We start from the raw sequence: 115,343 nt of genomic DNA on the forward strand, positions 1-115,343 counted from the left end.
AATGTGACGGATAAAGTGACGGTGACGGCGAACGATGTGGATACATCGGCAGTTGGAACGTACCATGTGACGTATAGTGTGACGGATTCCGACGGCAATACCACGACGAAGACGGTTACTGTAACGGTGACAAGTAATGACGCCCCGGTAATTACGGCATCGGACAAAACATTGAAAAAAGGCGCGAGCTTTGACCCAATGGTAGGCGTGACGGCGAGCGACGTGGAAGATGGGAATGTGACGGATAAAGTGACCGTGACGGCGAATGATGTAGATACATCGGTAGTTGGAACGTACCATGTGACGTATAGTGTGACGGATTCCGACGGCAATACGACAACGAAGACGATTACGGTAACGGTGACAAGTAATGATGCGCCAGTCATTACGGCATCGGACAAAACATTGAAAAAAGGCGGCAGCTTTGATCCGATGGCAGGTGTATCGGCGAGTGATACGGAAGATGGCAACGTAACAAGTAGCGTGAGCGTGACGGCGAATGATGTGGATACATCAGCGGTTGGTACGTATCATGTGACGTATAGTGTGACGGATTCGGATGGCAATACCACAACGAAAACGATTACGGTGACGGTGACAAGTAATGATGCACCAGTCATTGTAGCCAGCGACCAAACGATCAAAAAAGGCAAAGCCTTTGATGTGATGGCAGGCGTGAGTGCGAGTGATTTGGAAGATGGTGACGTGACGAGCGGCATTACGGTAACGGCGAATGATGTCGACACGAATACCGTTGGTACGTACCACGTGACGTACAGCGTGACGGATTCCGACGGCAACACGACGACGAAAACAATCACCGTGACCATCACAAGCAACGACGCACCAACCTTCACGACAAGTGACGTCTACTTGAAAGTCGGCGACAAATTCAACCCATACGCAGGCATTACGGCGAGCGATACGGAAGATGGCGATTTGACAGACCGCATTGATATCGACAGCAGCAACGTCGATATGACGCAAGCTGGCACGTATGCCGTTGAATACAGCGTGACGGACTCCGATAACAACACAACGAAAATCACACGCCACGTCTATGTACGTACGAATGATAAGCCAGTCATTCACGCAAGCGACCAAACATTCAAGGCAGGCGCAAGCTTCAATCCACTAGCTGGCATGTCCGCAAGTGACACCGAAGATGGCGATATCACGGCAAACGTGACCATCACAGCCAACGATGTCGATGCCAACCAAGCAGGAACGTACCATGTAACATACAGCGTGACAGATTCGGATGATAACACAACCACGAAAACAATCACGATTACTGTTTTAACAAACGAAAAACCAGTCATCACAGCCACAGATATCACACAAAAAGCCCACCGTAGCGTGGACCCAATGGCTGGCGTGACGGCAAGTGACCTAGAAGATGGCGACTTGACAGCGAACATCAAAATTATCGCAAACGACATCAACATCGACGTGCCAGGCGACTACCATGTGACGTACAGCGTCTTAGATTCCGATGGCAACGAAACCGAAAAAACCATCACGGTAACGATTCTAAGCAATGACGCGCCTGTGATTCATGGGCAAGATGTCACGTTCAAAGCAGGAAAAGCCTTTGATCCAATGGCAGGCATAACTGCAAGTGACACCGAAGACGGCGACATCACAAGTGCCATCGAAATGACAGCGAATGACGTGAATCCAGATGTAGCTGGCGTGTATCACGTCACTTACAGCGTGACGGATTCCGACGGCAACACAACGGAAGCAACATACGCCGTAACGGTCCTAACAAACGAAAAACCAGTCATCCACGCGACAGACCAAACACTCGCTTACGGTCAAGCCTTCGATCCAATGGCAGGTGTGACGGCAGAAGACTTAGAAGATGGCGATTTGACAGGCAGCATCAAAATCATCGCCAATGATGTGAACCCACTACAAGCAGGCATTTACCACGTGACGTATAGCGTGACAGACGCTGATGGCAATGAAACACAAATCACCATCACGGTTCTCGTCGGTGCCCAACCTGTCGATCCAGTCATTCCAGCAGCTCCAGAAACACCAATGCAAGTAGTACCAGCACCCGTGACACCAGCCCCTGTACAAGTAGCAGACCCTATCATTTCTAGCGTCAGCGATCCAGTACAAGAACTACCAAAGACAGGTGACACCACAACAGGCAACACTATTTTATTCGGTGGGCTATTCGCTGCACTTGGCGCATTCTTACTACGCCGTAAAAAATAAAGATAGTAGAGCAACAGAAGTTAATGTCTGCTTTATGGCGAATAACATACCAAAATTGGGGCGCCGTACGCGCTCATATGTAAAAAATACGTATCCAAAATCTAATTTCAGATTTTGGGTACGTATTTTTCTAGGATAGAAAACTTTTTGCCGCATCCATTTTGCGGTTTTTCATGTCTAAACAAGCCTGTTTTAGCATTTTTTATTTAAAATAATTACTCAAGCCATCATAAATGGAATCGGCGACTTTTTCGCGGAAGCCTGATGAGTTTAGTTGCTGTTCGTCGATGCTAGAGCTTAGGTAGCCAAGTTCTAGTAGGACGGATGGTTGTGTGTTTTCGCGAAGCACGTAGAAATCGCCAGAGCGTGTGCCGCGGTTCTTGCTTGATAAATTGCTTGCTAAACTTGCATTGATGCTGTCTGCCAAGCTTTGGTCTTTGTTTTTGTAATAATAGGTTGTTTGACCGTTGACGCTGGTGTTGTTCGCATCTGGTACCGAGTCGAAATGAAGCGATATGAATGCGTCTGCGTTGTATTTCTCGGCTTTTTGGGCGCGTTCTTTGAGTGAAATGTACTCGTCGGAATCGCGTGTTAGAATAACTTTTGCACCGCTTTGTTCTAGGCGTTTTGCAACGGCTTTGGCGGTTTTTAAGGTTGCTTTTTTCTCGACTGTGCCGTTTTGGCCTTGTGCGCCTGGATCGTTTCCGCCGTGACCTGGGTCAATGACGATGGTTGCTTCGGCGAGCGATGTTGTTTTGGCTTTCGGTGCGCTCTTTGTTTTGGAGCTAGATACATCGACTACCCAGTTGGCAACGTAGCCTTTCGTGCCGGATGCTGTTGTGATTTGGTACCAATCACCTTGTACGCCTTCTATGTCGTATACGGTTCCTGCGTCGGCTTTTTCGACGGATTTGCTGTTACGGCCTGGGCCTGAACGGATGTTAGTGCCATTCGAGCGGATAGTGACCGTTTGTAAGCTGCTACTAGATTCTTTGGTTGCGGATTCTTGCATTTTAATGAATGATGAGTTGACCCATGCTGACTGACCTTGGTATTGAATTTGTGTCCAGCCATTGGATTGTGTTGAAACTGTGATTTGATCCCCATTTTTTAATGTGCCTAGTATGGTGCTGTTGGTTGATGGTTTGCTACGAACGTTGAGGCTGCCGTCGCTTGTAACGGTTGCTAAACTATTACTAGAAGCACTGACATCCACGTTTTCAACGAGCCAGCTAGCGACATAACCGCTTTGGCCATTACTTAGGCGAACTTTGTACCATTTATTTTCTTCATCAATGACGTTTAAAATCTCATTCTTTCTGACTTGAGATGTGACGTCAAAAGCGAGTCCGGGTCCGCTTCTTACATTTAATACCTCGGCTTTTACTTGTACTGTGTTGGCGTTAGCCATTGCGATTGTCGACAAAATACCTGCCGCAATGAGTAAACAAGAAAGCAAGGTAATAAACAGGAACTTATTTTTCATTTTGACACCACCTATACCCCTAAAAAAATATCTACTACCAAAAGATTATCATAAAACGCTGCAATAGGAAACATTAAACCTGCTTTTTTACGATTATTTTAAAAACGTTATTGACTTTCAAGACAAATTCTAGTAGTCTTAATGGTAATTAATAAATGACCGATGACGGAGAAAAGTATGGCAGGCATTTGCTAAAGCAGAGAGATAGACCCTAGGGCTGAGAGGTTTATCAATAGTTGAAATCGCCAGAAGGACACTCCAGAGGATCTTTGCTGAAAAAGCCACCGTGCTTAGTAAGTAAAGACGTTGACAGGCGTTAACTGTTTTGAGTGGGGGAATTTTTCCTCAATTTAGGGTGGTACCACGGGTTAACTCTCGTCCCTTGTTTTATTAAGTTAAGACAAGGGGCGGGAGTTTTTTGATATCCGGCTGTTGACGCTTTTTAGTGAAATAGGAGGGAATTGGCATGCAAATGAAGTTACCAAGAGGAACGCGCGATATTTTACCTGGAGAAGTAGAGAAATGGCATTATGTTGAACGTGTTTTCCAATCAATCTGTGAAAGATTCCAATATGAAGAAATCAGAACACCGATTTTTGAGCATACCGAGTTATTCCAACGCGGTGTTGGCGATACGACTGATATTGTGTCCAAAGAGATGTATACATTTGAGGATAAGAAAAATCGGAGCTTGACGCTGCGTCCGGAAGGTACAGCTTCTGTGGTGCGTGCTTTTGTGGAGCATAAGCTTTTTGGTCAGGTGAATCAGCCGGTGAAATTGTATTATTCTGGACCGATGTTCCGCTATGAACGTCCGCAAGGCGCGAGACAACGCCAGTTTACGCAAATGGGGCTTGAGGCGCTAGGCAGTAATGATCCGGCGATTGATGCAGAAATTATTTCGCTAGCCATGGCGTTTTATAAGGAACTTGGTTTGGAAAATATCGAACTGGTTATTAATAGTTTAGGGGACAAAGAAAGCCGTGCCAAACATAAAGAGGCATTAGTGGCCCACTTTGAACCGCGGATTGATGAGTTTTGTGCGGATTGTCAAGTACGTTTGCACAAAAATCCGTTGCGCATTTTGGATTGTAAAGTGGATCATGCACACCCGTTAATTGCGACGGCACCTTCAATTTTGAAATTTTTAAATGAAGAGTCGACCGCTTATTTTGAAAAAGTAAAAACGTATCTGGATGCGCTTGGTATCGCGTACACGGTTGATCCGACGCTCGTTCGTGGTTTGGATTACTATAATCATACGACATTTGAAATCATGAGTACTGCGGAAGGATTTGGCGCGAAGTCAACGCTTTGTGGTGGTGGTCGTTATCATGGTTTGGTGCAAGAATTTGATGGCCCGGAAACACCAGGAATTGGTTTTGGCCTTGGTGTGGAGCGTCTTTTTGCGGCGCTAGATGTCGAAGGGATTGAACTGCCGATTGCACATGATTTGGATTGCTACGTGATTACGGCGACGGAAAGTGCAGAAGTAACGGCTGTTTCCATCGTAAACACGTTGCGCCTAAACGGTTTTAGCGTGGAGAAAGACTACATGGGTCGTAAAATGAAAGGCCAACTAAAAGACGCTGATCGCAAAAATGCTCGTTTTACAATGATTCTTGGTGATACAGAAATCGAAAATAACGTATGCCAATTGAAAAACATGCAAACCGGTGAACAAACAGAAATACAGCTAGATGATATTGTGGCTGGCTTACAACAATTAAAGGGGGATAAATAATGAAGAAACGAACGTTATATTGCGGAGAAGTAACAGAAAAACAAATTGATGAAAAAGTAACATTACATGGCTGGGTACAAAAACGCCGTGATTTAGGTGGACTTATTTTCATTGATTTGCGCGATCGTGAAGGATTAGTCCAAGTCGTTTTCAATCCAGATTTTTCAGCAGAAGCATTAGCGATTGCAGAATCTGTTCGTAATGAATTCGTTGTGACGGTCGTTGGGACGGTGGCAGCAAGAAGTGAAGGCGCGGTAAACGATAAGTTGGCAACAGGTCGCATTGAAATTTTAGCGGAGGAAATTGAAGTCTTAAATGCTTCGAAAACACCGCCGTTTTACATTGAAGATGGCGTGAACGTATCGGATGAATTGCGTTTGAAATATCGTTATTTAGACTTGCGACGCCCAGAAATGAACCAGATTTTCCAAATGCGTCACACGGCAACGAAAACATTCCGCCAAAAATTAGATCAAATGGGCTTCTTCGATATTGAAACACCTTATTTGACAAAAAGTACACCAGAAGGCGCGCGTGATTATTTAGTTCCGAGTCGCGTATATCCGGGTAATTTCTATGCGCTACCACAATCACCACAAATTTTGAAACAATTATTGATGTCTGCTGGTTTCGATAAATATTATCAAATCGTGCGTTGTTTCCGCGATGAAGATTTACGTGGCGACCGTCAACCAGAATTCACTCAAATCGATTTAGAAACTAGTTTCCTAACAAAAGAAGAAATTCAAGAGATTACAGAAGAAATGCTAGTAGCGGTTGTAGAAGCAACAAAAGGAATCAAAATCGAGCAACCATTCCCACGCATGACATATGCAGAAGCAATGAACCGTTTCGGTAGCGATAAACCAGATGTTCGTTTCGGTCTAGAATTACAAAACATGGCAGAAGCTGTAGCCAATGTTGATTTTAAAGTGTTTACAAATGCGCTTGAAAGCCGCGGCGAAGTAAAAGCAATTAATGCCAAACAAGCGGCAGCGAAATATTCTCGTAAAGATATTGATGCGTTAGGCGAATTTGTTGGTAGATATGGCGCCAAAGGCCTTGCTTGGATGAAAGTCGAAGAAGATGGTTTTAAAGGACCGATTGCCAAGTTCTTCACGCCAGAAAACCAAGAAGCGGTAGCAAGTGCGCTAAATGCCGAAGCTGGCGACTTATTATTATTTGTTGCGGACAAAGCCGAAGTTGTTGCGGCATCACTCGGAGCGTTACGCCAAAAATTAGGACAAGAATTAGAACTAATCAATCAAGAAGAACTGGCTTTTCTTTGGGTAACAGACTGGCCGTTGTTTGAATATGATGAAGAAGCAGGCCGTTTCGTATCAGCCCATCATCCATTCACAATGCCTCAAGATGCGTCATTACTTGAAACAGCACCAGAAAAAGCGATGGCAGAAGCATATGACATCGTCTTGAACGGTTATGAAATTGGCGGCGGCTCCTTACGTATTTACAAAAAAGAAATGCAACAACAAATGTTCCGCGCACTAGGCTTCACGGACGAAGAGGCGACAGAGCAGTTTGGTTTCCTATTAGAAGCATTGGACCTTGGAACACCACCACACGGCGGAATTGCATTAGGTTTAGACCGCATCATCATGATTCTTGCAGGACGCACAAACTTGCGCGACACCATTGCATTCCCTAAAACAGGAAGTGCGGCAGACCCGCTAACAAATGCACCGAGCGAAGTAAGCGCAGCCCAGTTAGCAGAATTAGCGCTAGCGATTGAAGCGAAAAAACAAGACTAATATAAAAAAAGAGAGATGTTATTCCAAGTTAATATTGGGAATAACATCTCTTTTTTAATTTACCGACGTATCAATCATTGTAACTTCTACATCGTTTGCTAAAATACCAGTGTTCGTTTCGTTCGACCAAAATGGGCCTTCTAGTGTTTTCTTTTCTTTGTTGCTCAGTTTATGCTTATCATAAAATCTAGCTTCTACGCTATAGCGATTACCGACTTTGACTGAATCCCATTGTGATTCATCCAAATCGAGCTTAATCTTTTTGTTTCCTGCTCCTTCAATGTTTCCTGAAATGGAATTGTCGTCATTCTTTTGCGTGACAAGAAAGTTAAACGAAACATCGATTGGAGAAGAAGAATTATGCAGAAAATAATAACCTCCTGCTAAAAACACAATCGCGATAATTGTAAAAAAGGGGATCTTTCGCATCTTTATCTATCTCTCCTTCGTATATAAACAGCCATTAGCTACTTCTACATTATAAGCGCTGTTTTTCAATTCGTGAAGGGGAAAAGGCGAATTCTCATTGTATTTTTAGAATTAATCGCGATTTGCTGTGATTACTCTCATTTTGGATGGTCTTGGAGGGCATCAACCCCGCGTTCTCCCGTGCTAATTTTAACGACTTCAGCTAGTGGATAAATAAAGACTTTACCATCACCTGGTTCGCCAGTGCGCAACGTTTTCTTGACAACTTCTAAAACATCTTCGACAGGAACGGTACTCACGACAATCTCGATTTTCATTCGTTCGTGAATATTATTTTCTTTCTTCTTGCCGCGATAAAGTTCAATCAGCCCTTTTTCAAGACCAGTTCCGAGCGCTTTTGTAACAGTTAGACCGCTGACGCCGATTTCTGCTAGCGCTTTTTGGAATTCGTAAAAGCGGTTAGGACGCGTAATAATTTCTATTTTTGTTAAGTTTGACAATAAAATCACCCCTTAATCATGATAGGCTTTTTCGCCGTGAAGCGTTAAGTCTAGCCCTTTGAATTCTTGTTCTTCGTTTACTCTGATAGGTATGAATATTTTGATAACATAAATAATGACTGTCGTAACGACTGCAACAAAGAGGACCGTTGAACCGATTGCGATGGCTTGTTTGAGTAGTAAGCCTGGATTGCCGTAGAATAAACCGTCTGCGCCAAGCTCGTTAATTTTTGTAGTGGCGAAAAGACCTGTTGCAAGCCCACCCCAAATGCCGCCGATACCGTGAAGGCCAAAAGCATCTAGTGCATCATCGTATTTGACTTTTCCTTTGAGCCAGAAAACACCCCAGAAACAAATCGCACCGCCGATAAAACCGATTAAGAGGGAGCTGCCAACTGTTACAAATCCTGCGCCTGGTGTGATGGAGACAAGACCTGCAATGGCTCCTGAAATCGTGCCGAGCATCGTTGGCTTTTTATTGACCATCCATTCCACTGCGACCCAACCAATCATGCCTGCTGCCGCCGCTGTATTTGTATTGACGAACGCTGCCATCGCTACATTATCAATCGTTAACGCGCTACCAACATTAAAACCATACCAACCAAACCATACGAGAATACCACCAATCAAAGCAAGCGGTAGATTATGAGGAGAGGAGTTCTCGGCTTCTTTACGTCGCCCAATAATGATAGCCAACACAAGACCAGTAACCCCAGAACTAATATGAACCACGTTCCCACCTGCGAAATCAAGCGCCCCAAGTTCACGCAACCAACCACCGTCGCCCCAAACCCAGTGAGCAACTGGCGCATAAACGAGCAATGACCACAAAATAATAAAAATTAAGTATGCCGCAAAATTCATTCGTTCTGCGAAAGCCCCTGAAATAATTGCTACTGTTAAAATCGCGAATGTCATTTGAAACATCATGAAGAGTATGTGTGGAATCGCATCGGAATACGTTGCATTGGCATCAAAACCGACACCGTGTAAGAACGTCCAATCGAAACTACCAATAAAAGCATTTCCTGGCGCAAAAGCGAGGGAGTAGCCGACAATGACCCAAAGAATCGAAATAAGCGCCATTGAACTAAAGCTATACATCGCTGTACTAAGCACATTCTTGCTGCGAACCATTCCTCCATAAAATAAAGCTATCCCTGGCGTCATTAACCAAACAAGCAAGGTACAGAAAAACATAAATACGGCTTCCATGTGCCACTCTCCTTTTTGCTAGATAATCTAACATTAATATTTTGTTTATGTGATAATAATACTGCAAACTGAAAATAAAGCAAGCTATTTTAACTGAAAATTTAAATTTTGTTAGATAATCTGACATGTAACGCTTTCTTTTTGTGATTTTTGTTTGATATAGGATGCGAGATATAATTTTCTGTCTATTGGAAGTTAATTTTTTGTGAGGAAATAGATGACATTGGGGTGTGATTTGGTTGTTTAGGAGGGCAAGAAAAAAGACGGTATCAACGGGGTCTCACATAGTTGCGTGAGAATGTTGATATCGTCTTTATTAAATATAGAACATGTAGCCATCGACAAGTGGATCGTCGCCGTGACTTGCTAGATCTTCTAGTGTAGTGCTATCTAGAACATCTTTAACTGCGTTTCGAATGCGCATCCAGAGTTCGCGTTGTGCGGCTTCTTCGTCCTCAATGCTTTCTACAAGCACGATTGGGCCTTCTAATGTACGAATGATGTCGCCGGCAGTGATTTTGGCTGGCTCGTCACCAAGAATGTAGCCACCATGTGCGCCGCGGATGCTTTTTACGATACCTGCATTTCGCAATGGACCAATCAGTTGTTCTAAATAATGTTCGGATAAGCCTTTCTTTTCAGCGATGGAGCGCAAGGAGATGGGGCCTTGTCCGAAACATCGCGTCAATTCTAATACAATCGTTAAGCCATAACGGCCTTTTGTCGTGATTTTCATAATAACCTCCAAGTGTGTGTATGTAAAAATTATTCTTATGATTCCCAAAGTAATTATAAAGCAATTTGGCAAAAGATGCGAGTAAAAGAATGATTTGAGTGGAAGAACATGTGTTCTTGTGTTATAATAAGAGGCTAGAGAGTCTACTGAATTCAGTGAAGTACGGAGGAATGTTGATATGGCTATTCAACCACTGGCTTATCGTATGAGGCCGAAGTCGCTTGATGATATTGTTGGGCAGACACATTTGGTTGGGAAAGACAAGATTATATATCGAATGGTGAAGGCGAAGCAATTGTCTTCTATGATTTTATATGGACCGCCCGGTATCGGGAAAACATCGATTGCTAGTGCGATTGCAGGAAGTACGAAGTATGCGTTTCGGATGTTGAATGCGGTAACGAATAATAAGAAGGATTTGGAGATTGTTGCGGCGGAAGCAAAAATGAGCGGGACGGTTATTTTGCTTTTGGATGAGGTACATCGTTTGGATAAGCCGAAACAAGATTTTTTATTGCCACATTTGGAGAGTGGTCAGATTATTTTGATCGGGGCAACGACAAGTAATCCGTATATTGCGATTAACCCAGCGATTCGGAGTCGGACGCAGATTTTTGAGTTGAAGCCGCTATCTGTGGAAGATATTGAATTAACGATGGAGCGGGCGCTTGCTGATTCGGAGCGCGGACTAGGAACGTACGATGTCGTGTTGGATTCGGATGCGAAGACGCACTTGGCGACGGCTAGTAATGGTGATGTCAGGAGTGCGCTGAATGCATTGGAATTGGCGGTTATTTCTTCGGAACCTGATGATGACGGAAAAGTGCATGTGACGATAGAAGTCGCGGAGGAGTGTTTGCAACGGAAGAGTTTGGCGCATGATAAGGATGGGGATGCGCATTATGATGTTTTGAGCGCTTTTCAGAAATCTGTTCGTGGCAGTGATGTGAATGCGGCGCTGCATTATATGGGGCGTCTCATTGAAGCTGGAGATTTGGTCAGCATTAGCCGGCGTTTATTAGTGATGGCTTATGAGGATGTAGGGCTTGCGAATCCGCAGGCTGCGACACATACTTTGTCAGCGATTCAGACGGCGGAGAAAATCGGTTTTCCAGAAGCGCGGATTCCGCTTGCTAATGCCGTCATCGAGTTATGTTTATCGCCGAAATCCAATTCTGCTATCAGTGCGATTGATGCAGCATTAGCAGATATTCGGGCGGGTAAAAGCGGCGAAGTTCCAGATCATTTGCGAGATGGTCATTATTCGGGAGCGAAGGAGCTTGGTAGGGCGCTTGATTATAAATACCCGCATAGTTATGAGAATGCGTGGGTGGATCAGCAGTATTTACCAGATCGTTTATTGAAAGCGAAGTATTATGAACCGAAGCTGACGTCGAAATATGAACAGACGATTGCAGGCGTATATGAGAAAATCAATAGTAATAAAAGTGAATAAAACGCTTACAAATAGTAGTTTTTATACATCGTTCGTAAAAGAAATTACACATTTTTGGTGATTTTAAAGTGTTCCAAATTGAAATGTCCACATTTTTGTGGTATTCTTAGGTCAATAAAGGAACCCTAATGTATGCGTTATGGTGCCAATATTATTGAACCGAACAATTTGATCTACCTAGGGAGCTTAAGTTCGAGCGTGGCGCACATGCCCTTTCACGGGGACTTGTAAGACGTTAGACAGGGCACCCACCTGCTGTCTTGATAGCGGGTTCAAACAATGGTATCAAAGGACGGTACGATTGGGGCTCCTTTATTATGAATTAGCGATAACAGTGCTTCGGTTTGTGAACGGTCTATGACGGTTTGCAAGACTGAGGTGCTTTTTTTATGGATATTTGTGAACATACGTACGGGGTCTTTGCTTTCGGGCGCATTTCTTGCTAAAATGGGATGTGTTACAAAAATGATTTTTAAAGGCTGAAATTCAGTTTTTTAAATAGAAAGAAGCGATTTTATGGAACGTGTATATTTGGATCATGCGGCGACTAGTCCGATTCACCCTGAGGTTGTGCAGGCGATGTTGGCTAGTTTTACGAATAATTATGGGAATCCTTCTAGCATTCATTATGCGGGGAGAGAGGCCAGAAAGTCACTGGATGAGGCGCGGGCTACTGTGGCGCAGAGTATTAAGGCGGATGAGCGTGAGATTGTGTTTACGAGTGGCGGGACTGAAGGCGATAATATTGCGCTAATTGGTGCGGCGCTTGCGAACAAGGAACGCGGGACGCATATTATTACGACGGCGATTGAGCATCCGGCGGTTCTTGAGACGTGTAAGTATTTGGAGACGCAAGGCTTTACGGTGACGTATTTGCCTGTGGATGGTGATGGCGTGATTTCGCTTGCGGACTTTGATGCGGCGCTTACGGATGAGACGGTGCTCGTGTCGGTGATGTATGGGAACAATGAGATTGGTTCGGTGCAGCCGATTCGGGAGATTGGCGCGCGTTTGGCGGATCATCAGGCGCTTTTTCATACGGATGCGGTGCAGGCGTTTGGGATGTTTGACATGGACGTGACGCATCTTGGTGTGGATTTGTTGACGGTGACGGCGCATAAGATTAATGGACCACGCGGGATTGGCTTTTTATATGTGAAAAATGGCGTGAATTTAGTATATCCGTTTCATGGCGGTGAGCAAGAGCGGAAACGTCGGGCTGGAACGGAGAATTTGCCGGGGATTTGTGGTCTTGCGGAAGCTGTGCGGATTGCGCAGGAGTCGCGGAAACAGAAACGGTCAGATTTTACGGAATATAAGCAGGTGTTTGTTGATACTTTTGAGGAAGCGGGAATCGTTTTTGAGGTGAATGGAAAGCTTGAGAAGAGTTTGCCGCAAGTGATGAATGTGCGCTTTCCTGGTGTTTCGGTGGAGCAGTTGTTGATGAATTTGGACATGGAAGGAATTGCTGTTTCTAGTGGTTCTGCTTGCACAGCGGGCACGGTAGATCCTTCGCATGTACTCGTTGCGTTGTTTGGTGAAGACCATGATGGCGTGCGCGAGTCTATTCGAATTAGTTTTGGCCTCGGAAACACGTATGAGGAAATGGAACAAGTAGCAGCGGAAATTGTAAAAGTTGTAGAACGACTTCGTAAATAAACGTGAGGAGCAAACGAAATGGATAATAGTAAGACACGGGTAGTTGTTGGTATGTCTGGCGGCGTGGACTCGTCGGTGACGGCTTATTTGTTGAAGCAACAAGGCTATGATGTCATCGGAATTTTTATGAAAAACTGGGATGACACGGATGAAAATGGTTTCTGTACGGCAACGGAAGATTATGATGACGTGATTCGTGTGGCAAACCAAATTGGAATTCCGTATTATGCGGTGAATTTTGAGAAGGAATATTGGGACAAGGTGTTTACGTACTTTTTGGATGAGTATAAATTAGGGCGGACGCCGAATCCGGATGTGATGTGTAATAAGGAAATCAAGTTTAAGGCGTTTTTGGAGCATGCGGAAAGCTTGGGTGCTGATTTTGTGGCGACCGGGCATTATGCGCGTGTGGAAACGATTGATAATGAAGTGAAAATGTTGCGCGGGGTGGACCGGAACAAGGATCAAACGTATTTCTTGAATCAATTATCCCAAGCGCAAATTGCAAAAGTGATGTTCCCGCTTGGCGGCATGGAAAAACCAGAAGTTCGCAAAATTGCGGAAGAAGCTGGGCTGGCAACGGCTGGTAAGAAGGATAGTACGGGGATTTGCTTTATTGGCGAACGGAATTTCAAACAGTTCTTAAGTGAGTATTTGCCGGCGCAACCAGGTCCGATGAAGACGCTAGATGGCAAAGTGATGGGGCAACATGATGGTTTAATGTACCATACGATTGGGCAACGTCATGGCTTAGGAATCGGCGGAGACGGTGATCCTTGGTTTGTCGTTGGGAAAGATTTGGCGAACAATGTTTTATTCGTGGAACAAGGATTTGAGCATGAAAGTTTGTATTCGGATTCGTTGATTGCCACAGATATGAGTTTCACATCGGATCGACCGAAAGAAGCGGTTTTTCATTGTACGGCGAAGTTTCGTTATCGTCAAGAAGATGTTGGCGTGACGGTGCATTTGTTGGATGGTAACAAGGCAAATGTTGTTTTTGATGAGCCAGCTCGCGCGGTAACGCCGGGTCAAGCGCTTGTATTGTATGATGGAGAAGTTTGCTTAGGCGGCGGAACGATTGATGAGATTTATAAAGAGGATGCACAATTGAAATATGTAGGTTAATGACTAGAAAAGAGCTTGGGTAACGGGACGCTGGTTTCCCGGGCTCTTTTTTTGGAAATGAGGATATGTATGAAAAAGACGCTTTGGATTGTATTGGTTGCTTTGATTTTAGTGATTGGGGGCGGTTATTTTTATTTTAATACGTCACCGAGTAATTTTGCGGAAGAGGCTGGGAATTCGACGAAGAAAGTGGATGTCGTGGATGATAGTGGCTTCTTGATGTTTACGCCGCTAAATCAAAATGTGAAGGAAAGTGTGATTTTTTATCCGGGTGCGTTTATTGATGCGCTGAGTTATGCTCCGATGGCGAAAGGACTTGCGGATGCTGGATACAAAGTGTATATCGCGGAGATGCCGTTGGATTTGGCTGTTTTTGGGAAGAATAAGGCGGCGGACATTATGGATACGAATACGGATGAACATTTCGTGATTGGTGGACATTCGCTTGGCGGTGCGATGGCAGCACGGTTTGCGCATGATAATATGGCGGATTTGGACGGCATTTTCTTTTTGGCAAGTTATGCGGACGAGAAAGGCTCACTTGCAAAAGCAGATTTTCCAGCGTTATCAATTACGGCAACTCGTGATGGCGTGTTGAACTGGGATACATATAACAAAAACAAGAAATACTTGCCGGAAAACACGACGTTTGTCTCGATTAAAGGTGGGAATCACGCCCAATTTGGCGCTTATGGCAAACAAAATGGGGACAATGATGCGACGATTAGTGTGGCAAAGCAAACAGAGGAAACCGTGACAGCTATAAAAGATTGGCTGGCGCTTGCGGTAAAATAGGAGGAAATGAACGTGGATAAAAATGCACAAGGTATTGAGGCAATGCAAAATAATGATTTGGAGACAGCGGTACGACTTTTCACAGAAGTGATTGAAGAGCATCCGAACGATCCGGTAGGTTTTATTAATTTTGGGAACGTTTTGTTGTCTATGGATGATTTTGAACGAGCGGAGCGGTTTTTTGAGCGTGGGATTGAGCTTGATCCGAAGGCTTCTGCGGCGTATTATAGTTTAGGAAATTTGTATTATGTGTTGGAGCGCTATCAGGATGCGGCGAAGCAATTTGAACAAGCGATTGCAACGGGACTTGAATCGGCGGATGTTTATTTTATGATTGGTATGAGTTTTATGCAGATGGAAGAGGCGCGCCTTGCGATTCCTTATTTGCTTCGTGCTGTGGAATTGGCGCCGGATGATGTCGAAGCGGCTTTCCAATACGGGATTGCTCTTGCGAAATCGGATATGTTTGAAGAGGCCATTGCGGCACTTGAGAATGTCTTGATGCTAAAACCGAACGATGCGGATGCGCTTTACAATATTGGTGCGGCTTATCTTGCGTGGCAGGGCGATTTGGTAGTCGGTAAAAGTTACTTCGAAAAAGCGGTGGAAAGCGACGCGAATCATGAATTAGCGGCGAATGCGTTGGCGGCGATTCAAGATTTAGAAGCTAGCGGAAATTAAAAAAAGAGTAGACGAAAGGTGGTGGGAAAATGGACACGCAAGAAACGTTGGGATTGCTAGGCGAGAACGAAGAATTGTACATGAAAGGACTCGTGATGTCAACGATTTTTCATAATAGTGAAAACTTGTTTTCTGTTGTGCGGATTCAAGTGCAAGATACGAATACGACGTGGGACGAGAAGGACATTGTGGTGACGGGCTTTTTTCCCGCCCTTCATGAGCAAGAGGTGTACATATTTCACGGGAAACTAATGGATCATGCCAAATTTGGGCAACAGTTTAAAGCGGACCGATTTAAAAAGGACATGCCACAAACAAAACAGGGCGTTGTGCAGTATTTGTCTGGCGAACTTTTTAAAGGAGTTGGGAAAAAGACGGCGGAACGGATTGTGGATACGCTTGGTGAGGACGCGATTAGTCGTATTTTGAGTGATCCTAGTTTGCTACAAACGGTGCCGAGGTTGCCACTTGAGACGGCGGAGAATTTGTTGGATTCGCTTCGTGAGAATCAAGGTTTGGAACATATTATGGTGAGTCTGAATGATTATGGTTTTGGACCACAGCTTTCGATGAAAATTTTTCAGGCGTATAAGCAGGATACGTTGAATGTGTTGGAGGGCAATCCTTATAAGTTGATTGAAGATGTGAAGGGGATTGGTTTTAACCGGGCGGATGAGTTGGGACGCAAGCTTGGGCTTGGCGGGAATCATTATGCGCGGTTGCAGGCGGCGATTTTGTATATGTTGGAGCAGGAGTCGTTGCAGCAAGGGAATGTGTTTATGGAGCGGGAAGTGTTGCTGGAATCGGTGACGCAGTTGCTGGAAAATAGCGAACCGATTCGGATTGAGCAGGATGAACTTGTGAAACAATTGTCGGCGCTTGAGGAAGATATGAAGGTGATGACGGAGAACACGCGGGTGTATGTGCCTTCGCTTTATTTTGCGGAGTCTGGTTTTGCGGCGCATGTGAAGCGGATGATGAAGCAGAAACATTACGAGGATCTTTTTCCAAAATCGGAGTTTTATATTGCGCTTGGTGAGCTGGAGGAACGGATTGGGGTTTCTTACGGGGAAACGCAAAAGGTTGCGCTTGAAAAGGCCTTGATGTCTCCGATGTTGATTTTGACTGGTGGGCCAGGTACAGGGAAAACGACGGTTATTAAAGGGATTGTGGAGCTTTATGCTGAGTTAAACGGTGTTAATTTGGACCCGATGTCGTATAAGGATGGACAGAAGTTACCGATTTTGCTAGCTGCGCCAACAGGTCGTGCGGCGAAGCGAATGACGGAATCAACGGGGCTTCCAGCAATGACGATTCACCGTTTGCTTGGAATGAACGGGCAGGAGCAGTTGGATGATGATAACGAGCGTTCCATTGAAGGGAAGTTACTTATTATTGATGAGATGTCGATGGTCGATATTTGGCTGGCGAATCAGCTTTTCCGGGCCTTACCGGCGAGCATGCAAGTCATTTTAGTTGGAGACCAAGATCAGTTGCCTTCTGTAGGACCAGGCCAAGTTTTGAAAGATATGTTGCGTTCGCAGGAAATTCCGACCGTTGAGTTAACAGATATTTATCGTCAGGAGGATGGTTCATCGATTATTGAGCTGGCCCATGACATTCGCCAAGGTTTCCTACCAACGACATTTACCAAAAATAGTGCGGATCGCTCTTTTTTTCATTGTACGGTGAATCAAATCGCCGAAGTCGTTGAAAAAGTCGTAGAAAACGCGAAGAAAAAAGGATTTCGGGCAAAAGATATTCAAGTTTTGGCGCCAATGTACCGAGGGCCTGCAGGAATTGATGTTTTAAATCGCAAAATGCAGGAGATTTTCAATGCTAATCCAGATGGAAAACGGAAAGAAGTGAAGTTTGGTGATGCGGTTTTTCGAATTGGAGATCGGGTTCTACAATTGGTGAATCAGCCGGAGAAAAATGTTTTCAATGGTGATTTTGGCGAGATTGTTTCGATTATTTATGCGAAGGAAAATACAGAAAAACAAGATATGGTTGTGGTGCAGTTTGATCAGACGGAGGTCGAGTATTTCAGGCAGGAGTTTGGCCAACTGACACATGCGTATTGTTGCTCGATTCATAAAGCGCAGGGCAGTGAGTTTCCGATTGTCATTTTGCCGGTGGTGCGGAGTTATTACCGGATGTTGCGCCGTGATATTTTGTATACGGCGGTGACGCGGAGCAAGCAATTCTTGATTATTTGTGGGGAAGAAGACGCGTTTCGTATGGGTGTCGAGCGAATTGATGAAGAAAAGCGGAATACGACGTTGTACGAGCGACTGCTAAGTGAAGAAGAGATGTTGGCAACGGTGAGCAATCGGAAGTTGTTGACGGAGGAAAATTGGGCGCAGATTGATCCGATGATTGGGATGGAAGGAATCACGCCGTTTCAATTCATGCGGGCTTGAAAAAAGATGAAAGGTTTTCTCTTGAAAGCCTATAAAAAAAGAAGATCCTCCTTTTAAATTATAAAAGGGGAATCTTCTTTTTGTCTGGCGTCTTATTTTTTCAAGCTTTTGCGTGACCATAATGCGGCTAAACCGATTAATAATGTTCCGAATAATGTTGTAGGGACTGTGTTTTGGTCTCCGGTTTTAGGCAGTGTTTTTTCAGTGCTCGCTGTTGATTCTGGTAGAGTTGCCGCTGTTTGTGTTTGTTCAGGTTGTATGGTTGGTGGTTGGCTTTGGTATGCTGTGTTTGGTGTCATCAAATGCGTGTTTTTTTGAATGGCTTGTTGTATATTTGGTGTGGATGGAGTCTTGATAGGTAGTGCGTCTTGCGCTACGGGTGTGTTTTCTTCTGCCGTTTGCTCAGTTGGAGTCGCTGGTTCATCTTTTATTGGAGTGACTGGATCTGTTGTTTTTTCAGTTGGGGCTGGAATTGGATCTGTTTTTTCATCGGTTGGTGTTGTTGGTTCAGCGATTGGATCGGGAGTTGGGGAGTCAGGTTCTTTAATTTTGCTGTTGTCTAATTGTTGCTGTGCGTCGTTGATTTGTTCTTGCAATTGTGCTTTTTTTTCTGGGTTAGTAACGGCATTTACTTTCAATTGAGCTTGGTCTATTCTGTCTTGTGTTAAATCAGCGACAATTTCGTGGGATTCGGTGAATAGGGAGGCAACGGCAATCGCGGCTTCTTGTTCTGCTAATTTTTCTGTTAGTTGTTGTTGGGCTTTGTCGATATTGGCTTGAAGTGTGTTTTTAGTTGGCGATTCTTTGAGTGCAGAGACTTGATTACTTGCTGCGTCAATGGCTTCTTGTGTCAAATCTTCGGTTATATCATTTGTTGGATTGGCGTCGGTGAATAATGCGTGTGTTGTGGCAGTTGCTTCTTGCTCGTGTAGACGATCTTGAAGTTGTTGATTCGCTGATGCGACGCGGTCTTGTAATGTTGCTTTTAAAGTTGCGTCTGTTACGGAATTTGCAATGTTTTCAGCTTGGTCAATATCGGCTTGTACGAGAGTATCGCGAATTGTATTGGTAGGATTGTTATCGATGAAAAGCTTATTGACTGCGGCTTCTTTTCCAGCGTCAGCGGATTGCACATTTAACAAGGATCTAGCTAGATAGTTACCATCTGCATCCAACGAAACGACTTCAATGTACATTCCCTGTGTTAATGGAGATAGAGTTCCGTAATCGGGGCAACCTGCTTGAACATACTTCGTGTAGTCAGTAATCGAAATGGAATAGTCGCCGTTTTCATCTGTTTGAATTGGCGTTTGAGTATGTCCAATCATCCAGCCACCTGTCGTGAAAACCCGAGATGTGACAGTACCTTGTGCCGGAAGATGACCAGTAATTGTTACATCACCTTCATAAGATGTATTTAAAAGTGGAGCAACAGTTTGAGTCGTGCTTTCAGCGGCAAATGTTTGATCGGCGAAAGCGAAACTGGAAGTTCCAAGTAATAACATCGTTGCAAGCGTCGCATTTATTATTTTTTTCATGATTCATAGCCCTCCATATTTTAGTTTGTTCTGTCTGTTTTTTTGTATACACATAGTATACGCTTATTGGAAAAAGCCATTTAAAAACGACCGAATCAAAAGTGCTACATAATGGCTGGAAATGTTGCTCTAGATGCCTATTTATAGCTGAAATGATACATCAAAAACATGAATAAAAGCCCTTTGTTACGATTTTGTGAAAAATAACAGAAGTACAGAATTTCAAAAAATGTTCTCCTGGAGTTATAAAAAACGGCGAATGTCCAGAAAACACAAAAAAACTGGATACACCATACCATTCAAGGTTAGTGTATCCAGCTCTATCTTTCTATAGTTCCTTGTCCGTAAAGAAGGGCAGTGAGATAGTGAAAGTTGTTCCTTTATTTGGCACACTATGCACGCTAACCTCACCATCATGATAGCTAATCAGCTGCTTCACAATCGAAAGACCAATGCCAGATTCGCCAAACTTCGTACTCGTCCGCGACATATCCGCCTTATAAAAACGGTCCCAAATTTGCTCCACTTCGGATTCATCCATGCCAATCCCAGTGTCACTAATTTCAAAAATAGTTGCTTTATATTCCTGTTTAGCGGTAAGTGTAATCGTCCCATTCTCGGTAAACTGAATACTGTTTTTCACGATATTAATAAAGACTTGCATCAACCGATCATAATCCGCAAAAATTTGTACAGAATCTGGCGCATCCACAATAATTTGGTTGCCTTTATCCTCGGCTGTCAATTGTAACTGGTCTTTAATAATATCCAAAAATTCATGCGCTGTAAATGTCGTCTTATTTAGTTGAATCTGATTAGAACGAATCCGCTCATAATCCAGATTTTCATTCACAAGCCGAGCCAAACGTCTTGCCTCCGTATCAATCAGCGCAATACAACGATCCGTCTCGCTTTTCGGAATAATGTCATTCACTAAACCTTCCGTCAAACCACTAATCGTCGTAAGCGGCGTCCGCATTTCGTGAGACACATCCGCAATAAACTGGCGACGACGTTTTTCCTGACGCTCAATTTCAACGGCCGATTCTTCCAACGTTTGCGTCATCTTATTGAAATCCCCAGCAAGCGCGCCAATCTCATCAATTGAACTCTCTTTCAAACGCACACTATAATTGCCTTTAATTACTTCCTTGGTCGCCGAACTCAATTTGCGGAACCGATTCACTTGCAGTTTGGCAATAATCGCACTCAAAATAAGGGCAATCGTAATCGAAATAAGAATCGTATAGAAAACGTACCAATTAATTTTGCCGATAACTTTCTCGGTGCCGCTAATCGGCGAAGTCAGCATGATGCCACCAGCGAATTCGCCATTTTTTTCAATCGGAATACTCACACGCGTCAACTGCTCGCTAAAACGTGTATCCATCAATGTCGAAACCGTTTTGCCATCCTGTAACTCCTTCCATTCATCTGTTTTCAATCGAAAATCAGGAGGAAGAGGGCGGTCGTTTTTCGGATAAATAATCGCTGCTGTATCATCGAAAATCACATAATGAATATTCTTCACGCTCAAAATCTGCTGATACGTCCGCAAAATAGGGCTCGCCACTTCCTCGCTCGACATGCCTTGCACATCTTTTGCAATCTCTTCTCCGTAAGCTGTTAAATCCGCAACCTCAGACTGATACAAATAATCCTTCATAAAATGCGAAATCAACAAGCCAATCATCAAACACGCGATGAACAAAATAATAAACTGTGTCAAAAAAAGCTGATAAAAGTATTTAAATTTCATGCGACTCATTCCGTTTCATCAAATTTATAGCCAACGCCCCAGATCGTATGCAAAAATGGATGCTCTTCCGTGGCAATCTTCTTGCGGAGTCGCTTAATATGCACATCTACCGTCCGCTCATCCCCGTAAAACTGATAGCCCCAAACCTGCTCCAACAACTGTTCCCGTGAGAAAACCTGGCGTGGATGCTGCATCAAGAAGTATAACAAATCAAATTCCTTTGGCGTCAATGCTTCAAGTAACTTACCTTCATAATAAATTTCCCGCGTCTTTTTACTAATTTTGAAATAGGTTGTTTCTAATATATCATCGTCTTCTGCGGCTTTTACCGACTGGCTTTGTCCTTTACGACGAGTTACGGCTTTAATCCGCGCCATCAACGTCAGCGGGCTAAACGGCTTAGTCACATAATCATCCGCGCCAATTTCAAGACCAAGCACCTGATCGGATTCTGATTCTTTCGCCGTCAAAATAATAATCGGCACATCACTCGTCTCGCGAATTTTGTGACAAATCGTCATGCCGTCCATACTTGGCAGCATCAAATCAATAATCACAATATCCCAATCGTCCTTGCCAAACGTTTCAAAACCTTCCAATCCATCATGCACAAACGTTGCGTCTATCTTTTCCTTCATAAAAAACATTTCGATCATCGTACAAACACTGACATTATCCTCAATCATTAATAACTTCATCATTTTTGCCTCTCTCTCATTATAGCTCTCTCTTAAAACTAGACTAAAAAGGTCCCGAAATCAAGCTAAATAATGTTTTTCCCAAAAGTTTAAAACACCGCACACAATTTGTTCATATTTTTTTCACACCTTACGTCTAATCTTATAAACAGAGCAAGACGAAATGGAGGAATCGATATGAATTTTATCAAACGAGCATTACTTAGTATGAAGGCACGAAAAGGAAGAACAATATTGCAATTATTTATTTTTACAATTGTGTGTGTACTTATTCTTTCCGGATTTACTATTCAATCCGCTGCAAATAAAGCGAGTGAACTAGCGCGAAAAGAACTTGGGGGAGACGTGACATTATCCGTTGACCGCGAAAAACAAATGGAGGCACAACAAAAAGAATCCTCCAGCAGTAGTGATGGAAGCACAACACAGCGACGCATGTTCGAATCGACGCCAATCGCCGTATCCGCTGCTGAAAAATTAGCCAAATTAGACCACGTAGCGGGTTATAATCTTTATTCCAACACACAAGCATTAGCATCTGGTTTTGACCCAATTAAATCATCCAACGACACATCCCAAGATAGCTCTTCATCCACAACACAACAAGGGCCAGGAGGGGAGAATAGCAATGATACGAACCGTCCGCAAATGGTACAAGCAGACTTAAGCGTATCAGGCGTTCTAGACTCTTCCACAGCAACAAACTTCAAAGCAGGTACAGACAAATTAGTATCTGGAAAAGCAATCACAGCAAGCGATGTTGGCAAAAACGTTGTCATGATTGAAAAAACACTCGCAGAAGAAAACGACCTTAAAGTCGGCGATAAAATTAAAATCCAATCAAGCGACGAAGCAACAACAGTAGAACTTACGATTCAAGGTATATACGAAACAAGCGATTCAGGAAGCGATGCAGCAACAAACTTCTCCTTCTTAAATCCATACAATACGATTTACGTACCATACACAGTCGCTAATACCATCAAAGGCAGCGACAGCAAAGACACAGTTGATTCCGCGATTTACTTCATGGACGACGCAGCAAACATCAGTGCTTTTGAAAAAGAAGCAAAACAAGTATCCGCAGTAGATTGGGACACGTTCAAATTAGACGCAAATGACGCAGTTTACCAACAAATGATCGGTCCAATCGACAACGTAGCTTCCTTCTCTAAAAATGTCGTATACATCGTATCTATCGCAGGAGCTTTAATTCTAGGACTACTCGTTATGATGCAAATTCGAGAACGAAAATACGAAATGGGTGTACTGCTTGCAATCGGCGAAAAACGCTCGAAACTAGTCGGCCAGTTCTTAGTTGAAATTTTGGTAGTGGCGGTCTTGTCATTCGGAATTGCCGCGGTAAGTAGCCATTATGTGGCGCAAGTCGTCGGAAACCAACTATTAACACAGCAAAACGCAACCGCATCGGAAACAACATCGAGCAGTAATCAAAGAGGTCCAGGCGGAAACGGTGGCGGCCCAGGTGGCGGTGGTCCAGGATTTGGCGCATCACTAACAGCGAACACAAGCGAAATCAAATCACTAGACATCCAAGTGAGCCTAGAAGACATGTTGAAAATGGGCGGAATCGGCGTTGGTATTGCCTTCATCTCTGTATTACTACCATCGATCCTTGTCCTACGCATGAATCCAAAAACAATCTTAACAAAACAAGAATAGGAGCGTGACCCATAATGACAAAAATTCTCGAATTTACCGACGTAACATATAGCTACAACCAAAACGATAATCCCATTTTAGACAACATTAACTACACATTCGCAACCGGCGTTTTTTACACCGTCGTAGGTAGCTCAGGATCAGGAAAAACGACTTTCCTATCCTTGGCTGGCGGACTTGACGCACCAAAAGGCGGCGACATCTTTTACAAAGGCTTGTCACTCAAAAAAATCGGCCTAAACAGATACCGCAATCAATACGTGTCAATCGTGTTCCAAAGCTACAACTTACTAACTTACATGACAGCCCTTCAAAACGTGACAACCGCAATGGAAATCACCCATGTGAATCAAAAAGACAAAAAACAATTTGCACTCGACATGCTAGCGAAAGTAGGCATCGACGAAAAAATGGCACGCCAAAAAGTACTAACATTGAGCGGCGGCCAACAACAACGCGTTTCCATCGCCCGAGCATTGTGTTGCGAAACCGATTTAATCGTAGCAGACGAACCAACAGGGAACCTCGATGAACGCACAAGCAAGGAAGTCGTCACGCTATTCCAAGACCTAGCACACAAAGAAGGCAAATGCGTCATCATGGTAACGCATGACCCCGAAATTGCTAAAGTATCCGACGTAAAAATCACGATGAAGAACGGTAATTTTGAAGTAAAAGAACAAATTGCCGCAATGGTATAACGAAAAAACTCGCCTGATGAAGCGTCATTGCTGACTCGGCGAGTTTTTGTGCTTATAAAAATGTTAAAAAACGATAATCCCAAATCGCTTCATGATGCGCCATAATTTGCTCAGCGGTCAAAATATCACTATTCGCCGTCGTATGCAACCCGCGCTTCATCGAACAATCAAAACCAAGACCGTGTGCAAATCGAACGGTGCTATCCACACAATATTCCGTCTGTGCCCCGCAAAATTCAATTTTCTCCACATTTAACTCCGCTAAAATCACCGGCAGCTCCGTCTTGTAAAACGAATTCGCATGCGTCTTATTCACATACAAATCATCCGTGCGCGCATCTAGTTCCGGCATTACCCGCCAGTCCTCACTATCAATCACGAGTTCCGCATCTACATGCTGCACAAAAATCACTGGTTTCCCCGCATCCCGGTACACCGCAATTCGTTCATTCACGCCACTTAGCACCTCATCCAACCTAGCCAACGGGAAGTCCTCCGAATTTACCCCGTTCTGAAGATCAATCACAATCAACACATCGCTTACCATGATATCACGCAACCTCTCATCATTTATTTTCATACTTCATCGGCAATCCCATTTTCTCAGCGAGCACTAGAAAAAACGCCTTATCAATCTCAAAATGTCCATATCGAAGAGAAGAACGGTATTTTTGCCACGCATCCAGTTTCGAAATAGCATGTAACGGAACTTCCTTCGCATTAGGGAAGAAATCAACATCCTTGCGATAAGGAATAAAAGTCTCCGTCATTGCAAAAGGATAAATATCCGACCCCTTCACGCGCCCAATTGCCGTAAAACATTGACATTTCTCCTCACTTCCAAGTTCCCGCTTCGGACTATAATAAACCAACCAATCCCCAGGCTTCATCCGTTTCAGCGGGGCTTCTTTACCATGACATAGCTGTGAAAACCCGCCTTCTACGCCACCCATAACATGATTCAAAGACGCTACACCAATCCAATATTTTGTCATTTTAATCATCTTCTTTCGTTAATTCTTGTAATGCTTGCTGAAATTGTTTCGGTTCCGATACGTTTGCGAAGAATACCGCATCAATATTTTCAACTAGCGGAAGTGCGATTTCAAGTTTCGCTTGACCAGCGCGAGTGAGGGAGATTGCCTTTGCGCGCGGATCATTTTTGGCCATTTTCCGCGAAACAAGTTCCTTTTTTTCAAGCAACTTCAAAATCTGTGAGACCGTCATCACATCCATGTCCGCCAACTTTGCAATACTCACTTGAAAAACTTCGTCACTAGCCTGAGAAAGGTAACCAACTGCGGTCAAAACAACAAATTGTGGATGTGTTAAATCAATGGCTTGTAGCTCCTGTTTCACGCGTGTATGCCAAAGATTATACGCCCGCATAAATAAAAATCCAGTTGAATCAGAAGTATTTCGTCCAAATTTCGATGGAAAATTCATGTTAACCCTTCTCTCTTTATAGTAAGTATGCTTATTATATATCTTATTACAATCCTGGTCAAGCGAATATCCTTCATTAATCATTGACACAGCCCAATACATCCTTTATAATTTCAAGTATCATACAATTAAAAATAGTGTGAGCCTAAAGAAAGACGCGCGTTTACAAGAGAAGTGTTCCTTGGCTGGAAGAACACAAACGAGAAGTGATTTCTGTGCTAACTCACAATTACGATGACTATTTTTCGTTTTTTCCGCGTTAAGGAATCTTAAAGAGGTAATGATTCAAGTCTTATATCATTGCAAACAGGGTGGTACCGCGAGCATATTCGTCCCTGTATTGCGAGACGATATAAGGCTTTTTGTTTTGTATCGACGCTCGCGCCAACCAAAAGGAGGAAATAGAGATGAAACAATTATCAAGTGCTGAAGTAAGACAGATGTTCCTAGACTTTTTCCAGGAAAAAGGGCACCAAGTGGAGCCAAGCGCGCCGCTCGTACCAATTAACGATGCATCCTTACTATGGATCAATAGTGGCGTTGCAACACTAAAAAAATATTTCGATGGCAGTGTCATCCCAGACAATCCACGTATTACCAATGCGCAAAAATCAATCCGTACAAACGATATCGAAAACGTAGGGAAAACAGCGCGTCACCACACATTCTTTGAAATGTTAGGGAATTTTTCCATCGGTGAATACTTTAAAGAAGAAGCTATTGTCTGGGCTTGGGAATTCCTAACGAGTCCGAAATGGATTGGCTTTGATCCAGATAAATTATACGTAACGGTTTATCCAGAAGACGAAGAAGCAAAAAACATTTGGAAAGAAAAAGTCGGTTTAACAGACGATCATATTGTGCCGATTGAAGATAATTTTTGGGATATTGGGGAAGGTCCAAGTGGTCCGGATAGTGAAATTTTCTACGACCGTGGCGAAGCTTATGGCAATGATCCAACTGACCCAGAACTATATCCAGGCGGCGAAAATGAGCGTTACTTAGAAATCTGGAACCTCGTATTCTCGCAATTCAACCACAACGCAGATGGCACGTACACGCCACTTCCAAAGAAAAACATCGATACAGGGATGGGTCTAGAACGCATGGTTTCCATCATCCAAGACGCGCCAACAAACTTTGAAACAGACCTATTCATGCCGATTATTCGTGAAGTAGAAGCTATTTCAGGTGAAAAATACGGTCAAAATCCAGAAACAGACACTGCATTCAAGGTCATCGCGGACCATATTCGTACTGTAGCATTTGCCATTGGCGACAGCGCCTTGCCATCAAACGAAGGACGAGGCTATGTGTTACGTCGTTTACTGCGCCGTGCCGTTCGTTACGCAAAAAACATCAACATCAACGAGCCATTCATGTACAAACTTGTCCCAGTAGTTGGTCAAATCATGAACAGCTACTATCCAGAAGTTGAAAAACAAACTGAATTCATCCAAAAAATTATCCGTACAGAAGAAGAACGCTTCCACGAAACGCTAAACGAAGGCTTAGCTATTTTAGAAGAAATGATGGCTGCTGCGAAAGAATCAGGTCAAATGAGTGGCGCAGACATTTTCAAACTGTATGATACATTTGGTTTCCCAGTCGAATTGACAGAAGAATACGCGGAAGACAATGGCTTAACAGTGGATCACGCTGGTTTTGAAGAAGAAATGAACAAACAACGCGATCGCGCTCGAAATGCCCGTGCTGACGTTAAATCGATGAGCGTACAAACCGAATTGCTAACGAGCCTCACGGAAAAAAGCACATTCGTAGGCTACGAAGCAACAACCATCGCAACAGAAGTGCTTTACATTATAAAAGCAGGTAGCCTAGCAGAAAGCGCATCACGCGGCGAAAAAGCACAAGTTATCTTCAAAGAAACACCATTTTATGCAGAAAGTGGTGGACAAGTAGCCGATCACGGAATCATCACAAAAGCTGGCTTCACAGCAACCGTTTTAAACGTCCAAAAAGCACCAAACAAACAAAACATCCACGAAATCCGTATCGAATCAGGTAGTCTAAACAAAGGCGACCACGTGACACTAGAAGTAGATAAAGAATCTCGTCGCGGCATCATCAAAAACCATACAGCAACCCATCTATTGCACCGCGCCCTAAAAGACGTATTAGGCGATCACGTCAACCAAGCAGGTTCCCTTGTAGAACCGAACCGTTTGCGCTTTGACTTCTCGCATTTTGGTCAAATTACAGAAGCCGAACTATCCAAGATGGAACACATCGTTAACCGTAAAATCTGGGATCAACTTGCTGTTGACATTAAAGAAATGCTAATCAAAGAAGCAAAAGAACTCGGCGCTATGGCACTATTTGGCGAGAAATACGGCGATGTTGTCCGCGTAGTCCGTATCGGCAACTACAGCATCGAACTTTGTGGTGGTATCCATGTTAAAAACACCGCTGAAATTGGACTTTTCAACATCATTTCCGAAAGTGGTATTGGCGCGGGAACACGACGCATTGAAGCTGTCACAGGCGAATCTGCATATCGCTTCTTAAACCAACAAGAACACTACTTAAAAGAAACAGCAAACCTACTAAAAACAACACCGAAAGAGTCGCCACAAAAAGTAGAACAATTGCATCAAGAAGTACGTGAATTAAAACGCGAAAACGAATCTTTGCTAGCTAAATTAGCAAACGCTGCGAGTGCTGATATTTTCAGTAATCCAGAAGACGTTGGTGGCGTTCCAGTCATTGCCAAACAAGTAAACGCAAAAGACATGAACCAATTACGTCAATACATGGATAATTGGAAAGAAACAAAAGCAAGCGGCATTCTCGTTCTAGGTGCAGCACATGACGATAAAGTAAGTCTCATCTCCGCTGTCTCAGAAGACCTAATTAAAGAAGGCTACCATGCAGGTAAACTACTAAAAGAAGTAGCAACGCGCTGTGGTGGAAACGGCGGCGGACGCCCTGATACAGCCCAAGCAGGAGGCAAAGACCCAGAGAAGTTAGCAAGCGCATTAGCATACGTAACGGAATGGGTTGCGGCCCAACAATAAGCACCGGCATGTAATAAATATCATCTAAAATCAGCATCTCCTTTGTTATTTTTCACAAGTTAGTGTAGAATGAATGGTGAACAATAGTGTGATAACAATGGAAAAGAGGTGCTGATCAAGATGACTTCTGACAAAACAATGTTCTATAATTTTGGCGATGATTCCATCGAAGAAGACGTAAAGCTTTTGATGGGGCAGGTTTACGTGGCTCTTGAAGAAAAAGGATATAACCCGATTAACCAGATTGTTGGTTATTTACTATCCGGTGATCCAGCTTATATTCCACGCCATAATGACGCTCGTAATTTGATCCGCCGTTTAGAGCGTGATGAGATTATCGAAGAACTCGTAAAGGCGTACCTAAAAAACAATAAGATTGGTGACAAATGAGAACAATGGGATTAGATGTTGGCTCAGTGACTGTTGGTGTAGCGATTAGTGATGCACTAGGCTGGACCGCACAAGGCATTGAGACAATCACAATAAATGAGCAGGCCAAACAATTCGGTTACGACCGAGTAAAAGAGCTTGCAGAACAAAATGAGGTCACAAAAATTGTGGTCGGTTTGCCAAAAAACATGAATAACACGATAGGCGAGCGCGCAGAAGCTTCACAGAAATATGCAGAAGTGTTGGAGAGTCGCACGGGTATTCCAGTTGTTTTATGGGATGAACGATTGACGACAGCCGCCGCAGAACGCACATTATTAGAAGCCGATGTTAGCCGCAAGAAACGCAAGAAAGTCATCGATAAGCTTGCAGCAGTAATGATTTTGCAATCTTATTTAGATGCAAACAATTAATGATAAAGAGGTGTCCATTATGACAGAAAATCATGAACATGATCACGAACACATTACAGTAGTAGACGAAGACGGTAACGAGGAGCTTTACGCAGTCCTTTTCTCCTTTAATTCCGATGAGTTTGAGAAATCTTACGTTCTTTATTACCCAGAAAGCGCAGAAGATGAAGAAGAAATCGAATTACAAGCTTCTTCTTTCATCGAAAACGAAGACGGTACACAAGGTGAATTGAAACCTGTAGAAACAGAAGAAGAGTGGGACATGATTGAAGAAGTCCTAGCAACATTCCTAGAAGACGAGGACGAAGAGTAAAAAATAAAGGCAAGAGATAATGCACCATTCGCGTGCGTATCTCCTGCCTTTTTTGTTGTTCCTTTACGCTGTTGGTTTGCGTTTTTTAACAATTTTTACGATTAAATAAATGACGATGATGACGAGTAGTGCGAGCATGGCGTAGCTGATTGGGCGTGTATATTGCTCCACAACACTCCAGTTGGCGCCAAGCTTGTAACCTAAATAGGTCAAGAAGATGTTCCACGGAATACAGCCGAGAATCGTATAGATGACGAATTTCCAAATATTCATCTTCGCAATACCGGCAGGCAGTGAAATGAACGTCCGAATAACCGGCAAAATCCGCCCGAAGAATACAGCCGATGCGCCGTACTTCTGAAACCAGTGTTCCGCAAGATCCAGGTGTCCAACATTTAAGAAAATATATTTCCCAAATTTCAAAACAAGCGCGCGACCGCCAAATTTCCCTATGTAATACGCGATTAGGGAGCCAACTAGATTTCCAGCAATCCCCGCGAAAACAACGAGCCAAAAGTTCAAATCGCCAGCTTCTGCCATGAAACCGCCGAATAGCATCACGACTTCACTTGGAAGTGGGATACAGACGCTTTCAATCACCATCGCCCAGAAAATGCCCCAATGGCCAAATAAATCAATTAATGTCATCACAAAGTTTTGTAGTCCTTCAATAATGGAATGTAGCATAGAAAGCCTTCTTTCTTTTTGTATTGTTCTATTATAGCTAAATATGTCCAAAACGTCACGAATTTATATTTTTTGCAGAATGTGGTTGAACTATCGTACGCATTACCGTTATAATAGATAAGGAATAGTTTTGTATAGACGAATGAAAGAGGTTTAGATATGAAAAAATCCAAGAGCAAAATGATCACGCTAATTATATCAAGTATTGCGTTGATACTTGTTGCCCTAACAGTTGGAGGCTATTTTTATGTGGATTCACAGTTGCAAGCCGTGAACGCCAAAAGCAATGAATCCATTATTGTTGATATCCCAAAAGGCTCTAAAGTGTCAGAAATTGGCGATATTCTAGAAGAAAATCAAGTGATTAATAGTAGTATGATTTTTACATACTATGTGAAATATAAGAATGAAGTGAATTTAAAAGCAGGGAAATATAAATTAAGCCCATCGATGTCTGTGGAACAAGTTATTGCGGAACTGAAGAAAGGGCAGGTTGTTGCACCTTCGAAGCTTGTCATTCCAGAAGGCTACTCACTGGATCAGATTGCAGACCGAATGGTGACGTATCAGCCGACATTGAAGAAAGAAGATGTCTTGAAAGTAATGGATGATAAAATGTTCGTGAAAGAACTGATTGCGGCTTATCCAGATACGCTTAGCAATGCTGTGTTAGCACCAAATGTGAAGCATCCACTGGAAGGTTATTTATACCCAGCCACGTACGAATTTGATAGTAAGCAAGATGCGAAAGCAATGATCACGCAAATGGTGAAGGCAACAGATACGAATATTGCTCAATTTAAGCCAGAGCTTACGAAACAGAAAATGTCTGTGCACACCTTTTTGACGATGTCTTCCTTAATTGAAAAAGAAGCGACGGCGAATGTGGACCGCAAGAAGATTTCCAGTGTTTTTTATAACCGTATAAAAGAGAAGATGCCGTTACAAACCGACCCGACAGTGCTTTATGCGCTTGGTAAACATAAATCGAGGACGCTTTACAAAGATTTAGAAGTCGACTCGCCATATAATACCTACAAAAATAAAGGTTTACCGCCAGGTCCGATATCTAACAGTGGTCAAACATCGATGGAAGCTGCACTGGCTCCTGAGAAGACGGATTACCTGTACTTTTTAGCGAATACGAAGACCGGACAAGTTTACTTTTCAAAAACGCTAGAAGAGCATAACAAGCTAAAACAAGAACATATTACGAATAATGATTAAATGAAAGCTGTGATAAGCGTTTGTTGTATGCCGCTAGGTGTGACAGACGCTTATCATTAGTTTATTAAAGGGGATAAAAGGCCGTGAATGATACGCTAATTCATAATTATTTGCTTTCACATATTCCAGAACGCAAACCGTTTTTTATGGAATTGGAAGCTTATGCAAAAGAAAACGAAGTACCGATTATGGAAATCGATTCGATGCATTTTATGTTGCAGATTTTGCAGATTCAACAACCAAAGCGAATTTTGGAAATTGGTACTGCGATTGGATATTCCGCTTTACGGATGGCAGATGCCTTGCCAGATGTACATATTGTGACGATGGAACGCGATGAAACGAGATACGACCGCGCATGGCACAACGTTCGTGAGTTTGGCGCTGAAGATCGTGTGGAAGTTTTGCTTATGGATGCGTTAGAAGATAGCTCCATCGTGCTTGAAAAAGAGAATTTCGATGCGATTTTTATCGATGCAGCCAAAGCGCAATATGCGAAGTTCTTTGACATCTACATTGAGAAATTGGCTCCGAACGGTGTGATTTATAGTGACAATGTCCTTTTCAAAGGCTTGGCGTTACATGATTCACCGCGCGCACAACAAAAACAACGCGTATCACGAAAAATGCGCGAATTCAACGACTGGTTACTGCAAAATCCTGATTTTACGACAACAACGATTCCACTTGGAGACGGCCTTGCGATTAGTCGCAGAAAGGAAGACGTATAATGATGCAGAATAAGCCGATAGTAGTAGGTGTCACTGGTGGAAGTGGTTCAGGAAAGACAAGTGTTAGTAAGGCGATTTATGACCATTTTACAGGCCACTCGATTTTAATGTTAGAACAAGATTTTTATTATAAAGATCAAGCAGAAATGGCGTTTGAAGAGCGTTTGGAGACGAATTATGACCATCCGCTAGCCTTTGATACCGACCTTTTAATTCGGCATTTGAAGCAATTGCTGCGTTATGAGCCTATCGATAAACCGGTTTACGATTACGAATTATACACGCGATCCAGCGAAATTATTCATCAAGAACCAAAGGAAGTCATTATTTTAGAAGGCATTTTGATTCTTGAAGATCCGCGTTTACGTGATTTGATGGACATTAAAGTGTATGTTGACACAGACGACGATATTCGGATTTTGCGACGTATGGTTCGCGATGTGAACGAGCGCGGTCGGACGATGGAATCCGTTATTGAGCAGTACTTAACCGTTGTAAAGCCAATGTATCAGAAGTTTATCGAGCCAACAAAAAAATACGCAGACATTATTATTCCAGAAGGCGGCGAAAACAAGGTAGCCATTGATTTAATGACAACAAAAGTCGCGACAATCCTAGAAGCACACCTATAAATGCGACGCTACGGCTTGTAATTATCAACAAATTAAGATAGAATTTCACTATTGGACAAAATTTGCTGGACATTTCCTGAAAATCGTGTTAATCTTTCAGGCGTAAAGTAAATACATGTTATAGTGCGGAAAAGGAGCCACCTTTTTCGTTCTTTTAATAAACAGATGAAGGAGAGAAAGAATTTGGCTACAGAAAAAGTATTCCCAATGACATTAGAAGGTAAAGCAAAATTAGAAAACGAACTAGCAGATTTAAAAACAGTAAAACGTAAAGAAGTCGTAGAACGTATTAAGATTGCGCGTAGCTTCGGCGACCTTTCAGAGAACTCCGAGTATGATTCAGCAAAAGACGAACAAGCATTTGTAGAGGGTCGAATCACAACGCTTGAAAATATGATTCGCAATGCACAAATCATTGATGCAAGTGCAATGAGTGGAGAAGTAGCACTAGGAAACACCGTTACTTTCGTAGAATTACCAAATGGCGACGAAGAAACGTACACTATCGTAGGTAGCGCAGAAGCAGATCCATTTGAAGGTCTAATCTCCAATGATTCACCAATCGCTAAAGCACTATTAGGTTGTAAAGAAGGCGACGAAGTTTCCATCCAAACACCAGGCGGCGAAATGAACGTTAAAATCGTCAAAATCAGTGCATAACGAAAACATACAATGAGAAACTTTCAGGGGAGCAAGTAGGAAATGAAGCCCGCTTGCTCCTCTGGACGAATAAGGTGGTGTCACAATGGACCAAAAATCACAAAAAGAAGAGCAGCGACGCATTGCCGAAAACAAAGTAGAAGCATCACGCTCCGAACAAAATAGCAAACATAAGAGAACAAGCATCACATTGAACGTTCTCATTATTTTAGTAAGTGTACTCATCATTGCAGTTCTATGGCTCGTTTTTTTTTTAACGGCTGAGGATACAAAAGAACCGCAAGAAACAAAGCCAGCAACCACGCAACAAGCTAAAGACACAACAAAAGACGACACCAAGAAAAAAGACACAACCGAGAAACCAAAAGAAGAAACAGTCACTGAGACAAGTGATGATCCAAACGTATCGAAAGTAATCACGAAAGACTGGAAAGTGATTCCAACCGAACAAAAAGGCGATCACGTCAATTCCTATGAAATGGATAGTCAAGACTGGAGCGAAAAAGTAGCTGCTTTTTCAGAAGCAACAAGTATTGATAAAGGCGATATGACGGTTTGGTATGTGGGGCGTGGAGAAGATCCTGCAACACAATCTGTAGGAACGATTTCTACAAAAGAAGACCCAGACAAGGCATACCGTATTTACATTACATGGAAAGATGGTTCAGGATGGCAGCCAACAAAAGTAGAAGAACTAAAAACAAATGACAAGAAAAATTAGTACAAAGCTGTGTTTCGACTCTGTTCGGGCACAGTTTTTTTAGGAGGATGACACATGGGGAAAATCGCTATTATTGGTGCGATGGAAGAAGAAGTGATGATTTTGCGAGAAAAGCTCGTGAATTTGGAAGAAGTAACGATTGCTAGTGCAGAATTTTACGTTGGTGAACTTGCAGGAAAGGAAGTTGTCTTGCTGAAATCTGGTATCGGAAAAGTAAATGCTGCATTATCCACCACGTTATTATGCGATCATTATGATATTTCGTTGATTATCAATACGGGCTCGGCAGGCGGAATTGGCGCAGAATTAGAAGTAGGGGATGTCATTATTTCTGACAATGTTGCTTACGGAGATGTGGATGCAACTGCATTTGGCTATACATATGGACAAGTTCCACAAATGCCAGCACAATATCAAGGCGACGCTACTGCGATGCAACTGGCGCAACAAGTATATCAAGACAATTTTTCTGAAAAGGGCAAAGCGGTGTATGGCCTTGTTGTAACAACGGATTCATTCATTCATCGCCCAGACCAAAGAGAAATGATTACGACATTCTTTCCGGAAGTGAAGGCTGTAGAAATGGAAGCCTGTGCGATTGCGCAAGTTGCTCACCAATTCGATGTCCCGTTTTTAATTATTCGTGCACTTTCTGATGTGGCGGATAGTGAAGCAAGCGTTTCTTTTGATGAATTCTTGGCGACGGCTGCTGCGAACTCATCAACGTGTATTTTGCAATTATTAGCGCAATTATAGTCAAAAAAAGCCCGCGAAACACGATTGTGCTTGGCGGGCTTTGCTTTTATACGAGGTCGTTTGTTAACTCTAGGAATTCCTTGACGTCTCCAACAGCGATTTCTAGTGCGCTTTCCCAGAAATCTGGTTTTGTTAAGTCGATGTTTAAATGTTTTTGAGCTAATTGTTCGGTTGTCATCGCGCCAGTGTCTTGTAGTAAGGCGATGTATTTGTCTTCGTAGCCGCTTCCTTCTGCTAATGCTTGGTGGTAAATGCCTAATGAGAACAAATAGCCGAATGTGTAGGGGAAGTTATAAAATGGCACTTCCGCGATGTAAAAATGCAATTTGGAAGACCAAAATTGTGGATGATATTCTGATAACGCATCTTTAAACGCTTCACGTTGCGCTTCTTCCATCAATGTATTTAGACGATCCGCAGAAACAAGGCCTTCTTTGCGTGCTTCATAAAAACGTGTTTCAAACAAGAAACGGGCGCGAATGTCCATAAAGAAAGCGATACTACGGCCAATTTTGTCTTCCAAAAGAACGATTTTCTCTTCTTTTGTCGCAGCCTCTTTCACGGAAGCGTCGGCAATAATCATTTCTGCAAAAGTAGAAGCAGTTTCTGCCACATTCATCGCATAATTCGTATTTTCAAACGGTTCATCACGAATCACGTGCGAGTGGAAGGCATGTCCTAACTCATGAGCCAATGTCGCAACCGTCCCAGGAGCACCGTCATACGTCATAAAGATGCGACTTTCCTTCTCCAACGGGAAGTCCGTACAAAAGCCACCAGGACGCTTATTATCGCGATCCTCGGCTTCAATCCATTGCTGTTCAAACGCATGTTTCGCAAAACTAGCCATTTTCGGGCTAAATTTCGCAAACTGTGTCAAAATAAAATCCGCACCTTCTTGATACGTATATTTCTTCGGCTCAGAATCCAGCGTAAGTGGTGCAAAAACATCATGAAAACTCAATTTTTCAATACCAAAAAGTTGGGCTTTCCGATTTAAGAAGTCAACAAATGTCGCTTTATGCATCTCGATAACTTCCCACATAGTTGCGAGTGTTTTTTCATCCAAACGGTTGATAGCTAGCGGTTCAGAGAGAACGTTGTCCCATTTACGCGTGCGATATACTGCAAGCCGGAAGCCAGCGAGATGGTTTAGCGTATCACTAAACAACTGCGATTTCTCTTGCCACGCCTTTCCGTATGCTTCAAAAACAGCGACACGAACGGCACGGTCAGGATGGCTAAGCAAATTCAATGCTTGTCCAGCTGAAACTTCTTTGTCCTCACCATCAATCGTTACAGGCACGCGAATTGTTGCTACAATCGTATCATAATGATCCGACCAACCACGATAACCGTCAACATTCAGCGCGCTAATCACCGTTTCTTCATCACGCGTTCCTTTTTTCTTCCGATTATCGCGAGCTTCATTCAACACGAAAGCAATCTCGCTCAAGCCATTTTCTTGCAGTAAGGAAGCCCATACATCATCTGAAATAAGGGCGAATTTCTCATGCCATTCATTTTCAATCGTTTCTAACTCAGATAATTGTTGATACACATCGCCAGAAAGTTCCACCGCTTTCAAATCACGCGTATCCGCAGAAGATAAACATTCTAAAAATGCCGCTGCGTTCATCAATTGTTTCGCAATATCTGCATTTTGGTTAATCAATAATAAAAATTCACTCACATCAGCTGAGCCGCTTGGAATTTCCCAATCGCGCACCGCTTGTTTAAATGACGCGATGTCTTTCGTTGTTTCCGCCAAGGCTTCTAAGAGCGCTTCTGAGCCACTTCCACCCGAATAAATCGCGTCTAAATCCCAGACTAGAGCATAGTTTTTCGACATAATAATCCCCCTTGAAATAGGTATTTTCCACTTCATTATAGCACTTCTCACAGATTTTTTTGTAAAATACGCCGAAAGATGTTAAAATTTATTAGGATTACAAGTTAGTGAACCGATTAAATAAGAAGAGGTGCCTATTTTGCTAAAAAAATTCTCGCCGGATAAAATGTTAACATCGCCGTTTGGTATTACCGCCGACCAACTGCGAAAAATGGGGAAAACGACGGTATTAACAGATTTAGATAATACGTTACTCGCTTGGGATCAACTCGATGCAACCGATGAAATCTCGAACTGGTTTCGTCTGTTAGAAGAAGAAGGTATCAAAGTGATGATCGTATCGAATAATAACGAAGAACGCGTGAAGCGAGTGGCCATCGCAACTAAAATTCCGTATTTAGCAAAAGCGAAGAAACCACTAGCAACGGCGTTCCAACAAGCGTTAGCCGACCTTGGTTCAACGCCAGAAGAAACCGTGATGATAGGCGATCAGATCATGACTGATATATTTGGTGGCAATCGCCAACGTTTGACGACTATTTTCGTGCGCCCTGTAAAAGACACAGACGGCTTTGCGACGAAATTCAATCGTTTCATGGAACGAATAATTTTGAAAAAACTAGCTAAAAAATCAGAACTAAAATGGGAGGATTCTCTGTGACCGAAGAAATTAGATGTATTGGCTGTGGAGCCGTGATTCAAACGACCGATAAAACCAAACCGGGCTACGCGCCTGAATCTTCTTTAGACAAAGAAGACGTTATTTGCCAGCGTTGTTTCCGCTTGAAACATTACAATGAAATTCAAGATGTACCACTAACGGACGATGACTTTTTGAAGATTTTAAACCAATTAGGAACAAAAGAAGCCTTGATTGTTTATGTTGTCGATATTTTCGATTTCGATGGTAGCTGGTTACCAGGCTTACACCGTTTTGTAGGCAATAATCCAGTGCTACTTGTCGGAAATAAAGCCGATTTACTACCAAAATCATTGAAACGTGAACGCTTGACACAATGGATGCGTGGGCGTGCCCGTGAGCTTGGCTTAGCACCAACAGATTGCGTCCTTGTCAGCGCTGAGAAAGGTCATTCTTTTGAAGCATTGCTTGAGAAGATTGAAGAAGAACGTGATGGCCGCGATGTTTTCGTTGTGGGCTGTACAAATGTTGGTAAATCCACACTAATTAACCGCATTATTAAAGTGGCGACTGGCGAAAACGATGTCATTACAACATCCCAATTCCCAGGTACGACATTAGATAAGATTGAAATTCCACTCGATGACGGTAGCGTACTCGTTGACACACCAGGGATTATCAATCACCATCAAATCGCGCACGTCGTTGATGCAGCGACACTAAAAGTCATTTCACCGAAAAAAGAAATCAAACCGCTTGTTTTCCAGTTAAACGAGGAACAAACATTATTCCTTGGCGCACTAGCACGATTTGACTATACAAGTGGCGGCAGAAGATCGTTCGTCGTCTACACATCGAATAATTTAATGGTTCACCGCACGAAACTCGAAAAAGCGGACAATCTATACGAAACACAAGCTGGCAAATTGCTACAACCACCAGGCGAAACAGACATCGAAGCCTTGCCAAAACTAGTACCATACACATTTTCCATCAAAGAAAAAGCAGATATCGTCTTTTCCGGATTAGGTTGGATTACAGTACCAGAAGGCGGCGCAAAAGTCACAGCTTGGGTACCGGATGGCGTAAGTGTCACTATCCGCAGATCTATCGTATAAGGAGGAGAGCCACTTTATGAAGAAATTGTATTGCGTTATCGGCAACCCAATTGCTCATTCCCTTTCCCCGGCGATGCATACGGCTCTTTTAGAAAAAAATCAGCTAGATGCAAGCTACGTCCCATTTTTGCTTGAAGAAGAAACATTCGCTGATGCCATGCTAGGCTTAAAAACACTTGGTATCAGCGGTTTTAACATCACAAGTCCGTTCAAAGAGAAAATTCTGCCGTTTCTAGATGCTATTGATGTAGAAGCAAAAGCTTGTGGTGCCGTTAATACAGTGGTTGTGCGCGATGGGAAATGGACCGGTTATAATACAGATGGCGCAGGCTATTTGGAAGGACTCCAAACCATCAAACCAATCACACATACAGATCAAATTCTTATTTTAGGAGCTGGCGGTGCAAGTAAAGCGATTTTCCACGCGCTAGCCAATCGCACAGACGCCAACATAACCATCGCCAATCGCACAGTAGAAAAAGCGATAAACATGGTGGCAGGCACAATCCACGCGGCAATTAGCTTACAAGAAGCCGAGACCAATCTCGCGGACTATACGATTATCATTCAAACCACATCCGCAGGTCTCACAAAAGAAAACCCGGAATTACCAATCAGTCTGCAAAATTTAGCACCTGGCACCAACGCCTCAGACATTATTTACAATCCCGCTAAAACAGCCTTTTTAGAAGAAGCAGAAACACACGGCGCCATCATTCAAAACGGCTTACCAATGTTCGTAAATCAAGCCGCCATTGCCTTCCAACTCTGGACAGGCCTTGATGCTGACCGTGAATTAATGAAACAAATTGTATTGAAACAAGTAGGAGGAACCGAATGTTAACCAATGTACAAAAGCGTTTTTTACGCAAAGAAGCTCACGATATCGATGCCATTTTTCAAGTAGGAAAAGGTGGGGTATCACCGAATTTAATCAAGCAAGTCGCTGAAGCTCTAGAAGTTCGCGAATTAATCAAAATCTCGATTCTACAAAATTGTGACGAGCCAAAAGAAGAAGTAGCCGAAATGATCAGTTCGCGTTCTGGCTCTGAACTTGTTCAAATCATTGGCCGCACGATTATTCTATACAAAGAATCACGCAATAAAAAACAAATCCAATTGCCATAAGAAGGTGGAATTGCCTTGAACGCAAAAATCGGTATTTTAGGTGGCACATTTGATCCGCCACATCATGCACATTTAATTATTGCCAACGAAGCGCGCATAAAGTTAGGTCTTGAGAAAATTATTTTCTTGCCAAATGCTATTCCACCACATAAACAAGAAAGTGGCTTAGCGAGCAATGCAGACCGTTTGCAAATGCTTGATTTGGCAATTAAAGATAATCCCTATTTCGAAATAGATGACCGCGAAATGAAGCGAACAGGGAAATCCTATACGTACGATACGATGTTGGAAATGACAAAAGAGTTTCCAAATGCCGCATTTTCCTTTATAATTGGCGGAGATATGGTTGAATATTTACCGAAGTGGTATCATATTAATGAATTGATAAAACTTGTGAACTTTGTTGGCGTCAATCGACCTCATTATGATGGAAACACGCCATACGACATTGAGGAAATTCAAGTTCCCGCGATGGACATATCTTCGTCGTTGCTACGAGAACGCTTGGTAGCTGGATTGCCAATTGATTATTACGTTCCTGAACAAGTGAGCAAGTATATAAAGGAGCATCATTTATATGAATAGAGAAGAAATTTTAGAAGCCGTAAAAGAAGCTATGCCCGAAAAACGTTTCATCCATACGCTAGGTGTTGAAAAAACAGCATTAGAGCTTGCGGAGCATTACGATATTGACGCAAAACAAACAAGTACTGCGGCGTTACTGCATGATTATGCGAAATATGTGGATAAAGAAGCAATGATGGCAATTATGGTCGAACAAAAAATGGATCCAAAACTATTCACCTATAATCAAGAACTGTGGCACGCTCCCGTAGGCGCTTTTTTAGCAAAAGAAAAGTTTGGCGTAGAAGACGAAGCCGTTTTACAAGCAATCGCTTGCCATACAACAGGAAATGCTGCGATGAGTACACTGGATAAAATTATTTATTTGGCGGACTACACGGAACCAAATCGCTCTTTCCCTGGCGTTTACAAGGCTCGCCGTTTGTCTTTTGACTCGTTGGATGCCGCGATGCTTTTCGCCTTAGCAAACACCATTACTTTTTTAATCACGAAAAGACAACCGATTTTTCCAGATACATTTGAAGCATATAATTATTTTGCACGTTTACAAATTGAAGGTGAGGTATAACTATTGAAAAGTCACGATTTATTAATGTTAACCGCGAAAGCAGCGGACGATAAGCGAGCAGAGGACATTCTGGCGCTTAATATGGAAGGCTTATCCGCATTTGCCGATTATTTTGTTATTTGCCACGGTAATTCCGATAAGCAAGTACAAGCAATTGCCCAAGAAATCAAAGAAAAAGCGCAAGAAAATGATGTAGATGTGAAACGTTTAGAAGGTTTTGACGCCGCTAAATGGATTTTGCTTGATCTTGGCGATGTGATTGTTCACGTATTCCACAAAGATGAGCGTAGCTACTACAACCTTGAGAAACTTTGGGGAGACGCACCGCTAGAAAACATCGAAGCAGCTTTTACAATGTAAGAAATGCGAAAGGGGCTGGAAACGGCTCCTTTTTTGATTGGAGGAGATAAAAGTGAGTTACGAGTATTTTCCTAACTTTTACGATGCGCTCATGGACGAGGAGCTGTACGACAACTGGTTTTCTTTTGCGAAGCCCTATTTACCTGAACCAGGCGGAAAAGTGCTTGACGTGGCGTGTGGGACGGCTGAGCTTGCTGTTAGGTTGGCAAAGGATGATTTCGAAGTGACAGGTGTAGACTTGTCAGAAGAAATGCTAGCCGTTGCAAGTGAGAAAGCATTGCGCGAAGATGTGCCACTAACATTGCTACAACAAGACATGTCGCAGATGGAAGCGCTAGATATATTTGATTTGGTGACGTGTTTTTGCGACTCACTTAATTATTTAGAGACAGAAGCACAAGTTCACGGCACACTGCAAAGCGTATATGCCAACTTAAAAGAAGGCGGTATTTTCTTGTTCGACGTCCATTCCGTTTATAAAGTGGACGAATGCTTCAAAGATTACAGTTATGGCGATAGTGATATCGAAATTTCATGCGTTTGGAACTCGTTTCCCGGGGAATTTCCACATTCCGTAGAACATGAATTAACGTTCTTCCGAGAAACACCAAATGGCTTGTATGAGCGCTATGACGAGCTACATAAAGAACGCACGTATCCTGTCGAATGGTACCGAAAAGCAATTACAGAAGCTGGATTTCGTAAAATAAAAATTTGTGCGGATTTTACAAATTCTGAGCCTACTAAAACAAGTGAAAGAATCTTTTTCATCTGCGAGAAATGACTTTTCTACTGGTCATTTCTCTTTTTTGCGTTTTAGAAGCCGGCGACTGAAAGAAGGAAAAAGAGAGGGGATGGCGAATAAAATTATTAAAGGCAGGTGAAGAAGATGTTAGATTTATGGCAAACATACAAGAAGTACATTATTGGTGTCGCCGCATTATTAGTCGCAGCAGGCTTATTTTTCTTCATGCAAAAAGACGAAGAAGTGGCCACAACCGACGCAGTAGCACAAGAAGCCCCTGTTGTTGAGGCAAAAGCCGAGAAACAGGAACCAACGACATCCAAAGTGTTAATCGTGGACGTAAAAGGCGCTGTAAACAAGCCTGGCGTCTATGAGTTAGCAGCAGATAGTCGCGTGAAAGATGCCATTCTAAAAGCGGGAGGACTATCACCCGAAGCAGACGTAAAGCTTCTCAACATGGCTCAAAAAGTCACTGATGAGATGGTTATTTATGCTGGAAAAGTAGGCGAAGAGGGCATTCAACCAGTCACAACAGCCCAAGCCGAAGCATCAGGAGGAGGCGATTCCAAGAAGGTAAATATCAACACGGCAGATACCACAGCACTACAAACCATTCCTGGCATCGGTGCAACAAAAGCACAAGCAATAATCGATTATCGAGAAAAAGAAGGACTGTTCCAGAAAGTAGAGGACCTGTCAAAAGTATCAGGAATTGGAGCTAAAACTGTAGAACGCTTGAGCGAACATATTACAGTGGAGTGAAAAGTTATTGACGTAGCGAATTCGAAAAGCATATACTTAAAGCATCAACTTTAAAGGAGCGACAAATATGCAAAGAATAGCTTGGGATCAATTCTTTTTAGCACAAAGTCATTTAATATCTTCTAGAAGTACATGTACTCGCCTAATGGTTGGCGCTACTATTGTTCGAGATAAACGTATTATCGCAGGTGGCTATAATGGTTCTATTGCAGGCGGTGATCATTGCAGCGAAGAAGGCTGTTACGTAGTCGAAGGACACTGCATTCGCACCATTCATGCGGAAATGAATGCGATATTACAATGCGCAAAATTTGGTGCATCAACGGATCACGCAGAAATGTATGTCACCCATTTTCCATGTGTGGCTTGTTGCAAATCGATTATTCAAGCCGGAATAAAAGCTGTTTATTACGCGAAAGATTATAAGAACCATCCATATGCGATTGAATTGTTCGAACGAGCAGGCGTCGAAGTAAAGAAAGTACCATTCGATGAACATGTGCTCAGCAATACCGCGCAAATCGAACAAACAGTCATTCAAACGGTGCAAGAAGTCTTGCAACAAGAAGACATTCCGCAAGAAACAATAACGCATCTAGAAGCTAAATTAAAAGAACAATTTTTAAAATAAAGCGAGGTGAGTGTTATAGAACGTCTTTTTTTGACGGCTACTATAGCGATTATCTCCGCTGTAATATGTACGATTATTTCTACAAAAACCTTTCTGTTACTAGGTATACTACTTATTCTTGCTCTCTTATTCAAACGTTCTAATTTAGTAGTTTTCCTCAGTATTGCACTTGCAGCAGGAGGTTTTTTCTGGTTTTCTGATAACCAGAACCAATCTGTATTGGAATCAGGTGAATTAGAAGTTACTGCAACACTAAATGATGGAATGACAATCGATGGAGATGCCTTCCGAGCACAAGTTATATACCGAGGAGAACGTCTACAACTAAGCTATAAAATCGCAAGCCAAAAAGAACAACAACAGTTGAAGCAGTTGAAATACGGCGATCAGTTGCAAATAAATGGTGTTCTAGAAGCTCCTGAAAAGAATCGAAACAAAGATCAATTCAATTACCAGGCTTTTCTATACCATAAGAAAGTGCATTGGTTGTGGAAAGCGAATTCATTGAAGTCTACTCAGATATCGAATAAATCGCTATTGCATACATTGAAGAATTTCAGGAAATCTCAGCTGGAAAAGATAGACACCACTTTAGATAATAAGATTGCACCGTATGTTGCTTCATTGATTTATGGTGACAGAAGTTATGTAGATGCGACTGTGTATGATAATTATCAACGTTTAGGAGTTGTCCATTTATTAGCCATTTCAGGTCTACATGTAAATCTCATTGTGTCAGGTTTCTTGCTATTATTGCGCCGACTAGGTTTCCAAATTGAAAAAACAGCCATTACAATCATGTGTTTATTACCGTTGTACTGCCTAATGACAGGAGGGAATGCCCCTGTTGTTCGAGCGGCTGTCATGACAATCTGCTTAATGCTTGGCAACTTATTACCGATTCGGATTACTTCTTTACAGGCGCTATGCTGTAGTTTCATGCTTGTCTTTTTGTTTTCGCCATATTGTGTATTTGAAATAGGCTTCCAACTTTCTTATGCGGTTTCTTTTGCAATAATTTTATCCGGGCGAAAAATTATGCGGCGAACATCGTCTAATTTATTAAACTCATTGTACGTTTCACTCATATCCACTATTTCTGGAATCGCAGTCATGAGTTATCATTTTTATGAATTCTCGATTGTTGGTGTATTTCTGAATATTATATATGTGCCTTTATTCACGTTTATATTGCTACCACTTAGCTTTTTACTACTATTTTGTTTGAATGTAATACCGCTTTTATTAGTTGTTCCAACAGCTATCATGAAAATAGCCGTTACAGTTTCAGAAACATTTGCCGTCCTGTTACAAAGTATTCCATTTACGACATGGGTAACTGGCAGACCCAGCAGTGTCTTCGTAATTTTGCTTGTAATTCTTTCATTTTTCTTTTTTTATCAGTGGGAGAAGACAGGGAAGGTTTGTCGATATTTAATCCCAATAGTTTTATGTTTGTTTATTAGCTCCGTTAATTGGACGGGCAAAGTTTCCTTAATCGATGTCGGGCAAGGCGATAGCATATTAATCCAGTTGCCGTGGAATAAAGGAAATTATGTCATTGATGTCGGCGGTCAAATGGCTTTTGAGAAGGAGAAATGGGCAGAGCGTAAAGAACCATTTTCGATTGGGAAAAACATTGTGGTCCCTGTTCTCAAATCAAGAGGCATATCTAAAGTCGATAAGCTAATCGTTACGCATAGTGACGCAGATCATATGGAAGGGCTAATTGACGTAGGACACATGATTCGCATAAAAGAACTAATCTATGCTGATGGTGGGGAAACGAAAAGCATCATGAAAAAAGCTTTACAAGCACTACCAGAAACGCCAACAAGGAAAGTATTAGCTGGATATAATTGGCGAATAGGCGAGTCTACTTTTCAAGTCATCAGTCCAAAAATAAGAGGAGAAGCTGGAAATAACGACTCTATTGTCATTGCGGCGACATTAGATAATAGGAAATGGCTATTCACAGGCGATATTGAAGCAGAGACGGAACAGGCTTTACTTGATAATCCGTTAATAAAAGCTGACATACTAAAAGTAGGACATCATGGGAGTAAAACATCCACAACGCCAGCATTTATTGATAAAGTTAAACCAGATATTGCGATTATTTCTTGTGGGTTAGGTAACCGCTTTGGACATCCTCGCGAAGAAACATTGACGACATTGGAAGACGCGCAGGCTACTATTTATCGAACGGACTTACAAGGAGAGGTCCGTTATACTTTTTCGGAAGGATTTAGCTTTGGGTTAGAATGATTTTGTGCTTGCGTAAAGTTGGTAGTTGATTTACGATAGATGGTGAGACGATAGAAAGTGGGGGCAAGAGATGATTGCAGAGTGGAAAAAAATCGAGAAGAAGCAATTTGCGCCGATTTATTTAATTATCGGAACCGAGGATTATATCATTAACGAAACGAAAAAAAGACTAGTTGCAAACATCTTGGATACAGAAGATACAGATTTTAATTATGCCAATTTTGATTTAGATGAAACAGCCATTGAACAGGTGATTGAGGAAGCCGAAACGATTCCTTTCTTTGGTGATCGCCGTCTAATTGTAGCTTCGAACCCTTCATTTTTAACGACGGAGAAAACGAAGAGCAAGATAGAACACCGAACAGCTAGGTTTGAAGACTACTTGAATGAACCTGTCGACTATTCTATTTTAGTTATCATTGCGAGAGTAGAGAAACTTGACGAACGTAAGAAGTTAACGAAATTGCTCAAGAAACAAGCGACTATCGTAGATGCTAAACGTCCAAATGACGCTGAATTACGAAAATGGATTCAATCAGCAATCAAAAATAATGATTTCAGCATGGAAATACCAGCTATTGAACGATTGATGGAACTGACTGGCGGGCAATTAACTACAGCGATGAATGAGCTAGATAAGTTGATGTTATATAAATTAGAAAGCCGTGAAATTAGCGTAGCAGATGTCGAAAGCCTGGTAGTTAGGTCGCTAGAGCAGAATATTTTCTTGCTACTAGATAAGATGATTGCGCTAGATATTAGTGGCGCGCTTAGCATTTATTATGATTTGTTGAAGCAAAAAGAAGAACCAATAAAAATACTGGCACTTATCGCAAGTCAGTTCCGATTATTAACGCAGATAAAGCTATTAGAGAAACAAGGTTTCAGTCAACAACAAGTTGCCCAGAAACTAAAAGTGCATCCCTTCCGAGTTAAAATTGGCGCTAGGCAGGCGAAAAGTTTTTCATATGAGCAACTAACTGCAACATTGGAACGTTTGGCAGAAATGGATTTTGAAATGAAGACAGGTTACGGAGATAAGGCGCAGAGGTTAGAATGGTTTTTATTCTCGTTACAGGATCAAAGAGTTAAATAGTAGTTTAGATATGGGGTTAAGCGGGGAAGAGGAGGTTAGGAATCTTTTCTTCTCCAAAACAAAAAACACCACACAATGTGCGATGTTTCGACGATTATTCAATCGGATTATTTAGCTAGTTTTTTAGCTAAACGAGATTTGTTGCGTGCTGCATTGTTTTTGTGAAGTAGACCTTTGTTAACTGCGCTGTCTAATTTCTTGCTAGCTTCAACATATAATTCTTTTGCGTTATCTGCATTGTTTTCTGCAGCTTGCTCGAATTTCTTAACAGCTGTACGCATTGCAGTACGTTGTGATGCATTGCGGCTGTTGCGAGTTTCAGTTGTTTTTACACGTTTGATTGCTGATTTAATATTTGGCATTTCATTCACCTCCGCCCAAATTTATGAGGTAGTATCTATAATATATACCATACCCTTCAAAATTACACTAGAACAAATGCTATTATACCTAAATGAAGCGGATATTGCAATATTACTTTACTAATTTATTTATTTTTTCATGAAAAATATCGGAAGTGATTGAAAATAGCGAGCTCTACTGATATAATCTATCTTAGCTTGCCATCGTTTTAATAAGATGAGTTCGAATTCGGGAGCTGGAGAAATGAAGAAAGAAGAAATGCTAGAAAGACAAAAGAAAATAAGAAATTTTTCGATAATAGCACATATTGATCATGGTAAATCAACGCTTGCCGATCGTATCCTTGAAAAAACGAATGCTTTAACGCATCGGGAAATGAAGGCTCAATTGCTTGATTCGATGGATTTGGAACGTGAACGTGGAATTACAATTAAATTGAACGCCGTGGAATTATCCTATACGGCCAAAGATGGCGAAACATATATTTTTCACTTGATTGATACACCTGGACATGTCGATTTCACATATGAGGTGTCACGTAGTTTGGCGGCTTGTGAAGGTGCTATTTTAGTCGTAGATGCGGCGCAAGGTATTGAAGCGCAGACGCTGGCCAATGTATATTTGGCACTAGACAATGATTTGGAAATTATGCCTGTTATTAACAAAATTGACCTTCCAGCTGCAGAACCAGAACGGGTTCGTGGCGAAATTGAAGATGTTATTGGCCTAGATGCCTCAGATGCAGTGTTGGCATCGGCGAAGTCGGGTATTGGTATTGAAGAAATTTTAGAGCAGGTTGTTGCTAAGATTCCTGCACCGACTGGAGATATCGACGCGCCACTAAAAGCACTTATCTTTGACTCCGTATTTGATGCATATCGTGGCGTTATCGCGAATATTCGTATCATGGAAGGTTCTGTGAAGGCTGGAGATAAAATTCGCATGATGGCAAATGGCCGTGAATTTGAAGTAACAGAAGTTGGCGTATTCACGCCTAAGTCGACGCCAAGAGATCAATTAATGGTCGGCGATGTCGGATATTTGACTGCGGCTATTAAGAATGTGAGTGATACAAGCGTCGGGGATACAATTACATTAGCTAATAACCCAGCCGCAGAAGCGTTACCAGGCTATCGTAAATTAAACCCAATGGTGTATTGTGGTTTGTATCCGATTGATTCTGCTAAATACAATGACTTGCGTGATGCGTTGGAGAAATTAGAATTAAATGACTCGGCACTGCAGTATGAGGCAGAAACATCGCAAGCCTTAGGTTTTGGTTTCCGTTGTGGTTTCCTTGGTTTACTTCATATGGAAATTATTCAAGAACGTATTGAGCGTGAGTTTAATATTGACTTGATTACGACTGCACCAAGTGTTATCTATCACGTGAATTTAACAGACGGTACGCAAATTGTTGTGGATAACCCTGCGGAAATGCCAGAGCCAGGCGTGATGGAATCAGTAGAAGAACCGTACGTGAAGGCAACAATCATGGTTCCGAACGATTATGTTGGGGCTGTGATGGAACTTGCGCAAAATAAACGTGGGAATTTCATGACTATGGAGTATTTAGACGATATTCGCGTTAGTGTCATTTATGAAATGCCGCTTTCCGAGATTGTTTATGACTTTTTTGATCAGTTGAAATCAGGTACGAAAGGTTATGCCTCTTTTGACTATGAACTCATTGGCTACCGTCCATCGAAACTTGTGAAAATGGATATTCTGCTTAACAACGAGAAAGTCGACGCGCTTAGCTTTATTGTTCACCGTGATTTCTCTTATGATCGTGGGAAAATTATCGTTGAGAAATTAAAAGAGCTTATTCCGCGTCAGCAGTTTGAAGTTCCGATTCAAGCGGCGATTAGTACGAAAATAGTTGCCCGCTCTACAATCAAAGCATTGCGTAAAAACGTACTTGCTAAATGTTACGGCGGCGATGTTTCGCGTAAACGTAAATTGCTTGAGAAACAAAAAGAAGGAAAGAAACGTATGAAGTCCATTGGTTCTGTTGAAGTGCCACAAGAAGCCTTTATGGCTATCTTGAAAATGGATGATAAATAAAAGAGTTGGTAGGAAAAGCGATTTTCTCTGTTCTTAAAAGAGCATAGAATTGTCGCTTTTTCCCTTAAAGAAATGAGTGAGTCAAAATGACCGCGGTGTATATTCATATTCCGTTTTGTGAACATATTTGCTACTACTGTGATTTTAACAAAGTATTTTTAGAAGGACAGCCGGTCGATGAATATGTCGATTTACTGATTAAAGAAATGGAAATGGTGACGAAGCGACATACAATGAGTCCGGTTGAGACGGTATTTGTTGGTGGAGGGACGCCGACCACCTTGAACGAAGCGCAATTGGCCAAATTATGTTCTTCTATTTCGCGCCTATTCCCAATGACGGAGAACGCAGAATTCAGTTTTGAGGCCAATCCTGGTGATTTATCGATTAGTAAACTACAAGTTATGAAAGATTATGGCGTCAATCGCTTAAGCATGGGCGTACAGAGCTTTAACAATGAATTGCTAAAGAAAATTGGACGAATCCATACTGTCGACGATGTATACCAATCGGTTAATAATGCAAAACAAGTTGGCTTTGAAAATGTGAGCATCGATCTTATTTTCAGTTTGCCAGGTCAAACAGAAGCCGATTTCGAAGACACTTTAACAAAAGCGCTCGACCTAGATTTACCGCATTACTCCGCGTATTCACTAATCATCGAACCAAAAACAATTTTCTACAACCTCATGCAAAAAGGCAAGCTAATTCTGCCCGGCGAAGATGCAGAGGCAAACATGTACGAAAAATTAATGTCTACTATGGAAAAACACGGGCGAAAACAATACGAAATTAGTAACTTCGCGAAACCAGGCTATGAAAGTCGTCATAACATTGTCTATTGGAGCAACGAACATTACTTCGGATTTGGCGCTGGCGCACATGGCTATATCGGCGAAACACGCTATGCCAATTACGGTCCACTAAAAAAGTACATGCAACCCTTACAAAACGGCGACCTCCCAACCTTCCAACAAAAAGAACTCTCACTCAAAGAAAAGATGGAAGAAGAAATGTTTCTCGGTTTACGCAAAGTCGCAGGTGTCAACAAAGCCCATTTCCAAGCTAAATTCGGTCAATCATTGGATGCAACATTTGCTAACGCCATCGACAAAACCATCGAAAAAGGCTGGCTAGAGTCTACACCAGAAAGCGTCCGCCTGACACGACGAGGCCGTTTTTTAGGGAACAATGTTTTTCAAGAATTTCTGTAAGCAACGCTCGGTTTCAGCTAATTAATACTTTAGTCTGAAATTGAGTGTTTTTTGTTGACAGCAGACGGGCGGAGTGGTAAATTTATAATTGTATTTAGCACTTAAACCTATCGAGTGCTAAAAGAGGTGATAGATATGTTAACCGAAAGGCAATTGCTGATTTTTCGTGCCATTATCGACCATTTCATCGAGACTGTGCAACCAGTTGGATCTAAGAACTTGCTGAAGGAAAACAACTTACCATTTAGTTCAGCAACGATTCGCAATGAGATGAGCGTGCTTGAAGAATACGGATTCATTGAGAAGACCCACTCTTCATCTGGACGCATTCCTTCTGAGAAAGGATATCGTTTCTATGTCGATTCTTTGTTAGATCCGCCGAAGCTTGATAAGCAGGATATTATATCCATCCAATCGCTTTTTTCAGAGAATTACTTTGAAATGGAGCAGCTTATTCAGAAGTCAGCCTTGATGTTGTCGGATTTGACGAATTATACATCGATTTTACTTGGTCCAGCGTCGAAGCAGAACCGTCTAAGTGGTTTTCGTTTCGTACCAATTAATCGACACCAAGCGATGTTAATACTCATTACAGATCAGGGTCACATTGACAACCATGTTGTGACGATTCCTGAGACGATGACGCCAAGCGATATGGAGCGAGTTGTCAACATTTTGAATGAAAGGTTGGTTGGTTTACCAATTGATCAGATGAAGGCGGTGATTCCCGCAGAAGTAGCTGAATTACTTCGAAGTAATGTGGTGAATCATGAATTAATGCTTTCCATTTTGCAAGAGTCATTTCAACAAATTAGTAAGGAAAAAGTGTATTTTGGCGGCAAGACGAATATTTTGAATCAGCCGGAATTTCATGATTTTACGAAAGTTCGTGAATTGCTGCGGTTGATGGATCAGGAAAAGGATGTTTACCAGCTCTTTTCTAATATCCCTCAAGGCCTGCATGTCAAGATTGGTACGGAAATCAATCATCAGTTGATGGAGAATTGTAGTATTATTACCGCAACGTACAGCATCGCTAATGAACATGTTGGAGGTATCGTCCTCCTCGGCCCGACACGGATGGAATACGACCGCATGATGGGCTTAGTTGATTTGGTAAGTCGCGATTTAACAACCGTTTTAACAAGGCTTTATCATGATAATCAAAAATAGAAGAGGTGACAAACGTGTCCGAACAGAAAAATAAAAAAGAAAAAGTAGCACAAGAAATTGAAAAAGAAGCAGTGGAAGAGCTTCAAGAAGTGGAACAAGAGATGCATACCGTTCCCGAAGAAACTGCGACCGAAGAAGAAGTAACACTAACAGAAGATGAGAAGCGTTTGCTTGAATTAGAAGAAAAGTTAGAAGCAGCTGAAGATCGTTATTTGCGCTTACAAGCTGACTTTGAAAATGTGAAGAAGCGCAATATTGCCGAGCGTACGGCGAATCAGAAATACCGTTCGCAAAGCATTGCTGAAGCACTTTTGCCGGCGCTTGATGGTTTCCAAAAAGCACTCGACACACAAAGTGACTCCGAGCAAATGGAAGCATTGCTTACAGGAATGAAGATGGTATACGGACAAATCATGACAGCTCTAGAAGCAGAAGGTGTAGAAGCAATTCCGGCACTTGGCGAACAATTTGACCCGAATTACCATCAAGCAGTGATGCAAGACGATGATTCGACCAAAGAAAGCAATGAAATCACGATGGAGCTTCAAAAAGGATACAAACTAAAAGATCGCGTTATCCGTCCATCGATGGTAAAAGTAAACCAATAAACTATAAAAAGAACCAGTTATTTAGGAGGAAATGAAATTATGAGCAAAATTATCGGTATTGACTTAGGAACAACAAACTCAGCAGTAGCAGTATTAGAAGGCGGAGAAGCAAAAATCATTCCAAACCCAGAAGGCGCGCGTACAACACCATCTGTTGTAGGTTTTAAAAACGGCGAACGCCAAGTTGGGGAAGTTGCCAAACGTGCAGCAATCACGAACCCTAACACAGTAGCTTCTATCAAACGCCACATGGGAACAGATTACAAAGAAAAAGTAGAAGACAAAGACTATTCACCACAAGAAATCAGCGCAATCATTTTACAATACTTAAAAGGTTACGCAGAAGACTATCTTGGTGAAACAGTAGATAAAGCGGTTATCACTGTACCAGCTTATTTCAACGATGCACAACGCCAAGCAACAAAAGATGCTGGTAAAATCGCAGGACTTGAAGTAGAGCGTATCATTAACGAACCGACAGCAGCAGCACTTGCTTACGGTATGGATAAAACAGACAAAGACCAAACGATCCTTGTATTTGACCTTGGTGGCGGTACTTTTGACGTATCTATCCTTGAACTTGGCGACGGCGTATTCGAAGTTCATTCAACAGCTGGCGACAACCACTTAGGTGGGGACGATTTTGACCAAAAAATTATTGATTTCCTAGTTGCTGAATTCAAACGCGACAACGGAATTGACCTTTCTAAAGATAAAATGGCTTTACAACGCCTAAAAGACGCAGCTGAAAAAGCGAAAAAAGACCTTTCTGGCGTAACTAGCACACAAATTTCACTACCATTTATCACAGCTGGAGAAGCAGGTCCTCTTCACTTAGAAGTAACGCTTACTCGTGCGAAATTTGACGAATTAACACATGACTTAGTAGAGCGCACAATCGCGCCAACTCGCCAAGCACTAAAAGACGCCGATCTTTCTGCTAGCGATATCGACGAAGTTATTCTTGTTGGTGGATCAACACGTATCCCAGCCGTTCAAGAAGCAATCAAAAAAGAGCTAGGCAAAGAGCCACATAAAGGTGTAAACCCAGACGAAGTAGTAGCAATGGGTGCTGCGATTCAAGGTGGCGTAATCACTGGTGACGTAAAAGACGTTGTACTTCTTGACGTAACACCATTATCCCTAGGTATCGAAACAATGGGTGGCGTGATGACAACATTAATCGACCGCAACACAACAATCCCTACTTCAAAATCACAAACATTCTCAACAGCAGCAGACAACCAACCAGCAGTAGACATTCACGTCTTGCAAGGTGAGCGTCCAATGGCTAAAGATAACAAAACACTTGGACGTTTCCAATTAACGGACTTGCCACCAGCACCACGCGGCATTCCACAAATCGAAGTATCATTTGACATCGATAAAAACGGTATCGTAACAGTTCGTGCGAAAGACTTAGGAACTGGTAAAGAACAAAACATCGTTATCAAATCTTCTTCAGGCCTAACAGACGAAGAAATCGAAAAAATGGTTAAAGACGCAGAAGCAAACGCTGAAGAAGACAAAAAAGTAAAAGAAAACGCAGAACTTCGTAACAATGCAGACCAATTAGTATTCACTGTAGATAAAACATTGAAAGAACTAGAAGGCAAAGTAGACGAAGAAGAAGTGAAAAAAGCAGAAGCAGCTCGCGATGAGTTATCAGAAGCATTAAAAGGCGAAGATTTCGACGCAATCAAAGAAAAAACAGATGCCCTAAACGAAATCGTTCAAGCTCTTTCCGTAAAACTTTACGAACAAGCAGCAGCAGAACAACAAGCTGCTCAAGGTGAAAACCCAGAAGCAGGAGCTACGAATGACGATGTAGTTGACGCCGAGTTTGAAGAAGTAAACGATGACGACGCTAAGAAATAATCGTTTCGTAAAATAAGAGAAAATCGGGTCAAAGCTTACTGGCTTTGGCTCTTTCTCTTCGTAAAGACTTATGTTACAATACGATAGGAAATATAAACAGAAAAGACAAGGAGTGAGACGCAAAAGATGGCAAAACGTGATTATTATGAAGTGCTTGGCGTTTCCAAAGGCGCCTCAGCAGATGAGATAAAAAAAGCTTACCGTAAATTATCGAAGCAATACCATCCAGATATCAATAAAGAAGCTGGCGCTGATGAGAAATTTAAAGAAATATCAGAAGCATACGAAGTACTAAGTGACGCATCCAAGCGCGCACAATACGACCAATACGGACACGTCGATCCAAACCAAGGTTTTGGAGGCGGCGGATCATATGGTGGTGGCGGTTTTGGTGGCCAGGGCTTCGGTGGTTTTGAAGATATTTTCGATACATTCTTTGGTGGTGGCGGTTCTGCTAGACAAGACCCTACAGCACCACGTCAAGGTAGCGATATGCAATATACCATGCGCCTGAAGTTCAAGGAAGCCATTTTCGGAAAAGAAGCGGAAATTGAAATTCCTCGCGAAGAAAGCTGTGATACCTGTCACGGAAGTGGTGCTAAACCAGGAACACAACCTGAAAAATGTTCTCACTGTGGCGGTAAAGGTTCGATTAACGTGGAACAAAACACACCATTTGGCCGTATCGTCAACAAACGCACATGCCAATACTGTAACGGTACAGGTAAAGAAATCAAAGAAAAATGTGACACGTGTCATGGTTCAGGTCGCGTAACGAAAACGAAGAAAATCAAATTGAAAGTTCCAGCAGGTGTCGATGATGGGCAACAAATGCGTGTTGCTGGCGAAGGGGAAGGCGGTATTAACGGCGGACCTAACGGAGATCTTTATGTTGTATTCGTTGTAGCTCGCGATGATTTCTTTGAACGCGAAGGAAACGATATTTACGTAGAAGTACCCGTTACATTCGTTCAAGCCGCACTTGGTGATGAGATTGATGTCCCAACGGTTCATGGCAAAGTTCGTCTCAAAGTCCCTGCTGGTACACAAACAGGCACAACATTCCGTATGCGCAACAAAGGTGTCCCACATCTACGTGGCAACGGAACTGGCGACCAACACGTCATCGTGAAAGTAATCGTACCGAAGAAACTAGACGACAAACAAAAAGACATTCTACGCGAATTTGCTGCAACAACTGGCGATAAAGTAGACGAAAACAGTGAAGGCTTCTTCGACAAAATGAAAAAAGCATTCAAAGGTGAATAATAATAATCAAAAGGCTCGGGATTGCGTAATAACGAGCCTTTTATTTAAGGAAATGAGGTCATACAATGAAATGGTCAGAAATTGAAATCCATTCGGTAAACGAAGCGGTGGAACCAATTACATATGCCCTAAACGATTCAGGTGCAAGCGGTGTTTCCATTGAAGACTCCGCAGATTTAACGCGCGAACACGAAGATCGTTTTGGCGAAATTTACGATTTACAAGCAGCTGATTATCCAGCAGAAGGCGTGATTATCAAGGCTTACTTTTTAACGACCGATGACTTTTTAGCGATGGTACCGGAAATTGAAGCGCGCATTCGTGGGCTTGCAGATTTTGATATTCCGCTAGGCGATTTAACGTTCCAAGTCAATGAGGTAAACGACGAAGAATGGGCAACTGCTTGGAAAAAATACTATCATCCCGTAAAAATCACCGATCACATCACTGTCGTACCAACATGGGAAGACTACACACCAGAAACGGACGACGAAATGATTATCGAACTTGATCCAGGTATGGCATTCGGTACAGGCACACACCCAACAACACAATTATGCGTGCAAGCTTTAGAAAAAATCGTCAAACCAGGCGATGAGGTTATGGATGTTGGAACAGGCTCAGGCGTACTAAGCATCGCTAGTGCAAAACTCGGCGCCAAAAGCGTCTTAGCAACAGACCTCGACGAAGTTGCCGTTCGCGCCGCAAGAGAAAACATTGCCCAAAACCATTGCGAAAACATCGTGACTATCCAGCAAAATGATCTTTTAAAAGGCATTACTCAAAAAGCAGATGTTATCGTGGCCAATATTTTAGCAGAAGTGATTGTATTATTTCCAGAAGACGTGCACGCAGCCCTGAAACCAAATGGCATTTTTATTGCGTCAGGAATTATCGAGCCGAAGCGTGAAATGGTGACAGAAGCACTTATCGAAGCAGGTTTAACCGTGTATCATACAGAACAAATAACGGATTGGGTAGCTATTTACGCCAAGCGAGGTGAATAAAGATGCAACGATATTTTATCGATCAAATCGCAGACGACAAAGCACGAATTACAGGTGAGGATTTTCACCATATTGTTCGTGTTATGCGGATGAAACTAGAAGATCACGTTTATCTTGTTACGCCAGATGAACAAATAGCCATTGCCGAATTAATCGAAATAGGCGATGACTTTGTCCAATTTAAAATCGTGTCATGGAAAGAAAGCACATCTGAATTACCAGTGCACATCACCATCGCAAGCGGTTTACCAAAAGGCGACAAGCTCGAATTAATCACCCAAAAAGGAACTGAACTAGGCGCAAAATCATTCCTATCCTTCCCAGCAAAACGCTCTATTTCCAAATGGGATAGTAAAAAAGCCAAGAAAAAAGTAGAGCGCCTAGATAAAATTGCAAAAGAAGCCGCAGAACAATCGCATCGCAGTGTTGTCCCAACATTTCAACATGTCGCATCATTTCAAGCGCTACTCGATGTTGCGCGTTCCTATGATTATATTGTCGTTGCTTATGAAGAGAGTGCCAAAGAGGGTGAATCTTCCGCTTTAGCCACACTTTTTGACCAAGCGAAGCCCGGTGAATCAATTTTGGCGATTTTTGGACCTGAAGGTGGTTTAGCAACAGAAGAAATCGTTAAATTAGAAGCAGTGCAGGCGCTGAGAGTAGGCTTAGGGCCACGAATTTTGCGAACAGAAACAGCACCGCTTTATTTTTTAGCAGCAGCCTCTTTTGCGTTTGAACTTGGCAAAAATGGGTAAATGAAAATAAGATTGGGTGTCATACTGAAAATAAATCATGAAAGTTAACGATTTCATATTGACTAGCCTAGAGGATTGGTTTATAATTTTTAGTGAGTGAATGCAAATAGTTGTGCATTACTTTGGACTCATTCACAAGTTCGTCTTGTGCGAGGTGTTCAAATAGCTTAGGGCATCCTTGTCCATTTAAGTGTCGGAGGGAGGGAAAGAGAGATGTCAAAAACAGTAGTTCGTAAAAACGAATCGCTTGAAGATGCTCTTCGTCGCTTTAAACGTACTGTTTCCAAAACAGGTACAATGCAAGAAGTTAGAAAGCGCGAATTTTATGAAAAACCAAGCGTAAAGCGTAAAAAGAAATCAGAAGCAGCGAGAAAACGCAAATTCTAATCGAAGGGACGATTTAAATACATGAGTCTCCTTAACCAACTGAATGAAGATATGAAGCAAGCGATGCGAGCGAAAGAAAAAGACAAGCTTTCCGTTATCCGTATGCTTAAAGCGGCTTTGCAAAATGAAGCCATTCGTCTTGGTACAGATGATTTATCTCCTGACGACGAAGTAACTATTCTTTCCCGCGAAATGAAGCAACGTCGCGATTCTCTAAACGAATTTGAGAAAGCAGGTCGTGAAGACTTGGTGGATCAACTGAAACAAGAAATCGTGATTGTCGAAGGTTATTTACCGAAGCAACTTTCCGAGGAAGAAATCGCTGAAATTGTAAAAGTGACGATCGAAGAAGTTGGCGCAACATCCCCAGCCGATTTTGGCAAAGTGATGACCGCTGTTATGCCTAAAGTTAAAGGTAAAGCAGACGGTAACGCAGTCAATAAATTCGTGAAACAATATCTTTCATAATTCAAAATCAAAGAGCCGAGTAACCTCGGCTCTTTTTGTTGGCACTGTTAGGAGTAAAAATGACTTACAGCGCCAATATAAGCGTAAGCAAAGCGGTGGGGTAATCCCTCAAGTCGCTTATCAACGCAAAAATAATACATAATTTCCGTAAACACGCCGAATAATACCCAAATGGAACGCTTTCGTGTATAATATAAGCACATAAACTTAATTTTAGAGTGAAGGGGTTATTTGGATGCCGACAGACCATGAAAATAAAAAGATTACGTTAGCGGACGGGTTTGATGCTAGGGAACTGTTTGGAAATAATGATGCACATATTGCTTTAATTGAAGATGCGTTCCAAGTACAGATTATCACTCGTGGTGAAATAATAACAATTCAAGGTGAAGAGGTAAATGAAGCGCATGCTGGAGCGGTTATTGATGCGCTTGCTCGTGTCATCGTCAAAGGAATTCATATCGATGAACGTGATGTGACGCAAGCAATCAAGATGGAGCAAAATGGCACGGTGGAATATTTTGCGAGCTTGTATGATGAAGAAATCACGGTGAATGCGAAAGGGAAAATGATTCGGCCGAAAACGTTCGGACAACGCAAATATGTGCGGACGATTGATAAATATGATGTTGTGTTTGGTATCGGGCCTGCCGGAACCGGGAAGACATATTTGGCAGTTGTAAAAGCTGTCGCTGCATGGAAGAAAGGGACGGTAAACAAAATTATTTTGACACGTCCTGCGGTAGAAGCTGGGGAAAGTCTTGGGTTCTTGCCTGGTGACTTGAAGGAGAAAGTGGATCCTTATTTGCGCCCGGTGTACGATGCTTTGTATGATATTTTTGGTGTGGAGCATACGACGCGGTTGATGGATCGTGGTGTGATTGAGATTGCGCCGCTTGCGTACATGCGTGGTCGGACGCTGGATAATGCGTTTGTTATTCTGGACGAAGCGCAAAACACGACAGTTGCTCAGATGAAGATGTTCTTGACACGTCTAGGTTTTGAATCGAAAATGATTGTGAATGGCGATACGACGCAAATCGATTTACCAAAAGGGGCTACGAGTGGTTTGGTGAATGCAGAGACGGTATTGCGCGACGTGAAAAACATCGGCTTTGTTTATTTTGAACATTTTGATGTGGTACGTCATCCGCTTGTTGCTGAGATTATTAAGGCATACGAAGGGAAACTGAAATAATTAGCACCGAACTATGTAAAAAAGGAGGTACATATGAAATTTCCAAAAAAAGGCGTTGATTGGTATTATAAATCGGGGAAGAAATACGTAACGCCAGTCATCTTGATCTTCTTTTTTATCGTTGCTTTTGTGTTAATTTGTCAGATGGTGAAGCCTGAGTCCTATAATGTGAAGCTTTTTGAAGTGGCGGAAAAGACAATTCGGTCACCGCAAACAGTGGAAGATACGGAGAAAACAAAAGAAGAACAGTTAAAAGCTGCGGCTGATGTGGAAGATGTATATGTTTTCAACCGGGAAACCGCACAGAATCGGGAATCGCTCGTGTCATCGCTGTTTGCCTATGTTGGAGAAGTGAATCAAGAAGCCGCGGAAAATGACGCAAAGAACAAGAAGGCTGCGGAAGATGCTAATAAAGCGACACCAAAACCAACAACGATAGACCAGAAATTGACGTCTTTGAAAGCGAAATTATCAAAAAATGTATCTGAAAATGTCACGGACGGCATTAGCGACACGATGTTATCCATACTGCTACGAATGGATACGAAAGATTTAGATGCCGTGGAAAAAGAAGTGATTAGTGCGCTTGATGTGGCGATGGAGGAAAGTGTGCGTAAAGACAATATGACAGAAGTCAAGGTCGGTGCGCGTGACACGATTGAACTTTCCAATTTGTCACCTAGCTATAAAGGTGTTGCAAAAGCGATTTTATCTTATGCTATCGTTCCTAACGAAGTCTACAGCGCGGAGCAAACCGCTGATCGCAGAAAAGAAGCATCTGCAAACGTTATTCCGGTGAAAATTTTGCAAGGGCAAGTCATTGTGCAAGAAGGGCAAATCATTGACCGCGAAATTTACCGGCAGTTGGCATTACTAAACCTACTCAATCAAAAAATGCCAATCAAACAATACGCAGGTTTCGGATTATTATTAGTCTCCCTCGCGTCGATGCTATATTTCTTTACACAAAGACAAAAAAATCTGGATCACGACAAGAAAAATCAGGCGTTGCTGGTCTTTTCATCGGTGTATGTCGTTATTTTAGCGATGTTAGTCATTATTCGGTATTTAGAGGGCGTGGATATTAGCAATATTTCATTCTTATTCCCAGCCGCGTTTGGACCGATGATTATTAAGATATTACTAAATGAAAAATTTGCGTTCATGATTACGATTTTTACAGCAATTGCAAGTTTCTTCGTATTTCAAAGTGACGCAACGACGGCTGTTAATGTGACCGTTTCGACGTATATTTTGCTTAGTGGTTTGGCGAGTATTGTTGTGCTTCGTGATTATAGCAGGCGTTCGGCGATTTTGCAGTCTGGCTTTATTGTTGGCTTGGCGAATATTGCCTTTGTGTTCTTGCTCATGATGATTAGCAATACGGGACTAGTGACATTTGCTTTTTGGGTGCCAGTTGGGTATGCTTTCCTAGGTGGAATCGGCTCCTTTGTTCTTGGTATTGGTGTTATTCCAGTGTTTGAGACCGTTTTTGGAATGCTTACGACCAGTCGGTTGGTGGAATTGTCGAATCCGAATCATCCGCTACTCAAGAAGATTTTGATGAAGGCACCAGGGACTTATCACCACAGCCTGATGGTTGCAAATCTCGCGGAATCTTGTGCGGATGCGATTGGTGCGAATAGTTTGCTCGTGCGTGTTGGCTGTTTTTATCATGATATTGGTAAAACGCTACGCCCGCCATATTTTGTAGAAAATCAGTTGCAGGGGATTAATCCGCATGATCGATTGACACCAGAGCAAAGTCGCGATATCATTATTGCGCATACAACAGACGGTGCAGCCATTTTGCGAGATAATCGTTTTCCGCAGCCAATTATTGATATTGCACTGCAGCATCACGGAACGACGCTTGTGAAATATTTCTATCATAAGGCAAAAGAGCAAAATCCAGATATAAGTGAGCTTGAATTCCGTTATCCAGGGCCAAAACCGCAAACAAGAGAAATTGCGATTATCAATGTCGCGGATAGTGTCGAGGCTGCTGTTAGGTCGTGTGATGAACCGACAAAGGACAAAATTCGAGCGATTGTAAACAGTATTGTGGATGATCGGATTAAAGATAAACAGTTTATCGAATCGGATATTACATTCCAAGAAATAGAAGTTGTGCGTGAAACATTATGTGCGACATTAAATGGCATTTATCATCAGCGAATTCAATATCCTGATGGCAAGTAAGGAGGATGGCAATGGTTTTAGAACTTGATATGATAGACGAAACAGAAGATTTGGCACCAGAAGCATTTGAACTAGTGGAGAACTTATTGCAGTTCGCCGCAGACAAATTAAACATTCAAAATGATAGCGAGTTAACCGTTACATTTGTTGATAATGCACGAATTCAGGAAATTAATCGGGATTACCGCGACAAAGATCAGCCCACCGATGTGATTTCGTTTGCTTTAGAAGAAATGGGCGACGGTGAAGTAGCGATTACTTGGAGTGAAGATATGGACGTTCCGCGTATTTTAGGAGACATCATCATTTCCACGGAGCGGGCCGAAGAACAAGCGAAAGAGTACGGGCATGGATTCGATCGCGAAGTAGGTTTCTTGGCGTTACACGGCCTCCTGCATCTTCTAGGATACGACCATATCGAAGACGAGGACGAAAAAGAAATGTTCGCACTACAAAAAGAAGTGTTGGATGCGTATGGACTCGAAAGATAGAGTAAAAGCAACTGCAAATAGACGCTTTCGAAAATCATTTATCCATGCCGTTACAGGTGTTAAAACCGCAATTTTAGAAGAGCGCCATATGCGTGTTCATATTACTGCGGGCATGATTGTTGTTATTTGTGGTGTTTTTTTCAAGGTAACGAAGATCGAATGGCTATTTCTTTTGTTTTCGATTTTTAATGTGTTGACGTTTGAAATGATAAATACAGCGATTGAACGAGCGGTGGATGTGGCGACGGAAGAGTTTCACCCATACGCCAAAAAAGCGAAAGACGTTGCGGCGGGCGCTGTATTGCTTGCTTCGATTTGCTCGGCGGTTGTTGGTTTGATTATTTTTATACCTAAATTGTTTTAGAAGGAGCTTTTTGTGATGAGAGAGAATAATTTGATTGCTTTAGCGAAACAAGCACGTGAAAATGCCTATGTGCCTTATTCTAAGTTTAAAGTTGGCGCGGCGCTTGTAACAACGGAAGATGAAGTGGTGATGGGTTGTAATATCGAGAACGCTTCCTACGGTTTGACGAATTGCGCGGAAAGAACAGCGATTTTCAAAGCAGTATCAGAAGGCAAGCAGCATTTTAAAAAATTAGTCATTGTGGCAGATACAGACGGTCCAGTGGCTCCATGTGGCGCTTGTCGTCAAGTAATTAGCGAGTTTTGCGAACCAGATATGCCAGTAGTTTTAACAAATATGAAAGGTGACGTAGCGGAAGTGACAGTTGGAGAACTGCTTCCAGGCGCCTTTACTCCGGGGGATTTAAATAAATGAGTGATGTTTTCAAATCAGGTTTTGTGGCGATTGTTGGCCGTCCGAACGTAGGTAAATCAACATTATTAAACCAAATTATCGGGCAAAAAATTGCGATTATGAGCGATAAAGCCCAAACGACACGTAATAAAATTCAAGGCGTATACACGACCGACAAAGCACAAGTCGTATTCATTGATACGCCAGGAATTCACAAACCAAAACATAAACTAGGCGATTTCATGGTGAAAATTGCGTTAAATACGTTCCGTGAAGTAGACATGATTTTCTTCGTCATTGATGCAGAGGCAGGTTTCGGTCGCGGCGATGAATTCATTATTGAAAAATTGAAGAACGTCGAAACGCCAGTGTTCTTACTGATTAACAAAATCGATTTAGTGCATCCAGAAGTACTGATTGATTTAATTGCAAAATATAGTGAAATGCTTGATTTTGAGGAGATTATTCCGATTTCGGCACTCCAAGGAAACAATGTGGAGACGTTGCTTGAAGAAACGACCAAACATCTAGAAGTCGGACCAATGTATTATCCAGAAGATCAAGTAACAGACCATCCAGAACGCTTTATTATTGCAGAGCTGATTCGCGAGCAAGTGCTGAAATTCACACACGAAGAAGTACCACATTCCGTAGCTGTCGTTATTGAGGGCATCGAAACCAACCCTGAAACGCAAAAATTACACATCATGGCACAAATCATCGTAGAACGCAGCACCCAAAAAGGTATTTTGATTGGAAAACAAGGTCAAATGCTAAAACAAATCGGCATGCGTGCCCGTAAAGAAATCGAGCTTCTGCTTGGTTCGAAAGTGTACTTGGAAATTTGGGTAAAAGTACAAAAAGGCTGGCGCGATAAAGAGCACTTTTTGCATGATTATGGGTTTGATCAAGACGAGTATTAATTAAATCGTAATAGTAGACTCCTGATGGAGCAAGATTAGAGGATATTTCTGTTCTAATTTTGCTTTTATCTAGGAGTTTTTTGTTTTAATTATTACTAAAAAATATTCATAATCGAAATTGTATGCTATAATCAGTGTAAAAAAAGAATGTGAAGTTTGGAATAGGATTATTTATTAATTAACCAATTTTCAGGAACATATAAGGAGGTGTTCAGTATGATGTATGTAGACGTTAAGAATGAATCTCAGAAGCAAAGAACATCTGTAGCTGGTAAGATCCAAGCACCAACTTTGAATGAACGTTTAAAGCGAATAGTGGAGAAGCCCCAGGTGAAAGAAAGCCTTAGAAAGCTTGCTTCTGAGTAATAAATATGTAAAAGCAGTGTTGCCAAATCATATAGATTTAGCGACACTGCTTTTTTGTCGATCGATAATAATGCTCTTATTTCACACTTCCACTCCATGAAACATCCGACAACACCACATGAAATGGTCCATTGCCGTAAACATCAAAGTAAACGGTTCGTGTAGCTTTTGCGCCAGGTTTTAAGGATAGGTTCCAGTCTTCTTTATACGTATTCTCGCCATCGAAATTATCTTGATCATAGATTTGGAATTCGTCTGCGTAGAAGTCGACGGTTTCTTTCCCTTTATTTTCTAATAGGATTGTTGCTTTTACGTAAAAACCGGCCATCGGTGTTTGGAACTCGGAATCGCCTGTCCATTTCTCTAGTTTTGAAACGGTAACCCACGTGCCGTCTTGAAATTCAGCGGCTTGGCCAACTTTGTATTGCGTGTAGTCATCCGAATAATATTCATCTTCGTCCCAGTCGTCTGTGTACTCATCTGAATCGTCGTAATAGGAACTGCTATCATCGCTACCACCCGTGTCATCGTACGTTGAGCCATCCATTAAGTCATCGTGCATCATCGTTGAATTGTTATGGTATTCCATTGGGGCCGCCATAATTATGCTAGCCATGAAACCGCCAAACAGCGGGAAACCAAGAACTAGCGAGCCAGCCATCATCAAGGCACCAAGCATTTTGCCCTTTCTAACAATAAACAAGATGACTCCGACGATTAAAGCTACTAAGCAAAGAAATAGCAGAAAACCGAAGAAAATAAGTAATAATACTGTCATGTCAAACGCTCCCTTTTTGTGTCGATATGTTTATTGTACAATAGTTCTCGATTGAAATAAATGAAAAGTTACGTTTTTTTGCAAAAGCTGTTGTATAATGGGATAGAAAGAGGTGAAAAGCATGGAAAAGTGTGAGGGAATAGTCATAAGAACGACAAGTTATCGCGAATCTGATAAAATCATCGTTATTTACACAAGAGAATATGGCAAAATGGGCTTAGTTGCTCGTGGCGCGAAAAAAACAAAAAGCCGATTAGCAGCAGTCACCCAGCTTTTCACAAACGGTGTTTTTACATTTTATCCGAATCGGGGGCTAGGGACGCTTCAGCAAGGGGAGGCGCTAACTTCTTTTTCTTCGATTCAGACAGATATTTTCTTAACGGCGTATGCGACGTATGCGTGCGAGTTGTTGGACAAGGCGACGGAGGAACAGCAAGCGAGTACGGGGCTGTATGATTTGTTTTATCAAATTTTGCATCATATTGATGAAGGGTATGATCCGCAGGTTTTGACGCAGATTTTTGAGATGAAGATGTTGTCGGTGTTAGGACTTTATCCAACGATGGATCGGTGCGCGATTTGTGGGCGTGAGGATGGGCCTTTTGATTTTTCAGCGTATGCGAATGGGCTTGTTTGTTATCGTTGTTTTGAAAGGGATAAATATCGGATGCATTTACCAGAAAACGTGGTGAAGTTGCTGCGCTTGTTTTACATTTTCCAGTTGGACCGATTGGGGAATATCGATGTGAAGCAGGAGACTAAAGAACAAGTGCAGCGCGCGATTGATACGTATTATGAACAATATTCTGGACTTTATTTGAAGAGCAAGAAGTTCCTTAATAATATGAAGAATTGGGATGCTTTGTTGACAAATAAGCCAGATGAGGAAGATAGTGATTGACTTTTTAGGATAAATAGGGTAAATTTTAAGGTATATTGAATAGATGCGATGATGGGAAATAGTACGAAGAAGCTCTTTTCTAAGCGAGTTCGGGATTGGTGTAAGCCGAGCGTTAATCTTCTTAAGAAGGTATCCCTGAGCATGAACGAAATCAAGGTGGGGTTTGTGATTTATCTACAAATCCAAGTAGGGTGGAACCGCGAGTGCAGAATTGTACCTCGTCCCTATGCTTTTTAGGAGGCATAGAGACGAGGTTTTTATATGCCTAATTTTATGGAGGTGGATGAAATGAATTTACAAGCAATGATTCGTACGTTACAAGATTATTGGTCGGAACAAGGTTGTATTATGTTGCAATCCTACGATGTCGAAAAAGGTGCGGGAACAATGAGTCCGTATACATTTTTAAAAGCAATTGGGCCTGAACCGTGGAAAGCGGGATACGTGGAGCCTTCTCGTCGTCCAGCTGATGGTCGCTACGGGGAAAATCCGAACCGTCTTTTCCAACATCATCAGTTTCAAGTCGTGATGAAGCCTTCTCCTGACAATATTCAGGAATTGTATTTAGGTTCGCTTGAAAAATTAGGAATTAATGCGCTAGAACATGACATTCGTTTTGTAGAAGATAACTGGGAGAATCCGTCGCTTGGTTGTGCGGGTCTTGGTTGGGAAGTGTGGCTTGATGGGATGGAAATCACGCAATTCACGTACTTTCAACAAGTCGGTGGGCTAGAATGTTCGCCGGTTACTTCTGAAATCACATACGGTTTGGAGCGTCTAGCTTCTTATATCCAAGAAAAAGAAAATGTATTTGATTTAGAATGGACAGAAGGTATTTCGTATCGCGATATTTTCTACCAATCCGAATATGAGAACTCGAAATACGCATTTGAAACATCGAACGGTGACATGTTATTGTCTCTTTTTGATACGTATGAGCGTGAAGCAGGGCGCCAAATGGAAGAAGGTCTTGTTTTCCCGGCATACGACTGTGTGTTGAAATGCTCGCATACATTTAACTTATTGGATGCAAAAGGCGTTGTTTCTGTAACCGAACGCGCGCAATATATCGCTAGAATTCGGAACTTAGCACGCCGCATTGCGAAAACGTTTTATACAGAACGTGAAAAACTTGGCTTCCCGCTGTTAAAAGAAAAGGAGGGCGCAGATCATGAGTAAAGATTTTCTATTAGAAATTGGCTTGGAAGAAATGCCAGCGAAATATATTACAGCTTCTGCAAAACAACTACAAGAACGTATCGAAAAATGGCTTGCTGAAAACGATTTAGCCTACGAAACAACAGAAGTTTACGCAACACCGCGTCGTCTTTCTGTGATTGTAAAAGTGCTCGCCGAAAAACAAGCAGATCGCGTGGAAGAATCTAAGGGTCCTGCGAAAAAAATCGCCAAAGATGAAAACGGCAACTGGTCCAAAGCCGCACAAGGTTTTGCAAGAGGACAAGGCGTTGATCCAGATACGCTAGAATTCCGCGAAATAGGTGGCGTCGAGTACATCTATCTAACAAAAGAAGTAACAGGTGCCAACACGGTAGACTTACTTTCTGATATGCGCCAAATTATTTTGACAATGACTTTCCCAGTTAGCATGCATTGGGCGAGCTATGACCTGCGTTACATCCGTCCGATTAAATGGTTGATTGCGATGTTCGGAGATCAAGTGATTCCGTTTGAAATCACGAATGTTACGACTGGAAACACAACACGCGGACATCGTTTCCTAGGTAAAGAAGTAGCAATCGCAAGCCCTGCAGCGTATGAAGAAGCATTGCTTGGTCAATTTGTTGTTGCAGACGCTGAAAAAAGAAAAGCCGCGATTGTGAGCCAAATCGAAGAAATCGAAGCGGTAGAAAATTGGAAAATCCCGATGGATGCGGATCTTTTAGAAGAAGTAAACAATTTGGTCGAATACCCAACTGTGCTTCATGGAACGTTTGACGAAGCCTACTTGGAGTTGCCAGAAGAAGTTTTGATTACGACAATGAAAGAGCATCAACGTTATTTCCCAGTCGTGGACGAAGCAGGCAAGTTGCGTCCGTACTTCATCACCGTCCGAAATGGAAATCACGAGCATCTAGAAACCGTAGCCAAAGGAAATGAAAAAGTATTGCGGGCGCGCTTGTCTGACGCCGATTTCTTCTATCAAGAAGATTTGAAAATCACGATCAATGAAGCTGTAGCAAAACTTAAAAACATTGTTTTCCATGAAAAACTAGGCACCTTAACAGAAAAAATGGTTCGCGTGAAGAAAGTCGCGTTAATCATTGCAGACCACTTAAACATGACCGATGCGCAAAAACAAAAAGTGTCGCGTGCCGCTGATATTTATAAATTTGACTTAGTAACGAATCTTGTTGGCGAATTCCCAGAATTACAAGGTATTATGGGTGAAAAATACGCGTTACTTCAAGGTGAAGACAGTGAAGTGGCAACTGCGATTCGTGAACATTACATGCCAACATCAGCAGACGGTGATTTACCACAAAGCGATATCGGTGCGTTACTGGCCATTGCTGATAAATTAGAAACATTAACAGGCTTCTTCTGCGTGGGCATTGTACCAACAGGTTCTGCCGATCCATTTAGTTTACGCCGAAGTGCCTTAGGTATTATGCGCATTATTCAAGAGAAGCAGTGGAACATTCGCATTCTCGACATTTTGGAAGACGTTGTGGCAATCGAACGTGCCGACGGTCTGGATGAATTGCCAAGTAAAGAAGTTTTCCAAGAAGTGCAACAGTTCTTAAACAACCGTTTACGCGCGATTTTGGCAGAACATCAAGTGCGTCATGACATTATCGATGCCGTGATTGGCGGCGATTTAAGCGTTGTGCCAGCGCTCATTGAACGCGCGACATTGCTTAATAAACACCGCGATGCCGACTGGTTCCGCCCAACGATGGAAGCTTTAGCACGCGTTGTCAACATCTCGAAAAAATACCAAACCGAAACAAAAATCGATCCTGCTCTATTCGAAAACGATTCGGAAGCCCAACTTTTTGAAGCAGTCGAGAAGTTGAAACAAGCGTATCCAAGCTTGAATGTTGTCGAGCGTTTGCAAGCATTTGCAGGACTTCGCCTAGCTATCGATGCTTATTTTGAAAATACATTGGTGATGAGCGATGACGAAAATGTTCGGAATAACCGCCTAGCGCTGTTGTTTGAGCTTGCTAGTTTTATTAAAGAATTTGCGCGAATTGAAGATATTAACGTCAAATAGATTATTATATGCCGGTGTGTTGGCGCAGTAGTTAGCACACCGAGCCTACTGAAGGAGCTATTTTACTATGACACAACCAGCTGTATATGTCGTTTCAGATTCTACTGGGGAGACCGCGGAACTTGTCACACGTGCCGCATTAATGCAATTTGGTAAAAGCCCGCAATTCATTCACCGATTCCACCATGTAGACACGTTAGATATGATTGAGGAAATTGTCGATTTAGTAGCTGTGAACAATGGCATTATTGTGCATACAATCGTCGTTGAAGAAGTGCGCAATGAATTAAACAAAACGGCTAAAAGCTTTGGTGTACCAATCATTGATATCTTTGGACCACTTCTTGCTCAACTAGAAGAAACGTATCAAATCAAGCCGCTTTCAGAGCCAGGAATGGTACGTTCACTAGATGAAGCCTACTTCCGCAAAGTTGCTGCGATTGAGTTCGCCGTGGAAAACGACGACGGCAGAAATCCACGCGGCCTCTTACAAGCTGACTATGTTCTAATCGGTATTTCAAGAACGTCCAAAACGCCATTATCGCAATATTTAGCGCTCAAAGGCTTGAAGGTGGCGAACGTTCCAATTGTCCCAGAAGCACACGTCCCTGAAGAACTATTCGAAATCGACCCGAGCAAAATTATCGGTCTAAAAATCAGCAAAGAAAAGCTAAACCAAATCCGTGAAAAACGTTTGGCATCGATTGGACTTAGCGGTGTCGGAAATTATGCGAGTCATGAACGGATTGATAAGGAATTAGAAATCTTTACGGAGCTGACGAATAAACTTGGATGTTATGTGTTAGACGTGACAAATAAAGCGATTGAAGAGACGGCAAACGATATTTTAATGCATATTGGTGAAATTGTTGATGAAAATTTAGAATTATAGAAGGAAAATTAGATTTTGTGGCGAATATATATATTATAGCGGTTAAAACGATGGTAATTTTGCTTTTAATCGCCTATAATATATTTTTGTGTGTATTAGGCTTTTGGATAATGCCTTTGTTTTTTCGAAACCTCAAATGATGCGGGTTTTACAACTGGAAGGAGGTTGCAAAGAAATGGCTATTTTTGTTGATGCAGACGCTTGTCCAGTGAAAGATGAGATTCGTATTTTAGCGGATCGCTATGTATTGCCGCTTACTTTTGTGGCGTCGTATAATCATTACTCTGTGAATTTGCCGGATGGTGAGACGTGGATTTTTGTAGACACAGATAAGGAGTCTGCAGATATGCGCATTTTGAATTTGGCGAAGAGCGGTGACATTGTGATTACGCAGGATATTGGTCTTGCGAGCATGCTTTTAGCAAAAGGTGTGGCGACATTCTCCAACCGTGGTGAGGAATATCGGGAAAGCGAGATAGCAATGATGCTTGATATACGGTATCTTCACGCGAAAGAACGCAGACAAGGCAAGTACAGTAAAGGTCCAAAAGCAATGAACAATCAAGATAACGAGAACTTTTTACACAAGCTGGATACGTTTATTAAAGCGAGGTTATAAAGATGCAACGGATTCCAGAAGAAAAGATTGATGAGATACGCTCTCAAGTCGATATTGTCGATGTTGTCGGCAATTACGTACAATTAAAGAAGCAAGGGCGCAATTATACGGGGCTCTGTCCTTTTCATGGCGAGAAAACCCCGTCGTTCTCCGTGTCACCTGAGAAACAGATTTTCCATTGTTTTGGTTGCGGAAAAGGAGGCAATGTCTTCTCTTTCCTTATGCAGATTGATGGACTTTCTTTTGTGGAATCGGTGAAAAAAGTGGCGGATTTAGCCCATATCCCGCTAGACGTGGCTATTTCGCAAGGAGATAGCTCACCTGGAAATAAACCAGACAGCCAAGAAAGTAAGATGATCGAAATCCATCAATTGGCGAGTAAGTTATACCATTACTTATTGATGGAAACCGAAGAAGGGCAAGAGGCACTACAATATTTGCTTGATCGTGGAATGAGCGAGCAAGAACTAGATCATTTTGAAATTGGCTTCGCGCCAGCTCACGCATCTACCGTCACGACCTTTTTGAAGAAACGAGAGGTTGATTTGGCGCTTGCCGTAGAAAGTGGTTTACTAACGGAGCGCGATGATGGCGAGGTAGTGGATCGGTTCCGAAATCGGATTATGTTCCCTATTAAGAATGATCGCGGACAATTGGTCGGTTTTTCAGGGCGGCTTTTCAACCAAGAGGATGGGCCGAAATACTTGAACAGTCCGGAAACCCCGATTTTTAACAAGCGTAATATTTTATATCATTTTTCTGATGCGCGGCAGGAGATTCGAAAGAAAGAAGAAATCTTGTTATTAGAAGGATACATGGACGTTATTTCCAGTGTCTCGGCTACTTTCAGCAATGGCGTGGCTTCGATGGGAACTTCACTCACAGAAGAACACGTCCAGATGATACGACGCGTAACGAACCGTGCCATTATTTGTTATGATGGTGACCGCGCTGGAATTGAAGCGAGTTTTAAAGCAGGAACTATGCTGGCAGAACAACACCGACTAGAAGTCTTCGTATTACAACTGCCAAACGGCAAAGACCCCGATGACTTCATTCGTTCAGAAGGCGCCGAGAAATTCGCGGAAATCTATACACACCAACGTCTCACATGGACAGCATTTAAACTGCAATTTTTCAAACGAAACCGAAATTTGCAAAACGAAACAGACAAGATAGCCTACTTAGGCGAAGCGCTTGCTGAAATTGGCAAGTTGGATCAAGCCGTAGAACGCGAACTCTATTTAAAACAACTTGGTTCCGAGTTCGACCTATCGATGGAGGCGCTAAAACAACAACTACAGCAAACCGTTGTTGTTAAGCCAAAACCACATGATTACGGCGGTCCACCACCAGAAAGCTACGGCGAGTATCCAAGCTACGAAGGCGATGGCGGCCCAGTTTACGAGCAATTCAGTTTTGCCCAACCGAGTGGCGTTCCATCCGCAGGCCTAACATCAGAGAAACGCTTACTAAAATACATGCTAGAAGACCGCGACGCATTCATCCAGATTCGCAACCTGCTAGAAGAACACCAAACCGATTTTTACCATGACAACTACAAAGCACTTTACACCCATCTAATCGGCTTCTACGCTTCAGGAAACGACGCCAACCCGCTAGCACTAATGGATCAACTCAAAGACGACATGGCCCGCAACCTAGTCAGCGAACTAGAAATGATGACCGTAAACACGGACGTCTCCATCGAAGAATACCAAGACTACGTCCAAAGCCTAACAAAGTCCAGCATAGAACGCGACATCAAAGAAAAAGAACAAGCCCTACTAACAGCAACCCAACAAGGCGACATACCCGCAGCCCTAGAACTAGCCAGAACCATCACCACCATGCGCGCCACAATGAAAAACACCCCCAACTAGAGAATCGTTTTCCAACCACATAAAAGTTAAGCGCAGCGATAACGAAAAGCACCAGAACACATTTAGCTACTTGGCAAGCAAATCTGAGTACGAGCACGGACGTATACTTATACGTGATGACTGAAAACAGATAGAGAGTCGCTTTCCAATCACGTAAAAAGTTAAGCGTAGCGATAACTAAAAAATACCAGAACGCAAGACCAATCAACAAAGACAAATGCAACCACCACCCAAGAATCCCAGCAATTCACGAAAGCCCCACCAAACAGCAGGAGGCCGGAGCGCGTTTAGCTCCTAGGCAAATTCGAGTACCAGCGCGGAGCGTATATGTATACGTGAGCACTGGAACGGAGAATTTAACGACGGAGATGAATGCGCTCCGGCCTCCTGCCCGGTGTTTTAAAATCGGGGAATGAGGTAAGGAATACCATACCCTCATTTAACGATTATTTTGGAAGGAGGACATGGCAGACTATGGCTAAAAAAGCACAAGATACAAAACCAGAAGAAGACTTAAAATTAGACAAAGCAAAAGAATTATTAATTGAAGACGGGAAGAAGAAGGGTTCCCTAACGTACGCCGAAATTGCTGCCAAACTAGCTCCGTTTACATTAGATAGCGATCAAATGGATGACTTTTTAGAACTTTTAACCGAGTTATCAATAGAGGTAGCAGACGACGAAGAGGATGCTGACCCTAACGAAGCAGAGCTAATCAAGGAAGAAACAGAAGAAATCGATTTGAACGATTTAAGTGTCCCACCAGGCGTTAAAATCAATGACCCAGTGCGCATGTACTTGAAAGAAATCGGTCGCGTAAACTTACTATCAGCTGACGAAGAAATTGCTTTAGCGAAACGTATCGAACAAGGCGATGAAGAAGCGAAAGGCCGTCTAGCCGAAGCCAATCTACGTCTCGTTGTAAGTATCGCGAAACGTTACGTTGGTCGTGGCATGCTCTTCCTTGACTTAATTCAAGAAGGTAACATGGGATTAATGAAAGCCGTTGAGAAATTCGACTTTAACAAAGGATTCAAATTCAGTACGTATGCAACATGGTGGATTCGTCAAGCTATCACCCGCGCTATTGCCGACCAAGCACGTACCATTCGTATCCCGGTTCATATGGTCGAAACGATTAACAAACTGATCCGCGTACAACGTTCCTTGCTACAAGACCTAGGCCGTGATCCATCTCCAGAAGAAATCGGTGAAGAAATGGACCTACCGACAGAAAAAGTACGTGAAATCTTAAAAATTGCACAAGAACCTGTGTCATTAGAAACACCAATTGGTGAAGAAGATGACTCACACTTAGGCGATTTCATTGAGGACCAAGAAGCAACATCTCCATCCGACCATGCGGCGTACGAACTGCTGAAAGAGCAGTTGGAAGATGTACTGGATACACTAACAGACCGCGAAGAAAATGTACTTCGTCTCCGTTTTGGTTTAGACGACGGCCGTACTCGCACGCTGGAAGAAGTTGGTCGTGTCTTCGGTGTTACACGTGAGCGTATTCGTCAAATCGAGGCGAAAGCATTGCGCAAATTAAGACACCCAAGCCGCAGCAAGCAACTCAAAGATTTCTTAGAATAAAAATTTCAGAGGAGAGTGCGTAACAATCGCGCTCTCTTTTTTACAAAGGGTGTTTTTTATTGAATGAACAACAATTGTCGAAACGATTAGAAATAGTAGTGTCATACGTATCGAACAAGGCACGAATTGCTGATATTGGAAGCGACCATGCGTATTTGCCTTGCTATGCGATTCAACAGGGACTCGCAGAATTCGCTATTGCAGGTGAAGTTGTGGAAGGCCCATTCCAATCAGCAACAAAACAAGTACGAAGTCTAGCTTTAACAGAACAAATCGCTGTTCGAAAAGGTGATGGCTTGGCTGTTATCGAACCCGCAGATGCCATTGATACGATTGTGATTGCAGGCATGGGTGGTGCATTGATTCGCTCGATTTTAGAAGCGGAACCAGCGAAACTAGATGGGGTGAAACGTTTAGTTTTACAGCCGAATATCGCGGCGCATCAATTGCGGGAATGGGCGGAAATCAACCAATGGAAACTGGTCGCCGAGTCCATTTTGCGTGAGGATAACAAGATTTATGAAATTTTAGTGTTAGAACCGAGCGAGGCGAAAGTGGCTTATTCTGACGCAGAACGATTATTAGGACCATTTTTGATGCGGGAGAAATCTGAGGTTTTTCATGCTAAGTGGGAACATGAGCTGGCAAATTGGATAGAAATTCGTGGCAAAATTGATGCAAATAGCGCCAAAAATGCGGAGAAGTTGGCAGAATTGGACTTGAAAATAAAACTGATAGAGGAAGTGTTACGATGAAAGTTGCAAATGGATACGAGTACATTGCGATTTTAGAAGGTATTGCTCCGCGAAAATACGCGATGGAAGGCGATCCGATTGGTTTACAAATTGGTGATTTAAGCCATAAAGTCCGCAAAATCATGTTTACTTTGGATGTTTTAGAAAATGTTGTGGATGAGGCGATTGTAAAAGGCGTGGATTTGATTATCGCGCATCATCCGTTACTTTTTCGTCCGCTGAAAAAGATAGATATGGCAACACCAGAAGGCCGAATTGTGAAGAAGTTGATTAAACATGATATTACAGTATACGCGGCGCACACGAACTTGGATATTGCGAATGGCGGCGTAAACGATGCGCTTAGTGAATTGCTAGGGCTAGAAGATACAGACATTATTGTGCCTACATACAAAGAAAGTTACAGCAAAATGGCCGTTTATACGCCTGATTTCGCGGAAGAATCGGTTCGTCTTGCGTTGGTTAATAACGGGGCTGGCAAAGTGTCTCATTTGTACAGTGAATGTACGTTTACGATTGATGGCACGGGGCGTTTCTTGCCGAGTGAGGAAGCGAACCCAACCATTGGCGAGCCAGGGAAATTGGAAGAGGTGCAGGAAGTCAGAATTGAAGCGATTTTCCCGCGTTCGGAAATGGATCGCATTATGAAGGCCGTGAAAATTGCGCATCCATACGAAGTGCCAGTCATTGATGTGATGCCAATTGAAAATATCAAATCGGAAATGGGCTTGGGACGTATTGGAAATTTGCCAAAAGCGATGGAAATGCATAATTTTATCGCTTATGTGAAGGAGAAGTTATCGATGAGCAATGTGCGCGTTATCGGTGACTTAACAACGCCGGTGCGGAAAGTTGGTATTATCGGCGGGGACGGCAATAAGTTTATTCATAATGTAAAGCGTGCCGGTGCTGACGTATTTATCACGGGAGATATTTATTATCACACAGGTCATGATTTACTGGCGATTGGGCTGCCAACCATTGACGCAGGCCACTACATTGAAAAAGTCATGAAAGCAAGCTTGCGCAACCAATTTGAAGCAATGGCTCGCGTGAATGGCTATGAAGTAGAATTACTTGTTTCTGAGGAAAATACGAACCCATTTACGTTCTATTAAAATGAAAACGAGCATGATTCCTTTGTTTAGGAGCCATGCTCGTTTCATTATTTACCGCCGTTCTTCAAATGTTCTAGACGAGCAGCGCGTTGTTTCTCGATATTTTTTTTGCGGGCGCGTGGTAGGATGCTTACTGGATCTACATCGTGCTTGCGCTCCCACGTGTCGGGATTTTCCGGATCATATTCATCTAGAAAAACTAACACTTCGCGGATAATTTGCGTTGGCGTGCTGGCTCCAGCTGTGACCGCCACTTTCTTGGCATCTTTAATCCAATCTAGATTGAGTTCTTCAATGTTCGCGATGCGGTGGGCAGGAACCCCAGCTTTTTCCTCGGAAACTTGCGCGAGGCGATTACTGTTATTACTGCGCGGATCACCGACAACAATCGTAACATCAGCGCCAACTGCTTGTGTCGCAACGGCTTCTTGACGTACTTGTGTCGCCATACAAATTTCTTGGTGTTGCTCGGCTTGCGGGTACACGGATTGAATGTAATCCATCAAATCCATGACGTCCCATTGACTCATCGTCGTTTGGTTAGTCACGAACACCTTCTCGTTTGTCAGTGGCAAGGCGTCAACATCCGCCATATTTTCAACTAAATGCACGATGTCAGGCGCAACACCAACGGCACCTTCTGGCTCTGGATGGCCCTTTTTGCCGATATAAATAACATGAAAACCTTCATGCTTCTTTTCTAAAATTAAATCGTATGTGCGGGTTACGTCAGGACATGTCGCATCAAGCGTTGTCAGTCCTTTTGCTTTCGCGCGTTCTTTGACAGCAGGAGACACGCCGTGAGCTGTGAAAATCACTGTGCCGCTGTCGATTTGGTCTAAAATAGCTTCTCTGTTTGGGCCGTCTAAAGTGACAATTCCCACATCTTCAAACGCTTCTGTCACATGTTGATTATGCACAATCATGCCGAGTATATGAATCGGGCGGGGTAGGTTTGGATCAAGCGAAGCATTGCGCGCAATCACCATCGCATCCACCACACCGTAACAATAACCACGAGGGGCAATCTTTATAATTTCCAATTGTTAGACCTCCTAAAAGTGTAGTAATCGCAAGTAATCTTAAAAAAGTACACTACTTTTCTATTATAAGCCAGTTTTGACAAGGTTTCAACTGGGCGAATTACGATAAAGTTTAAAATCGACTAGCTTTTCTTACTGACCTAGCTTAGAAACTATGATATAATCATGTTTAGGAACAGAACGGAGTGGAAAAATGAACAAAAAAACAAGGTTTGATCAATTTAACTTTCAACCTTTTATTCAGCTTGCCATTGATAAATTAGGTTTTTACGAGCCAACAGAAGTACAGCAGAAATTAATACCGGGAATTATGAAAGGCGAAAGTGTTGTAGGCCAGTCACAAACGGGAACTGGTAAGACACATACTTTCTTACTTCCAATCATCAACAAAATTAAAGCGGACAAAGATAGTGTTCAGGCAGTGATTACAGCACCAAGCCGCGAATTAGCAACGCAAATCCATAATGAAATCAAGAAAATTATCAAATACAGCGATGATGAGATTCGTTCGCTGCTTGTTATTGGTGGAACGGATAAACAACGTACATTGGATCGCTTGAAGAAGCAACAGCCGCATATCGTTGTTGGGACGCCAGGACGGATTAATGATTTGATTCGTGAAACAGCGCTACTTGTTCATACGACGCAAGTTTTTGTAATCGATGAAGCAGATATGACGCTTGACATGGGCTTTTTAATGGACGTGGATCAAATCGCTAGCAAAATGCCGGAGAACTTGCAAATGCTTGTTTTCTCAGCGACAATTCCGCAGAAGTTAAAACCATTTTTGAAGAAATACATGGAAAATCCGCGTTATGAGCATATTCAGCCGAAAGCGATTGCGAACACAGATGTGACGCATCAGTTAATTGCTCGTCGTAGTAAGAACAAAATGGATATTCTAAAAGATGCACTTGTTGCGTATCAACCGTATTTGGCGGTCGTGTTTACGAATACGAAGGCGATGGCGGATGAAGTGGCGAAGGGCTTGACAGAACGCGGGCTTAAAGTGGCCAAAATTCATGGTGGCGTTGAGGCGCGTGAACGGAAGCGTACAATGAAACAACTGGAAAACTTGGAGTTCCAATACGTTGTTGCGACCGATTTAGCAGCACGTGGTATTGATATTCAAGGAATCAGCCATATTATTAACTACGAATTGCCGAGCGATTTGGATTTTTATATTCATAGAACTGGTCGTACAGGGCGCGCTGGGCATTCTGGTATTGCGTTAACGATTTATGAGGCGTCGGATGAGGATGCGCTGAACCAATTAGAGAAGATGAACATTGAGTTCAAACATGTTGACTTGAAGAATGGCGAATGGGTGGAAACGGATGACCGTAACCGTCGTAAGAAACGTGAGCCAAAACGCGAAGCTGCTGATCCACGCGAAATCGGTATGCGCAAAAAAGCGAAACAAAAAGGTAAGCCGAACTACAAGAAGAAATTAAACTACAAGATGAATGAGATAAAACGTCGCGAACGTAAAATGAACAAACGCGGGAGGTAACGATACATGCTTAGATTAGGTTCACATGTTTCAATGAGCGGGAAAGACATGATGCTTGCAGCGAGTAAAGAGGCAGCATCTTACGGTTCGAACACTTTCATGATTTATACGGGAGCACCGCAAAATACGCGCCGTAAAGCGATTGAAGAGCTGAACATTGAAGCGGGATTACAACACATGAAGGAACATGACATTTCGGATATCGTCGTGCATGCGCCTTACATTATTAATATTGGCAATGCTGTGAAACCGGAAACTTTCGAGCTTGGCGTAACTTTCTTGCAATCGGAAGTGGAACGCACAGCGGCACTTGGGGCAAAACAAATCGTGTTGCATCCTGGTGCGCATGTTGGTGAAGGGGCCGAGACGGGCATCAAGCAGATTATTAAGGGCTTGAATGAAGCGTTGAAACCGGATCAGAACGTGCAAATCGCGCTGGAGACAATGGCTGGAAAAGGGACGGAGATTGGACGGACTTTTGAAGAAATAGCGGCGATTATGGACGGTGTCACGCATAATGAGTTGCTTTCTGTGACGTTTGATACGTGTCACGTGCACGACGCGGGGTATGACATTGTGAATGATTTTGACGGTGTGCTGAATCAGTTTGATAAAATTATCGGACTGGATCGCCTGAAAGTTTTGCATATCAATGATAGTAAAAATGAACGTGGTGCGCATAAAGATCGGCACGCGAACATTGGTTTTGGCCATATTGGCTTTGATGCGCTTAACTACATTGTTCACCATCCGCAACTGGATGACATTTCGAAAATTTTAGAAACGCCATATGTTGGTGAAGATAAGAAAAACAAGAAGCCGCCGTATAAACATGAAATCGCGATGCTTCGGGCGCAGACGTTTGACCCAGATGTACTCACAAAAATCATGGCCGACTAAACGGTCAATAAAGGAGATAGAAACATGACTAAATCACTTGTTTTTGGACATAAGAATCCTGATACAGACACAATCTGTTCTGCTATTGCTTACGCAGAATTGAAGAAAGCGCAAGGCGAAGACTTTGAAGCGGTTCGTCTTGGCGAAATGAATAGCGAGACGGCGTTTGTGCTTGATTATTTTAAAGCAGAAACACCGCGCCTAGTTCAATCCGTTGCGAAGGAAGCAAGTACGGTTAGCCTTGTCGATCATAACGAGAAGCAACAAAGCGCTGACGACATTGCAGATGTGACGATTTTGGAAGTCATCGATCATCACCGTATCGCCAATTTTGAAACGGCAGATCCTTTGTATTACCGTGCTGAGCCAGTTGGCTGTACCGCAACCATTCTTTATAAAATTTTCCAAGAAAAAGGTATTGCCATTTCTAAAACAACGGCAGGCTTGATGCTTTCGGCAATTATTTCCGATACGTTATTGTATCAATCGCCAACATGTACACCAGAAGATAAAGAAATCGCAGAAAAACTAGCAGCTATCGCGGGTGTTGAAACAGCTACATACGGTCTTGCGATGTTAAAAGCAGGCGCTGATGTAACAACAAAAACGGTAGATGAGTTATTGTTAGACGCTAAAGAATTTGATATGGCCGGTTCAAAATTAGAAATCGCGCAAATCAACGTAGTGGATGAACAAGATGTGTTAGTGCGTCAAGCTGAAGTAGAAGCTTTGATGACACAACGTATTGTCGAAAAAGGCCTTGATTTATATCTATTTGTGGTAACGAATATCTTAACGAATAATTCTGTAGGTATCGCACTTGGAAGCAAGATAGACAAAGTTGAAGCAGCATACGGCATTACTTTCACAAACAATCTTGCACCACTAACAGGCGTTGTTTCTCGTAAGAAGCAAGTCGTGCCAATTTTAACAGAAGTATTTTCAAAATAAAAGATGACGAGGAACAGCTTGCAACATGAGGAGCTGTTTCTTGTTTTATTAGGGAGGAAAAGGCTTGGAGTTACTACGTTTATCAGCGTTTACAAGACAAGAACAAGTCGCGTTATGGAATGAAGCATTCGCGGATTACCTCGTCCCGGCAACCATGACAGAGACTAGTTTCAAAGCCCGTATGGAAAGCTTATTTTTATCCGAGGAAGAATCACTAGTTGGCACAATGAACGGCGAGCCAGCAGGCATAGCGCTCACAGGCACAAGATCGTTCCAATCTAAAAAAATCGCGTGGATCGGCGGCATTGCCATCGTACCCAAGTTCCGAAAAAACGGCTTAGCACGCCAACTAATGGAAGCGCTCATTTCGGATTACGACCAACAAAGCGTCGCAGAATCCTGGCTAGAAGTCATAGCAAATAATCACCCCGCAATCCACTTATACGAGTCGCTCGGCTACGAAAAAATAAACGACCTAACTTTCCTAAAAGGCGATTTGCAAAACTACGACAAAGCCGAAGTCGCATTAACAAGCATAACTGGCGAGCCCATCTTGGAAAACCCAAACACACCATGGCAAAACTTGATTTCCGAGCAAACAAAAGCCGCCTCGATATGGCAGGACAATCAAAATCTCGGACACATCATCTACCGTATTTCTGAAAGCGGCCTCACATTATTACAACTAAATCTCCAAGATGATGACAAAATACTAAACGTTCTGCAAACATTTTTCAATCAATTCGGCGCAATCCCGTGCATTATTTCTAATCAAGAAATAAGCCGCCCATTTATTGCAATCTGCATGCAAAACGGTTTTACAGAAGTCGCCCAACAAATACAAATGCGCAAAACCATCCATATCTAATAAAGTTCGTTCCAAAATGCCAATTTCGGCATAGAGAACGAGCTTTTTTATAAATAAGATTCATTACGATTTACAATGCGATGATTTTTATGTATACTAGAGCAAGTAAAGATTTTTAAGTATAGAGGGAGTTTTTCGCGTTATGGATGAAATACTGAAGGTAGCGAACATTTCCTACCATTATGATAAAGAAGAAGTGCTCCAACAGATTAACTTATCGATTCAAAAAGGCAGCTTCACAGGAATTATCGGGCCAAACGGTTCTGGAAAATCAACGCTACTCAAATTAATACTTGGCCTATTAAAAACCCAACAAGGCGACATCACGTTATTCGGCAAGCCACAAGCCCAATTCAAAGACTGGTCCAAAGTCGGCTTCGTCTCGCAAAAATCAAATGCCTTCAACGGCGCGTTTCCAGCTACAGTCAAAGAAGTGGTTTCTAGCGGACTCGTGAAGAAAAAAGGGATGTTTCGCCGTTTAAACCGACGCGATTTCGAAGCTGTTTTCGAAGCATTACGGACGGTTGACATGGAACGTTTTGCAAATCGAAATATTGGTGAGCTTTCTGGTGGCCAGCAGCAGCGGGTTTTTATTGCTAGAGCACTTGTGAGTAAGCCGGAAGTTTTAATTTTAGATGAGCCAACAGTGGGAATTGACGCGCAGAATGTGGCTTCGTTTTACGAATTACTTAAAGCGTTAAATGAGAACGAGGCGATTACGATGTTGCTTGTTACGCATGATTTGATGGCTGTGAACGCCTACGTCGATCATATCGTTAGCCTGAACACACGCGTTTTGTTTGATGGGACGGCAGTGGATTATCAGTTATACTTAGAAGAACGCGAGCTAGAAGCGTTAGAAGCGAATCGGATGGGGGTGGCGCATTGTGATTGCGAACCTGTTTGAATATGATTTTATCCGCAATACGTTTATTGTTGGAATTGTAATCGGGATTGTAGCACCGTTACTAGGTAGTTTTATCGTAGTAAGACGGCTATCATTAATGGCGGACGCGCTGAGTCACGTAAGTTTGGCCGGAATCGCCGTAAGCCTTTATTTAAGCAAAATGTATATCCCACTCGTCGCGCTAAACCCGCTTTATCTCGGTTTCGGTTTTGCAGTCGGCGGATCGCTATTAATGGAAAAACTACGCAATGTATATAAGCAATTTCAAGAACTGGCAATCCCAATTATTATGTCAGCCGGAATGGGCTTTAGTGTCATCTTCATATCGCTCGCCAATGGCTTTAATACTGATTTATTCAGCTACTTATTCGGAAGCGTAAGCGCCGTGAGCCGTTCGGACATGTGGACCATTTTAGCGACAGCATTTGTCGTTTTACTAACTGTATTTTTCCTATACAAAGAACTGTTCTTGCTATCCTTTGACGAAGAGTACGCAAAAGCATCAGGAATTCCCGCAAAAGTAGTCGACGTGATTTTCATGTTACTAGTCGCACTCGTTATCGCTTCCAGCATGCGCATCGTCGGCATTCTACTCGTATCGTCACTGATGACATTACCAGTAGCCGCTGCGATTCGAATTGCTAAAGGATTTAAACAAACCATCGGCTATTCCATTTTATTCGGTGAAATTGCCGTACTAGGCGGCCTTATCAGTGCCTTTTACCTAGACTTAGCGCCCGGCGGCTCGATCGTCATTATTTCCGTTATCATTCTAGTCACAACCATCACCGTGCAAAAAATCAAACAAAAACTAGCGATTGCAGAAAGAAGTGAATCCAATGTCTCTAACAGCTAATGAAGCCTTGCAACTCATGAAACAAAAAGGCTATAAACACACCGATAAGCGCGAATTTCTAATTCAACTATTTGCCCGCAAAAATCGATATATGACCGCAAAAGAAGTTTTAGAGTGCATGAAAGAAGATTTTCCAGGTATTAGTTTCGACACAATCTATCGTAATTTATCGTTGTTTGTCGAACTAGAACTATTTGAAGAAACCGAGCTATCCAGCGAAAAACATTTCCGTTTATCATGCGCGCACGAAGGACATCACCACCATTTTATTTGTTTAAGCTGCGGCAAAACACGCGAAATTTTGATGTGTCCCATGGATTTCTTACAAGAAGCATTGCCCGGCTATCAAGTCGAAGGACATAAGTTTGAAGTATATGGCAAATGTCCAGACTGCCTTGCCAACGCGAGCTAATAATCCTGCAACCCGTAAAAATATCTCCCGATTAGAGATGTTTTCGCGGGTTTTTGTATAATTTTTCATAAAAAACCGATATGTAGTGAATCTGAACCACCATTTATTTTAGTTTTTCTTATATATTTCTTGCCTCCCGTTTTAATCCTGCTCGTTATAATGAATTATCAAGTTAATAAAAGGAGATAAGACAATGACAAGACAGCAAAATACCCAAAAAAAGAAGCAAAATTCTACGAAATGGCTACTAATTGGCCTCGTATTAATTATTATTGCAGCGGGAGGTTACTATTTTTGGAACGCACATCATAACGCAAGCGACGGCAGTGGCAATAGTATTGCAAAACGGGATATATCATACGACAAAACCGTTGCTATCGGCGATTCCATCATGATTGATGTCGAAGGGGACTTAGAATCCGCCATCCCTGATGTAAAAGTAGACGGAGAAGTTGGCCGTCAATTAAAAGCCGCGATTCCACTAGCGGATGAATATAAGAGCTACAACAAGAAAGGTTCGGCGGTTATTTTAGAATTAGGAACAAATGGCTCATTTTCTAAAGAAAGTTTGGAAGAATTACTAAATAAGTTCGACAAAGCAGACATATATGTAGTCAACGTGCGCGTTCCCCGAGATTGGGAGAAACAAGTCAATGACATCCTAGCCGAAACCGTCCCACAATACAAAAACGCCACACTAGTAGATTGGTACTCCTTAGCAAGCAAACATAGCGGCTATTTCGGTGACGACGGCGTCCATTTAACAGAAGCCGGAACAACGGCATGGGTCAACCTTGTAACCGAAAAAATGGCGAAGTAACATTTTATATAAAAAAGACGCAATTCCCTAAAAACTCCTCCTAATTGCTACCAAAATAAATAAAAAAACAGCGGCGCAAACCGTTATAATAAGAGCATGAATGGAGGAGAGTTCATTGCAAGAGCATTTAATGCAGAACGAAGCATTTTTTACAAATAATTATTTTCTATTAGAAATTTTAAAATCCGATCATCGATTTGAACAACATAGCGAAGTAATCACCATTAAAGATCGCGGCACCATCATCACAACTGGCAAAGCAGACGATGACTTTTACATTATTCAAGACGGCATTATTTGCGTCCGCGGTAAAAACAACACCATCATCCAATTCATCAAAAGTGGCAACAGTTTCGGCTACAGCAACCTGTTCAACACAGCCCAGATGACCACGCAATACGAAGTTCTAACCCCAGCCACACTTCTGAAAATTGACAAAGACTTCATGTCCGCCATTTTTCGCAACAACCGGCTCGGCATTTACATTTTAGATGAATATTATACAAAAACAATGCAATTAGCTGGTCTGCGCTTAGAATCATTCGAATTACCATCTGACCGCAGAGTCGCAGTCTGTTTATACGAAATCGCCAAAATGATCGGCCAAAAAACAAATCAAGGCACTCTGATTCCCCGCGTCATAACACAACAACACGTCGCAGAATATTGCCAGACATCCCGAGAATACACAACCATGATTTTAAACCGACTAGCAAAAGACGGCTATATCCGACTGCGCCCAAAACCATGGTTTATCCCAGACGTGGAAGCACTAGTACACGGTTTATAACAAAAAAAGTTGAGACTAGGTTACATCTCAACTTTTTTCGCGTGGAAATATATCTAGAATGGTATATAATAAAGTAGATACTATTCTAGGCAAGAGGTGCATAAAATGAATATTTCAAGATGGAGAATCGTATATTTAGTAGTGTATCTGCTCGCAATATCATTATCTTTCTTAGGCATTTTTTTAGAAATGAGATTCTTGAACTTTACAGCCACTGCAATGCTCGTGGCTTTAGTCATTTGGCTTATCGCGAACAGAAAAAAATTCAAGTAAAAACGCGCCCCATATTAACGGGAACGCGTTTTTTTCTGCTTTACAAAATTACTACCATTTATTTGGCCAAACTGATAACCAATCGAATCCACAAGTGCTGCAATGGAATCCGCGCGTTGAATGTTAGCAAGCTCGCGCACGATATCCGCAGCAACCTCAGCATCTTCTAGCGCATGATGGTGCTCAAACGAAATACCGAAATAATCAGCTACTAAATTCAGTTTGTGCGAACGAAGCGGCAAGATTTTTTGGGACAACACGCAAGAGCAGAAATACGCATTTTCCGGTAGGGGAAGGCCATATTTCTCTGTCGTTGCCCGAAAAACATTCACATCAAATGTAGCGAAATGTGCCGCGACTGGCAAATCACCGATAAAGGAAATAATGCTCGGGTAAGCCTCCAGCCAATTTGGCGCGTCCCACACATCTTCAGGATAAATACCATGAACACGAATATTAGACGGATAGAAATCTTCCTCAGGGTTAATCAGTTGATAAAGCTCCGAATCCTTCTGTCCATCAATATATTTTACTAAACCAATCGAACAGGGGCTTGTACGCGACCCATTCGCCGTTTCAAAATCAAACACCACATAATCTAAATGATTCATTCTGTCTCAACTCCTTGTAACCTTATGATACGCCTACAAATTAGTCTTGCGCAAGGATTTTGGTTTAATATAAAGCCCCAAGTCACGCCGTTCTTTCCGCAATGCTTTCGAAAGCGAGAGCATCATTAACAACATAATAAACGAAAACGGTAGCGCGACAATAATCAACATGTTTTGCAAACCTTCCAAACCACCACTGAACAGCAGAATCGAAGCGATAAGCGACTGAATAATGCCCCAAATAAATTTAACCCGATTCGCAGGATTCATGACCCCATTCATCGTTTGCATACCGAGCACATACGTTGCCGAGTCCGCAGAAGTAATGAAAAACACGCCAATCAAGAAAATCGCGATGACTGAAAGCAACGAACCAAGTGGCATATGATTAAACGTTCCAAACAACACTTCCTCCGTTTTCAAAGAAGTTAAGTCAAATCCAGCACGCTGAACCGAAGTCGAAGCCGTTCCGAATACAGAAAACCAAACGATACTAAGCACAGTAGGCAACAAAATAACCCCAGCTAAAAATTCACGAATTCGGCGTCCCTTGGAAACCCGAGCGATAAAAATACCAACAAAAGGGGACCAAGAAATAAACCAAGCCCAGTAAAAAATCGTCCAATTATTAATCCATTCACGCCCAGCCGCATTCACCGGATCGGTTCGGAAACTCATGCCGACAAAATTTTGCATATAAGCGCCCGTCGCATCCGTCATCATATTTAGCGTAAGCAACGTCGGACCAACGATAATCACAATAATCATTAGCAAAACGGCCAAAACCATATTCGTATTACTAAGCCATTTCATTCCGCGTCCCAAGCCACTCATCGCTGACGTCAAGAAAAGCACCGTCACAATTGCGATAATAATAATCTGCACCTTGAAGTCCACCGGAATATCAAACAAGAACGATAGACCACCATTAATCTGCGTCGCACCAAAGCCAAGCGTCGTCGCAACACCGACAATCGTCGCAAAAACGGCAATCACATCAATCGTTACACGCACAGAAGGCTTCATCCATTTTCCAAGAAGCGGGTCAAGCGTCGCGCTAATCAACCCAGCCTTGTCATGACGAAACTGGAAATAAGCCAGAGTCAAACCAACAAAAGCATAAATCGCCCACGCATGAATTCCCCAATGGAAAAAGGAAAAACGAAACGCATCCATAAGCGCCTGATTCGTTCCAGGTTCCGCCTCAGGACTCGAAATCGCATAATGCGACAACGGCTCCGTCGCGCCCCAGAACACAAGGCCAACACCCATTCCAGCACTAAAAAGCATTCCAAACCAAGAAATAGTTGAATATTTCGGTTTTTCTCCAGCTTTTCCAAGTTTGATCGATCCAATCGGACTCACAATCAAGTAGAAGCAGAAAATAACAAGTAATGACACGAAGATTAAGTAGTACCAACCAAACGTTGTTGTAATAAAGTTTTGCACGCTAGCCGTCACGTCAGCTAACCCCTTAGGCGCCACAATTCCGACAGCCACAAAAGCAAGCGTAATAGCTAGTGTAATCCAAAACACATTCGTAATTTTGTGCGAACTTCCTTTTTTTGTTTCCATAATTCCTCACTTTCATTGCTAGGTTCTCTTTATACACCAAGCAAACAACAATAGTAATATTATTGACCTATCTATGGTAACAAAGATTAGTAGTGAAAGCAAATGAGCATGTTCAAACAACCTAATACAAAGAAAAAACGCCAGCACATCACGTACTAGCGTTTTCTAATTTATTGTGCAGCCTCTGCTTCCTCAGCTGCTTTTTTCGCGAAAAATTCTTCTGCAAGAATATCGATTTCTTTCTTCAATTCTTCCACCATTGTTTCTTCTGGTACTTTACGAACGATTTTACCGTGACGGAAGAGAAGACCTTCACCACGAGCACCAGCAATACCAATATCGGCTTCACGCGCTTCACCAGGACCGTTTACAGCACAGCCAAGCACTGCCACTTTAATCGGCGCTTTAATCGTTGAAATATATTCTTCCACCTCATTAGCAATACTAATCAAGTCGATCTCGATACGACCACAAGTTGGGCAAGAAATCAGTGTTGCCGCGTTAGAAGACAAGCCAAATGACTTCAAGACTTCGCGCGCTACTTTAATTTCTTCTACAGGATCGGCTGAAAGGGAGACACGTAGCGTATTCCCAATACCTTTACAAAGAATCGCACCAAGACCAGCTGCACTTTTGATACCGCCAGCGAATTGCGTTCCTGATTCTGTAATACCTAAGTGAAGAGGGTAATCGAAAGCTTTCGACGCTAAATCATAAGCTTCAATCGCCAAGTTCACATCCGACGCTTTAAGTGACACGATAATATCATGGAAATCTAGATCTTCTAAGATTTTAATATGATCTAAGGCACTTTCTACCATACCTTCCGCAGTAGGATAGCCGTATTTCTCGATAATTTTCTTCTCAAGACTACCAGCGTTAACACCGATACGAATCGGAATACCCTTCTCCTTCGCTGCGTTAACTACTTTTACAACACGATCACGACGACCGATGTTTCCTGGATTAATCCGGATTTTGTCGACACCAGCATCGATAGCTTTCAGCGCTAAACGATAGTCGAAGTGAATATCCGCTACAAGAGGGATAGAGATTCTGCTTTTAATTTCCGCAAGGGCATTTGCCGCACGCTCATCTGGAACAGCGACACGCACAATTTGGCACCCAGCTTCCTCAAGACGATGAATTTCAGCAACTGTAGCCTCCACGTCATGTGTTTTCGTTGTGGCCATACTCTGGATAAATAACTCATTACTACCGCCTATGGTCAAATTACCGACCTTTACAGGGCGTGTATTTGATCTATGTGTTCTTTCTGTCAAAGCGATTCGCTCCTTATAAATCCTAACAGTCAGGATTTGTTATTATTAATGCATTACCAATCATACCACTATTCTTGCAAAAAATCATCCATATTGTTTATTAAAAATTGGTGAGAAGACGGCATTATGAGCTTATTATACAAAAATAAAAGAGCTAGATTGGAGAAGATTGTATCTATTTATGCTGAGAAATAAGCCAATTCAGTAGTTGTGCATTGTTATAAGCTTTTTCCCAAGAAGCGTGAGGATTAGGAGCGACCAAACCAGAAGGATATTCCGTCATTTGAATGAATGTACTACCAGCTTTCTTTATGGCAGCTACAGCTTCAAGCGAGCCGTTTACACTATTAACAGGGTCATCTTCTGCTTGGAATGCCCAAATTGGCATATTTTTAATTTTGGTAGCATCCGTTTGGTTTGGCGCTAAATATCTTGCTGTTCCTTGTGTTATGAACGTGGCGTCTTTATGATACATATATCCTGCAATTGGAACCGCTGCAGCAAAAAAATTAGGGTTTTCAACAATCATTTTCCAAGTTCCTGTCCCGCCATTAGAAACGCCAGTAATATAGATGCGTGATGTATCAATATCTTTATATTTTACTAGTAAGGAATCAATTAACTGCTTCACCGTTTCTGTTTGTCCGCCTGCAAACCAGCCATTTCGTTCTTCATCCCAAGCAACTTGTGGTGCTAAAACATAGCTTGGTGTCGTTCCTTGAAAAGTGGGAGCAGCGAATGTCACTGGACCATCTGTGCCTAAAAGCTGCAATTTATTATCATTTCCACGCTCGCCCGAACCATGTAAGAAAACAGCTAAAGGTTTCTTCGTATCATCTTTTACAGGCTCGAAAAGACGATAGGCCATGTCTTGTTTTCCTTCTGTATACATGCCTTCTTGAAACATATCTAAATCAGGACTTGCAATTTCTTTGATGTTAATAGGAGATGTAGCGCTGTAAGCTTTATTTGAAACGGTTAAGCTCTTGTTTTGCTTTACAGTGTATGCGAGATTGGTTCTTGTGTTTACAAATTTTTTAATATCAAATGTCAACGTGCTTGCATTACTATCATTTGGATCCAGTTCTAAAATAACATATTTCCCCTTCGCGGTTGGTGTTCCGACTTCTGCTTTTTCACTTGTGTAGATAGCTTTGATTGTTCTGCTCTTATCTCCTGCAAAAACAGAAAAACTAGCTTGATTCAGATTAGAACCGGTGAGCGTATCACTGTATGTAAGTATGACAGCTGCGCCAACTTCTCCTTTATCTATTACTTGCGTGACTAGCGTGATGTCCTTGCTGCTTAATTTCGTTTCCGCTTTGCTGTTGTTTGAGCAAGCGCTCGCAACAATGACTAAGACTAGAACTAAAAAACTGATGTACCTTTTTTTCATGTTCATTCTCCTTTTTATTTTTTTAGTTGGACGAAAAAAGGCAAAACCAATACATTTAGGGAAAATTCCTAAAAATGCATTTGGTTTTGCCTGCCGAACAGTGACAATCCAACTTGGTAATAATTGTAGCATAAAAAGAGAGCGATTACAATTATTTTTTAGTTATTTTTATGACTTTTAAAAAGCCATATCTTTGCATTTCGTATGAAAAATGAAGATATGGCTTGTTATATTTTATTGTATGGGCTGTTTCTGGTCTGTCGGTGGAATTTGGCGAATGACTAGGAAGATAATAAAGAAGCTGACCGCCATGTTAATCGTCGAAAGATATGGCACCGTAATTTGGAACCAGTACATAATCATCGTAAAGACAGACGCCAGTGTCATACTGTATGCCGCGATATTCCAGTTGTGGTAATACGTAATCCCCATACGTCCAAAACCGCTCATAATAAAGCCGAACAGGGCGTAGAGCGCAACTTTGAAAAACGTCACTAAAATCATCGCGATTAAAATAATACCTAGCAAAATCGGAATAAAGTATTTCGACAAATCTTCCATGGATTGATAGAAGTTAATCAGATCAGCCTTAGACCCAATCCCCGCAGTCGCATAATTCACAGTTTGATCAACACCAGGCGCCTTAATATAAATCGTATCAGATAAAAAGGCGATAGCACTATCAGCAGAACCGAGCTGATTGTCAATTTGGTCCGTCGTCAAGCTGTCCGTAGAATCGAAATAAAAGTAAATACTACCTTGGTCGATGGTAATAGGCTTCTTCGCATCAGAAACCAGCTTGCCATCCTTCACAGTAAAATCCGGAATGTCATTCTTAATCGTATCCGCGCCAACTTTCATAGCATCATTTGCTGCAGTGGCCGTGTGATAACCGATTGGTAAAAAAATTAGAATCGAAATTAAAAGTATGTAAATAATCGATTTCCATATTTTATCCGCACGAAATGTTGCGATATCCTCAGGAGAGTAGAGACTTTTGGCAAAACGTTTGAAAATGTTCATTTGGTTGGAATGCACCTCGTTCTTTTTATTGTTTTTATAGAAGGAAACGGGAGAAACTGATTTCACAGTTCCCATTTCTTTTCTTTATGATAGCTTGAAATGAGTGGGATTGCAAGGGTTTGAGGATAAGGAGCCTGTGATTTAGGCTCGGCTCGGCATCTTTAACTTATAATTATGCTTGATTTTTGATAGATGAGTCTTTAGGTAAGCATTTATATTGCAACCGCTTCTTTCTAGTGATAACCTTATACATGTAGGAAGAACTTGTTTTCCTGTTAAAAAAAGATAATCAAGGAGGAGTTTTTATTATGACATACGAATTACCAAAATTAGCTTACACATACGATGCTTTGGAGCCTAATTTCGATAAAGAAACAATGGAGATTCACTATTCGAAGCACCACAATACTTACGTAACGAAATTAAATGAAGCGTTAGAAGGACATGATGATTTAGCTGCTAAATCAATCGAGGACTTAGTTGCTGATTTAAATAGTGTTCCTGAAAATATCCGTACTGCAGTTCGTAACAACGGTGGCGGACATGCGAACCACTCATTCTTCTGGACAATTCTTAGCCCACAAGGCGGCGGCGAGCCAACTGGCGCGTTAGCAGATGCTATCAATGCAGAATTCGGTAGCTTCGAAGAATTCAAAACACAATTCGCTAACTCAGGCGTTGCACGTTTTGGTTCAGGTTGGGCTTGGCTAGTAGTGAAAGATGGCAAATTGTCAATCATCTCTACACCAAACCAAGACTCTCCACTAACAGAAGGCTATACACCAGTAATCGGCCTTGACGTTTGGGAGCACGCGTACTACTTGAAATTCCAAAACCTACGTCCGAAATACATCGAAACTTTCTGGAACGTAGTAGATTGGGACAAAGCTGCAGAATACTTCAACGCAGCAAAATAATAAGACGATTAAAAGCCGTGTGCGCGTTTTGCATGCGGCTTTATTTTTGTGTCGAAATGGCAATTACTGAGCCTTTAACTTTTCTTAAGAAATTTCTCATCAAACTCTAGTGGTAATCTTAGCGAAATTCAGCTACAATAGTATATAGATGAGTGCTGAAAAAGGAAGGATTGTGACGAGTGAAAAATAGATTCATAAAGAAACCAAACAAGCAAAAGAAGAAAAGGCAAGTCATTCCGCTACGCCTAAACATCCTTTTTTTCGTGATATTTATACTATTCTCTGCCTTGATTTTGCGACTTGGTGTTGTACAAATCGTTCAAGGGGAAACATATAAACGCCAATTAGAGGAAACAGATGATGTCAGCGTAACGAAAAACGTCCCACGTGGCGTTATTTATGACCGGAATTATAACTTATTAGTTGGGAATTCTGCCGTGAAGTCCATTACGTATGCGCGCAGTGAGAAAACGCCGCCATCTGAAATGATTAGCGTGGCGAAGAAGCTAGACAAGCTAATTACTGTAACGCCAGATACGAAATTGACAGAACGTGACTTGCAAGATTATTGGATTTTGACACATGAGAAAGCATCATTGGCACGTTTGACGAAAGCCGAGAAGAACTTAGACGGAGCAAAAGCTTATAAGAAACAAGTTGAAAATGTTACAAAAGCTGACTTGGATAGTTTAAGTGATGAGGACAAGCGAATTGCAACGATTTACAAGAAAATGACAGCTGGTTATGCATTGTCACAAGTTGCGATTAAGAGTAAAGGCGTGACGGACGAGGAAATCGCGAAAGTGAGCGAGAACTTAGAAAGTCTACCAGGCGTTGATACAACGACAGACTGGAATCGTTTTTACACGTATGATGAAACGTTACGTTCGATTTTAGGTAGCGTATCGACTGAGAAACAAGGGATTCCAAGTGACAAAGTGGATTATTACTTAGCGCAAGGATATAGCCGAAATGACCGCGTTGGTCGTAGTTATTTAGAAGCGCAATATGAATCTGTGCTAGCAGGACAGAAATCGAAGTCGAATAGTGTTCTGGATAGTAATGGAAATATTGTTGAGACGGTTGAGAAGTATGAAGGTTCTAAAGGTAAGGATTTAGTTCTTTCTATTGATGTTGAGTTACAAAAAAGAATAGAAGAAATTATAAAGAAAAATATGCAGATTAATAAAAGCAATGCGGGTACTGATTTATTTGACCGTGCCTTTGTTGTAGCTATGGATCCATATTCTGGTCAGGTTCTTTCACTCGCTGGTCAAAAAATTAATGATAAAGGTGAATACGAAGATTACTCACTGGGAAATTTCACAACTGCCTATAATATGGGATCTGCTGTGAAGGGAGCTACAGTGCTCAGTGGTATTATGGATGGAGCTATTTCTGAACATCAGACATTTTTTGATCAACCAATCAAATTTAAAGGCACTAAAGCGAAAAGTTCTTGGTTTAACAGAGCTGGTGAAGGTGGCAGGACTTTGGATCCCGTCGGAGCATTAGAAATATCGTCAAACTCATATATGTATCAGGTCTCCATGAAAATGGCTGGTGCAAAATATGTTTATGATGGACCGTTTAGAGCTTCGGCAGAGACTTTTGATAAAATGCGTTATTATTATAATCAATTTGGTTTAGGCGTTAAAACAGGGATTGATTTACCTGGAGAGCAGATTGGTTATAAAGGTGATGATAAGACTGTGGGTAAAATTCTTGACTTTGCAATTGGACAATATGATTCATATACACCTTTACAGTTAGCACAATATGGTTCTGCTATAGCCAATGGTGGATACCGTGTAGAACCAACAATGTTAAAAGAAATACGTGATCCAAGTACAAATGGCGATAATGTAGGTAAGGTAGCAACTGAAATCGAACCTAAAGTATTAAATCGTATAGGTGCTTCTAGTTCTGCAATCAAAGAGGTTCAAGATGGGTTTTATGCAGTTACACATGGTTCTAGTGGGACAGGAGCGAGTTATTTCAAAGATCTAGGAGTTGAGGTCGCTGGTAAGACAGGGACTGCTGAGGCTTTCTATGATGGACCGAAAAAGGATAGCGCGATGACCGAGGTTTGGAATACTACCTTCGTTGGATATGCACCAGCTGATAAACCTGAAATTGCAATTGCAGTTGTAGTTCCATGGGAATATCGTAAATATGGAGGAAGCGATTCTAAAATTAATCTGAAAATTTCTGAGCAAGTATTTAAAGCATATTACGACCTAAAAGAAGAGCGTGCAAAAGCAGGGAAAGATAATTCTAAGGTAGAACAGCCTATAAATAATAAGGCGGCAGCAGCGGCGGCACAGGCAAAGTTAAATGACTAAAGACAAATAAAATGGAGTTGATAGAGGTCGGTATGACTTCTATCAACTCCATTTTATTTGTCTAACCTATCTTTGTATAGTTAAATAATGTTGTAACTCCGCTCTATAATCTTTCCATGACCAATACCCGTATACACAAACATCATATTGTCCAGCAGAGAGGCCTTTCAGTGATATCGATGTTTTGTAGGTGAAGGCACCTAGACTTTTGTTATATGCCATTCCTTTATAGACATCGACGATTCTAATAGCGTTGTTGTTTCCTTTTTTGTAAAGTTGCACTGATACACCGTTACTATTACATATTCCATAGACATCAATAGTAGTAGCAGTTTTTGTGTAAGTGTTTGCATCAGTATGGAAAGCGATTTCTGGGCTTCCTTTTGAACTCATTGCAAATGCCTTCGTGCTTGAAAGGCTAAAGACTCCAACTAAAATAAAAGCAACAATCAATAAACAGGGCAAAGCTCTTTTACTCAAACTCATAATATTCTCTCCCATCAATTTTTTTGAACTATTTCCATTTAACAATATTACTATGTATATAGAAAATAGAACTATTTTTAGTATATCGTTTCATAGAAATATATTCAAATAAAAACTGAAAAAGTCTCATTTATTTTCCAAGGATAAATTGGTTTATATTTCTATTTTTGCATGTTTAGTATTATATTATTCATTGTTTGGATAAAAAACTACTGAACTATACTCATTAATTTTTTTGAGTCACTGCCATTCTCCCAATTCACTTGCAACCATCTGAACAATACGATTTTGCATATTATACGCAGTTCGTCGACTCACGTGAATCTTTTGCGCAATTCCCTCCATTGTTTGGTTGGAGTTTGTACGCCAATATCGTAGTTCTATAAATTCGTGGTAGGGATCGCCCAGCGTGTTAAGATTACGGATGACATTCTCGATACACTGTACAACGGTTGAGAGCCTTTCAATTCTAGTATCCAAATAAAGCGTGTTGTAAGGGGTGTGCAGATTTTTCTTTTGTTTTCGCGTTAACTCATTGATGCGGTCTATCATTCGGGGATAATTAATAATCTCATGCTCGATGTAACGATAAATTTCTTTTGGCATGGTTTTGGTAGCTGTTGTCATAATAGGACCTCCATTCATCTTTAATATAGGTCTATTATATAACGATTTTTATGCTCAAACCTGTCTGAAATCGCCCAACTTTAACTTTTTTCAGACAGCAAAAAAGCATTGCGAGACGCTGAATAATAGCGTTCTACAATGCTGATGAATTTGAGCATCATATTTTCAATGAATATGCCTCCTACAAAGTATCTTTTAGTATCTCCACGTCTTCAGGCAGGGCAAACTTTTCTATTGTTTTTTGCAATTCATTCTCATAACGTTTGTTTAATATAATATCAATAATAGAGACGATGCGATCATATTTAGTTCTATCAAATGCTAGTGATATATGTTTATAAATTGGTTTTTTTGCAAGGAGTAAACAAAGAAATTCTAAAACACATGTAACAGAAAATAGTACCCAGAAAAAGAAAACAATTAAATTAGACTGATACATATTAAAAAGAAAAATTAGCATTCCGGAAAGAAATGTTCCAATTACAATTTCCCTTTGCCTAATTGATATAACGCTTGTGGCGGACCCAGAAAGATAAGTTTTTACTTTTTCTAATTCTTCTAAAGTAAGTCTATTTAAAGCATAACAAAGAGCTTCAACATCATCTGATTGCTTGATTAAACCGGTTAAAAGCTTTGTGAAGTTATCTAATTCCGTTTTAGGTGTTTTCATTTATGTACCTCCTTAGGTGTATAATACAATTTATTTTCTTCGTATTTCTGTATAACGTTCAGTCAAAATTATATCAATGAGTGAGACGATTCGGTCATACTTTCCACGAGCATAAGCTAAACGCACGTTAAGCATAATAGGGAATGTAAGTGCTATTATGAATAAATGGCTAGCACAAACTGCAAGGAAGGTTACTGAAATAACAGCCACGAAGAAATATCCTTGAAACATATTGAGAAGAAAAATCATCATGCCTGCTATAAATGATCCCATTATTATACTTCTAAGTTGATAAAATGAAGTTCGTGTACCAGTTCCAGAAAAATAGGCTTTAGTTCGCTCGAGTTCTTCAATTGATAAAGAGTCCAAGGCTTCATTTAATATTTCGATATTATCAGCCTTTTCTGCAATAGTTGAAATCAGTTGAGAAAATGAATTTGAGTTTTTTTGTGAAATTCGCAATTTGTAAACCTCCAGTTGTAAAATTATATCAAGTATAGAATTAGTTGATAGTATACGTTGTTTAGATTAATTCTTAGTGGGTGTATCGTCTTCATATGTAGAAGTTTTCTTTAATGCGTTTTGAAAATCTTTTCTATAGCGTTCATCTAAAATAATACCGATTAAGCTGAGAATCCGATCATATTTAGCTCTGTTCATTGCAATTTCCAGAAAGGATTTGGTCGGCGCCTTTAAGGTGGAGCGGAAGAAAATTAAGATGCACGCAAGCAAATAAGCCATTCCGAGAAGAAAAACAAGAAACTCTGCTTGAAACTTTATGAAAAAGAAAACACTCATTCCAGAAACAAAGGAAGCCATAGCAATTTGAAGAAAATTTTTTGAAAAAGTTCGAATACCACTGCCTGAAAAATAAGATTGCACACTCTCTAACTCTTCAGTGCTTAATTGGTTCAAATTACAAAGCAGTGTTTCTGTATCGGATGTATCAGCTTCGAGGGAAGTAATCAATTGTGCGAATTTAGTTAATTCAAGTTTAGATGTTTTCAAAGTTCTACCTCCTTATGTAAATTAAAAATCTACACCCATTATACAATGGATGCAGATTTAATAGTATTATTTAGTAGATGATTTTTCTAGAAATTCTTTGATGAGTAGTCCAATTGCTATGAGACTAAGTGCTATAGGCGCTAACAAACCACCGCCAAATACGCTAACACCGTATAACGCAAACATGAAAACAGCCATTCCACCTGTTTTTAAAGCTCCATCAGTTACCGCGCTTGTAATAGCATCCCACTGTGAATCTAAGTCTTTATTTTTATTATCAATGATAAGCGATATACTCATTGAGGCACTTGTTTTGTACTTATCTGTCACTTCAATTTCTGGAACATTTGCTGTAATTGATACCGTTATAAAATCTTTTGCAGGAGACCATTTTACAGTAATATCTCCAACGACAACTTTTGCGGCTAAATCTGCAATAATTTTTTTGGTATCTCCAGCTTCTTCTGTGGATAAGGAGCCAGTCCAATTTGCTAATTCTTTTTCAAAAGAAGCATTGACTTTACCGTCTTTTACGGATACTGTTGTTCCACCATCTGCTGGGTCAGTGAGTTTCGCGCTAGCTTTAAAAATGACTGTAAGGTTTGGAGAAATGACACGCGAATTGGTTTTCTCCAATTCGAGTTCAAATGTCACTTTATCATCCACTAACGCGGCTAAACTTGAATTTCCGTACAATACATCGCGGATTTTCAACAAACGCGCACGGTTAATCGCTGCGGAATTTGGTGTGTCGCTTGCAGGTGGTGGGGTCACAGCAGAAACGCCTTTATCTACGCCAGAATAGGTTACTTTATCGATATCTAATTTCCCGTTCCCTGTGCCAATCGACATTTCAAAATATTGATCAAATGCCCAGTCGTCAGGCATCGGGAAGCCGAGATTACCGCTGAATCCAGTCGACATGTCAGCAACGAAGACGTTATCGACGAGGCCTTCATTTTTCAAACGGCTACATACATTGCGAGCTCCATAAACACCGATTTGATATGAACGCAGTGCTTGATTTTGCTTGAATGCGGCACGTAGGTTTTGGAAGTAAGGGATAATCAGGTCTGTAATTTGATAGTCGTAAGCGTCCAAGTCCACGGCGAAATAAATGGTTGTTCCTGCTGGGAAACCGAGATTGTAGGCGGCATCAATGGCTTTGTAACCGTCGCTAATACCTTGGAATGGGACTTCGAAATACGGGATTTCATAGCCGCCATCTTGATAGATAGGGAAGATTTTTAGGCCTTTTTTCAGGATAGCTGCGATTTCTGTCGGGTTCATTGCTTTGGGAACTCGAACGCCGCCGCGGATGACATTTCCTGTTAAATAGCGACCAACATACCGATAGCCTGCATTCCATAATGTGTCGATCTGATCTGTGTTAAGCACATACGAAGTGTCACAAGCTGTCGCGCTACGGTTTGTATCACCGGCACTAGATAGAAGCGCTTTGAAGGTTCCCATTGTAATCGCGCCTGTCGTGATGCTCATTTTCATAAATTCTTGATAGCGTTTCACTAAATTGGTTGTTTCCGCATCATACACGCCGCTGAACTGATTAATCGGTAGGCCATTGCAGGCAAGGCTATATTGTAAAAGCAGTACTAGTGCTTTATTGGATGCAAAAGTAGGGATTAAATTTGTCAAACTTGTTGTTGTTCCTGGTCCAAAATTTCCGTTTGCCGTCGTGCGTGCCATGCCTTCTTCTTTTTGCAAGGCGTAGATAAGTGATGTGTTTGTATCGCGACCGTAAAGGCCGTCACAAGGAACTAATTTGCCAATCCATGCGCTGTAATCACGATTTAGATTTTGCTGTACTATTCGAACGCCATAAGTGCCGCCGCTCACTGTTTGGAACGCGCTCATGTCAAGTAATGATTTCATAATAATCGTTGAAACAACACCATCTTGTGTCGCAAGTCCAGCGTCTTTTTGAAACATTTTCACGGCAATCTGTGTTTGGCCGCCGAATACACCTGTGAAGCCGCCAGGGCTGTAGCCTTTGCAATAAAATGCGCCTTGCAAGATGTAGTTGATATTTGTTGGTTTGGCGTCGCTTGCTCCGATTGTTAGTGGTTTGAATAGTTTTTCTGTTGTTGGACCGAAGTTATCTGCAGTAGGTGAGATGCCGAGTTCGATTTGAAGCGCGCGTGTCAATGCATAAACTGTCGTCCAGCCCGTTTTTCCGTTTTCCGGAATCGTTTGAAAATCTCCTTTTACCACGTATTTGTCGTAGGTTTTGTTTAACCAGCTTTGTACTTGTCTTACCATTTCATCCATTTTTCATTCTCCGTTCTCTATTTATGTTGTCTTACAAGAACTATCTTACAATGGAAAACGGGGCAAAAAATGCAAAGAAAATGCAATTCGAGATCGCGGAACGAAAAAAATTTCATTTTCTCCTCAAATTCATACCCAAAAACCCGACAATCAGCGGATATTGTGGTATGATAAGTTAAATGTAAAAAAACGAAGTCAAAAAGAGAAGTCTGGACTTTTCTTTTTCGACAAACTAAAACCAAGGGGGAAATAGAATGACGAAAAGTTATCACGTAGCCGTTGTTGGTGCAACTGGTGCAGTAGGGACGCAAATGATTCAATTATTGGAAGATGTGACGTTTCCAATTAAGGAAGTTTCTTTGTTATCTTCTGCGCGTTCTGCTGGTAAGAAATTGACGTTCCGCGGTGAGGAAGTTGTCATCAAAGAAGCAACGCCTGATAGTTTTAAAGGTGTGGATATCGCTTTGTTTAGTGCGGGTGGTTCGATTTCTAAACAGTTTGCCAAAGATGCTGTCGCGCATGGTGCGGTGATGATTGATAATACGAGTGCTTATCGTATGGACCCGGAAGTTCCACTTGTTGTTCCTGAGGTGAATCCGCATGCGTTACGCGATCATAAAGGAATTATTGCGAACCCGAACTGTTCAACGATTCAAATGGTAGCGGCGCTTCAACCAATCCGAGAGGCTTTTGGCTTGGATCGCATCATTGTTTCTACGTATCAAGCGGTGTCTGGTTCTGGAATTCAAGCGATTGATGAACTACAAACGCAATCACAAGCTATTTTGAGTGGGGAAGATTTTAAGCCTGCAGTGATGCCTGTGAAAGGCGATAAGAAACATTTCCAAATCGCGTTTAATGCGTTGCCACAAATCGATGTTTTCACGGACAATGACTATACATATGAAGAGATGAAGATGGTCAATGAGACGAAGAAAATCATGGAAGACGAGTCGATGAAAGTAGCTGCGACGTGTGTCCGGATTCCAGTCGTTTCAGGGCATTCTGAGTCTGTTTACATCGAAGTCGATCAAGATAACGTGACAGTAGCTCAAATAAAGGAATTGCTAGAAAAAGCGCCGGGCGTTGTGTTACAAGACGATCCAGCGACGCAATTATACCCACACGCAGCTGATGCAGCAGGCAAGAAAGAAGTATTTGTTGGGCGTATTCGCCGTGATTTGGATAACCCGCGTGGTTTCCATATGTGGATTGTGTCGGACAACTTGCTAAAAGGCGCGGCATGGAACTCTATCCAAATTGCTGAATCATTAGTGGAACAAGGAATCATCTGAAAAACGCGAAATAATTGAGGTGTAACAATGAAAATCATCGTGCAAAAGTTCGGTGGGACATCGGTGCAAAGTCCCGAATCCCGCCAGCTTGCATTTAATCATTTACAAAACTCCATTGATCAAGGCTATAAAGTCGTCGTGGTCGTTTCAGCGATTGGTCGTCTAGGTGATCCGTATGCGACGGACACATTGCTTGAACTGATTGGCGCGAAAGAAACACGGCTATCATTACGTGAGCAAGACATGTTGCTTTCGGTTGGTGAGACGATTTCGACGGCCGTTTTCACAAACATGTTATTAGAAGCTGGCATTAAAGCAACGGCATTCTCTGGCGCGCAAGCAGGAATTAGAACAACAGGAGAGTACACGGCAGGCAAAATTTCAGAAGTAGATACGACGCGTTTGCGTGAGACTTTGGAAACGGTGGATATTGTCGTTGTCGCTGGTTTCCAAGGCTGTGCATCAAATGGCGATATTACAACGCTAGGTCGTGGTGGAAGTGATACTTCGGCGGCGGCGCTTGGTGTTGCTTTGGGCGCAGAACGTGTGGACATTTTTACCGATGTGGACGGCATGTATACGGCTGATCCGCGTATCGTGAAGCACGCGCGGTCATTGCCGACGGTAAGTTATAATGAAGTGAGCAACATGGCTTATCAAGGCGCGAAGGTGATTCATCCGCGTGCTGTTGAGATTGCGATGCAAGCCAAGATTCCACTTCGGATTCGTTCGACGTATCTGGAAGGGGAAGGAACGCTCGTTACTTCGCAAACAGAAGTCAGCGGTCGTTTTGATGTGAAGGAACGTCTTGTGACGGGGATTGCGCATGTGACGAATTTGACGCAACTTCGTGTGCAAACCAACGATGTTCAGACGCAGCAACAAGCGTTTGCGATTTTGGCAGATGCAGGAATTAGTTTAGATTTTATTAATATTTCCACAAACGAAATCGTGTTTACCGTCCCAGAAAGAAAGCGGGAGCATGTGTTGACACTTTTAAAAGAAGCATCGTATCACGCCGAAACGACGGAAAACTGCGCGAAAGTCTCTATTGTTGGTGCTGGAATTGCAGGCGTGCCAGGCGTTACAGCCAAGATTGTATCCGCCTTGTCCGCGAAGAACATCGCTATTTTGCAATCTGCAGACAGCCACACAACGGTTTGGATTTTGGTCGAAGAAGCCGACTTAATCGCAGCAGTTAACGCGCTTCATGATGAATTTTGCATTGAAAATGAGTTTGAGGAGGAATAATCGTATGGATTTTGGAAAAGTCATTACTGCAATGGTTACGCCATATAATTCCGAGAAAGATAAAGTGTGTAAAAAAAGGATTCATCGCTTGGTGAACCACTTAATTGATAACGGCTCAGACGGGCTTGTTGTGGCAGGGACAACTGGTGAATCACCGACGATTTCCCACGACGAGAAAATCAAGTTATTCAAACAAGTCGTAGAAACGAACCAAGGCCGCGCCAAAATTATTGCTGGTACAGGTTCAAACAATACAGCAGAAACCATCGCATTCACAAAAGAAATCGAAGCAATCGAAGGCATTGACGCGGTACTAATTGTGGCACCTTATTACAATAAACCAAATCAAGCTGGACTTTACGCGCATTTCGCGGCTATCGCAGAAGCGACGACATTACCGGTGATCATTTATAATATCCCAAGCCGTTCTGTGGTCAATATCGAACCAGAAACAATCATCGAACTTGCGAAAATCGATAACATTGTCGGCGTGAAAGAATCCAGCGGTAATTTTGACAACATCACGAAAATTATCACGGAAACAGCGGATGACTTCGCCGTTTATAGTGGAGACGATAGTTTTACATTACCAATCTATGCGCTTGGCGGAAATGGCGTTATCTCGGTAGCAAGTCACATTATCGGGTCAGAAATGCAAACCATGCTTCGCGCTTTTGATGAAGGTGACACAAAACAAGCCGCAGCCATTCACGGCAAACTCGTACCGCTAATGAACACGCTTTTCATCGCACCAAACCCAGCGCCAGTAAAACATATGTTAAACAGAAATGGCATCGACGTAGGTCATTTACGCCTGCCACTAGCGCCATTAACAGATAGCGAAATTACAACCATCGAAACAGCATTTCACAATTATTTAAAATAGCAGGAAGGAGGAATAACCTTTGACAATTAAAAAAGCAAAACAAATCAAGATTATCCCACTTGGCGGTGTTGACGAGAGTGGAAAAAATTTATATGTAGCAGAAGTAGACGACGCAATCTATGTCATGGATACAGGACTTATGTTCCCAGAAGACGAATTGCTGGGCATTGACGTCGTTATTCCGGACATCAAATACTTAGAAGACAATCAGGAACGAATCGAGGCTATTTTTCTAACACATGGTCACGAAGACGCAATCGGAGCGCTACCTTACGTGCTAGCCAAAATCAAAGCACCTGTTTACGGTACCGAATTAACGATTGCCTTGGCTAAAGCAGCATTAAAAGAGCACAAGAAAGTTCGCTTCAACGACTTCCACATTGTCGATGAAAAAACAAAGCTTTCTCTAAAAAATGTAGACGCAGAGTTTTTCCGTACAACGCATACGATTCCTGATTCTGTCGGGATTGTCCTAAATACAAGCGAGGGCGCGATTGTGTACACAGGGGACTTCAAGTTCGATCAATCCGCAAAACCAGGTTACGAAACCAGCCTAGGTCACATCGCTGAAATTGGCGAAAAAGGTGTTCTTGCCTTGCTTTCCGACAGTTCTGAAGCAGAGCATGCTGGAACAACATCAAGCGATAGCTTAATCGACGAACAAATCCGTCACGCTTTCCGTTCCGCATCTGGCCGCATTATTGTAGCTTGCGTTGCCTCTAACCTTGTTCGTTTGCAACAAGTCCTTGACGCATCATTCGCAACAAACCGCAAAGTCGCGATTGTCGGTAAAGAACTAGAACGCGTTTTTGATATCTCGGTAAAACTAAACAAAATCAACTTACAAAGTGATGATTTAGTCGTACCATTAAAAGAAATCAAGAAACTAAATGACGATCAAATGGTAATCATCGAAACAGGTAATCTCGGTGAACCAATTCAGTCACTACAACTGATGACACAGGGCAAACACCCGAAAATCAACGTCCAAAAAGGCGACACTGTATACATTACATCGACCCCATCACCATCATCAGAAACGATTTTGGCGAAAACGATTGATATGTTATACAAAGCCGATGCAACCGTCCTAACCATGAGTCGCGACTTATTCGTTTCAGGTCACGGAAGCCAAGACGACTTGAAATTAATGCTGAACTTAATGAAACCGAAATACTTCATCCCAGTTCACGGCGAATACCGGATGTTAGTTTCCCATGCCAAATTAGCCTATGAAATCGGTATGCCAAAATCCAACGTTTTTGTCGCTGGAAAAGGCGAAGTTATCGAATATAAAAATGGCCGTATGACAGCAGGAAATCGTGTTTTTGCGGGAAATACATTAATTGATGGTCTAGGTGTTGGCGACGTTGGGAACATTGTTTTACGCGATCGTAAATTACTATCAGAAGACGGTATTTTCATCGTTGTTATCACATTAAACCGCAAATCAAAAGCGATTATTTCAGGACCAGAAATCATATCTCGCGGTTTCATCTACGTACGCGAATCAGAACATTTGATTGAGAAATCATCTGAAGTCGTAACGAAAATCGTAGAAAAGAACCTACAAGACAAAGAATTCGAATGGGCGAAATTAAAACAAGACATTCGCGATCAACTAAATCGCTACCTATTTGAACAAACAAAGCGTCGTCCAATGATTCTACCAATCATTATGGAAGTCTAGTAAGCACCACCTAAGCCTCAAAAACCATTGAAGCTTAGGTGGTATTTTTTTGACTTTCGAAGTGGCGTCAAATATGATATAGTAGAAAAAGACAGATTTATTATAAGTATGAGGAGTTAAAATATGGCTATTTGGTTTACATTAATGGGCATTGCCTTCCTAGCTTTTATCGTAGGAATGATCATGTTATTTTCCCAATCGAAACGAAAAATCGGTATCATTACCGTCGGCAGCGCAAGCATTCTAATTATCGCGTCACTCATTGGCGTATTTATTTCTATTAGCAATTACAACAAGCTACAGCAACAAGTGGCGACTTATTCTTCTGACAGTAAGAACGGCACGACGAAATCAGAAGGAAAAGAGACATACAATGTCAACTGGCACAACAACGCAGACGGCATGGATAAGAAAATTTCGACAGTCGCTGTAGAGAAGAAAGTCGTCCATTCCACAATGGAAGACAAAGACATGCCAGGAACACTAACCATCGCAATCGAAATTAAAAACAACACGAAAAACGAGTTATTAAGCTATCCACTACAAGGCGAACTTATGACTGAAAATGGCCAGCAATTAGCTGCGGACATCATTCTTTCAGACCTAGTAGATGGCAAAATGAAGCCAGGCGCCACAATTAAAGGCACGGTGGTATTTCCACTTGATAAACTGGATAAAGTATCAGACATTTCTTGGTTCCAATTTTCTTGGTCCACCTATAATAAAGATAAACTAATCAAGAGTGACACTGGACGTATAGACTTGAAGAAATAACACTTTCTCTTATCGAGGAGTGTTTTTCTTTGCTAAAAGGGAGGTTTTGCAAGTGAATTATATGATTCGGTTAGCACGCGCAGGGGATGCACAGTCATTGTCGGCGATTCGACTACAAATCGATGCGGAGACGGAGAATCTCGATCGGGAAGCTGGAGAGGATTTTATGGATGAACAAGCTTTTGGTGATTTGATTGAGGCTGATTCGAAAGCTGCACATAATTTATTCCTTGTTGCGGAAACAGAAGGGAAGCTTGTCGGTTTTTCGAGGTGTGAAGGAAGTACGTTGAATCGCTCGAAGCACAAAGTAACGTTTGGCATCGCAATTTTAAAAGCATATTGGGGTTTTGGAATTGGTTCAGAGATTTTGCATCATGCCATTCAGTGGGCGGATACGCATGAAATCACGAAAATAACATTAAATGTCCTCGAAACGAATAAAAAAGCAATTCTTCTTTATCAAAAAGCTGGTTTTGAGATAGAAGGTTGTTTGAAAAATGATAAGCGACTTGCGGATGGTAGCTATTACAGTACTATCTTAATGAGTCGAAATACATGAAAAAAAGCAGTAGACACTCCTAATTTAGATAGGAAAATCTACTGCTTTTGTGTTATTCTGCTACGTTTAATGTTTCTGCAAGATATTCATCGTACGAAACTTCTTTATTGTAGAACTGGTCTTTCGAAAGGTTGATGATACGCGTAGACACACTTTGTAGGAACTGGTGATCATGAGATGCGAAAATCATCGCGCCTTTGAACTGAATCATGCCGTTATTTAGTGCTGTGATTGACTCTAAGTCCAAGTGGTTCGTAGGTTCGTCCATCAATAATACGTTGGCACCAGAAAGCATGTTTTTCGATAGCATACAACGTACTTTTTCACCACCGGAGAGTACGCGAACTTTTTTCAGAACTTCGTCGCCGCTAAATAACATACGACCTAGGAAACCACGTAAAAATGCTTCGCTGTCATCTTGCGGTGAGTATTGACGCAACCATTCTACAAGGTTCAAGTCATTTTCTTCAAAGAACTCGGAGTTATCTTTCGGGAAGTAGCTTTGCGTTGTTGTTACGCCCCATTTGAATTCACCTTCGTCAGGCTCCATTTCACCAGCAAGGATTTGGAAGAAGACTGTTTTGGCAACTTCGTCATCACCAACAAGCGCTACTTTATCCGTGCGGTTTAAAATGAAACTGACATTATCAAGCACTTTCACGCCATCAATTGTTTTAGACAAGTTCGTCACAGTTAGTAAATCATTACCAACTTCGCGATCAGGATTGAATTGCACGAATGGGTAACGACGGCTAGACGGTTGAATGTCTTCCAACGTGATTTTATCAAGCATTTTCTTACGGCTGGTTGCTTGTTTGGATTTCGAAGCATTGGCCGAGAAACGCGCGATAAAGGCTTCCAACTCTTTGATTTTTTCTTCTTTCTTCTTGTTGCGGTCGCCCATCATTTGTTGCGCCAGTTGACTTGATTCATACCAGAAATCATAGTTTCCGACATACAGCTTAATTTTGCTGAAATCAAGATCGGCGATATGCGTACATACTTTATTTAAGAAGTGACGATCATGCGAAACCACAATAACCGTATTCTCGAAGTCAATTAAAAATTCTTCCAACCAATGAATAGCTTTGATGTCCAAGTGGTTGGTAGGCTCATCTAGAAGTAAAACATCAGGTTTACCGAACAAAGCCTGCGCTAGCAAAACTTTCACTTTTTCACTACCAGTAAGGTCTTTCATTAGTTTGCCATGTAAGTCTGTTGTAATACCAAGCCCGTTAAGCAAAACGGCAGCTTCTGGTTCTGCGTCCCAACCGTCAAGCTCCGCAAATTCGCCTTCTAATTCAGCAGCACGAATACCATCTTCATCACTGAAATCTTCTTTGGCATAAATCGCGTCTTTTTCTTCCATGATTTTAAACAATTGTTCGTGTCCGCGAATCACGACTTTTAGAACAACTTCTTCATCGTATTGGAAATGATCTTGGCGCAATACCGTTAAGCGTTCGCCAGCTGGCAAGTGGACATTACCACTTTGCGAATCAAGTTCACCTGATAATACTTTCAAAAATGTGGATTTACCCGCACCGTTCGCACCGATTAAGCCGTAGCAGTTACCCGGTGTGAATTTAATCGACACATCTTCAAACAATTTTTTATCGCCAAAACGTAAAGATACATTATTTACAGTTAACATTTTCGTCCTCCCAAATTCACGCATTTTCAGCTGAAATTTTCATAGTGAATGCTAAAAACGCAATTACTACTATTCTATCACGTTTAGGTGTACAAAGAAAGAGCAGGGGACTGGACTTTCTGAAATTTGCTGTTATAATAAAAAACAGATAGTCGGATTTTGTCGGTGGGATTACAAATGTCACTGCAGTTTGACTGTTAATTTAATAGACGTTACCACAGGGGGGGCTTTTAGCTGAGATTGATTCTTTGGAATCTGACCCTTTGAACCTGTTCGTTAATACGAGCGTAGGGATTGTGGCGAATGTAGTGGTATCTGATACATAAGTTAGATGATATGACTCCTTTCTTCTGCGGTACGTTTTTTCTACCAAATTATAGAAGGGGGTATTTTTTATGCGTAATACACGATTGTTGACGTTGTTGGAATGTGCTATTTTTGCGGCGCTTGCGATGGTACTTAGTTTTATTCCACTGGATATCGGATCTTCTTTTTCGATTTCGCTCGGGATGATTCCGATGTATATCATTGCGATTAGACGCGGATTTTGGGCGGCTGGTTTCTCCGGATTATTATGGGGCTTGCTTCATTTTGTGACTGGGAAAGCTTATATTTTGAGCCCATTGCAAGGGTTTATCGAGTATATTGTGGCCTTTGTGTTTATCGCTTTTGCTGGTGTTTTTGCGGTGCAAGTGCGTAATTATTTAAAAGCAGAACAACTCGGAAAAGCGATTGGCTGGGCGTGGGGAACAATGATTATTGGCGGCGTAGCGCGTTATTTCTGGCATTACTTAGCTGGCGTATTGTTCTGGGGTGCCTATGCGTTTAAGGGCTGGTCAGCGCAACTGTTCTCGGCAGTGATGAATGGGATTAGTTGTTTAGGAACGGTTATTGTAGCGGGGATTATTATTACCATCTTAATGAGAATCTCACCAAAACTGTTTTTGCCTAAGTAAGTGATTTTGAGTTTACGAATGTCTTATCTCGTGTTATAATGAAGTGGAGAAAAGACAAGTGTATAATTAACCAAATGTGAAGCCCTTATCTCTGGCGGGAGATAAGGGCTTCTTTTGGCTAGACTTTACCGTCCACTTCGTGTCTTCTTACGCCGATTCTCTAACCAGTAATTGAAAATTGAAAGGACACAACCCACAATAATCGGCGCAATGATGGCGGAAAAAACAAGCATATAATTAACCCTCCTTTCTCCAGAATATTACTCGTCTCTAGAGGTAGACGGTCTCATTATTATACCATATAAACTTGGAAATTCCGTGCAAAAACACCCTAAAATTTAACAGCGTTTTACGTGTTTTTAACCCCTTACTATGCTGTTTTAGAAAGAAATTTTGAAACTTCCCTAAGTGCCTATGAGTAGTGCATTTGGGGGAGGTTTTTTATGACTTATTTAGGTACTTATGAGGCTTGCTCGTTCGCTTTTTTATTTTTGTTACGTTATAATAGTTGTCAGAGAGAACTGTGTTATTCGAAATGGAATCATTACTTTTGATTTTTGACTCAAATATAACGGCGGTTTCGAATATACACCTGTGAAAAGTTGAGAACTTCTGATGTCCCAACTTTTATTTCTTTTTTTAATAAGTTTTTCTGTTGAATTTGAAATTTTTCGTTATTTCAATGGAAATACATATTGCTGTTAACTAAACTCGGAGGTGTCTAGATTGCTAAGATTTGAACATGTTTCAAAGATTTACAAGGGAGGTAAAACGGCGGTCAATGATCTGAACTTGGATATTGATCGTGGCGAATTTATTTGTTTTATCGGACCAAGTGGTTGCGGGAAGACAACAACGATGAAGATGATAAACCGCTTGATTGAGCCTACAGAAGGCCAGATCTTTATCAACGACAAAGATATTATGAAGGAAGATCCGGTAAAACTGCGTCGGTCGATAGGCTATGTCATTCAGCAAATTGGCTTGATGCCGCATATGACGATTCGCGAAAATATTGTACTCGTTCCGAAACTTTTAAAATGGTCGGAAGAAAAGAAAAATGAACGTGCAAAAGAACTGATTAAGCTAGTAGATTTGCCAGAGGAATACTTAGATCGTTATCCGTATGAATTAAGTGGTGGGCAGCAACAACGGATTGGTGTGCTTCGTGCGCTAGCGGCCGAACAGAACTTGATTTTGATGGATGAGCCTTTTGGTGCGCTCGATCCGATTACGCGTGATTCTTTGCAAGAGGAATTTAAGAACTTGCAGCGCGAACTTGGGAAAACGATTATTTTCGTAACGCATGATATGGATGAAGCGATTAAGCTTGCGGACCGCATTGTTATTATGCGCGGTGGTGAGGTTGTGCAATTTGATACGCCTGATGAGATTTTGCGTAATCCGGCTGATAAGTTTGTAGAAGACTTTATTGGGAAAGATCGCTTAATTGAGGCGCGTCCAAATGTGACGAATGTAGAACAAATTATGAATAAGGCGCCAGTTTCGATTACGGCGGATAAATCCTTGCAAGCTGCGATTCAACTCATGAAGGATCGTCGTGTTGATACATTGCTTGTGACGGATGATCAGAATGTGCTAAAAGGTATCATTGACGTAGAGGCTATTGAGCATAATCGCCGGACTGCGACGTCTGTTGTTGATATTTTAGATAAGAACGTTTTTTATGTGAGAAAAGACGCGTTGTTGCGTGATACGATGCAGCGGATTTTGAAACGTGGCTTTAAATATGTACCAGTGGTGGATGAGAAGAATCGCCTTGTTGGGATTGTGACTCGTGCAAGTTTGGTAGACATTGTTTATGATTCCATCTGGGGCGATTTAGAAGAGACAGAAGCAGCTGTGGAACAACAAAAAGAGGAAGTACACGAATAAAATTAGGAGGTTATTTTAAATGGACGCGATTACGCAATTTTTTCAAGACAACGGCCATGACCTGCTAGTAAAAACGTGGGAACACCTGTATATCTCGCTTTCGGCGGTAATATTAGGTATTGTTGTGGCTGTGCCAGTCGGAATTCTTCTGACACGCTCGCCAAAAATCGCAAATTTCGTCATTGGTATTGTAAGTGTATTGCAAACCGTGCCTTCACTTGCGATCTTGGCTTTCATTATTCCAATTTTAGGCGTTGGTAAAATACCAGCGATTGTAGCATTGTTCATCTATTCTGTGCTGCCAATCATGCGTAACACTTTCATCGGTGTTCGCGGAGTCGACAAAAACTTAATCGAATCAGGGCGCGGTATGGGGATGACTTCTTGGCAACTCGTCAAAAATGTCGAACTACCAAACTCGATTTCGGTCATCATGGCAGGTATTCGCTTATCTGCTGTATACATTATTGCTTGGGCAACGCTTGCTTCTTATATCGGAGCTGGCGGACTAGGTGACTTTATTTTCAACGGCTTGAATTTATACCGTCCAGATTTAATTCTCGGTGGTGCGATTCCAGTTACTATTTTAGCCTTATTAGTAGAGTTCTTCCTAGGTAAACTAGAAGTTAAAATTACACCAAAAGCGATTCGCGCAGCAAAGGAGGGGCAGTAAGATGAAGTTCAAACTAGCAACAAAACTCACTGCCATCCTGCTTAGCATCTCTCTTTTATCCGCGTGTGCCTTGCCAGGTCTTGGCGGAAGCACAGATGGCACCATCAAAATAGGAACGATGTCCACAACCGAATCACAAATCGTCGGAAACATCGTGAGACAAATGATTGAACACGATACAGATTTAAAAGTAGAAATGGTCAACAATCTCGGTTCCTCTGTCGTGCAACATCAGGCCATGGTAAACGGTGATATTGATATCTCAGCCACGCGCTACACAGGGACAGATTTAGTAGGTCCACTTGGCGAAGAACCAATTAAAGACCCAGAAAAAGCACTAGAAGCCGTCAAAAAAGGTTTTGCGGATCGTTTTGATCAATATTGGTTTGATTCTTACGGTTTTGCGAACACATATGCCTTTATGGTGCGTCAAGATACAGCGAAGAAATATAACTTAAAAACAGTCAGTGACATGCGCGCTGTTGAAAACCAATTGGTCGCTGGTGTCGATAATTCGTGGATGGAACGTGCCGGAGACGGATACAAAGCGTTTTCCAAAGAATACGACATCACTTTCAAAAAGATTTTCCCGATGCAAATTGGCTTGATTTACACAGCTTTGAAAAATGACCAAATGGATGTGGCCTTAGGTTACTCCACAGATGGTCGGATTCCAACGTATAACTTAGTCGTTTTAAAAGACGATAAACACTTTTTCCCACCATATGATGCATCGCCAATGGCTACCGATAAAATTTTAAAAGAGCATCCAGAACTTAAAACAACTATTAATAAGTTAGTCGGTACGATTTCCACGGAAGAAATGCAGAAACTGAACTACCAAGCAGATGGCGAACTTAAAGAACCGTCCATCGTCGCGGAAGAATTTCTAAAAAAACATAATTACTTTGAAGATAAATAAGGAGGTGTCGACAAAATGGAAACATTCAAGCAGCTCATAGACTACTATCAAACAAATGGAAGCTACGTAATGGAAGAATTCTGGCGGCATTTCTTAATGAGTGCTTACGGCGTCATCTTTGCGGCAATCGTCGCGATTCCGCTAGGCATTTATATCGCTCGGAAGAAAAAACTAGCTGGTTGGGTCATTCAAACAGCAAACGTCATTCAAACCATTCCAGCCTTAGCGTTACTTGCGATGCTCATGCTCGTTATGGGACTCGGCACAAATACTGTCGTGCTATCCTTGTTCCTATATTCCATCCTACCAATCCTAAAAAACACATACACAGGTATCCAAAACGTAGATGGCGCACTATTAGAATCAGGAAAAGCAATGGGAATGACAAAATGGCAAGTTTTGCGCATGATTGAAATTCCGCTCGCACTATCCGTCATCATGGCAGGTATTCGAAACGCCCTTGTTATCGCTATTGGTGTTGCGGCAATCGGAACATTCGTTGGAGCAGGAGGCCTAGGAGACATTATCGTACGTGGAACAAACGCCACAAACGGTACAGCAATTATTCTAGCCGGAGCAATCCCAACCGCATTAATGGCAGTAATGGCCGACCTATTACTTGGCTGGGTCGAACGAACATTAAACCCAGTGAAAAACAAAAAGAAAAGCCTGACAGAAGCATTATAATTTAAAAAACGAACTATTACCTAATTAGAGGTTTAATAGTTCGTTTTTAATCTGCGTAAAATAGCGTTTTTCATCTAAAAATAAAATTGGTTCGGTTTTAGAAGGAGGGAACAAGAAATGCAATCCACGCTTATTATCATCCGAGGCAACTCAGGAAGCGGCAAAACAACCATTGCCCAGCAGCTACAAAAAGAACTTGGTCCTGGCACCATGCTCATTTCACAAGACGTTATCCGCCGAGATATCCTACATACGAAAGACCGCGAAGGTAACCCAAGCATCCAACTCATCCAAAACATCGCCATCTACGGCAAAGAACACTGCAACCACGTCATCATTGAAGGCATCCTAGGAAATAAAAACTACCAAGCCATGCTTCACGAACTAATCACACTTTTCAACAAGCAAGCCATTGTTTGCTATTTCGACATTCCATTCGCTGAAACACTCAAACGGCACCAAACAAAACCTAACGCACACGAGTTTGGCGTTCAGAAAATGCAGGAATGGTGGCTAGACAAAGATTATCTAGGCGTTCCAAACGAAATCATCTGGACTGCGCAAGACACACCAACAGAAATCCTTCACAGTCTCCACGAACAACTAAAAAAGCCGTCCCAATAAGGAACAGCTAGGTGCTAAAACAGCGCAATAAGATAAACAATCACATAAATCACGCCAATAATAGCAGGAATAATCGAAGCCATCAACAAGAAAATCTGATACATTGGCTTGCGTTTCATCTGCATCCCTTTAATACTTAGATAAAACCCAAGAAAACCAGAGCCTCCCATTAAAATAGCGACAATAAATAGCAAACTCTCCGGCCAGCTAAAGTTATATATCACATACAAACAAAGATAACCAAAAAGAATAAATAAAATGTTAACATCAACTAGCGCTTTCCATCGTTCATTTTTAGGCACGTAACTTCCAACTCCTCACGTCACTTAGTATAGCTGAAACAAGGGCAGTTATGCAAGTGAAGCTTTTGGTAAAAAAGAAAGCAAAACAATGCCGTTCCTATTTTTGAATTACAATAATATTATTATGTAAACTAATTAGGCGTTTAATAACTTTCCCCTGACATTTTGATCATTTTCCTTTATAATAGAGGATAGGAACATAAATGCCGAATGAAGGTGATATAGATGGTAAACAAAAATCCAAAAGAATATAAAAAAATGCTCGAAAATAATCATACGTTACCATATAAAGTTCGCATTGATAACCAGCGCTATGATGTCATCGTCTATTCGATGCTTGGTAAAATCACTGGTATCATTGTGGCAAATGAAAATGGTCTTACTGTTAATCGTGCCATTGCCCAAGAAGTCATCGAACAGGTGCAGAAATACAGCTTTTATTTCGATTACTTGAAGAAACGCACGCAATTAGTGAAAGAAAGAGATAGCATTACTGCAGAAAGAATCGAAGGCGTTCAACGTATTTTAAATGAGAAGGGCCTGTTTGGCGAGAAGATGCAATTAGAAATCGACCAGCTGAACTTGGCGCTAGAAGTTTACAAGCAACAACAACGCAAATTAGATATTTATCAAGAAGACATCGCATTACTCAATGAAAAAATTGAGTCTCAGCATGAAATCTACGAAGAAGATTGGCATTATGCTGAGGATTTATCGCTTGCTTACGCGATTGCAGCGTATGGGCAAAGTCTATACTTAGAGAAAACTCGCGATATTCGCCGCAAAATGCTAAAATGGACCCAGCTACACGGCAAAATGTTGCCACCAGAACCCCGCAAAGCGCTGACGAAACTAACATTTGTACTTAGCGAAGCGCAAGCAGGACATATTTTTGAGCAAATTATCTCGCTTATCCCGATGCTTGAAATCGGTTTGACACTGCATAAAGAACAAGAAATCCCAGCCCGAGTGAAGGAATTTGGAAAAGCGTACGAGCTTCATCTGCGAAATTATGAACCACCGATGGAGCAAATCACGCCATTAATCCGAAATAAACAACGCTAAATAAAGCGAAAGAAAGGTTTTTAGACGCATGGAACTGACAGAAATCGAAGAACGATTAACAAAAGAAATACCAACACTTATCGTCAAGAAAAACGAAGACTTGGCGCCCTATACATTCACAAAAACAGGTGGCAAAGCAGATATTTTTGTCATGCCTACATCGCATGATTTAGCAGCTAGAACAATCGCTTTTACACAAGAACATGGCGTGCCGTTAACAGTGCTTGGAAACGGT

General features: G+C 41.9%; 114 protein-coding genes, 1 other RNA gene, 1 riboswitch and 1 other annotated feature (1 of these 117 running past the window's edge). Of the genes, 85 read left to right on the forward strand and 30 right to left on the reverse strand.

Annotation, left to right across the window (positions count from 1 at the left end):
• On the forward strand, positions 1 to 2,232 hold a 2,232-nt coding region (locus EP57_RS05960), incomplete at its 5' end, for an LPXTG cell wall anchor domain-containing protein (protein WP_052167587.1).
• A 202-nt stretch (positions 2,233 to 2,434) separates the two neighbouring features.
• Here EP57_RS05960 and EP57_RS05965 read toward each other — a convergent pair.
• Complete coding sequence (locus tag EP57_RS05965; RefSeq protein WP_036085172.1) at positions 2,435 to 3,718, reverse strand: N-acetylmuramoyl-L-alanine amidase family protein; 1,284 nt, start codon at positions 3,716 to 3,718, stop codon at positions 2,435 to 2,437.
• A gap of 153 nt (positions 3,719 to 3,871) precedes the next feature.
• Positions 3,872 to 4,104, forward strand: a binding site (T-box leader).
• 80 nt (positions 4,105 to 4,184) lie between these two features.
• On the opposite strand from EP57_RS05965, the gene hisS reads away from it, so the two are divergent.
• Together hisS and aspS are read left to right on the forward strand one after the other, a co-directional pair.
• Positions 4,185 to 5,462 carry a histidine--tRNA ligase gene (gene hisS, locus EP57_RS05970; RefSeq protein WP_036085173.1) on the forward strand — a complete coding sequence of 426 codons (1,278 nt, stop codon included), beginning with the start codon at positions 4,185 to 4,187 and terminating at the stop codon, positions 5,460 to 5,462.
• A complete protein-coding gene (gene aspS, locus EP57_RS05975) occupies positions 5,462 to 7,231 on the forward strand; it encodes an aspartate--tRNA ligase (protein ID WP_036085174.1) in 1,770 nt (589 codons plus the stop codon). Before hisS ends, aspS begins: the two co-directional genes overlap by 1 nt.
• Before the next feature lie 54 nt (positions 7,232 to 7,285).
• Here the strand turns inward: aspS and EP57_RS05980 are convergent, their stop codons facing one another.
• From EP57_RS05980 to cymR, 4 genes are all read right to left on the reverse strand, one after another.
• Positions 7,286 to 7,660, reverse strand: a complete 375-nt coding sequence (locus EP57_RS05980; protein ID WP_036085176.1) for a hypothetical protein — start codon at positions 7,658 to 7,660, stop codon at positions 7,286 to 7,288.
• A 137-nt stretch (positions 7,661 to 7,797) separates the two neighbouring features.
• Positions 7,798 to 8,160: a P-II family nitrogen regulator gene (locus EP57_RS05985; protein ID WP_036085178.1), complete on the reverse strand. Its 363-nt coding sequence runs from the start codon at positions 8,158 to 8,160 to the stop codon at positions 7,798 to 7,800.
• Between the two features lie 12 nt (positions 8,161 to 8,172).
• Positions 8,173 to 9,378 (reverse strand): ammonium transporter, encoded by a 1,206-nt coding sequence (locus tag EP57_RS05990; protein ID WP_036085180.1) that lies wholly within the window; start codon positions 9,376 to 9,378, stop codon positions 8,173 to 8,175.
• A 316-nt stretch (positions 9,379 to 9,694) separates the two neighbouring features.
• On the reverse strand, positions 9,695 to 10,114 hold the full coding sequence (cymR, locus tag EP57_RS05995; protein WP_036085183.1) for a cysteine metabolism transcriptional regulator CymR: 420 nt from the start codon (positions 10,112 to 10,114) through the stop codon (positions 9,695 to 9,697).
• Between the two features lie 178 nt (positions 10,115 to 10,292).
• Here cymR and EP57_RS06000 point away from each other — a divergent pair, with 178 nt between their 5' ends.
• The 7 genes from EP57_RS06000 (at position 10,293) to recD2 (ending at position 18,256) form a co-directional block, all read left to right on the forward strand.
• The gene (locus EP57_RS06000; protein ID WP_036085186.1) at positions 10,293 to 11,570 is read left to right on the forward strand and encodes a replication-associated recombination protein A; all 1,278 of its coding nucleotides are present in this window, start codon (positions 10,293 to 10,295) and stop codon (positions 11,568 to 11,570) included.
• 119 nt (positions 11,571 to 11,689) lie between these two features.
• Positions 11,690 to 11,882, forward strand: a non-coding RNA gene (ssrS, locus tag EP57_RS16650) — 6S RNA.
• A 204-nt stretch (positions 11,883 to 12,086) separates the two neighbouring features.
• Entirely contained in the window at positions 12,087 to 13,229 is a 1,143-nt protein-coding gene (locus EP57_RS06005) for a cysteine desulfurase family protein (protein WP_036085187.1), read from the forward strand.
• Positions 13,230 to 13,247: 18 nt separating this feature from the next.
• Positions 13,248 to 14,357, forward strand: a complete 1,110-nt coding sequence (gene mnmA, locus EP57_RS06010) for a tRNA 2-thiouridine(34) synthase MnmA (protein ID WP_036085190.1) — start codon at positions 13,248 to 13,250, stop codon at positions 14,355 to 14,357.
• A 69-nt stretch (positions 14,358 to 14,426) separates the two neighbouring features.
• On the forward strand, positions 14,427 to 15,152 hold the full coding sequence (locus tag EP57_RS06015) for an alpha/beta hydrolase (protein WP_036085191.1): 726 nt from the start codon (positions 14,427 to 14,429) through the stop codon (positions 15,150 to 15,152).
• A gap of 12 nt (positions 15,153 to 15,164) precedes the next feature.
• Entirely contained in the window at positions 15,165 to 15,833 is a 669-nt protein-coding gene (locus tag EP57_RS06020) for a tetratricopeptide repeat protein (RefSeq protein WP_036085192.1), read from the forward strand.
• A gap of 29 nt (positions 15,834 to 15,862) precedes the next feature.
• Positions 15,863 to 18,256, forward strand: a complete 2,394-nt coding sequence (gene recD2, locus EP57_RS06025; protein ID WP_036085193.1) for an SF1B family DNA helicase RecD2 — start codon at positions 15,863 to 15,865, stop codon at positions 18,254 to 18,256.
• Between the two features lie 92 nt (positions 18,257 to 18,348).
• On the opposite strand, the gene EP57_RS06030 is transcribed toward recD2, so the two are convergent.
• The 3 genes from EP57_RS06030 to pieR form a co-directional block, all read right to left on the reverse strand.
• A complete protein-coding gene (locus tag EP57_RS06030; RefSeq protein WP_036085195.1) occupies positions 18,349 to 19,794 on the reverse strand; it encodes a toxin Cry1Ac domain D-VI-related protein in 1,446 nt (481 codons plus the stop codon).
• Positions 19,795 to 20,122: 328 nt separating this feature from the next.
• On the reverse strand, positions 20,123 to 21,562 hold the full coding sequence (pieS, locus tag EP57_RS06035; RefSeq protein WP_052167588.1) for a two component system sensor histidine kinase PieS: 1,440 nt from the start codon (positions 21,560 to 21,562) through the stop codon (positions 20,123 to 20,125).
• Positions 21,559 to 22,251, reverse strand: a complete 693-nt coding sequence (gene pieR, locus EP57_RS06040; RefSeq protein ID WP_036085197.1) for a two component system response regulator PieR — start codon at positions 22,249 to 22,251, stop codon at positions 21,559 to 21,561. The genes pieS and pieR overlap by 4 nt, the downstream gene beginning before the upstream one ends.
• A 177-nt stretch (positions 22,252 to 22,428) precedes the next feature.
• Here pieR and EP57_RS06045 point away from each other — a divergent pair, with 177 nt between their 5' ends.
• Both EP57_RS06045 and EP57_RS06050 read left to right on the forward strand, forming a co-directional pair.
• Positions 22,429 to 23,934: an ABC transporter permease gene (locus EP57_RS06045; protein ID WP_036085199.1), complete on the forward strand. Its 1,506-nt coding sequence runs from the start codon at positions 22,429 to 22,431 to the stop codon at positions 23,932 to 23,934.
• 14 nt (positions 23,935 to 23,948) lie between these two features.
• Positions 23,949 to 24,635, forward strand: a complete 687-nt coding sequence (locus EP57_RS06050) for an ABC transporter ATP-binding protein (RefSeq protein ID WP_036085202.1) — start codon at positions 23,949 to 23,951, stop codon at positions 24,633 to 24,635.
• A gap of 52 nt (positions 24,636 to 24,687) precedes the next feature.
• Here the strand turns inward: EP57_RS06050 and EP57_RS06055 are convergent, their stop codons facing one another.
• The 3 genes from EP57_RS06055 to EP57_RS06065 are packed head-to-tail and all read right to left on the reverse strand — an operon-like array spanning position 24,688 to position 26,081.
• Complete coding sequence (locus EP57_RS06055) at positions 24,688 to 25,215, reverse strand: cysteine hydrolase family protein (RefSeq protein ID WP_241480711.1); 528 nt, start codon at positions 25,213 to 25,215, stop codon at positions 24,688 to 24,690.
• Complete coding sequence (locus EP57_RS06060; protein ID WP_036085206.1) at positions 25,202 to 25,630, reverse strand: EVE domain-containing protein; 429 nt, start codon at positions 25,628 to 25,630, stop codon at positions 25,202 to 25,204. The genes EP57_RS06055 and EP57_RS06060 overlap by 14 nt, the downstream gene beginning before the upstream one ends.
• Before the next feature lies 1 nt (position 25,631).
• Positions 25,632 to 26,081: a MarR family winged helix-turn-helix transcriptional regulator gene (locus EP57_RS06065; protein ID WP_036085209.1), complete on the reverse strand. Its 450-nt coding sequence runs from the start codon at positions 26,079 to 26,081 to the stop codon at positions 25,632 to 25,634.
• A 407-nt stretch (positions 26,082 to 26,488) separates the two neighbouring features.
• Here EP57_RS06065 and alaS point away from each other — a divergent pair, with 407 nt between their 5' ends.
• From alaS to EP57_RS06085, 4 genes are all read left to right on the forward strand, one after another.
• A complete protein-coding gene (gene alaS, locus EP57_RS06070; RefSeq protein ID WP_036085211.1) occupies positions 26,489 to 29,119 on the forward strand; it encodes an alanine--tRNA ligase in 2,631 nt (876 codons plus the stop codon).
• 120 nt (positions 29,120 to 29,239) lie between these two features.
• A complete protein-coding gene (locus tag EP57_RS06075; protein ID WP_036085213.1) occupies positions 29,240 to 29,509 on the forward strand; it encodes an IreB family regulatory phosphoprotein in 270 nt (89 codons plus the stop codon).
• Entirely contained in the window at positions 29,506 to 29,922 is a 417-nt protein-coding gene (gene ruvX / locus EP57_RS06080; protein WP_036085214.1) for a Holliday junction resolvase RuvX, read from the forward strand. The genes EP57_RS06075 and ruvX overlap by 4 nt, the downstream gene beginning before the upstream one ends.
• Positions 29,923 to 29,941: 19 nt before the next feature.
• The gene (locus tag EP57_RS06085; protein WP_036085215.1) at positions 29,942 to 30,235 is read left to right on the forward strand and encodes a DUF1292 domain-containing protein; all 294 of its coding nucleotides are present in this window, start codon (positions 29,942 to 29,944) and stop codon (positions 30,233 to 30,235) included.
• 63 nt (positions 30,236 to 30,298) lie between these two features.
• Here EP57_RS06085 and EP57_RS06090 read toward each other — a convergent pair whose 3' ends face one another.
• Positions 30,299 to 30,922, reverse strand: a complete 624-nt coding sequence (locus EP57_RS06090) for a DedA family protein (protein WP_036085216.1) — start codon at positions 30,920 to 30,922, stop codon at positions 30,299 to 30,301.
• Between the two features lie 159 nt (positions 30,923 to 31,081).
• Here EP57_RS06090 and mltG point away from each other — a divergent pair, with 159 nt between their 5' ends.
• From mltG to mtnN, 6 genes are all read left to right on the forward strand, one after another.
• Positions 31,082 to 32,149, forward strand: coding sequence for an endolytic transglycosylase MltG (gene mltG / locus EP57_RS06095; protein WP_036085217.1), 1,068 nt, complete (start codon positions 31,082 to 31,084; stop codon positions 32,147 to 32,149).
• Between the two features lie 83 nt (positions 32,150 to 32,232).
• Positions 32,233 to 32,880, forward strand: a complete 648-nt coding sequence (locus tag EP57_RS06100; RefSeq protein ID WP_036085219.1) for an O-methyltransferase — start codon at positions 32,233 to 32,235, stop codon at positions 32,878 to 32,880.
• Positions 32,881 to 32,882: 2 nt separating this feature from the next.
• Positions 32,883 to 33,512, forward strand: coding sequence for a uridine kinase (udk, locus tag EP57_RS06105; protein WP_036085662.1), 630 nt, complete (start codon positions 32,883 to 32,885; stop codon positions 33,510 to 33,512).
• 183 nt (positions 33,513 to 33,695) lie between these two features.
• The gene (gene greA, locus EP57_RS06110; protein WP_036085220.1) at positions 33,696 to 34,172 is read left to right on the forward strand and encodes a transcription elongation factor GreA; all 477 of its coding nucleotides are present in this window, start codon (positions 33,696 to 33,698) and stop codon (positions 34,170 to 34,172) included.
• Positions 34,173 to 34,257: 85 nt separating this feature from the next.
• Positions 34,258 to 34,893: a DUF1510 family protein gene (locus tag EP57_RS06115; protein ID WP_036085221.1), complete on the forward strand. Its 636-nt coding sequence runs from the start codon at positions 34,258 to 34,260 to the stop codon at positions 34,891 to 34,893.
• Positions 34,894 to 34,947: 54 nt separating this feature from the next.
• Positions 34,948 to 35,649: a 5'-methylthioadenosine/S-adenosylhomocysteine nucleosidase gene (mtnN, locus tag EP57_RS06120; protein WP_036085224.1), complete on the forward strand. Its 702-nt coding sequence runs from the start codon at positions 34,948 to 34,950 to the stop codon at positions 35,647 to 35,649.
• A gap of 46 nt (positions 35,650 to 35,695) precedes the next feature.
• Here the strand turns inward: mtnN and EP57_RS06125 are convergent, their stop codons facing one another.
• Positions 35,696 to 37,501 carry a M3 family oligoendopeptidase gene (locus EP57_RS06125; protein WP_077916805.1) on the reverse strand — a complete coding sequence of 602 codons (1,806 nt, stop codon included), beginning with the start codon at positions 37,499 to 37,501 and terminating at the stop codon, positions 35,696 to 35,698.
• A 139-nt stretch (positions 37,502 to 37,640) separates the two neighbouring features.
• Between EP57_RS06125 and EP57_RS06130 the strand changes: the two genes are divergently transcribed.
• The 12 genes from EP57_RS06130 to holA all read left to right on the forward strand — a co-directional run bounded on the left by EP57_RS06130 (position 37,641) and on the right by holA (position 47,402).
• On the forward strand, positions 37,641 to 38,162 hold the full coding sequence (locus EP57_RS06130) for a YqeG family HAD IIIA-type phosphatase (protein WP_036085226.1): 522 nt from the start codon (positions 37,641 to 37,643) through the stop codon (positions 38,160 to 38,162).
• Positions 38,159 to 39,259, forward strand: a complete 1,101-nt coding sequence (gene yqeH, locus EP57_RS06135; protein ID WP_036085228.1) for a ribosome biogenesis GTPase YqeH — start codon at positions 38,159 to 38,161, stop codon at positions 39,257 to 39,259. Before EP57_RS06130 ends, yqeH begins: the two co-directional genes overlap by 4 nt.
• A 16-nt stretch (positions 39,260 to 39,275) precedes the next feature.
• Positions 39,276 to 40,103, forward strand: coding sequence for a shikimate dehydrogenase (gene aroE / locus EP57_RS06140; RefSeq protein ID WP_036085230.1), 828 nt, complete (start codon positions 39,276 to 39,278; stop codon positions 40,101 to 40,103).
• Positions 40,097 to 40,387 carry a ribosome assembly RNA-binding protein YhbY gene (yhbY, locus tag EP57_RS06145; RefSeq protein WP_036085231.1) on the forward strand — a complete coding sequence of 97 codons (291 nt, stop codon included), beginning with the start codon at positions 40,097 to 40,099 and terminating at the stop codon, positions 40,385 to 40,387. The genes aroE and yhbY overlap by 7 nt, the downstream gene beginning before the upstream one ends.
• Before the next feature lie 15 nt (positions 40,388 to 40,402).
• On the forward strand, positions 40,403 to 40,972 hold the full coding sequence (locus tag EP57_RS06150) for a nicotinate-nucleotide adenylyltransferase (RefSeq protein WP_036085233.1): 570 nt from the start codon (positions 40,403 to 40,405) through the stop codon (positions 40,970 to 40,972).
• Positions 40,965 to 41,540: a bis(5'-nucleosyl)-tetraphosphatase (symmetrical) YqeK gene (yqeK, locus tag EP57_RS06155; protein WP_036085235.1), complete on the forward strand. Its 576-nt coding sequence runs from the start codon at positions 40,965 to 40,967 to the stop codon at positions 41,538 to 41,540. The genes EP57_RS06150 and yqeK overlap by 8 nt, the downstream gene beginning before the upstream one ends.
• A gap of 3 nt (positions 41,541 to 41,543) precedes the next feature.
• Positions 41,544 to 41,900: a ribosome silencing factor gene (gene rsfS / locus EP57_RS06160; protein ID WP_036085237.1), complete on the forward strand. Its 357-nt coding sequence runs from the start codon at positions 41,544 to 41,546 to the stop codon at positions 41,898 to 41,900.
• 52 nt (positions 41,901 to 41,952) lie between these two features.
• Positions 41,953 to 42,684, forward strand: a complete 732-nt coding sequence (locus EP57_RS06165; protein WP_036085240.1) for a class I SAM-dependent DNA methyltransferase — start codon at positions 41,953 to 41,955, stop codon at positions 42,682 to 42,684.
• A gap of 105 nt (positions 42,685 to 42,789) precedes the next feature.
• A complete protein-coding gene (locus tag EP57_RS06170) occupies positions 42,790 to 43,407 on the forward strand; it encodes a helix-hairpin-helix domain-containing protein (protein WP_036085242.1) in 618 nt (205 codons plus the stop codon).
• Positions 43,408 to 43,474: 67 nt separating this feature from the next.
• Entirely contained in the window at positions 43,475 to 44,038 is a 564-nt protein-coding gene (locus EP57_RS06175) for a ComE operon protein 2 (RefSeq protein ID WP_036085244.1), read from the forward strand.
• Positions 44,039 to 44,068: 30 nt separating this feature from the next.
• Positions 44,069 to 46,306: a DNA internalization-related competence protein ComEC/Rec2 gene (locus tag EP57_RS06180; protein ID WP_159106421.1), complete on the forward strand. Its 2,238-nt coding sequence runs from the start codon at positions 44,069 to 44,071 to the stop codon at positions 46,304 to 46,306.
• 70 nt (positions 46,307 to 46,376) lie between these two features.
• Positions 46,377 to 47,402, forward strand: coding sequence for a DNA polymerase III subunit delta (gene holA, locus EP57_RS06185; RefSeq protein WP_036085246.1), 1,026 nt, complete (start codon positions 46,377 to 46,379; stop codon positions 47,400 to 47,402).
• A gap of 107 nt (positions 47,403 to 47,509) precedes the next feature.
• Here holA and rpsT read toward each other — a convergent pair whose 3' ends face one another.
• Complete coding sequence (gene rpsT / locus EP57_RS06190; RefSeq protein ID WP_036085248.1) at positions 47,510 to 47,764, reverse strand: 30S ribosomal protein S20; 255 nt, start codon at positions 47,762 to 47,764, stop codon at positions 47,510 to 47,512.
• 244 nt (positions 47,765 to 48,008) lie between these two features.
• On the opposite strand from rpsT, the gene lepA reads away from it, so the two are divergent.
• The 17 genes from lepA (at position 48,009) to EP57_RS16955 (ending at position 64,528) form a co-directional block, all read left to right on the forward strand.
• On the forward strand, positions 48,009 to 49,832 hold the full coding sequence (lepA, locus tag EP57_RS06195) for a translation elongation factor 4 (protein ID WP_036085249.1): 1,824 nt from the start codon (positions 48,009 to 48,011) through the stop codon (positions 49,830 to 49,832).
• An 86-nt stretch (positions 49,833 to 49,918) separates the two neighbouring features.
• Positions 49,919 to 51,046 carry a radical SAM family heme chaperone HemW gene (gene hemW / locus EP57_RS06200; protein WP_036085250.1) on the forward strand — a complete coding sequence of 376 codons (1,128 nt, stop codon included), beginning with the start codon at positions 49,919 to 49,921 and terminating at the stop codon, positions 51,044 to 51,046.
• A gap of 135 nt (positions 51,047 to 51,181) precedes the next feature.
• On the forward strand, positions 51,182 to 52,219 hold the full coding sequence (gene hrcA, locus EP57_RS06205; RefSeq protein ID WP_036085251.1) for a heat-inducible transcriptional repressor HrcA: 1,038 nt from the start codon (positions 51,182 to 51,184) through the stop codon (positions 52,217 to 52,219).
• 14 nt (positions 52,220 to 52,233) lie between these two features.
• Entirely contained in the window at positions 52,234 to 52,827 is a 594-nt protein-coding gene (gene grpE / locus EP57_RS06210; protein ID WP_036085253.1) for a nucleotide exchange factor GrpE, read from the forward strand.
• Between the two features lie 39 nt (positions 52,828 to 52,866).
• Positions 52,867 to 54,705 (forward strand): molecular chaperone DnaK, encoded by a 1,839-nt coding sequence (dnaK, locus tag EP57_RS06215; RefSeq protein WP_036085254.1) that lies wholly within the window; start codon positions 52,867 to 52,869, stop codon positions 54,703 to 54,705.
• 126 nt (positions 54,706 to 54,831) lie between these two features.
• Complete coding sequence (gene dnaJ / locus EP57_RS06220) at positions 54,832 to 55,974, forward strand: molecular chaperone DnaJ (protein WP_036085256.1); 1,143 nt, start codon at positions 54,832 to 54,834, stop codon at positions 55,972 to 55,974.
• A 65-nt stretch (positions 55,975 to 56,039) separates the two neighbouring features.
• The gene (gene prmA / locus EP57_RS06225; protein ID WP_036085258.1) at positions 56,040 to 56,981 is read left to right on the forward strand and encodes a 50S ribosomal protein L11 methyltransferase; all 942 of its coding nucleotides are present in this window, start codon (positions 56,040 to 56,042) and stop codon (positions 56,979 to 56,981) included.
• A 2-nt stretch (positions 56,982 to 56,983) separates the two neighbouring features.
• Positions 56,984 to 57,736 carry a 16S rRNA (uracil(1498)-N(3))-methyltransferase gene (locus tag EP57_RS06230; RefSeq protein ID WP_036085259.1) on the forward strand — a complete coding sequence of 251 codons (753 nt, stop codon included), beginning with the start codon at positions 56,984 to 56,986 and terminating at the stop codon, positions 57,734 to 57,736.
• A 213-nt stretch (positions 57,737 to 57,949) separates the two neighbouring features.
• A complete protein-coding gene (gene rpsU, locus EP57_RS06235; RefSeq protein ID WP_036061859.1) occupies positions 57,950 to 58,123 on the forward strand; it encodes a 30S ribosomal protein S21 in 174 nt (57 codons plus the stop codon).
• Between the two features lie 21 nt (positions 58,124 to 58,144).
• Positions 58,145 to 58,591, forward strand: a complete 447-nt coding sequence (locus tag EP57_RS06240; protein WP_036085260.1) for a GatB/YqeY domain-containing protein — start codon at positions 58,145 to 58,147, stop codon at positions 58,589 to 58,591.
• Between the two features lie 235 nt (positions 58,592 to 58,826).
• A complete protein-coding gene (locus EP57_RS06245) occupies positions 58,827 to 59,789 on the forward strand; it encodes a PhoH family protein (RefSeq protein WP_036085261.1) in 963 nt (320 codons plus the stop codon).
• Positions 59,790 to 59,822: 33 nt separating this feature from the next.
• Entirely contained in the window at positions 59,823 to 61,991 is a 2,169-nt protein-coding gene (locus tag EP57_RS06250) for an HD family phosphohydrolase (RefSeq protein WP_036085263.1), read from the forward strand.
• Between the two features lie 11 nt (positions 61,992 to 62,002).
• Complete coding sequence (gene ybeY / locus EP57_RS06255; RefSeq protein WP_036085265.1) at positions 62,003 to 62,482, forward strand: rRNA maturation RNase YbeY; 480 nt, start codon at positions 62,003 to 62,005, stop codon at positions 62,480 to 62,482.
• Positions 62,460 to 62,846 (forward strand): diacylglycerol kinase family protein, encoded by a 387-nt coding sequence (locus tag EP57_RS06260; protein WP_036085267.1) that lies wholly within the window; start codon positions 62,460 to 62,462, stop codon positions 62,844 to 62,846. Before ybeY ends, EP57_RS06260 begins: the two co-directional genes overlap by 23 nt.
• 15 nt (positions 62,847 to 62,861) lie before the next feature.
• Positions 62,862 to 63,260, forward strand: coding sequence for a cytidine deaminase (locus EP57_RS06265; RefSeq protein ID WP_036085268.1), 399 nt, complete (start codon positions 62,862 to 62,864; stop codon positions 63,258 to 63,260).
• On the forward strand, positions 63,257 to 64,162 hold the full coding sequence (gene era, locus EP57_RS06270; protein ID WP_036085269.1) for a GTPase Era: 906 nt from the start codon (positions 63,257 to 63,259) through the stop codon (positions 64,160 to 64,162). Before EP57_RS06265 ends, era begins: the two co-directional genes overlap by 4 nt.
• A gap of 216 nt (positions 64,163 to 64,378) precedes the next feature.
• Positions 64,379 to 64,528, forward strand: a complete 150-nt coding sequence (locus EP57_RS16955; RefSeq protein WP_159106422.1) for a hypothetical protein — start codon at positions 64,379 to 64,381, stop codon at positions 64,526 to 64,528.
• A 76-nt stretch (positions 64,529 to 64,604) separates the two neighbouring features.
• On the opposite strand, the gene EP57_RS06275 is transcribed toward EP57_RS16955, so the two are convergent.
• Positions 64,605 to 65,306 (reverse strand): DUF4352 domain-containing protein, encoded by a 702-nt coding sequence (locus EP57_RS06275; protein WP_036085270.1) that lies wholly within the window; start codon positions 65,304 to 65,306, stop codon positions 64,605 to 64,607.
• Positions 65,307 to 65,427: 121 nt separating this feature from the next.
• Here EP57_RS06275 and recO point away from each other — a divergent pair, with 121 nt between their 5' ends.
• The 9 genes from recO to EP57_RS06320 all read left to right on the forward strand — a co-directional run bounded on the left by recO (position 65,428) and on the right by EP57_RS06320 (position 76,311).
• Entirely contained in the window at positions 65,428 to 66,207 is a 780-nt protein-coding gene (recO, locus tag EP57_RS06280) for a DNA repair protein RecO (protein WP_036085271.1), read from the forward strand.
• A 288-nt stretch (positions 66,208 to 66,495) separates the two neighbouring features.
• Positions 66,496 to 67,386 carry a glycine--tRNA ligase subunit alpha gene (gene glyQ / locus EP57_RS06285; RefSeq protein WP_036085667.1) on the forward strand — a complete coding sequence of 297 codons (891 nt, stop codon included), beginning with the start codon at positions 66,496 to 66,498 and terminating at the stop codon, positions 67,384 to 67,386.
• Positions 67,379 to 69,445 carry a glycine--tRNA ligase subunit beta gene (gene glyS / locus EP57_RS06290; RefSeq protein WP_036085273.1) on the forward strand — a complete coding sequence of 689 codons (2,067 nt, stop codon included), beginning with the start codon at positions 67,379 to 67,381 and terminating at the stop codon, positions 69,443 to 69,445. Before glyQ ends, glyS begins: the two co-directional genes overlap by 8 nt.
• Positions 69,446 to 69,512: 67 nt before the next feature.
• Positions 69,513 to 70,337, forward strand: coding sequence for a pyruvate, water dikinase regulatory protein (locus EP57_RS06295; RefSeq protein WP_036085275.1), 825 nt, complete (start codon positions 69,513 to 69,515; stop codon positions 70,335 to 70,337).
• Between the two features lie 175 nt (positions 70,338 to 70,512).
• A complete protein-coding gene (locus tag EP57_RS06300) occupies positions 70,513 to 70,956 on the forward strand; it encodes a YaiI/YqxD family protein (protein ID WP_036085277.1) in 444 nt (147 codons plus the stop codon).
• A gap of 2 nt (positions 70,957 to 70,958) precedes the next feature.
• Positions 70,959 to 72,839 (forward strand): DNA primase, encoded by a 1,881-nt coding sequence (gene dnaG, locus EP57_RS06305; RefSeq protein ID WP_036085280.1) that lies wholly within the window; start codon positions 70,959 to 70,961, stop codon positions 72,837 to 72,839.
• Between the two features lie 474 nt (positions 72,840 to 73,313).
• A complete protein-coding gene (gene rpoD / locus EP57_RS06310; protein ID WP_036085281.1) occupies positions 73,314 to 74,438 on the forward strand; it encodes an RNA polymerase sigma factor RpoD in 1,125 nt (374 codons plus the stop codon).
• A 59-nt stretch (positions 74,439 to 74,497) separates the two neighbouring features.
• Positions 74,498 to 75,193 carry a tRNA (adenine(22)-N(1))-methyltransferase gene (locus EP57_RS06315; RefSeq protein WP_036085283.1) on the forward strand — a complete coding sequence of 232 codons (696 nt, stop codon included), beginning with the start codon at positions 74,498 to 74,500 and terminating at the stop codon, positions 75,191 to 75,193.
• Positions 75,190 to 76,311 (forward strand): Nif3-like dinuclear metal center hexameric protein, encoded by a 1,122-nt coding sequence (locus tag EP57_RS06320; protein ID WP_036085284.1) that lies wholly within the window; start codon positions 75,190 to 75,192, stop codon positions 76,309 to 76,311. The genes EP57_RS06315 and EP57_RS06320 overlap by 4 nt, the downstream gene beginning before the upstream one ends.
• 47 nt (positions 76,312 to 76,358) lie before the next feature.
• On the opposite strand, the gene EP57_RS06325 is transcribed toward EP57_RS06320, so the two are convergent.
• Positions 76,359 to 77,354, reverse strand: a complete 996-nt coding sequence (locus tag EP57_RS06325; RefSeq protein ID WP_036085285.1) for a 4-hydroxy-3-methylbut-2-enyl diphosphate reductase — start codon at positions 77,352 to 77,354, stop codon at positions 76,359 to 76,361.
• A 193-nt stretch (positions 77,355 to 77,547) separates the two neighbouring features.
• Here EP57_RS06325 and EP57_RS06330 point away from each other — a divergent pair, with 193 nt between their 5' ends.
• The 9 genes from EP57_RS06330 (at position 77,548) to EP57_RS06370 (ending at position 85,371) form a co-directional block, all read left to right on the forward strand.
• Complete coding sequence (locus tag EP57_RS06330) at positions 77,548 to 78,867, forward strand: DEAD/DEAH box helicase (protein ID WP_036085288.1); 1,320 nt, start codon at positions 77,548 to 77,550, stop codon at positions 78,865 to 78,867.
• A 6-nt stretch (positions 78,868 to 78,873) separates the two neighbouring features.
• Entirely contained in the window at positions 78,874 to 79,767 is an 894-nt protein-coding gene (locus EP57_RS06335; RefSeq protein WP_036085289.1) for a deoxyribonuclease IV, read from the forward strand.
• Between the two features lie 24 nt (positions 79,768 to 79,791).
• A complete protein-coding gene (locus tag EP57_RS06340; RefSeq protein ID WP_036085290.1) occupies positions 79,792 to 80,718 on the forward strand; it encodes a manganese-dependent inorganic pyrophosphatase in 927 nt (308 codons plus the stop codon).
• A gap of 64 nt (positions 80,719 to 80,782) precedes the next feature.
• On the forward strand, positions 80,783 to 81,586 hold the full coding sequence (locus tag EP57_RS16475; RefSeq protein ID WP_052167590.1) for a GNAT family N-acetyltransferase: 804 nt from the start codon (positions 80,783 to 80,785) through the stop codon (positions 81,584 to 81,586).
• Between the two features lie 142 nt (positions 81,587 to 81,728).
• The gene (locus EP57_RS06350; protein ID WP_036085293.1) at positions 81,729 to 82,493 is read left to right on the forward strand and encodes a metal ABC transporter ATP-binding protein; all 765 of its coding nucleotides are present in this window, start codon (positions 81,729 to 81,731) and stop codon (positions 82,491 to 82,493) included.
• Positions 82,474 to 83,349, forward strand: a complete 876-nt coding sequence (locus EP57_RS06355) for a metal ABC transporter permease (RefSeq protein WP_036085295.1) — start codon at positions 82,474 to 82,476, stop codon at positions 83,347 to 83,349. Before EP57_RS06350 ends, EP57_RS06355 begins: the two co-directional genes overlap by 20 nt.
• On the forward strand, positions 83,333 to 83,761 hold the full coding sequence (locus EP57_RS06360) for a Fur family transcriptional regulator (RefSeq protein WP_036085297.1): 429 nt from the start codon (positions 83,333 to 83,335) through the stop codon (positions 83,759 to 83,761). Before EP57_RS06355 ends, EP57_RS06360 begins: the two co-directional genes overlap by 17 nt.
• Positions 83,762 to 83,954: 193 nt before the next feature.
• A complete protein-coding gene (locus EP57_RS06365) occupies positions 83,955 to 84,581 on the forward strand; it encodes an SGNH/GDSL hydrolase family protein (protein WP_036085299.1) in 627 nt (208 codons plus the stop codon).
• Between the two features lie 115 nt (positions 84,582 to 84,696).
• The gene (locus tag EP57_RS06370; RefSeq protein WP_036085301.1) at positions 84,697 to 85,371 is read left to right on the forward strand and encodes a Crp/Fnr family transcriptional regulator; all 675 of its coding nucleotides are present in this window, start codon (positions 84,697 to 84,699) and stop codon (positions 85,369 to 85,371) included.
• Between the two features lie 287 nt (positions 85,372 to 85,658).
• Here the strand turns inward: EP57_RS06370 and EP57_RS06375 are convergent, their stop codons facing one another.
• The 5 genes from EP57_RS06375 to EP57_RS06395 all read right to left on the reverse strand — a co-directional run bounded on the left by EP57_RS06375 (position 85,659) and on the right by EP57_RS06395 (position 91,532).
• Positions 85,659 to 86,255 (reverse strand): 3'-5' exonuclease, encoded by a 597-nt coding sequence (locus EP57_RS06375; RefSeq protein WP_036085303.1) that lies wholly within the window; start codon positions 86,253 to 86,255, stop codon positions 85,659 to 85,661.
• A gap of 33 nt (positions 86,256 to 86,288) precedes the next feature.
• Positions 86,289 to 87,830 carry a glycine betaine uptake BCCT transporter gene (locus EP57_RS06380; RefSeq protein ID WP_036085304.1) on the reverse strand — a complete coding sequence of 514 codons (1,542 nt, stop codon included), beginning with the start codon at positions 87,828 to 87,830 and terminating at the stop codon, positions 86,289 to 86,291.
• A gap of 170 nt (positions 87,831 to 88,000) precedes the next feature.
• Entirely contained in the window at positions 88,001 to 89,113 is a 1,113-nt protein-coding gene (ispG, locus tag EP57_RS06385; protein WP_036085305.1) for a flavodoxin-dependent (E)-4-hydroxy-3-methylbut-2-enyl-diphosphate synthase, read from the reverse strand.
• A 175-nt stretch (positions 89,114 to 89,288) separates the two neighbouring features.
• Positions 89,289 to 90,509, reverse strand: coding sequence for a prolyl oligopeptidase family serine peptidase (locus tag EP57_RS06390; protein ID WP_052167591.1), 1,221 nt, complete (start codon positions 90,507 to 90,509; stop codon positions 89,289 to 89,291).
• A 234-nt stretch (positions 90,510 to 90,743) separates the two neighbouring features.
• Complete coding sequence (locus EP57_RS06395) at positions 90,744 to 91,532, reverse strand: DUF1189 domain-containing protein (protein WP_036085307.1); 789 nt, start codon at positions 91,530 to 91,532, stop codon at positions 90,744 to 90,746.
• A gap of 308 nt (positions 91,533 to 91,840) precedes the next feature.
• On the opposite strand from EP57_RS06395, the gene EP57_RS06400 reads away from it, so the two are divergent.
• Both EP57_RS06400 and EP57_RS06405 read left to right on the forward strand, forming a co-directional pair.
• Positions 91,841 to 92,449, forward strand: coding sequence for a superoxide dismutase (locus EP57_RS06400; RefSeq protein ID WP_036085309.1), 609 nt, complete (start codon positions 91,841 to 91,843; stop codon positions 92,447 to 92,449).
• 179 nt (positions 92,450 to 92,628) lie between these two features.
• Positions 92,629 to 94,794 carry a peptidoglycan D,D-transpeptidase FtsI family protein gene (locus EP57_RS06405; RefSeq protein WP_036085310.1) on the forward strand — a complete coding sequence of 722 codons (2,166 nt, stop codon included), beginning with the start codon at positions 92,629 to 92,631 and terminating at the stop codon, positions 94,792 to 94,794.
• Between the two features lie 66 nt (positions 94,795 to 94,860).
• On the opposite strand, the gene EP57_RS16480 is transcribed toward EP57_RS06405, so the two are convergent.
• The 6 genes from EP57_RS16480 to EP57_RS06435 form a co-directional block, all read right to left on the reverse strand.
• Positions 94,861 to 95,280, reverse strand: coding sequence for a hypothetical protein (locus EP57_RS16480; protein WP_052167592.1), 420 nt, complete (start codon positions 95,278 to 95,280; stop codon positions 94,861 to 94,863).
• Between the two features lie 240 nt (positions 95,281 to 95,520).
• Positions 95,521 to 95,907, reverse strand: coding sequence for a hypothetical protein (locus EP57_RS06415; protein ID WP_036085311.1), 387 nt, complete (start codon positions 95,905 to 95,907; stop codon positions 95,521 to 95,523).
• 181 nt (positions 95,908 to 96,088) lie between these two features.
• Positions 96,089 to 96,577: a hypothetical protein gene (locus EP57_RS06420; protein ID WP_036085313.1), complete on the reverse strand. Its 489-nt coding sequence runs from the start codon at positions 96,575 to 96,577 to the stop codon at positions 96,089 to 96,091.
• A 30-nt stretch (positions 96,578 to 96,607) separates the two neighbouring features.
• Positions 96,608 to 97,039 (reverse strand): hypothetical protein, encoded by a 432-nt coding sequence (locus EP57_RS06425; RefSeq protein ID WP_036085314.1) that lies wholly within the window; start codon positions 97,037 to 97,039, stop codon positions 96,608 to 96,610.
• A 66-nt stretch (positions 97,040 to 97,105) separates the two neighbouring features.
• On the reverse strand, positions 97,106 to 97,585 hold the full coding sequence (locus tag EP57_RS06430) for a hypothetical protein (protein WP_036085315.1): 480 nt from the start codon (positions 97,583 to 97,585) through the stop codon (positions 97,106 to 97,108).
• Positions 97,586 to 97,651: 66 nt separating this feature from the next.
• The gene (locus EP57_RS06435; RefSeq protein ID WP_052167593.1) at positions 97,652 to 99,874 is read right to left on the reverse strand and encodes a glycoside hydrolase domain-containing protein; all 2,223 of its coding nucleotides are present in this window, start codon (positions 99,872 to 99,874) and stop codon (positions 97,652 to 97,654) included.
• A 254-nt stretch (positions 99,875 to 100,128) separates the two neighbouring features.
• Here EP57_RS06435 and EP57_RS06440 point away from each other — a divergent pair, with 254 nt between their 5' ends.
• The 6 genes from EP57_RS06440 (at position 100,129) to EP57_RS06465 (ending at position 106,329) form a co-directional block, all read left to right on the forward strand.
• Complete coding sequence (locus EP57_RS06440) at positions 100,129 to 101,169, forward strand: aspartate-semialdehyde dehydrogenase (RefSeq protein ID WP_036085316.1); 1,041 nt, start codon at positions 100,129 to 100,131, stop codon at positions 101,167 to 101,169.
• Between the two features lie 27 nt (positions 101,170 to 101,196).
• Entirely contained in the window at positions 101,197 to 102,420 is a 1,224-nt protein-coding gene (gene dapG / locus EP57_RS06445) for an aspartate kinase (protein WP_036085317.1), read from the forward strand.
• Between the two features lie 4 nt (positions 102,421 to 102,424).
• On the forward strand, positions 102,425 to 103,306 hold the full coding sequence (gene dapA, locus EP57_RS06450; RefSeq protein WP_036085318.1) for a 4-hydroxy-tetrahydrodipicolinate synthase: 882 nt from the start codon (positions 102,425 to 102,427) through the stop codon (positions 103,304 to 103,306).
• Between the two features lie 19 nt (positions 103,307 to 103,325).
• Positions 103,326 to 104,996, forward strand: coding sequence for a ribonuclease J (locus EP57_RS06455; protein ID WP_036085319.1), 1,671 nt, complete (start codon positions 103,326 to 103,328; stop codon positions 104,994 to 104,996).
• Between the two features lie 123 nt (positions 104,997 to 105,119).
• Positions 105,120 to 105,770, forward strand: coding sequence for a DUF4352 domain-containing protein (locus tag EP57_RS06460; RefSeq protein ID WP_036085320.1), 651 nt, complete (start codon positions 105,120 to 105,122; stop codon positions 105,768 to 105,770).
• 61 nt (positions 105,771 to 105,831) lie between these two features.
• Complete coding sequence (locus tag EP57_RS06465) at positions 105,832 to 106,329, forward strand: GNAT family N-acetyltransferase (RefSeq protein WP_052167606.1); 498 nt, start codon at positions 105,832 to 105,834, stop codon at positions 106,327 to 106,329.
• 52 nt (positions 106,330 to 106,381) lie between these two features.
• On the opposite strand, the gene EP57_RS06470 is transcribed toward EP57_RS06465, so the two are convergent.
• The gene (locus EP57_RS06470; RefSeq protein WP_036085322.1) at positions 106,382 to 107,983 is read right to left on the reverse strand and encodes an ABC-F family ATP-binding cassette domain-containing protein; all 1,602 of its coding nucleotides are present in this window, start codon (positions 107,981 to 107,983) and stop codon (positions 106,382 to 106,384) included.
• A 210-nt stretch (positions 107,984 to 108,193) separates the two neighbouring features.
• Positions 108,194 to 108,295, forward strand: a riboswitch (TPP riboswitch).
• Between the two features lie 83 nt (positions 108,296 to 108,378).
• On the opposite strand from EP57_RS06470, the gene thiT reads away from it, so the two are divergent.
• Positions 108,379 to 108,939 (forward strand): energy-coupled thiamine transporter ThiT, encoded by a 561-nt coding sequence (gene thiT, locus EP57_RS06475; protein ID WP_036085323.1) that lies wholly within the window; start codon positions 108,379 to 108,381, stop codon positions 108,937 to 108,939.
• A 125-nt stretch (positions 108,940 to 109,064) separates the two neighbouring features.
• On the opposite strand, the gene EP57_RS16820 is transcribed toward thiT, so the two are convergent.
• The gene (locus EP57_RS16820; RefSeq protein WP_114982875.1) at positions 109,065 to 109,172 is read right to left on the reverse strand and encodes a type I toxin-antitoxin system Fst family toxin; all 108 of its coding nucleotides are present in this window, start codon (positions 109,170 to 109,172) and stop codon (positions 109,065 to 109,067) included.
• Between the two features lie 493 nt (positions 109,173 to 109,665).
• Between EP57_RS16820 and EP57_RS06480 the strand changes: the two genes are divergently transcribed.
• From EP57_RS06480 to EP57_RS06500, 5 genes are all read left to right on the forward strand, one after another.
• Complete coding sequence (locus tag EP57_RS06480; protein WP_036085324.1) at positions 109,666 to 110,835, forward strand: betaine/proline/choline family ABC transporter ATP-binding protein; 1,170 nt, start codon at positions 109,666 to 109,668, stop codon at positions 110,833 to 110,835.
• Between the two features lie 19 nt (positions 110,836 to 110,854).
• On the forward strand, positions 110,855 to 111,508 hold the full coding sequence (locus EP57_RS06485; protein ID WP_036085325.1) for an ABC transporter permease: 654 nt from the start codon (positions 110,855 to 110,857) through the stop codon (positions 111,506 to 111,508).
• A gap of 1 nt (position 111,509) precedes the next feature.
• Positions 111,510 to 112,430 carry an osmoprotectant ABC transporter substrate-binding protein gene (locus EP57_RS06490; protein ID WP_036085326.1) on the forward strand — a complete coding sequence of 307 codons (921 nt, stop codon included), beginning with the start codon at positions 111,510 to 111,512 and terminating at the stop codon, positions 112,428 to 112,430.
• Positions 112,431 to 112,445: 15 nt separating this feature from the next.
• The gene (locus tag EP57_RS06495; protein WP_036085328.1) at positions 112,446 to 113,117 is read left to right on the forward strand and encodes an ABC transporter permease; all 672 of its coding nucleotides are present in this window, start codon (positions 112,446 to 112,448) and stop codon (positions 113,115 to 113,117) included.
• A gap of 117 nt (positions 113,118 to 113,234) precedes the next feature.
• Entirely contained in the window at positions 113,235 to 113,741 is a 507-nt protein-coding gene (locus tag EP57_RS06500) for a kinase (RefSeq protein ID WP_036085330.1), read from the forward strand.
• 14 nt (positions 113,742 to 113,755) lie between these two features.
• On the opposite strand, the gene EP57_RS06505 is transcribed toward EP57_RS06500, so the two are convergent.
• A complete protein-coding gene (locus EP57_RS06505) occupies positions 113,756 to 114,043 on the reverse strand; it encodes a hypothetical protein (RefSeq protein ID WP_036085331.1) in 288 nt (95 codons plus the stop codon).
• 225 nt (positions 114,044 to 114,268) lie between these two features.
• Here EP57_RS06505 and EP57_RS06510 point away from each other — a divergent pair, with 225 nt between their 5' ends.
• Complete coding sequence (locus EP57_RS06510) at positions 114,269 to 115,108, forward strand: hypothetical protein (RefSeq protein WP_036085332.1); 840 nt, start codon at positions 114,269 to 114,271, stop codon at positions 115,106 to 115,108.
• Positions 115,109 to 115,136: 28 nt separating this feature from the next.
• Positions 115,137 to 115,343, forward strand: the start of a protein-coding gene (murB, locus tag EP57_RS06515; RefSeq protein ID WP_036085333.1) for a UDP-N-acetylmuramate dehydrogenase. It continues 708 nt past the right edge of the window; 207 of the gene's 915 nt are visible here — the first part of the coding sequence; its start codon is at positions 115,137 to 115,139; the stop codon falls past the right edge of the window.

It is taken from the genome of Listeria booriae (assembly GCF_000766865.1).
GTDB lineage: Bacteria > Bacillota > Bacilli > Lactobacillales > Listeriaceae > Listeria_A > Listeria_A booriae.

Bases quoted from the DNA above. Each gene is read 5' to 3' on its own strand.
- EP57_RS05965 (WP_036085172.1), bottom strand. From the start codon at position 3,718: ATGAAAAATAAGTTCCTGTTTATTACCTTGCTTTCTTGTTTACTCATT.
- hisS (WP_036085173.1), top strand. From the start codon at position 4,185: ATGCAAATGAAGTTACCAAGAGGAACGCGCGATATTTTACCTGGAGAA.
- aspS (WP_036085174.1), top strand. From the start codon at position 5,462: ATGAAGAAACGAACGTTATATTGCGGAGAAGTAACAGAAAAACAAATT.
- EP57_RS05980 (WP_036085176.1), bottom strand. From the start codon at position 7,660: ATGCGAAAGATCCCCTTTTTTACAATTATCGCGATTGTGTTTTTAGCA.
- EP57_RS05990 (WP_036085180.1), bottom strand. From the start codon at position 9,378: ATGGAAGCCGTATTTATGTTTTTCTGTACCTTGCTTGTTTGGTTAATG.
- cymR (WP_036085183.1), bottom strand. From the start codon at position 10,114: ATGAAAATCACGACAAAAGGCCGTTATGGCTTAACGATTGTATTAGAA.
- EP57_RS06000 (WP_036085186.1), top strand. From the start codon at position 10,293: ATGGCTATTCAACCACTGGCTTATCGTATGAGGCCGAAGTCGCTTGAT.
- EP57_RS06005 (WP_036085187.1), top strand. From the start codon at position 12,087: ATGGAACGTGTATATTTGGATCATGCGGCGACTAGTCCGATTCACCCT.
- mnmA (WP_036085190.1), top strand. From the start codon at position 13,248: ATGGATAATAGTAAGACACGGGTAGTTGTTGGTATGTCTGGCGGCGTG.
- EP57_RS06015 (WP_036085191.1), top strand. From the start codon at position 14,427: ATGAAAAAGACGCTTTGGATTGTATTGGTTGCTTTGATTTTAGTGATT.
- recD2 (WP_036085193.1), top strand. From the start codon at position 15,863: ATGGACACGCAAGAAACGTTGGGATTGCTAGGCGAGAACGAAGAATTG.
- EP57_RS06030 (WP_036085195.1), bottom strand. From the start codon at position 19,794: ATGAAAAAAATAATAAATGCGACGCTTGCAACGATGTTATTACTTGGA.
- pieS (WP_052167588.1), bottom strand. From the start codon at position 21,562: ATGAGTCGCATGAAATTTAAATACTTTTATCAGCTTTTTTTGACACAG.
- pieR (WP_036085197.1), bottom strand. From the start codon at position 22,251: ATGAAGTTATTAATGATTGAGGATAATGTCAGTGTTTGTACGATGATC.
- EP57_RS06045 (WP_036085199.1), top strand. From the start codon at position 22,429: ATGAATTTTATCAAACGAGCATTACTTAGTATGAAGGCACGAAAAGGA.
- EP57_RS06050 (WP_036085202.1), top strand. From the start codon at position 23,949: ATGACAAAAATTCTCGAATTTACCGACGTAACATATAGCTACAACCAA.
- EP57_RS06055 (WP_241480711.1), bottom strand. From the start codon at position 25,215: ATGAAAATAAATGATGAGAGGTTGCGTGATATCATGGTAAGCGATGTG.
- EP57_RS06060 (WP_036085206.1), bottom strand. From the start codon at position 25,630: ATGACAAAATATTGGATTGGTGTAGCGTCTTTGAATCATGTTATGGGT.
- EP57_RS06065 (WP_036085209.1), bottom strand. From the start codon at position 26,081: ATGAATTTTCCATCGAAATTTGGACGAAATACTTCTGATTCAACTGGA.
- alaS (WP_036085211.1), top strand. From the start codon at position 26,489: ATGAAACAATTATCAAGTGCTGAAGTAAGACAGATGTTCCTAGACTTT.
- EP57_RS06075 (WP_036085213.1), top strand. From the start codon at position 29,240: ATGACTTCTGACAAAACAATGTTCTATAATTTTGGCGATGATTCCATC.
- ruvX (WP_036085214.1), top strand. From the start codon at position 29,506: ATGAGAACAATGGGATTAGATGTTGGCTCAGTGACTGTTGGTGTAGCG.
- EP57_RS06085 (WP_036085215.1), top strand. From the start codon at position 29,942: ATGACAGAAAATCATGAACATGATCACGAACACATTACAGTAGTAGAC.
- EP57_RS06090 (WP_036085216.1), bottom strand. From the start codon at position 30,922: ATGCTACATTCCATTATTGAAGGACTACAAAACTTTGTGATGACATTA.
- mltG (WP_036085217.1), top strand. From the start codon at position 31,082: ATGAAAAAATCCAAGAGCAAAATGATCACGCTAATTATATCAAGTATT.
- udk (WP_036085662.1), top strand. From the start codon at position 32,883: ATGCAGAATAAGCCGATAGTAGTAGGTGTCACTGGTGGAAGTGGTTCA.
- EP57_RS06115 (WP_036085221.1), top strand. From the start codon at position 34,258: ATGGACCAAAAATCACAAAAAGAAGAGCAGCGACGCATTGCCGAAAAC.
- mtnN (WP_036085224.1), top strand. From the start codon at position 34,948: ATGGGGAAAATCGCTATTATTGGTGCGATGGAAGAAGAAGTGATGATT.
- EP57_RS06125 (WP_077916805.1), bottom strand. From the start codon at position 37,501: ATGTCGAAAAACTATGCTCTAGTCTGGGATTTAGACGCGATTTATTCG.
- aroE (WP_036085230.1), top strand. From the start codon at position 39,276: ATGAAGAAATTGTATTGCGTTATCGGCAACCCAATTGCTCATTCCCTT.
- yhbY (WP_036085231.1), top strand. From the start codon at position 40,097: ATGTTAACCAATGTACAAAAGCGTTTTTTACGCAAAGAAGCTCACGAT.
- yqeK (WP_036085235.1), top strand. From the start codon at position 40,965: ATGAATAGAGAAGAAATTTTAGAAGCCGTAAAAGAAGCTATGCCCGAA.
- EP57_RS06170 (WP_036085242.1), top strand. From the start codon at position 42,790: ATGTTAGATTTATGGCAAACATACAAGAAGTACATTATTGGTGTCGCC.
- EP57_RS06175 (WP_036085244.1), top strand. From the start codon at position 43,475: ATGCAAAGAATAGCTTGGGATCAATTCTTTTTAGCACAAAGTCATTTA.
- holA (WP_036085246.1), top strand. From the start codon at position 46,377: ATGATTGCAGAGTGGAAAAAAATCGAGAAGAAGCAATTTGCGCCGATT.
- rpsT (WP_036085248.1), bottom strand. From the start codon at position 47,764: ATGCCAAATATTAAATCAGCAATCAAACGTGTAAAAACAACTGAAACT.
- lepA (WP_036085249.1), top strand. From the start codon at position 48,009: ATGAAGAAAGAAGAAATGCTAGAAAGACAAAAGAAAATAAGAAATTTT.
- hemW (WP_036085250.1), top strand. From the start codon at position 49,919: ATGACCGCGGTGTATATTCATATTCCGTTTTGTGAACATATTTGCTAC.
- hrcA (WP_036085251.1), top strand. From the start codon at position 51,182: ATGTTAACCGAAAGGCAATTGCTGATTTTTCGTGCCATTATCGACCAT.
- dnaK (WP_036085254.1), top strand. From the start codon at position 52,867: ATGAGCAAAATTATCGGTATTGACTTAGGAACAACAAACTCAGCAGTA.
- dnaJ (WP_036085256.1), top strand. From the start codon at position 54,832: ATGGCAAAACGTGATTATTATGAAGTGCTTGGCGTTTCCAAAGGCGCC.
- prmA (WP_036085258.1), top strand. From the start codon at position 56,040: ATGAAATGGTCAGAAATTGAAATCCATTCGGTAAACGAAGCGGTGGAA.
- EP57_RS06230 (WP_036085259.1), top strand. From the start codon at position 56,984: ATGCAACGATATTTTATCGATCAAATCGCAGACGACAAAGCACGAATT.
- rpsU (WP_036061859.1), top strand. From the start codon at position 57,950: ATGTCAAAAACAGTAGTTCGTAAAAACGAATCGCTTGAAGATGCTCTT.
- EP57_RS06240 (WP_036085260.1), top strand. From the start codon at position 58,145: ATGAGTCTCCTTAACCAACTGAATGAAGATATGAAGCAAGCGATGCGA.
- EP57_RS06245 (WP_036085261.1), top strand. From the start codon at position 58,827: ATGCCGACAGACCATGAAAATAAAAAGATTACGTTAGCGGACGGGTTT.
- EP57_RS06250 (WP_036085263.1), top strand. From the start codon at position 59,823: ATGAAATTTCCAAAAAAAGGCGTTGATTGGTATTATAAATCGGGGAAG.
- ybeY (WP_036085265.1), top strand. From the start codon at position 62,003: ATGGTTTTAGAACTTGATATGATAGACGAAACAGAAGATTTGGCACCA.
- EP57_RS06260 (WP_036085267.1), top strand. From the start codon at position 62,460: ATGCGTATGGACTCGAAAGATAGAGTAAAAGCAACTGCAAATAGACGC.
- EP57_RS06265 (WP_036085268.1), top strand. From the start codon at position 62,862: ATGAGAGAGAATAATTTGATTGCTTTAGCGAAACAAGCACGTGAAAAT.
- era (WP_036085269.1), top strand. From the start codon at position 63,257: ATGAGTGATGTTTTCAAATCAGGTTTTGTGGCGATTGTTGGCCGTCCG.
- EP57_RS16955 (WP_159106422.1), top strand. From the start codon at position 64,379: ATGATGTATGTAGACGTTAAGAATGAATCTCAGAAGCAAAGAACATCT.
- EP57_RS06275 (WP_036085270.1), bottom strand. From the start codon at position 65,306: ATGACAGTATTATTACTTATTTTCTTCGGTTTTCTGCTATTTCTTTGC.
- recO (WP_036085271.1), top strand. From the start codon at position 65,428: ATGGAAAAGTGTGAGGGAATAGTCATAAGAACGACAAGTTATCGCGAA.
- glyQ (WP_036085667.1), top strand. From the start codon at position 66,496: ATGAATTTACAAGCAATGATTCGTACGTTACAAGATTATTGGTCGGAA.
- glyS (WP_036085273.1), top strand. From the start codon at position 67,379: ATGAGTAAAGATTTTCTATTAGAAATTGGCTTGGAAGAAATGCCAGCG.
- EP57_RS06295 (WP_036085275.1), top strand. From the start codon at position 69,513: ATGACACAACCAGCTGTATATGTCGTTTCAGATTCTACTGGGGAGACC.
- EP57_RS06300 (WP_036085277.1), top strand. From the start codon at position 70,513: ATGGCTATTTTTGTTGATGCAGACGCTTGTCCAGTGAAAGATGAGATT.
- dnaG (WP_036085280.1), top strand. From the start codon at position 70,959: ATGCAACGGATTCCAGAAGAAAAGATTGATGAGATACGCTCTCAAGTC.
- rpoD (WP_036085281.1), top strand. From the start codon at position 73,314: ATGGCTAAAAAAGCACAAGATACAAAACCAGAAGAAGACTTAAAATTA.
- EP57_RS06320 (WP_036085284.1), top strand. From the start codon at position 75,190: ATGAAAGTTGCAAATGGATACGAGTACATTGCGATTTTAGAAGGTATT.
- EP57_RS06330 (WP_036085288.1), top strand. From the start codon at position 77,548: ATGAACAAAAAAACAAGGTTTGATCAATTTAACTTTCAACCTTTTATT.
- EP57_RS06335 (WP_036085289.1), top strand. From the start codon at position 78,874: ATGCTTAGATTAGGTTCACATGTTTCAATGAGCGGGAAAGACATGATG.
- EP57_RS06340 (WP_036085290.1), top strand. From the start codon at position 79,792: ATGACTAAATCACTTGTTTTTGGACATAAGAATCCTGATACAGACACA.
- EP57_RS06350 (WP_036085293.1), top strand. From the start codon at position 81,729: ATGGATGAAATACTGAAGGTAGCGAACATTTCCTACCATTATGATAAA.
- EP57_RS06360 (WP_036085297.1), top strand. From the start codon at position 83,333: ATGTCTCTAACAGCTAATGAAGCCTTGCAACTCATGAAACAAAAAGGC.
- EP57_RS06365 (WP_036085299.1), top strand. From the start codon at position 83,955: ATGACAAGACAGCAAAATACCCAAAAAAAGAAGCAAAATTCTACGAAA.
- EP57_RS06375 (WP_036085303.1), bottom strand. From the start codon at position 86,255: ATGAATCATTTAGATTATGTGGTGTTTGATTTTGAAACGGCGAATGGG.
- EP57_RS06380 (WP_036085304.1), bottom strand. From the start codon at position 87,830: ATGGAAACAAAAAAAGGAAGTTCGCACAAAATTACGAATGTGTTTTGG.
- EP57_RS06390 (WP_052167591.1), bottom strand. From the start codon at position 90,509: ATGAAAAAAAGGTACATCAGTTTTTTAGTTCTAGTCTTAGTCATTGTT.
- EP57_RS06395 (WP_036085307.1), bottom strand. From the start codon at position 91,532: ATGAACATTTTCAAACGTTTTGCCAAAAGTCTCTACTCTCCTGAGGAT.
- EP57_RS06400 (WP_036085309.1), top strand. From the start codon at position 91,841: ATGACATACGAATTACCAAAATTAGCTTACACATACGATGCTTTGGAG.
- EP57_RS16480 (WP_052167592.1), bottom strand. From the start codon at position 95,280: ATGAGTTTGAGTAAAAGAGCTTTGCCCTGTTTATTGATTGTTGCTTTT.
- EP57_RS06415 (WP_036085311.1), bottom strand. From the start codon at position 95,907: ATGACAACAGCTACCAAAACCATGCCAAAAGAAATTTATCGTTACATC.
- EP57_RS06420 (WP_036085313.1), bottom strand. From the start codon at position 96,577: ATGAAAACACCTAAAACGGAATTAGATAACTTCACAAAGCTTTTAACC.
- EP57_RS06435 (WP_052167593.1), bottom strand. From the start codon at position 99,874: ATGGATGAAATGGTAAGACAAGTACAAAGCTGGTTAAACAAAACCTAC.
- EP57_RS06440 (WP_036085316.1), top strand. From the start codon at position 100,129: ATGACGAAAAGTTATCACGTAGCCGTTGTTGGTGCAACTGGTGCAGTA.
- dapG (WP_036085317.1), top strand. From the start codon at position 101,197: ATGAAAATCATCGTGCAAAAGTTCGGTGGGACATCGGTGCAAAGTCCC.
- dapA (WP_036085318.1), top strand. From the start codon at position 102,425: ATGGATTTTGGAAAAGTCATTACTGCAATGGTTACGCCATATAATTCC.
- EP57_RS06460 (WP_036085320.1), top strand. From the start codon at position 105,120: ATGGCTATTTGGTTTACATTAATGGGCATTGCCTTCCTAGCTTTTATC.
- EP57_RS06465 (WP_052167606.1), top strand. From the start codon at position 105,832: ATGATTCGGTTAGCACGCGCAGGGGATGCACAGTCATTGTCGGCGATT.
- EP57_RS06470 (WP_036085322.1), bottom strand. From the start codon at position 107,983: ATGTTAACTGTAAATAATGTATCTTTACGTTTTGGCGATAAAAAATTG.
- thiT (WP_036085323.1), top strand. From the start codon at position 108,379: ATGCGTAATACACGATTGTTGACGTTGTTGGAATGTGCTATTTTTGCG.
- EP57_RS16820 (WP_114982875.1), bottom strand. From the start codon at position 109,172: ATGCTTGTTTTTTCCGCCATCATTGCGCCGATTATTGTGGGTTGTGTC.
- EP57_RS06485 (WP_036085325.1), top strand. From the start codon at position 110,855: ATGGACGCGATTACGCAATTTTTTCAAGACAACGGCCATGACCTGCTA.
- EP57_RS06490 (WP_036085326.1), top strand. From the start codon at position 111,510: ATGAAGTTCAAACTAGCAACAAAACTCACTGCCATCCTGCTTAGCATC.
- EP57_RS06495 (WP_036085328.1), top strand. From the start codon at position 112,446: ATGGAAACATTCAAGCAGCTCATAGACTACTATCAAACAAATGGAAGC.
- EP57_RS06500 (WP_036085330.1), top strand. From the start codon at position 113,235: ATGCAATCCACGCTTATTATCATCCGAGGCAACTCAGGAAGCGGCAAA.
- EP57_RS06510 (WP_036085332.1), top strand. From the start codon at position 114,269: ATGGTAAACAAAAATCCAAAAGAATATAAAAAAATGCTCGAAAATAAT.